General features: G+C 63.3%; 106 protein-coding genes, 3 tRNA genes and 1 riboswitch. Of the genes, 20 read left to right on the top strand and 89 right to left on the bottom strand.

What is annotated here, in order from left to right; genetic code table 11:
- Positions 1-197 precede the first annotated feature (197 nt).
- The 11 genes from NOM55_RS14235 to NOM55_RS14185 all read right to left on the bottom strand — a co-directional run bounded on the left by NOM55_RS14235 (position 198) and on the right by NOM55_RS14185 (position 9728).
- The gene (locus NOM55_RS14235; protein WP_255909194.1) at positions 198-1121 is read right to left on the bottom strand and encodes a MerR family transcriptional regulator; all 924 of its coding nucleotides are present in this window, start codon (positions 1119-1121) and stop codon (positions 198-200) included.
- A 43-nt stretch (positions 1122-1164) separates the two neighbouring features.
- Entirely contained in the window at positions 1165-1578 is a 414-nt protein-coding gene (locus NOM55_RS14230; protein WP_255909193.1) for a nuclear transport factor 2 family protein, read from the bottom strand.
- Positions 1575-2348, bottom strand: a complete 774-nt coding sequence (locus NOM55_RS14225) for an SDR family NAD(P)-dependent oxidoreductase (protein WP_255909192.1) — start codon at positions 2346-2348, stop codon at positions 1575-1577. The genes NOM55_RS14230 and NOM55_RS14225 overlap by 4 nt, the downstream gene beginning before the upstream one ends.
- Complete coding sequence (locus NOM55_RS14220; protein WP_255909191.1) at positions 2345-2887, bottom strand: DUF3833 domain-containing protein; 543 nt, start codon at positions 2885-2887, stop codon at positions 2345-2347. Before NOM55_RS14220 ends, NOM55_RS14225 begins: the two co-directional genes overlap by 4 nt.
- The gene (locus NOM55_RS14215) at positions 2884-4125 is read right to left on the bottom strand and encodes an MFS transporter (RefSeq protein ID WP_255909189.1); all 1242 of its coding nucleotides are present in this window, start codon (positions 4123-4125) and stop codon (positions 2884-2886) included. Before NOM55_RS14215 ends, NOM55_RS14220 begins: the two co-directional genes overlap by 4 nt.
- Positions 4122-4574 (bottom strand): chalcone isomerase family protein, encoded by a 453-nt coding sequence (locus NOM55_RS14210; RefSeq protein ID WP_170152065.1) that lies wholly within the window; start codon positions 4572-4574, stop codon positions 4122-4124. Before NOM55_RS14210 ends, NOM55_RS14215 begins: the two co-directional genes overlap by 4 nt.
- Before the next feature lie 34 nt (positions 4575-4608).
- Positions 4609-5829, bottom strand: coding sequence for a cyclopropane-fatty-acyl-phospholipid synthase family protein (locus NOM55_RS14205; RefSeq protein ID WP_255909187.1), 1221 nt, complete (start codon positions 5827-5829; stop codon positions 4609-4611).
- Positions 5826-6593, bottom strand: coding sequence for a DUF1365 domain-containing protein (locus NOM55_RS14200; RefSeq protein WP_255909186.1), 768 nt, complete (start codon positions 6591-6593; stop codon positions 5826-5828). Before NOM55_RS14200 ends, NOM55_RS14205 begins: the two co-directional genes overlap by 4 nt.
- The gene (locus tag NOM55_RS14195) at positions 6590-7900 is read right to left on the bottom strand and encodes an NAD(P)/FAD-dependent oxidoreductase (protein ID WP_255909185.1); all 1311 of its coding nucleotides are present in this window, start codon (positions 7898-7900) and stop codon (positions 6590-6592) included. Before NOM55_RS14195 ends, NOM55_RS14200 begins: the two co-directional genes overlap by 4 nt.
- Positions 7901-8034: 134 nt before the next feature.
- Positions 8035-8985 (bottom strand): D-2-hydroxyacid dehydrogenase, encoded by a 951-nt coding sequence (locus NOM55_RS14190; RefSeq protein WP_120809213.1) that lies wholly within the window; start codon positions 8983-8985, stop codon positions 8035-8037.
- Between the two features lie 14 nt (positions 8986-8999).
- The gene (locus tag NOM55_RS14185; RefSeq protein ID WP_255909184.1) at positions 9000-9728 is read right to left on the bottom strand and encodes a DUF2189 domain-containing protein; all 729 of its coding nucleotides are present in this window, start codon (positions 9726-9728) and stop codon (positions 9000-9002) included.
- A 204-nt stretch (positions 9729-9932) separates the two neighbouring features.
- Here NOM55_RS14185 and NOM55_RS14180 point away from each other — a divergent pair, with 204 nt between their 5' ends.
- Positions 9933-10259, top strand: a complete 327-nt coding sequence (locus NOM55_RS14180) for an FKBP-type peptidyl-prolyl cis-trans isomerase (protein WP_047966982.1) — start codon at positions 9933-9935, stop codon at positions 10257-10259.
- A 48-nt stretch (positions 10260-10307) separates the two neighbouring features.
- Here the strand turns inward: NOM55_RS14180 and NOM55_RS14175 are convergent, their stop codons facing one another.
- The 5 genes from NOM55_RS14175 to rlmE form a co-directional block, all read right to left on the bottom strand.
- Positions 10308-10952: a DedA family protein gene (locus tag NOM55_RS14175; protein WP_047966981.1), complete on the bottom strand. Its 645-nt coding sequence runs from the start codon at positions 10950-10952 to the stop codon at positions 10308-10310.
- A gap of 178 nt (positions 10953-11130) precedes the next feature.
- Positions 11131-12462: a phosphoglucosamine mutase gene (gene glmM / locus NOM55_RS14170; protein WP_255909182.1), complete on the bottom strand. Its 1332-nt coding sequence runs from the start codon at positions 12460-12462 to the stop codon at positions 11131-11133.
- A gap of 78 nt (positions 12463-12540) precedes the next feature.
- Positions 12541-13371, bottom strand: coding sequence for a dihydropteroate synthase (gene folP, locus NOM55_RS14165; protein WP_255909180.1), 831 nt, complete (start codon positions 13369-13371; stop codon positions 12541-12543).
- 65 nt (positions 13372-13436) lie between these two features.
- A complete protein-coding gene (ftsH, locus tag NOM55_RS14160; protein WP_047966978.1) occupies positions 13437-15344 on the bottom strand; it encodes an ATP-dependent zinc metalloprotease FtsH in 1908 nt (635 codons plus the stop codon).
- Between the two features lie 70 nt (positions 15345-15414).
- Positions 15415-16032: a 23S rRNA (uridine(2552)-2'-O)-methyltransferase RlmE gene (rlmE, locus tag NOM55_RS14155; protein ID WP_047966977.1), complete on the bottom strand. Its 618-nt coding sequence runs from the start codon at positions 16030-16032 to the stop codon at positions 15415-15417.
- A gap of 94 nt (positions 16033-16126) precedes the next feature.
- Here rlmE and yhbY point away from each other — a divergent pair, with 94 nt between their 5' ends.
- Positions 16127-16447: a ribosome assembly RNA-binding protein YhbY gene (yhbY, locus tag NOM55_RS14150; RefSeq protein ID WP_202902728.1), complete on the top strand. Its 321-nt coding sequence runs from the start codon at positions 16127-16129 to the stop codon at positions 16445-16447.
- 107 nt (positions 16448-16554) lie between these two features.
- Here yhbY and NOM55_RS14145 read toward each other — a convergent pair whose 3' ends face one another.
- The 8 genes from NOM55_RS14145 to NOM55_RS14110 all read right to left on the bottom strand — a co-directional run bounded on the left by NOM55_RS14145 (position 16555) and on the right by NOM55_RS14110 (position 26804).
- Complete coding sequence (locus tag NOM55_RS14145; protein ID WP_047966975.1) at positions 16555-16986, bottom strand: DUF4149 domain-containing protein; 432 nt, start codon at positions 16984-16986, stop codon at positions 16555-16557.
- A 71-nt stretch (positions 16987-17057) separates the two neighbouring features.
- Positions 17058-17534: a transcription elongation factor GreA gene (gene greA / locus NOM55_RS14140; protein WP_047966974.1), complete on the bottom strand. Its 477-nt coding sequence runs from the start codon at positions 17532-17534 to the stop codon at positions 17058-17060.
- Between the two features lie 157 nt (positions 17535-17691).
- Positions 17692-20901, bottom strand: a complete 3210-nt coding sequence (gene carB, locus NOM55_RS14135) for a carbamoyl-phosphate synthase large subunit (protein WP_047966973.1) — start codon at positions 20899-20901, stop codon at positions 17692-17694.
- A gap of 77 nt (positions 20902-20978) precedes the next feature.
- Complete coding sequence (gene leuE, locus NOM55_RS14130; RefSeq protein WP_255909178.1) at positions 20979-21626, bottom strand: leucine efflux protein LeuE; 648 nt, start codon at positions 21624-21626, stop codon at positions 20979-20981.
- Between the two features lie 16 nt (positions 21627-21642).
- Positions 21643-22776: a glutamine-hydrolyzing carbamoyl-phosphate synthase small subunit gene (gene carA, locus NOM55_RS14125; RefSeq protein ID WP_255909176.1), complete on the bottom strand. Its 1134-nt coding sequence runs from the start codon at positions 22774-22776 to the stop codon at positions 21643-21645.
- A gap of 358 nt (positions 22777-23134) precedes the next feature.
- A complete protein-coding gene (locus NOM55_RS14120; RefSeq protein ID WP_255909174.1) occupies positions 23135-24919 on the bottom strand; it encodes an acyl-CoA dehydrogenase in 1785 nt (594 codons plus the stop codon).
- 199 nt (positions 24920-25118) lie between these two features.
- Entirely contained in the window at positions 25119-26051 is a 933-nt protein-coding gene (locus tag NOM55_RS14115; protein ID WP_120809219.1) for an electron transfer flavoprotein subunit alpha/FixB family protein, read from the bottom strand.
- Positions 26052-26054: 3 nt separating this feature from the next.
- Positions 26055-26804 (bottom strand): electron transfer flavoprotein subunit beta/FixA family protein, encoded by a 750-nt coding sequence (locus NOM55_RS14110; RefSeq protein ID WP_120809220.1) that lies wholly within the window; start codon positions 26802-26804, stop codon positions 26055-26057.
- A 306-nt stretch (positions 26805-27110) separates the two neighbouring features.
- Here NOM55_RS14110 and NOM55_RS14105 point away from each other — a divergent pair, with 306 nt between their 5' ends.
- Both NOM55_RS14105 and NOM55_RS14100 read left to right on the top strand, forming a co-directional pair.
- Positions 27111-27530, top strand: a complete 420-nt coding sequence (locus tag NOM55_RS14105) for a MaoC family dehydratase (RefSeq protein WP_255909172.1) — start codon at positions 27111-27113, stop codon at positions 27528-27530.
- Positions 27530-27991 (top strand): GNAT family N-acetyltransferase, encoded by a 462-nt coding sequence (locus NOM55_RS14100; RefSeq protein WP_255909169.1) that lies wholly within the window; start codon positions 27530-27532, stop codon positions 27989-27991. Before NOM55_RS14105 ends, NOM55_RS14100 begins: the two co-directional genes overlap by 1 nt.
- Positions 27992-28051: 60 nt before the next feature.
- On the opposite strand, the gene queG is transcribed toward NOM55_RS14100, so the two are convergent.
- Positions 28052-29131, bottom strand: a complete 1080-nt coding sequence (gene queG / locus NOM55_RS14095; RefSeq protein WP_255909167.1) for a tRNA epoxyqueuosine(34) reductase QueG — start codon at positions 29129-29131, stop codon at positions 28052-28054.
- On the opposite strand from queG, the gene tsaE reads away from it, so the two are divergent.
- Together tsaE and NOM55_RS14085 are read left to right on the top strand one after the other, a co-directional pair.
- Positions 29130-29621 carry a tRNA (adenosine(37)-N6)-threonylcarbamoyltransferase complex ATPase subunit type 1 TsaE gene (gene tsaE / locus NOM55_RS14090; RefSeq protein WP_255909165.1) on the top strand — a complete coding sequence of 164 codons (492 nt, stop codon included), beginning with the start codon at positions 29130-29132 and terminating at the stop codon, positions 29619-29621. The genes queG and tsaE overlap by 2 nt on opposite strands.
- A complete protein-coding gene (locus NOM55_RS14085; protein WP_255909162.1) occupies positions 29582-30820 on the top strand; it encodes an N-acetylmuramoyl-L-alanine amidase in 1239 nt (412 codons plus the stop codon). Before tsaE ends, NOM55_RS14085 begins: the two co-directional genes overlap by 40 nt.
- Before the next feature lie 69 nt (positions 30821-30889).
- On the opposite strand, the gene yacG is transcribed toward NOM55_RS14085, so the two are convergent.
- The 7 genes from yacG to NOM55_RS14050 all read right to left on the bottom strand — a co-directional run bounded on the left by yacG (position 30890) and on the right by NOM55_RS14050 (position 37393).
- Entirely contained in the window at positions 30890-31072 is a 183-nt protein-coding gene (gene yacG / locus NOM55_RS14080; RefSeq protein ID WP_255909160.1) for a DNA gyrase inhibitor YacG, read from the bottom strand.
- Between the two features lie 6 nt (positions 31073-31078).
- Entirely contained in the window at positions 31079-31837 is a 759-nt protein-coding gene (gene zapD / locus NOM55_RS14075; RefSeq protein ID WP_082133704.1) for a cell division protein ZapD, read from the bottom strand.
- A complete protein-coding gene (gene coaE / locus NOM55_RS14070) occupies positions 31834-32469 on the bottom strand; it encodes a dephospho-CoA kinase (RefSeq protein WP_255909158.1) in 636 nt (211 codons plus the stop codon). Before coaE ends, zapD begins: the two co-directional genes overlap by 4 nt.
- 4 nt (positions 32470-32473) lie before the next feature.
- Entirely contained in the window at positions 32474-33328 is an 855-nt protein-coding gene (locus tag NOM55_RS14065) for an A24 family peptidase (RefSeq protein ID WP_255909156.1), read from the bottom strand.
- Positions 33328-34545: a type II secretion system F family protein gene (locus tag NOM55_RS14060; RefSeq protein ID WP_047966960.1), complete on the bottom strand. Its 1218-nt coding sequence runs from the start codon at positions 34543-34545 to the stop codon at positions 33328-33330. The genes NOM55_RS14065 and NOM55_RS14060 overlap by 1 nt, the downstream gene beginning before the upstream one ends.
- A 16-nt stretch (positions 34546-34561) precedes the next feature.
- Complete coding sequence (gene pilB, locus NOM55_RS14055; RefSeq protein ID WP_255909154.1) at positions 34562-36265, bottom strand: type IV-A pilus assembly ATPase PilB; 1704 nt, start codon at positions 36263-36265, stop codon at positions 34562-34564.
- Positions 36266-36436: 171 nt separating this feature from the next.
- Positions 36437-37393 (bottom strand): porin, encoded by a 957-nt coding sequence (locus tag NOM55_RS14050; protein ID WP_255909152.1) that lies wholly within the window; start codon positions 37391-37393, stop codon positions 36437-36439.
- A 323-nt stretch (positions 37394-37716) separates the two neighbouring features.
- On the opposite strand from NOM55_RS14050, the gene NOM55_RS14045 reads away from it, so the two are divergent.
- On the top strand, positions 37717-39099 hold the full coding sequence (locus tag NOM55_RS14045; RefSeq protein ID WP_255909150.1) for a deoxyribodipyrimidine photo-lyase: 1383 nt from the start codon (positions 37717-37719) through the stop codon (positions 39097-39099).
- A 68-nt stretch (positions 39100-39167) separates the two neighbouring features.
- On the opposite strand, the gene plsY is transcribed toward NOM55_RS14045, so the two are convergent.
- Complete coding sequence (gene plsY / locus NOM55_RS14040; protein WP_120809231.1) at positions 39168-39794, bottom strand: glycerol-3-phosphate 1-O-acyltransferase PlsY; 627 nt, start codon at positions 39792-39794, stop codon at positions 39168-39170.
- Positions 39795-39862: 68 nt separating this feature from the next.
- Here plsY and NOM55_RS14035 point away from each other — a divergent pair, with 68 nt between their 5' ends.
- Positions 39863-40222 (top strand): dihydroneopterin aldolase, encoded by a 360-nt coding sequence (locus tag NOM55_RS14035; RefSeq protein ID WP_047966955.1) that lies wholly within the window; start codon positions 39863-39865, stop codon positions 40220-40222.
- An 80-nt stretch (positions 40223-40302) separates the two neighbouring features.
- Here the strand turns inward: NOM55_RS14035 and NOM55_RS14030 are convergent, their stop codons facing one another.
- The 9 genes from NOM55_RS14030 to mutY form a co-directional block, all read right to left on the bottom strand.
- Positions 40303-40689 (bottom strand): group II truncated hemoglobin, encoded by a 387-nt coding sequence (locus tag NOM55_RS14030; RefSeq protein WP_120809232.1) that lies wholly within the window; start codon positions 40687-40689, stop codon positions 40303-40305.
- 48 nt (positions 40690-40737) lie between these two features.
- The gene (locus NOM55_RS14025; protein ID WP_238377300.1) at positions 40738-41583 is read right to left on the bottom strand and encodes a CheR family methyltransferase; all 846 of its coding nucleotides are present in this window, start codon (positions 41581-41583) and stop codon (positions 40738-40740) included.
- Positions 41584-41662: 79 nt separating this feature from the next.
- Positions 41663-42013, bottom strand: coding sequence for an iron-sulfur cluster insertion protein ErpA (gene erpA / locus NOM55_RS14020; protein WP_120809234.1), 351 nt, complete (start codon positions 42011-42013; stop codon positions 41663-41665).
- Positions 42014-42103: 90 nt separating this feature from the next.
- A complete protein-coding gene (gene argC, locus NOM55_RS14015) occupies positions 42104-43147 on the bottom strand; it encodes an N-acetyl-gamma-glutamyl-phosphate reductase (protein ID WP_255909148.1) in 1044 nt (347 codons plus the stop codon).
- A gap of 121 nt (positions 43148-43268) precedes the next feature.
- The gene (gene rpsI, locus NOM55_RS14010) at positions 43269-43661 is read right to left on the bottom strand and encodes a 30S ribosomal protein S9 (RefSeq protein WP_047966950.1); all 393 of its coding nucleotides are present in this window, start codon (positions 43659-43661) and stop codon (positions 43269-43271) included.
- Between the two features lie 17 nt (positions 43662-43678).
- Positions 43679-44107 carry a 50S ribosomal protein L13 gene (rplM, locus tag NOM55_RS14005; protein ID WP_047966949.1) on the bottom strand — a complete coding sequence of 143 codons (429 nt, stop codon included), beginning with the start codon at positions 44105-44107 and terminating at the stop codon, positions 43679-43681.
- 351 nt (positions 44108-44458) lie between these two features.
- Positions 44459-45175 (bottom strand): purine-nucleoside phosphorylase, encoded by a 717-nt coding sequence (gene deoD / locus NOM55_RS14000; RefSeq protein WP_255909145.1) that lies wholly within the window; start codon positions 45173-45175, stop codon positions 44459-44461.
- Positions 45176-45461: 286 nt separating this feature from the next.
- Positions 45462-47669 carry a bifunctional (p)ppGpp synthetase/guanosine-3',5'-bis(diphosphate) 3'-pyrophosphohydrolase gene (locus NOM55_RS13995; protein WP_120809236.1) on the bottom strand — a complete coding sequence of 736 codons (2208 nt, stop codon included), beginning with the start codon at positions 47667-47669 and terminating at the stop codon, positions 45462-45464.
- A gap of 39 nt (positions 47670-47708) precedes the next feature.
- Positions 47709-48779, bottom strand: coding sequence for an A/G-specific adenine glycosylase (mutY, locus tag NOM55_RS13990; RefSeq protein WP_255909143.1), 1071 nt, complete (start codon positions 48777-48779; stop codon positions 47709-47711).
- Between the two features lie 115 nt (positions 48780-48894).
- Between mutY and NOM55_RS13985 the strand changes: the two genes are divergently transcribed.
- Positions 48895-51702, top strand: a complete 2808-nt coding sequence (locus NOM55_RS13985) for a THUMP domain-containing protein (protein ID WP_255909141.1) — start codon at positions 48895-48897, stop codon at positions 51700-51702.
- Between the two features lie 104 nt (positions 51703-51806).
- Positions 51807-52406, top strand: coding sequence for a MarC family protein (locus NOM55_RS13980; RefSeq protein WP_255909139.1), 600 nt, complete (start codon positions 51807-51809; stop codon positions 52404-52406).
- A 162-nt stretch (positions 52407-52568) separates the two neighbouring features.
- Here the strand turns inward: NOM55_RS13980 and NOM55_RS13975 are convergent.
- From NOM55_RS13975 to hppD, 5 genes are all read right to left on the bottom strand, one after another.
- Positions 52569-52644 (bottom strand) — tRNA-Phe (locus NOM55_RS13975).
- A gap of 23 nt (positions 52645-52667) precedes the next feature.
- Positions 52668-52743 (bottom strand) — tRNA-Phe (locus NOM55_RS13970).
- 114 nt (positions 52744-52857) lie between these two features.
- On the bottom strand, positions 52858-53514 hold the full coding sequence (maiA, locus tag NOM55_RS13965) for a maleylacetoacetate isomerase (protein ID WP_255909137.1): 657 nt from the start codon (positions 53512-53514) through the stop codon (positions 52858-52860).
- Positions 53507-54496: a fumarylacetoacetate hydrolase family protein gene (locus NOM55_RS13960; protein WP_255909135.1), complete on the bottom strand. Its 990-nt coding sequence runs from the start codon at positions 54494-54496 to the stop codon at positions 53507-53509. Before NOM55_RS13960 ends, maiA begins: the two co-directional genes overlap by 8 nt.
- A 101-nt stretch (positions 54497-54597) precedes the next feature.
- Positions 54598-55674: a 4-hydroxyphenylpyruvate dioxygenase gene (hppD, locus tag NOM55_RS13955; RefSeq protein WP_255909133.1), complete on the bottom strand. Its 1077-nt coding sequence runs from the start codon at positions 55672-55674 to the stop codon at positions 54598-54600.
- Between the two features lie 270 nt (positions 55675-55944).
- Between hppD and NOM55_RS13950 the strand changes: the two genes are divergently transcribed.
- Both NOM55_RS13950 and NOM55_RS13945 read left to right on the top strand, forming a co-directional pair.
- Complete coding sequence (locus tag NOM55_RS13950; RefSeq protein ID WP_047966942.1) at positions 55945-56427, top strand: Lrp/AsnC family transcriptional regulator; 483 nt, start codon at positions 55945-55947, stop codon at positions 56425-56427.
- A 93-nt stretch (positions 56428-56520) separates the two neighbouring features.
- The gene (locus NOM55_RS13945; RefSeq protein WP_255909131.1) at positions 56521-58332 is read left to right on the top strand and encodes a diguanylate cyclase domain-containing protein; all 1812 of its coding nucleotides are present in this window, start codon (positions 56521-56523) and stop codon (positions 58330-58332) included.
- Between the two features lie 62 nt (positions 58333-58394).
- On the opposite strand, the gene metF is transcribed toward NOM55_RS13945, so the two are convergent.
- The 3 genes from metF to metK all read right to left on the bottom strand — a co-directional run bounded on the left by metF (position 58395) and on the right by metK (position 62254).
- The gene (metF, locus tag NOM55_RS13940; protein ID WP_255909129.1) at positions 58395-59231 is read right to left on the bottom strand and encodes a methylenetetrahydrofolate reductase [NAD(P)H]; all 837 of its coding nucleotides are present in this window, start codon (positions 59229-59231) and stop codon (positions 58395-58397) included.
- A 148-nt stretch (positions 59232-59379) separates the two neighbouring features.
- Entirely contained in the window at positions 59380-60780 is a 1401-nt protein-coding gene (gene ahcY, locus NOM55_RS13935; RefSeq protein WP_047966939.1) for an adenosylhomocysteinase, read from the bottom strand.
- A 104-nt stretch (positions 60781-60884) separates the two neighbouring features.
- Positions 60885-60948, bottom strand: a riboswitch (S-adenosyl-L-homocysteine riboswitch).
- A gap of 136 nt (positions 60949-61084) precedes the next feature.
- Positions 61085-62254 carry a methionine adenosyltransferase gene (metK, locus tag NOM55_RS13930; RefSeq protein ID WP_120809244.1) on the bottom strand — a complete coding sequence of 390 codons (1170 nt, stop codon included), beginning with the start codon at positions 62252-62254 and terminating at the stop codon, positions 61085-61087.
- A 70-nt stretch (positions 62255-62324) separates the two neighbouring features.
- On the opposite strand from metK, the gene NOM55_RS13925 reads away from it, so the two are divergent.
- Entirely contained in the window at positions 62325-63206 is an 882-nt protein-coding gene (locus NOM55_RS13925; protein ID WP_255909208.1) for a lysophospholipid acyltransferase family protein, read from the top strand.
- 14 nt (positions 63207-63220) lie between these two features.
- Complete coding sequence (locus tag NOM55_RS13920; protein ID WP_255909127.1) at positions 63221-64087, top strand: lipid A biosynthesis lauroyl acyltransferase; 867 nt, start codon at positions 63221-63223, stop codon at positions 64085-64087.
- A gap of 352 nt (positions 64088-64439) precedes the next feature.
- Here the strand turns inward: NOM55_RS13920 and NOM55_RS13915 are convergent, their stop codons facing one another.
- The 18 genes from NOM55_RS13915 to tpiA form a co-directional block, all read right to left on the bottom strand.
- Positions 64440-64736 (bottom strand): DUF2818 family protein, encoded by a 297-nt coding sequence (locus tag NOM55_RS13915; protein ID WP_047966936.1) that lies wholly within the window; start codon positions 64734-64736, stop codon positions 64440-64442.
- Positions 64737-64745: 9 nt separating this feature from the next.
- On the bottom strand, positions 64746-66200 hold the full coding sequence (gene nuoN / locus NOM55_RS13910; protein WP_255909125.1) for an NADH-quinone oxidoreductase subunit NuoN: 1455 nt from the start codon (positions 66198-66200) through the stop codon (positions 64746-64748).
- A 20-nt stretch (positions 66201-66220) separates the two neighbouring features.
- Entirely contained in the window at positions 66221-67717 is a 1497-nt protein-coding gene (locus tag NOM55_RS13905) for an NADH-quinone oxidoreductase subunit M (protein ID WP_120809248.1), read from the bottom strand.
- A 41-nt stretch (positions 67718-67758) separates the two neighbouring features.
- Positions 67759-69810 carry an NADH-quinone oxidoreductase subunit L gene (gene nuoL, locus NOM55_RS13900; protein WP_047966933.1) on the bottom strand — a complete coding sequence of 684 codons (2052 nt, stop codon included), beginning with the start codon at positions 69808-69810 and terminating at the stop codon, positions 67759-67761.
- Between the two features lie 35 nt (positions 69811-69845).
- Positions 69846-70151 (bottom strand): NADH-quinone oxidoreductase subunit NuoK, encoded by a 306-nt coding sequence (gene nuoK, locus NOM55_RS13895; RefSeq protein ID WP_047966932.1) that lies wholly within the window; start codon positions 70149-70151, stop codon positions 69846-69848.
- A gap of 19 nt (positions 70152-70170) precedes the next feature.
- Positions 70171-70812, bottom strand: coding sequence for an NADH-quinone oxidoreductase subunit J (locus tag NOM55_RS13890; RefSeq protein WP_255909123.1), 642 nt, complete (start codon positions 70810-70812; stop codon positions 70171-70173).
- A gap of 9 nt (positions 70813-70821) precedes the next feature.
- On the bottom strand, positions 70822-71301 hold the full coding sequence (gene nuoI / locus NOM55_RS13885) for an NADH-quinone oxidoreductase subunit NuoI (RefSeq protein ID WP_202902727.1): 480 nt from the start codon (positions 71299-71301) through the stop codon (positions 70822-70824).
- 28 nt (positions 71302-71329) lie between these two features.
- Positions 71330-72376, bottom strand: a complete 1047-nt coding sequence (gene nuoH / locus NOM55_RS13880; protein ID WP_047966930.1) for an NADH-quinone oxidoreductase subunit NuoH — start codon at positions 72374-72376, stop codon at positions 71330-71332.
- Between the two features lie 3 nt (positions 72377-72379).
- Entirely contained in the window at positions 72380-74734 is a 2355-nt protein-coding gene (gene nuoG, locus NOM55_RS13875; RefSeq protein WP_255909120.1) for an NADH-quinone oxidoreductase subunit NuoG, read from the bottom strand.
- A gap of 3 nt (positions 74735-74737) precedes the next feature.
- Positions 74738-76033, bottom strand: a complete 1296-nt coding sequence (nuoF, locus tag NOM55_RS13870; protein ID WP_047966928.1) for an NADH-quinone oxidoreductase subunit NuoF — start codon at positions 76031-76033, stop codon at positions 74738-74740.
- Positions 76033-76533, bottom strand: coding sequence for an NADH-quinone oxidoreductase subunit NuoE (gene nuoE, locus NOM55_RS13865; protein WP_255909118.1), 501 nt, complete (start codon positions 76531-76533; stop codon positions 76033-76035). Before nuoE ends, nuoF begins: the two co-directional genes overlap by 1 nt.
- Positions 76533-77786 (bottom strand): NADH-quinone oxidoreductase subunit D, encoded by a 1254-nt coding sequence (locus NOM55_RS13860; protein ID WP_047966926.1) that lies wholly within the window; start codon positions 77784-77786, stop codon positions 76533-76535. Before NOM55_RS13860 ends, nuoE begins: the two co-directional genes overlap by 1 nt.
- On the bottom strand, positions 77779-78372 hold the full coding sequence (locus tag NOM55_RS13855; protein WP_047966925.1) for an NADH-quinone oxidoreductase subunit C: 594 nt from the start codon (positions 78370-78372) through the stop codon (positions 77779-77781). The genes NOM55_RS13860 and NOM55_RS13855 overlap by 8 nt, the downstream gene beginning before the upstream one ends.
- A 9-nt stretch (positions 78373-78381) precedes the next feature.
- Positions 78382-78858 carry an NADH-quinone oxidoreductase subunit B family protein gene (locus NOM55_RS13850; protein ID WP_047966924.1) on the bottom strand — a complete coding sequence of 159 codons (477 nt, stop codon included), beginning with the start codon at positions 78856-78858 and terminating at the stop codon, positions 78382-78384.
- A complete protein-coding gene (locus NOM55_RS13845) occupies positions 78849-79205 on the bottom strand; it encodes an NADH-quinone oxidoreductase subunit A (protein WP_047966923.1) in 357 nt (118 codons plus the stop codon). Before NOM55_RS13845 ends, NOM55_RS13850 begins: the two co-directional genes overlap by 10 nt.
- A gap of 93 nt (positions 79206-79298) precedes the next feature.
- A tRNA-Leu gene (locus NOM55_RS13840) sits at positions 79299-79384 on the bottom strand.
- A gap of 18 nt (positions 79385-79402) precedes the next feature.
- A complete protein-coding gene (gene secG, locus NOM55_RS13835; RefSeq protein ID WP_047966922.1) occupies positions 79403-79747 on the bottom strand; it encodes a preprotein translocase subunit SecG in 345 nt (114 codons plus the stop codon).
- 1 nt (position 79748) lies between these two features.
- Complete coding sequence (gene tpiA / locus NOM55_RS13830) at positions 79749-80495, bottom strand: triose-phosphate isomerase (protein WP_255909206.1); 747 nt, start codon at positions 80493-80495, stop codon at positions 79749-79751.
- Between the two features lie 146 nt (positions 80496-80641).
- Between tpiA and pstS the strand changes: the two genes are divergently transcribed.
- The 5 genes from pstS (at position 80642) to NOM55_RS13805 (ending at position 86099) form a co-directional block, all read left to right on the top strand.
- Positions 80642-81679: a phosphate ABC transporter substrate-binding protein PstS gene (gene pstS / locus NOM55_RS13825; protein ID WP_120809253.1), complete on the top strand. Its 1038-nt coding sequence runs from the start codon at positions 80642-80644 to the stop codon at positions 81677-81679.
- A gap of 79 nt (positions 81680-81758) precedes the next feature.
- Positions 81759-82721, top strand: coding sequence for a phosphate ABC transporter permease subunit PstC (gene pstC, locus NOM55_RS13820; protein WP_255909116.1), 963 nt, complete (start codon positions 81759-81761; stop codon positions 82719-82721).
- 56 nt (positions 82722-82777) lie between these two features.
- Positions 82778-83650 carry a phosphate ABC transporter permease PstA gene (pstA, locus tag NOM55_RS13815; protein WP_047966994.1) on the top strand — a complete coding sequence of 291 codons (873 nt, stop codon included), beginning with the start codon at positions 82778-82780 and terminating at the stop codon, positions 83648-83650.
- Between the two features lie 13 nt (positions 83651-83663).
- A complete protein-coding gene (pstB, locus tag NOM55_RS13810; protein WP_047966920.1) occupies positions 83664-84428 on the top strand; it encodes a phosphate ABC transporter ATP-binding protein PstB in 765 nt (254 codons plus the stop codon).
- Positions 84429-84650: 222 nt separating this feature from the next.
- A complete protein-coding gene (locus NOM55_RS13805) occupies positions 84651-86099 on the top strand; it encodes an inorganic phosphate transporter (RefSeq protein ID WP_255909114.1) in 1449 nt (482 codons plus the stop codon).
- 85 nt (positions 86100-86184) lie between these two features.
- Here the strand turns inward: NOM55_RS13805 and recG are convergent, their stop codons facing one another.
- The 4 genes from recG to NOM55_RS13785 all read right to left on the bottom strand — a co-directional run bounded on the left by recG (position 86185) and on the right by NOM55_RS13785 (position 90543).
- Positions 86185-88233, bottom strand: coding sequence for an ATP-dependent DNA helicase RecG (recG, locus tag NOM55_RS13800; protein WP_255909112.1), 2049 nt, complete (start codon positions 88231-88233; stop codon positions 86185-86187).
- An 88-nt stretch (positions 88234-88321) separates the two neighbouring features.
- Positions 88322-88753, bottom strand: coding sequence for a DUF2147 domain-containing protein (locus NOM55_RS13795; RefSeq protein WP_047966916.1), 432 nt, complete (start codon positions 88751-88753; stop codon positions 88322-88324).
- Between the two features lie 136 nt (positions 88754-88889).
- Positions 88890-89633 carry a metallophosphoesterase gene (locus NOM55_RS13790; protein ID WP_255909110.1) on the bottom strand — a complete coding sequence of 248 codons (744 nt, stop codon included), beginning with the start codon at positions 89631-89633 and terminating at the stop codon, positions 88890-88892.
- A gap of 64 nt (positions 89634-89697) precedes the next feature.
- Complete coding sequence (locus NOM55_RS13785) at positions 89698-90543, bottom strand: PhzF family phenazine biosynthesis protein (RefSeq protein WP_255909108.1); 846 nt, start codon at positions 90541-90543, stop codon at positions 89698-89700.
- A 379-nt stretch (positions 90544-90922) separates the two neighbouring features.
- Here NOM55_RS13785 and sstT point away from each other — a divergent pair, with 379 nt between their 5' ends.
- Positions 90923-92173, top strand: a complete 1251-nt coding sequence (gene sstT / locus NOM55_RS13780; RefSeq protein WP_047966914.1) for a serine/threonine transporter SstT — start codon at positions 90923-90925, stop codon at positions 92171-92173.
- 68 nt (positions 92174-92241) lie between these two features.
- Here the strand turns inward: sstT and NOM55_RS13775 are convergent, their stop codons facing one another.
- The 17 genes from NOM55_RS13775 to NOM55_RS13695 all read right to left on the bottom strand — a co-directional run.
- Positions 92242-92877 carry a LysE family translocator gene (locus NOM55_RS13775; RefSeq protein WP_255909106.1) on the bottom strand — a complete coding sequence of 212 codons (636 nt, stop codon included), beginning with the start codon at positions 92875-92877 and terminating at the stop codon, positions 92242-92244.
- A 131-nt stretch (positions 92878-93008) separates the two neighbouring features.
- On the bottom strand, positions 93009-93587 hold the full coding sequence (locus NOM55_RS13770; RefSeq protein ID WP_255909103.1) for an NAD(P)H-dependent oxidoreductase: 579 nt from the start codon (positions 93585-93587) through the stop codon (positions 93009-93011).
- Positions 93588-93638: 51 nt separating this feature from the next.
- Entirely contained in the window at positions 93639-94007 is a 369-nt protein-coding gene (locus tag NOM55_RS13765) for a MerR family transcriptional regulator (RefSeq protein WP_255909100.1), read from the bottom strand.
- A gap of 82 nt (positions 94008-94089) precedes the next feature.
- Positions 94090-94476 (bottom strand): RidA family protein, encoded by a 387-nt coding sequence (locus NOM55_RS13760; RefSeq protein WP_255909098.1) that lies wholly within the window; start codon positions 94474-94476, stop codon positions 94090-94092.
- Positions 94476-95729 carry a radical SAM family heme chaperone HemW gene (hemW, locus tag NOM55_RS13755; RefSeq protein WP_255909096.1) on the bottom strand — a complete coding sequence of 418 codons (1254 nt, stop codon included), beginning with the start codon at positions 95727-95729 and terminating at the stop codon, positions 94476-94478. The genes NOM55_RS13760 and hemW overlap by 1 nt, the downstream gene beginning before the upstream one ends.
- On the bottom strand, positions 95726-96322 hold the full coding sequence (rdgB, locus tag NOM55_RS13750) for an RdgB/HAM1 family non-canonical purine NTP pyrophosphatase (RefSeq protein ID WP_255909095.1): 597 nt from the start codon (positions 96320-96322) through the stop codon (positions 95726-95728). Before rdgB ends, hemW begins: the two co-directional genes overlap by 4 nt.
- A gap of 127 nt (positions 96323-96449) precedes the next feature.
- Positions 96450-97436, bottom strand: coding sequence for a tRNA dihydrouridine(20/20a) synthase DusA (gene dusA / locus NOM55_RS13745; protein ID WP_255909094.1), 987 nt, complete (start codon positions 97434-97436; stop codon positions 96450-96452).
- A gap of 116 nt (positions 97437-97552) precedes the next feature.
- Entirely contained in the window at positions 97553-98638 is a 1086-nt protein-coding gene (gene tssA / locus NOM55_RS13740) for a type VI secretion system protein TssA (RefSeq protein WP_255909092.1), read from the bottom strand.
- 40 nt (positions 98639-98678) lie between these two features.
- On the bottom strand, positions 98679-98942 hold the full coding sequence (locus NOM55_RS13735) for a PAAR domain-containing protein (protein WP_255909091.1): 264 nt from the start codon (positions 98940-98942) through the stop codon (positions 98679-98681).
- Positions 98939-100363, bottom strand: a complete 1425-nt coding sequence (locus NOM55_RS13730) for a hypothetical protein (protein WP_255909090.1) — start codon at positions 100361-100363, stop codon at positions 98939-98941. The genes NOM55_RS13735 and NOM55_RS13730 overlap by 4 nt, the downstream gene beginning before the upstream one ends.
- Before the next feature lie 13 nt (positions 100364-100376).
- Positions 100377-103007, bottom strand: a complete 2631-nt coding sequence (gene tssH / locus NOM55_RS13725; RefSeq protein ID WP_255909089.1) for a type VI secretion system ATPase TssH — start codon at positions 103005-103007, stop codon at positions 100377-100379.
- Between the two features lie 42 nt (positions 103008-103049).
- The gene (gene tssG / locus NOM55_RS13720; RefSeq protein WP_255909087.1) at positions 103050-104069 is read right to left on the bottom strand and encodes a type VI secretion system baseplate subunit TssG; all 1020 of its coding nucleotides are present in this window, start codon (positions 104067-104069) and stop codon (positions 103050-103052) included.
- Positions 104033-105889 carry a type VI secretion system baseplate subunit TssF gene (gene tssF / locus NOM55_RS13715; RefSeq protein ID WP_255909086.1) on the bottom strand — a complete coding sequence of 619 codons (1857 nt, stop codon included), beginning with the start codon at positions 105887-105889 and terminating at the stop codon, positions 104033-104035. The genes tssG and tssF overlap by 37 nt, the downstream gene beginning before the upstream one ends.
- 324 nt (positions 105890-106213) lie before the next feature.
- Positions 106214-107380, bottom strand: coding sequence for a DUF6708 domain-containing protein (locus NOM55_RS13710; protein ID WP_255909085.1), 1167 nt, complete (start codon positions 107378-107380; stop codon positions 106214-106216).
- Positions 107381-107382: 2 nt separating this feature from the next.
- Positions 107383-109953, bottom strand: coding sequence for a T6SS effector BTH_I2691 family protein (locus NOM55_RS13705; RefSeq protein ID WP_255909082.1), 2571 nt, complete (start codon positions 109951-109953; stop codon positions 107383-107385).
- Positions 109950-110900: a DUF4123 domain-containing protein gene (locus NOM55_RS13700; RefSeq protein WP_255909079.1), complete on the bottom strand. Its 951-nt coding sequence runs from the start codon at positions 110898-110900 to the stop codon at positions 109950-109952. Before NOM55_RS13700 ends, NOM55_RS13705 begins: the two co-directional genes overlap by 4 nt.
- Positions 110901-110911: 11 nt before the next feature.
- A partial coding sequence (locus NOM55_RS13695) for a DUF2345 domain-containing protein (RefSeq protein ID WP_255909076.1) occupies positions 110912-111735 on the bottom strand: 824 nt, incomplete at its 5' end.

Below are 111735 nucleotides of genomic sequence, written 5' to 3'. Positions count from 1 at the left end.
CGTACCGCGTTAAAAACGGCTTCAGAATGCTTGTTTATTCCAGTTAAACGCCGCTTCCTCAGCCGTTTTTGCCTTGTCTCGCTCTAGCTCGCGAGATCGTGAACACGTTCTGAGACCGGCCGCGCTGCCACCACCCCAAGGCCATCCGGCAACATGCCGTGATGGCCTCTTTGTTATGGCCAAGGTCGCCGCCTTTTTCAAACGGCAATTGCAGGCGGCTGCCGTTCGCGCCAGCGGCCGACGCTGGCGTCGAGCTGGTCCAGCGTCAGCAAGGTGGCACGCGGCGGCAGCCGTTTCAGGCCGCGGCAGCCGGCACCGCCGAGCCACAGCTCGACGCCGGCCGGCAGCAGCGTGTCCAGCAGCGCGACATCCGCCTGCGGACTGGTCTCGTAGGAGGCGGAAAAGGACAGCACCACCACGTCGACGCGGTGCTTCTGCGCTGCGCTGGCGATGTCGGACAGCGGCATCTGCGCGCCGAAGGCGATTGCGTCGCAGCCGGCCAGGCGCAGCAGCGCTTCCACCATCAGCAGCCCGATCAGGTGCAGCTCGCCGGGACAGGTGGTCAGCATCACCCGCGGCGACTGCTGGCCGGAAGGGATGCCGGCCAGGGTCTCGCGCAGCACGCGCTTGATCTCTTCCGAGTACAGGTGTTCCTCGTGCACACGCAGCTCGCCGCGCATCCACGCCTCGCCGACCAGCTGGTTGGCCGCCGTCAGAAAATCGCAGATGAAGTGGCGCAGGCCGAGCTCGAACAGGCGGTGGCGCAGCAGCTCGCGCACCGCCAGCGCGTCGTGGCCGCTCAGCGCGTCGATCAGGCCGGCACAGACATCCGGCACCACCCGCGCCGGGGTGTGCGCCAGCGCCAGCGCCTCCAGCTGCGCCATGCTCTGCCCGACCAGTTTGCCGGGGCGGAAGCCGAGATCCATCAGCCGCCGCACCTGCTTCAGCTTGCCGACCTGCGCCGCGTTGTACAGGCGGTCGCCGGCGGCATCGCGCGCCGGCTGCGGAAAGCCGTAGCGGCGCTCCCACATCCGCAACAGGTCCTTGGGGATGCCGGTTTCGCGTTCGACGGCGGCGATGGGCAGGCCGCCATCGCTCAGGGCAGAGTCTTCGTTCATCATTTGTACAACCTGGCGTCCCGACAAGACATCGACAAGGCCCGCATTATGCCATGCGCCGTTTGATCACACGCAGCAAGGCACCGATGAGCGGCAGTTTTTCGTACACCCCTTCCGCCGCATCCCAGTAGTCGCGGTGCGCGGCGATGCGGCCGTCGGCGGCGAGGGTCAGCAGCGTGCCGCCGTGGATCTGCTGCGTCCGGCCGAGCAGCACGAAGCTGAAATCCCAGCTGACGAAGGCCTGGTCGCCCTGCGCCACCACCGTGCCGATCACGAAGCGCGGCGCCTGCAGCCGCTGGAACATGCGCGCGTACAGCGCCTTGATCGCGGTACGGCCGTGCAGCGCCTGGAACGGATCGCGGAAAGTGGCCGACTCGGCATAGACGGCGTCGATGTCTTCCAGCGTCGCTGGCGACAGCGAGGCAAACCAGTCCAGATGGCGGGCAAGAGAGTCATTCATAGTCCGGTAATCTTGTGGGCGAGCCAGAAATACAGGCGGTAGGGCAACAGTGCGGCCAACTTCAGCGGCCACGAGAAGCGCTTCGGGAAATGGATGTCGAACTCGCCGCGGGCAAAGCCGCGCACGATCTGCTGCGCCGCCGCCTCCGGCGTCAGCAGTGCCGGCATCGCAAACTCGTTCTGCGCGGTGAGGCGGGTGGCGACAAAGCCGGGGTTGATCACGTGCACGCCGATGCCGTGGCGGTGCAGGTCGAGGTACAGCGTCTGCGCGAAGTGGTTCACCGCCGCCTTGGTGGCGCCGTACACCAGGCCGTTGGGCATGCCGCCCCAGCCGGCGACGCTGGCCACCAGCGCGATGGCGCCGCCGGACTGCGCCATCAGCTGCGGCACCAGCGCCGCGCTGCCGTACATCACCCCCAGCAGGTTGACGTCGACCATGCGCCGCGCCAGCTCCGGCGTCAGCTGCCAGGCGCGCAGCGGGGTGTAGTCGCCGGCCAGCATCACCACCAGGTCGATGCCCTGCCACTGCTGCAGCAACTGGTCGCGGCAGCGCTGCCAGTCCTCGGGGCGGGTCACGTCCAGCGGCAGCAGCCACATCCGCTCATGGCCGCTGGCGACCTCGCGCAGCGCCGCCTCGTGGCGGCCGGACAGCGCCACCCAGGCACCGAGGCGGTGCAGCTCGCGCGCCAGCGCCGCGCCGATGCCGTGGCCGGCGCCGACCAGCCATACCCGGCGGTTGTGCCAGTCCTGCAGCTTGGGGTTCAGGCTCACGGCTGCGCCCCCTTGCGGAACATCAGCGTGACTTCGCCGAGGCGCACGCCCCACTTGCTCATCACCGAGCGGTTCAGCACCGTGTGCTCGTCCAGCTGATACATCCAGTCGTCAAAACGTACCTCGTACACCGTGCCGTCCACCGGCAGGCGCAGCGTGTAGTCCCAGAACAGCGCAAAGCCTTCGCTGCGGCCGCTGGCCTGCCCCACCACGTCGCTGGCGGTGCCGCTGTAGCGGCCATCGGGCAGCTTTTGCAGCGTCCACACCCGGCGCTGTTTTTCGCCATCATCGTAAGTAAAGTGCTCGTCCAGCACGCCGCGGTCGGCCTGCCAGCTGCCGCTCATCTGCACGCTGAAGCGGCGCAGCACCTTGCCGCTGCGGTCCTGGAACATGCCCTGCGCCGTCACCGGGCCGTTGAAATACGTTTTCAGGTCAAAGCCTGGCCGCGTGCCGCGGTAGTCGTCGATGCTGGCGCTGGAACACGCCGCCAACAGCCCGCACAACGCCGCCAGCACGGCGGCTTTCAGTATCCGGATCATGTTCTTGCTCCCGAGAAGATTGCTGCCGGTGGCAGGGCCAGGCAGGCCGCCAGCTTGAACAGCGCCGGCAGGCCGGCATACAGCCACGGCAGCGCCGAGGCGTCGCCACCGGGCTGGTAGCCCAGCTGCGCCGCCAGCGGCAGTGCGAGGCCGGCGGCACAGGCCAGCGCCAGCTTGTTCATCATCGACACCGCGCCGAAGGCGGCACCGCCCTGCGCCGCGACGCGTTCGCCGAGCACGTCGGCCACCAGCGCGCAGCCAAAGGCCAGATCGGCGCCCAGCGCCGCGCCCGTCAGCAGGCACACCACCGCGAACAGCCCGCCCTGCCCCTCGCCCAGCCCCAGCACCGGCAAGAACACCAGCAGCGCCAGCAGCATGCCGCCGCGCCAGGCGGCGACGCGGCCGATGCGGTCGGCGAGGCGTACCCACAGCGGCAGCGACAGCACCGCGGCGAGGAAGTACAGCAGCAGGAACAGCCCGGCCAGCGCCGGCGTGCGCAGCAGGTCGGCGATGTAGAAATTGAGCAGCGTCGCCGGAATCGCCATCGCGGTGGCGTTGAGCAGCAGCACCAGCAGCACGCGGCGGAAGGCGGCGTCACGCCACAGCTGGCGCCAGTGCGGCGCCGTACGGCCTGTGGTCAACGGCAACGCCGCCGGCGCGCGGCGCAACAGCCACAGGCAAACCAAGCTACACAGCAACAGCAGCGCTGCCAGTACCTGCATCGCGTACTGCTGGCCGTGGCGGGCGGCCAACGTTGCCGGCAGGGCCGCCGCCAGCAGCACGCCGAGCAGCGCCCAGCCCTCGCGCCACGCCGCCACCCGCGAGCGGCCGTGCACGCTGGGCCACAGCGCCGCGCCGTAGCGCAGCAGCGCGATGCTCAGCCAGCCGTGCGCCAAGTACACCAGCAGCAGCGCGGCGGCCAGTTGCGGCAGCAGCGGCCAGTCGCGCTGCGGCATCACCAGCCAGCCAAAACCGGCTAGGCCGCCGCCGGCGGCCAGCAGCAACAGCGCGCGCGCGCGGGCCGGCGACAGGCGGTCCTGCCACAGCCCGAGCAGCGGGTCGATGGCGGTATCGAACAGCCGCGCCAGCAGCAGCACCCAGCCGAGGCTGGCCAGCGCCACGCCGAAATCGGCGGCGTACAGCGCCGGGGTGTGCACGTACAGCGGCAGCGCCACCATCGCCAGCGGCAGGCCGCCGAGGCCGCTCAGTGCCAGCTGGCGCGTGCTCAGCGCGTTCATCCGCGGCCACCCAGCAGCTGCTCGCGCACCGCCGGCGCCCGCGATGCCGGATCCAGCCAGATGCGGAAAAACAGCTGCCCGAACAGCGGGTCGTCGATGCGGTGGGTCAGGCGGCCGTTGAGCCAGAAGCGCACCACCGCGCCGTCCATGGCGCCGAGCAGCACGTCGCCCTCCTTTACGTCGGGAAAGGCGCGCCGCATGTGCTCGGCCCACGCCGCACGGACGCGCTCCGGCATGCCGTAGCGCAGCATTTCCTCGAGGCTGGTTTCCACCAGCTTGGCGCCGGCAATGCTGCGCGCGTAGCGGATCTCCAGCGCGAACGGCCGCGCCCACTGGAAGGGCTGCGCCGCCGGGGTGTACAGCGCCGAGTCGTACAGCTTGAAGCCGAACCAGCGCAGCGTGCCCTGGCCGCGCAGTTGCAAACCGTTCAGTTCTGCCGGCAGTGCCATGGCATTTCCCATCTGTGCGACAAGCAGTGCCACGCTAGCGGCGACGGATTTCCAGTTGGCAGACATCGGTGCGTCCCGCGTCGAAGCCGGCGATGCAGTAGTGCAGGTAGAACTGCCACAGGCGCACGAACGCCTGATCGAAGCCCTGGCCATACACCTGCGGCAGCGCGGCGTTGAAATCATGCAACCAGCGCCGCAGCGTCTCGGCGTAGTCGCGGCCAAAGGTGTAGCGCTCCGCCAGCTGCAGCCCGGCACCGGCGATCTCGCGGTCCAGCGCCGCCGGCGACGGCAGCATGCCGCCGGGGAAGATGAACTGCTGGATGAAGTCGGTGCCGCGCTGGTAGCGCGCGAAGTAGTCGTCGCCGATGGTGATCACCTGCACCATCGCCCGGCCGCCGGGCTTGAGGCGGTCGTGCAGGGTGCGGAAGTAGCGCGGCCACCAGCGCGCGCCGACCGCCTCCAGCATCTCGATCGACACGATGTGGTCGAACTGGCCGTCGATGTCGCGGTAATCCTGCAGCCGCAGATCGGCCTGCTGCGCCAGCCCGGCTGCGGCCAACCTTTGCTGCGCCCATTCCAGCTGCGACGGCGACAGGGTCACGCCGGTGACGTGCACACCGCGGCTGCGGATCGCGTACTCGGCAAAGCCGCCCCAGCCGCAGCCGATCTCCAGGATGCGCTGCCCCGGCTGCGCATCGAGCCGCGCCAGGATGCGTTCGTACTTGGCCTCCTGCGCTGCGGCCAACGTTTGCCCGGCCTCGCCACTGAAAATGGCGGCGGAATAGGTCATGCCCGGGTCCAGCCATAGCCGGTAGAAGTCGTTGCCGATGTCGTAGTGGGCGTGGATGTTGCGGCGGCTGCCACGGCGGGTATTGGCGCGCGTCAGGTGCTTCAGCCAGTAGCCGGCGGTGCCCAGCCAGCTGCCGTGGATCGCCTGCTCGAAGGCGGCCTCGTTGGCCAGCGCCAGCTGCAGCAGCGACGTCCAGTCCGGCGACGTCAGCCAGCCGTCACGCCAGGCCTCGGCAAGGCCGATGTCGCCGGCCAGCACGATGCGGCGCAACGCGCGCCAGTCGTAGACCTGCAGCTGTGCCTGCGGGCCGGGATGAGCGCCGCGGAACAGGTAGCTGCCGCCGTCGGGGGTGAGTAGCGTCAGCTCGCCGTACTGCAGGCGCGACAGCGCCAGCAGCAGCGGGCGTACCAGCAGCGGTACGCGCAAGGGCAGCGGGGAAGCGAGGGTACGCGAGGATGAATTCATGACAACTCTCCGGGAGAAACCGAGCTGGCCGCGTGGCCATCTTTACCGAAAAACGGGACTTTCTTGCGCCACAGCCGCAGCGCCTGCCAGTGGATGCGCGCCCACACCGCGACGGCGAGCAGGCCGGTGGCCAGCAGCAGCTGCCACAGCCGCGCCGGCGAGTACGGCACCGGCGTGCCCTGCTGGGTGGCGACGAAGTCGTTGTGCTCGTCGTCGCGGCGGTACTCGATGCGCACCGCGAAGCGGCCGTCCGCCGCGCGCAGGAAGCGGAAGCGGTAGCTGCCCTCCACCCGGAAGAACGGCGACACCTGCAGCGCCTTGCCGGTGGTCAGCAGGTCGCGGCTGCCGATGGCACGATGGTCGGGGTGGTGCAGGCAGTAGTCGTGATGCTGGCCGAAGGTGTTGCTGACCTCGACCCACACCGCACGCAGCGTGGCGGCGGCATCGAACACCAGGTAGAAGCTGACCGGGTTGAACACGTAGCCGCACAGGCTGGGCAGGGTGTGCAGCTCGATGCGCGCGATGTCGCGCACCCCGCTTGCGGCCAACCTTGCCGTCAGCCACGGCAGCAGCGGCGAGCCGTCGCGCGGGCCGTGGCGGCGGCGCTGCCAGCTCACCCCCGGCGCCAGGCGGATGCTGGCCGGCTCCGGCTGCCCCGGCAGCAGCGTCAGCGCCAGCCAGGCGTGGCGGTAGCTGAACTGGTGGCGGGTCGGCGCGCTGCGGCCGTGCCAGACGTGGCCGCGGTAGACGGTGAACGCGGTCATGGCGCGATCACCGCCGGCTGCGGTTGCAGCGGCTGCGCGGCCAGCGGCACGCTGATGTCCCACGGGATCGGCGCGCCGAGCGCCTGCGCCACCGCCATGCCGGCCTTGAGACCGTCCTCGTGGAAGCCGTAGCCGGCCCACGCGCCGGCAAACCAGGTGCGCTGGCGGCCCTGGATCGTCGCCAGCGACTGCTGCGCGGCGATGGCGACGCGGTCGAACAGCGGGTGGGCGTAGTCGAACTCCGCCAGTTTGCCCTGCGGCTCGCGGTAGGGGTTCAGCGTCACGATCACCGGGCTGCGGAACGGCAGCCCCTGCAGCTGGTTGAGCAGGTAGCTGACCATCACCGGCTGCGACGACGGCCCGCCCTCGCCCATGCGGTAATTCCACGCTGCCCACGCCTGGCGCCGCGCCGGCAGGAAGGAGGCGTCGGTGTGCAGCACCGCGCGGTTGGGCTGGTAACGCAGCTGCGACAAGAGCGCCCGTTCGCCGTCGCTGGCGTCGCCGAGCAGCGCCAGCGCCTGGTCGCTGTGGCAGGCCAGCACCAGCTGCTCGAAGTGCTCCTCGCCGTGGCGGCGGCACAGCGTCACGCCGCGCTCGTCGCGGCGTACCCGGTGCACCGGCGACGACAGCCGCACGTCGCCGATGCCGGCCACCATGCGCCGTACGTACTCGCGCGAGCCGCCCTGCACCGTCTTCCACTGCGGCCGGTCCAGTATCTGCATCAGGCCGTGGTTGGCACAGAAATCGAAGAAGGTCGAGGCCGGGAAAGCGGCCATGTCGCGGGTGGAGCTGGACCAGATCGCGGCCCCCATCGGCAGCAGATACCAGTCGCGCAGCGCCGCGCTGAAGCGGTAACGATCGAGGATCTGCCCCAGCGTCTCGCCGCTGTCGCGGCTTTCGTGCTGCAGCCGCGGCGCCAGCCGGTGCAGGCGCAGGATGTCGCCGACCATGCGCCAGAAGGTTGGCCGCAACAGGTTGCGCTTCTGCGCGAACAGCGTGGCCAGACTGCTGCCGGCCCACTCCACGTTCTCCTGCTCCAACACCACCGAAAAGGTCATCTCGCTGGCACGCACCGGCACCCCCAGCAGCGCAAACAGGCGGATCAGGTTGGGATAGGTGCGATCGTTGTGCACCAGGAAGCCGGTGTCCACCGGCGCGCGGAGGCCTTCCAGCTCAACATCGACGGTGTTGCTGTGGCCGCCGGCGTAGGCCGCAGCCTCGAACAGCACCACCTGGTGTCCGGCCCGGCTCAACAGCCAGGCCGAGGACAAGCCGGCAATGCCGGCACCCACCACCGCAATTTTCATGATGTCAGTCCTTTATCGATAGTGCGTTATCGGTCAATCACAACTGATTGTCAAATGTTTGTCCTGTACAAAAATAGAAAGTTCAACAAAAAAGCCTGACATCGTCAGGCTTTGTCCACCACATGAGCGCCGGCTCAGTCCAGCCGGTGCTGCCGTTCGCCGCGCTGCCAGGCCTCGATATTGCTGACCAGCTGCGCCGCCAGCCTGGCCATCGCCTCGCCGCTGGCCCAGCCGACGTGCGGTGTCACGATCAGGTGCGGCAGACGCGCCTTCAGCAGCGGATTGCCGTCGCGCGGCGGCTCCACCGACAGCACGTCGAAGCCGGCGCCGCCGAGCTGGCCGAATTTCAGCGCCGCCACCAGCGCCTCCTCGTCCACCAGCCCGCCGCGCGCGGTGTTGATCAGCACCGCGCCCGGCTTCATCGCCATCAGCTCCGGCTGCGCGATCAGGTTGCGGGTGTCGTCGTTCAGCGGGCAGTGCAGCGAGATCACGTCGGAGCTGGCCAGCAGCGCGTCAAACGCCACGTAGCCGTCGCGCACCGTGGCCGCGCCCTTGCGCTCGGCAAACTGCACGCGCATGCCGAAGGCCCGCGCGCGCTGCGCCATCGCCTGGCCGATGCCGCCGCTGCCGACGATGCCCAGCGTCGCGCCCTGCAGGTCGCGGATCGGCGCGCCGAAGTGGCAGAACTGCGCCGCCTGCTGCCACACCCCGGCGGCAACATCGCGCTGGTAGGCCGGCAGGTTGCGCATCAGCGCCATCATCAGCATGAAGGCGTGCTCCGCCACGGTGTCGTCGCCGTAGTGGCGGATGTTGCACACCGCGATGTCGCGCTCGCGACAGGCGGCGACATCGATGTGGTTGTAACCGGTGGCGGCGATGGCCAGCAGTTTCAGCCGCGGCAATGCGGCCAACGTGGCCGCGTCGAACGCGACCTTGTTGCTGATCACGATGTCGGCATCGGCACAGTGGGCCAGCAGTTGCTCGCGGCTGGTGGACGGATAGGCGGTGAAGCGGTGCGGGAAGGCACAAGACGGCACCGGGACAGGCAAGCTGTCCCGGTCGACAAACACGATGTGAGGATTCATGAAATGGACAGGTGCTAGCGCTCGAAGTTGATCAGGGCGCGATAGGCATGCCAGCTGGACAGCCCGATCAGGGGCATGATGAGCAACAGGCCGATGAACTGGGTAGCAAAACCGATCGCGGTCAGGACCACGATCATAGCCGCCCATACCAGCATCGTCAGCAAATTGCGATACACCGCCTGCACGCTCATCACCATCGCGGTGACGGTATCGACTTCCTTGTCCAGCATCATCGGAATGGCGCAGACGCTGAGCGCGAACACTGCCACGGCAAAGAAGAAGCCGGTGCCGAAGTAGGCAATCAGGAACGGCAGGTTCTCGGCGGTGAAGGCGGAGACCACCAGCTGCTCCAGCGACGGCACGCTACCCTGGAAGAACAGCGCGAACATCAGCAGCGAAACGCGGAACCAGCCGAACACCAGCACCGCGAGCAAGGCGGCAAACAGGGTAAAGCCCGGCATGTTGACGCGCCACGCGGTCATGCTGTGCATCAGCGTCACCCGCCCGCTACCCGGTGCCTCCAGTTGGCGCGCGATATCGTACAGGCCGATGGCGAGGAACGGACCGCCCAGCAGGAACAGCGTTGCCAGGGTAATCACGTGCTGTGGTGCGAAGTCGAAATACATGTTCAGCAAGAAGCCCATCACCACAAACACGGCGCCGTAGAACAGCGAATCCGCCGGTGCGCGCCGCAAATCCTGCCAGCCCAGGCGCAGCCACTGCAGCGGCTGATCGGGCGTCACATGCCTGACCACTATATGCTCATGAGACGGTAGATGAGTAATGTCCATTGCCATTCCCCTATGTCAGATAAAGTCGTAGGCGAAAACTGCTCCGCTTTCTCTTTATAAGCAATTGAAGGGCAAAGACAATATCAAGATTTCGACGGCGCGGTAGCGGACTGTTAAAATGCCGTTTTCGCTAATGCAGCAAAACAAGGACATCTCATGGCAGAACTGATCATCGAAGACCTGCTGGTAGGCGACGGCGCGGAAGCCGTGGCCGCTCAGGAAGTGACCGTGCACTACACCGGCTGGCTGACCGATGGCACCAAATTCGATTCCAGCAAGGATCGCTACCAGCCGTTCAGCTTCGTGCTGGGCGAAGGCTACGTGATCAAGGGCTGGGATCAGGGCGTGCAGGGCATGAAGGTCGGCGGCAAGCGCAAGCTGACCATCCCGGCCGAGCTGGGCTACGGCGCCCGCGGTGCCGGCGGCGTGATCCCGCCGCACGCCACCCTGGTATTCGAGGTCGAGCTGCTGCAGGTCGGCTGACCCCGCCTTACCCGGCAATGAATAATGCCCCGCGCTGCGGGGCATTATTCATTTGGCGATCAGGTCTTCGGCGTTGCGCCGGGCTTTCGACTCGCGCCGCTTGTGGCGCCAGTAGAAGCCGCCCAGCACCACCGCCAGCAGCGCGATGGCGATCAGGATGCCGGCCTGGCCACGGTGCACCATCTGCATCAGCCACTCGTGGTTGCGCGCACCGAAATAGCCGAGATACACCCACACCGGCACCGAGATCAGCGCGGCAAAACCGTCCATCAGCAGGAAACGCCAGTACGGGATGCGCCGTGTCAGCCCGGCGGTCAGGAAGATCGGCGAACGCAGGCCGGGCAGGAAACGGGCGACGAACAGCACCCAGTTGCCGTAACGGGCAAACTTCTCCTGTACTGCGGCAAAACGCTCCGGCGTCATCACCTTGGCAATCGGTTTGAAGCGCAGCACACGGTCGCCGTAAACGCGGCCGGCGAGGAACATCAGGCCATCGCCGAACAGCACGCCGGCCATGCCCACCGCGAACATCACGTGCACGTCGGTATAGCCCAGCCCGGAAATGATGCCGCCGGCAACCAGGGTAATATCCTCCGGAATCGGCACACCAAAACCACACACCAGCAACACGATGAATACGGCAAAGTAGCCATATCCCGTGAACAAATCGAGAAGAATCTGCAGGATATCCATGTCGGCCTGACAAGCTGTTGATCGGTCGAAGTACTTCCGGCAAGGCCAGGCGAAGCAGTTCAGAGAGCGGCTGCCATCATAGCACAGCCCCCGTGGCGCCCTGCTTGACTATGGTTAGGTCGCCACGGCAAAAACAAAGCCACCTTCGCAGGTGGCTTGCGCCGATGCCGGTACGCCGTCAGGCCGCTTCGATCGCCGCGGCGATTTGGCCGGCCCACTGCTCGGCCAGCGCCAGTTCATCCGCTTCGACCATCACGCGCACCACCGGTTCCGTACCGGACGGACGCAGCACCACGCGGCCTCGGCCGGCCAGTGCCAGCTGTGCCTCGGCGTACTTGGCGGCACTGGCGGCCTGCCAGTCCTGGCCATTGAGGCGCACATTGATCATCTTCTGCGGGAACGGCTGCCAGTCGTTGCAGATGGTGGCCAGATCGCTGTCCAGCTCGGCCAGCGCCGCCAGCACCTGCAGGCTGGAGATGATGCCGTCGCCGGTGGTGTGCTTGTCCAGGCACAGCACGTGGCCGGACGCCTCGCCGCCGACCTGCCAGCCGTTTTCGTGCAGCAGCTCCAGCACGTAGCGGTCGCCGACCTTGGCGCGATCGAAGGCGATGCCCTGCTGCTGCAAGGCCAGCTCCATCGCCAGGTTGGTCATCACCGTGCCGACCACGCCGCCGCCAAGCTGGCCGCGCGCCGCACGGGCCTTGGCGATCACGTAGATCAGCTGGTCGCCGTCGTAGACCTTGCCGTGGCGGTCGGCCATCATCAGCCGGTCGCCGTCGCCGTCCAGCGAGATGCCGAGATCGGCACCATGCTGCAGCACCGCCTGGCTGATCGCCTCGGTGTGGGTGGCACCGACACCGTCATTGATGTTGTAGCCGTTCGGCTCGCCACCGATGGTGATCACCTCGGCGCCCAGCTCGTGGAATACCTTCGGTGCGATGTGGTAGGTGGCGCCGTGCGCGCAATCGACGACCAGCTTCAGGCCCTTCAGGTTGCGCTCGTTGGGGAAGGTGCTCTTGCAGAATTCGATGTAGCGGTCGGCGGCACCGTCGATGCGTCGCGCCCGGCCCAGCTCGCGCGACGGGCTGGTCTGCATCGGCGAATCCAGCATCGCCTCGATCTCGCGCTCCAGCGCGTCGTCCAGCTTCTTGCCGCCCTCGGCGAAGAACTTGATGCCGTTATCCTGATACGGATTGTGCGACGCGGAAATCATCACCCCAGCCGACAGGCGCAGCGCGCGCGTCAGGTAGGCGATGCCCGGCGTCGGCAGCGGCCCGGTCAGCAGCACGTTGACACCGGCGGCGGTGAGGCCGGCCTGCAGCGCCGCTTCCAGCATGTAGCCGGAAATACGGGTGTCCTTGCCGATGATCACCGTCGGGTGTTCCTGCCGCTCGTGATCGACCAGCACCTTGCCGGCGGCATAGCCGAGGCGCAGCACGAAATCGGGGGTAATCGGAAACTGGCCGACTTCGCCACGCACACCATCGGTACCAAAATATTTGCGGCTCATTATTGTTCCTTCAGACTTTTATCCTGCCGATTTTACATCGCCACCAGCTTGCGGGGGCAACTGCCGCCGCAGCCGGTTTCAGCCCAGCGCCTGCCACACCTGCAGCGCCTGGTGCGTGGCCTTCACGTCGTGGACGCGGATCACCTTGGCACCGCGCTGCGCCGCCAGCAACGCCGCCGCCACGCTGGCACCGAGGCGCTGGTCCGGCTGCTGCTCGCCAGTGATGGCGCCCAGCATCGACTTGCGCGACATGCCGACCAGCAGCGGTGCGCCGGCCAGTACTTCCAGCTGCGGCAACGCACGCAGCAGGTCGAGATTGTGCTCCAGCGTCTTGCCGAAACCGAAGCCGGGATCGGCCAGCAGCCGGTCGCGGGCGATGCCGTGCGCCAGACACAGCTCGATGCGGCGGGCGAGGTAGCTGCCGACTTCCTGTACCACATCGGCGTAGTCCGGCTGCTGCTGCATGGTGTCCGGATTGCCCTGCTTGTGCATCAGGCAGATGCCGACGTTGGCCGCCGCCACCAGCGCCAGCGCACCGTCGTCCTCCAGCGCCGACACGTCGTTGATCAGGTCGACGGCACCGGCCTGCAGCGCGGCGCGCATCACCGAGGTGCGCCGGGTATCCAGCGACAGCGGCACCTGCAATGCGGCCAACCTTTCCAGTAGCGGCAGCACCCGCTGCAGCTCCTCTTCCGGGCTGACGTAGGGCGCGCCCGGTCGTGTCGACTCGCCGCCGATGTCAAGGATGTCGGCACCGTCGGCCAGCAGGCGCTCGGCGTGCGCCAGCGCCGCATCCAGCCGGTTGTAACTGCCGCCATCGGAAAAGGAATCCGGCGTCACGTTCAAAATGCCCATCAGCAGCGGGCGCTCGAGCGACAGGCTGAACCTGCCGCAGGCAAAAACCGACATAGCTTTCTCCAATGCAAAACAGGGTGTCAGCCTGGACTGACACCCTGTTGTTTACCTGACCTGCCTTACAGTTCTTGTGCCGGCGTCACCGATGGTTCTGGTGCCGGTGGTGCCGGCGGCTTGCTGTCCGGCTTGTTGAAACCGGCGCCCGGCGACGGCGGACGCGGCGTCTTGCCGGCCATGATGTCGTTGATCTGCTCGGCATCGATGGTTTCCCACTCCAGCAGCGCGGCGGTCATTGCCTCCACCTTGTCGCGGTTCTCGTCCAGCAGGCGGCGCGCCAGCGCGTACTGCTCGTCGATGATGCGGCGGATTTCCTGATCCACCTGCTGCATGGTGGCTTCCGACATGTTCTTGTGGGTCGTCACCGAACGGCCGAGGAACACCTCACCCTCGTTCTCGCCATAGACCATCGGGCCGAGACGGTCGGACATGCCGTAGCGGGTCACCATGTCGCGCGCCATCTGCGTGGCACGCTCGAAGTCGTTCGAGGCGCCGGTAGTCATCTGGTTCATGAACAGCTCTTCCGCGATGCGGCCGCCGAACAGGATGGCGATGCGGTCCATCAGGTAACCGCGGTCGTAGGCGTAGCGGTCTTCTTCCGGCAGCTGCATGGTCACCCCCAGCGCACGGCCGCGCGGGATGATGGTGACCTTGTGCACCGGATCGGACTTAGGCAGCAGCTTGGCCACTACCGCATGGCCGGACTCGTGGTAGGCGGTATTCTTTTTCTCGTCCTCAGACATCACCATCGACTTGCGCTCGGCGCCCATCATGATCTTGTCCTTGGCGGATTCGAAATCCAGCATGTCGACTAGGCGCTTGTTGCGGCGCGCGGCGAACAGCGCGGCTTCGTTGACCAGGTTGGCGAGGTCGGCACCGGAGAAGCCCGGCGTACCGCGCGCGATGATCTGCGCGTCGACGTCGGCGGCAATCGGTACCTTGCGCATGTGCACGTTCAGGATCTGTTCGCGGCCGCGGATATCCGGCAGCGGCACCACCACCTGGCGGTCGAAACGGCCGGGACGCTGCAGCGCCGGGTCCAGCACGTCCGGACGGTTGGTGGCGGCGATCACGATCACCGTCTGGTTGGTCTCGAAACCGTCCATTTCCACCAGCAGCTGGTTGAGGGTCTGTTCGCGTTCGTCGTTGCCGCCACCGAGGCCGGCGCCACGCTGGCGACCGACGGCGTCGATCTCGTCTATGAAGATGATGCACGGCGCGTTCTTCTTCGCCTGCTCGAACATGTCGCGCACGCGGGAAGCACCGACGCCGACAAACATTTCGACGAAGTCGGAACCGGAAATGCTGAAGAACGGCACCTTGGCTTCACCGGCGATGGCCTTGGCCAGCAGGGTCTTACCGGTACCCGGCGAACCGGCGAGCAGGATGCCGCGCGGAATGCGGCCACCCAGGCTCTGGTAGCGGGAAGGATCGCGCAGGTAGTCGACGATCTCCTTCACCTCTTCCTTGGCTTCATCGCAACCGGCCACGTCGGCAAAGGTCACGGTGTTGGTGTCCTGGTCCAGCATGCGCGCCTTGCTCTTGCCGAACGAGAACGCCCCCCCCTTGCCGCCGCCCTGCATCTGGCGCATGAAGAAGAACCACACCCCGATCAGCAGCAGCATCGGGAACCAGCTGATGAAAATGCTCATCAGCATCGACGGTTCCTCTTCCGGCTTGGCGGAGAAGGTCACGTTGTTCTTGATCAGCACGTCCACCATTTTCACGTCGAACGGGGCATAGGTGCTGAAACTGGAGCCGTCGGTACGCTTGCCGCGCACCCACTGGCCGCGTAGCGGATTGCCTTCAATGCTCACCGTCTGAATCTTGCCGGACTCCACATCGCTCATGAATTGCGAATACTCGACCTGATTCTGGGTTTCCTGGCGCTTGGTAAACTGGTTGAACACAGTCATCAGTACAAGACCGATGATGACCCAGATCGCGATGTTTTTTCCGATATTGTTCACAAGAGCGTGCTCCTATGTGCCCTGACTTGGTAAATGGTTTTTTCTATTGTAAACCCGGCACGTCGCACTGTCAGCGACGGTCTTTGCCCAGCAGGTAGATTTCACTGGAACGGTCGCGCGAGGCCTTGGGTTTACGCGTTACGACTTCGCCAAACAGCTCGCGCATGGCTTTCAGATAGGGCTGAAAATCACTGCCCTGGAACACTTTGACGAGAAAACTGCCGCCGGGTTTCAAATGGTCACGGACAAATTCCAGTGCCAGCTCATTCAGATGAAAGCTTCTGGCCTGGTCAATCCCGCTCATCCCTGAGATATTGGGCGCCATATCGGAAATTACAAGGTCCAGCTGCCGCCCGCCGAGCATGGTCACGAACTCCTCCAGCACCTCGTCGTCACGGAAGTCGCCCTGGATGAAGGCGACGTCGGCGATCGGGTCCATCGGCAGGATGTCGATGGCAAACACCTTGCCGTTGTCGCCGACGATACGCGCCGCCACCTGCGACCAACTGCCCGGCGCCGAGCCGAGATCGGCCAGCACGGTGCCCGGCCGGATCAGCTTGTCCTTATCGTTGATTTCCAGCAGTTTGTACGCCGCGCGTGCGCGATAGCCGTCTTTTTGGGCCATTTGCACATAGTGATCGTTGACGTGCTCACGCAGCCAGGCGTTGCTAGACTTGCTTCTTGCCATGTGGATTCCAGTAATTAATGCATGTGCCGTTTGGGGAATGACCTAAAGTTTAGTAAAATCGTTTTTTAATCTGAAACTTGAAGCCACAATGAAAATCGAACTGACCCCAGTCGAGCGCCAATATCTGAAGGGTTTGGCCCACTCGCTCAGCCCCGTCGTGATGATCGGCAACAATGGCCTGACCGAGTCGGTTATCCGTGAAATCGCCGTCAGCCTGGACGCCCACGAACTGATCAAGGTCCGCGTTCTCGGCGACGACCGCGCGGCACGCGTGGCCATGTATGACCAGATTGCAAACGATCTGGGCGCCGGTCAAGTGCAGCACATCGGCAAGCTGCTGGTGCTGTTCCGCCCGTCCGAGGCCAAGCGCATCGACCTGCCGAAAAGCAAGAAGGCACTCAAGGCACGCCCTTGAGCGTTGCCGGCTAGCGGGCGGCGGTCACGGACCGCTGCGCGCGCATGACAGACAAAAAGCGGTGGCGATGCCACCGCTTTGTCTTTGTCGGCCAAACGTGGCGCAGCTCAGTTGTCGCTGCGCAGCAGGTACACCAGCGCCATCAGGCTTTGCAGCAGGTAGATCAGGCTGGAGATGGCATGCCAGGTGGCGAAACCGCCACCGAACAGCCCTTCCGCGGCATGGTTCATCTGCAGCTTGAGGCTGGCGATGATCGGCGTCACCGCGAAGTGGTTGATCACGATGCATACCAGCATGCCCAGCAACAGCCAGAAACCGCCCTGCTTCAGGCCGCGTGCGCCGTAGCGCAGCACGTAGTCGGCGAGCAGGAAGATGCCGCACACCAGCCCGACCCAGGCGATGGCGGCAAACAGCCGCCCCGCCACCATGCCGGCGGTCACGTTATCCAGTGCCGAAAACAGGATGGGGGCCACGATGATGCCGACCACCCACATGCCGCCGATCCACAGGGTCCGGGCAATTGCACGCAATCCGTCCATTGGTCTTCCTCTTCCCGGCCGGCTTGCGGCCAACGTTACAGCACCCGCCTGGCCGCAGCCAGCCGCCGCGCTCAGATGTAGCGCACTTCCAGCACTTCGTACTCGCGGATGCCGCCCGGGGCCATCACCTCGGCCACGTCGCCTTCCACCTTGCCGATCAGCGCGCGCGCGATCGGCGAGTTGACCGACACCTTGCCCAGCTTGATGTCGGCTTCGTCATCGCCGACGATCTGGTAGGTCTTTTCTTCTTCGCTTTCCAGATCGGTGAGCAGCACGGTGGTGCCGAACACGATGCGGCCGTCGGCATCCAGCTCGGTCGGATCGATGATCTGGGCGTTGGAGATTTTGCCCTCCAGCTCGGCAATACGGCCCTCGACAAAGGCTTGGCGCTCTTTGGCGGCATCGTATTCTGCATTCTCGGATAGATCGCCTTGCGCGCGCGCTTCGGCAATGGCCTCGATCACCGACGGACGCTCAATGCTTTTCAGACGCTGCAATTCGGCCTTCAGCTGTTCGGCACCACGCACGGTCAACGGGACTTTGTTCATGACTCGGTTCTCCAAGGGCGTACGGCTGCCCTGTGATAAAAGCGCAAGCCGCCGTACGGGACGGCGGCTTTGCTGGACGTTTGATTCAGTGGTGATTGTAACGAGATTTTGCTCCGGGTTCAAAGGTTGGCCGCATGCGGCCAACCTTTGACCGTGCTTAGCCCTTCAGCTCGGCGTGCAGCTGCTGCACGCTGTAGACGTCGAAATCATCGACGTGCGACAGGCCGACGCAGACCGCCTTGGCACCGGCCAGGGTGGTGTACTGCGGCACGCGCATCTGCAGCGCGGAGCGGCGGATGGCGTGGCTGTCCTGGATCGCCTTGCGCTTCTCGTCCACGGTGTTGACCAGCACGTCGATTTCGCCGTTCTTGATCATGTCGACGATGTGCGGACGACCTTCGTTCACCTTGTTCACCACCTGCACCACGATGCCGGCGTCGGCCATCGCCTTGGCGGTACCGCGGGTGGCGCACACGCCGAAGCCCAGCTTCTGCAGTTCGCGCGCCACTTCGATGCCGCCTTCCTTGTCGCTCTCGCGCAGGGACAGGAACACCTTGCCGGTACGCGGCAGGCGGTCGCCGGCAGCCAGCTGGCCCTTGACGAAGGCTTCGGCAAAGGTGCGGCCAACGCCCATCACTTCACCGGTCGACTTCATTTCTGGCCCGAGGATGGTATCCACGCCCGGGAACTTGATGAACGGGAACACCGCTTCCTTGACCGCGTAGTACGGCGGAATCACTTCCTTGGTGAAACCCTGTTCGATCAGGCTGATGCCGGCCATGGCACGGGCGGCGATCTTGGCCAGCGGCGCACCGGTCACTTTCGACACGAACGGCACGGTACGCGACGCACGCGGGTTCACTTCCAGCACGTAGATGGTGTCTTTCTGGATCGCGAACTGCACGTTCATCAGGCCGACCACGTTCAGCGCACGCGCCATCGCTTCGGTCTGGCGGCGAATCTCGTCCTGCACCGCAGGGAACAGGCTGTACGGTGGCAGCGAGCAGGCGGAGTCACCGGAGTGGACACCGGCCTGTTCCACGTGCTGCATGATGCCGCCGATCACCACGGTGGTGCCGTCGGACACGCAGTCGACGTCGACCTCGATGGCGTCATTGAGGAAGCGGTCCAGCAGCACCGGGCTGTCGTTGGACACTTTCACCGCTTCGCGCATGTAACGTTCCAGATCGGCCGGTTCGTGCACGATTTCCATCGCGCGGCCGCCCAGTACGTAGGACGGACGCACCACCAACGGGTAGCCGATCTCTTCGGCCAGACGCATGGCGTCAACCGGGTTGCGCGCGGTGCGGTTCGGCGGCTGCTTCAGGCCGAGGTCGTTCAGCAGCTGCTGGAAGCGCTCGCGGTCTTCGGCGGCGTCGATCATGTCCGGGCTGGTGCCGATGATCGGCACGCCGTTGGCTTCCAGCGCGCGCGCCAGTTTCAGCGGCGTCTGGCCGCCGTACTGCACGATCACGCCGAACGGCTTCTCGATGCGGCAGATTTCCAGCACGTCTTCCAGCGTCAGCGGCTCGAAGTACAGGCGGTCGGAGGTGTCATAGTCGGTGGACACGGTTTCCGGGTTGCAGTTGACCATGATGGTCTCGAAACCGGATTCGCGCAGGGACAGCGCGGCGTGTACGCAGCAGTAGTCGAATTCGATACCCTGGCCGATACGGTTCGGGCCGCCACCCAGTACCATCACCTTCTTGCGGTCGGTCGGATTGGACTCGCACTCTTCTTCATAAGTGGAGTACATGTAGGCGGTGTTGGTGGCGAATTCGGCGGCGCAGGTATCCACGCGCTTGTACACCGGATGCAGCTTCAGCCCCCAGCGGTGGCTGCGCACGGCGGCCTGGTCGGTGCCCAGCAGCTCGCCGAGGCGACGGTCGGAGAAGCCTTTGCGCTTCAGGCGACGCAGTTCGTCGTAGCCCAGGCTGTCCGCCTTGCGGCCGGCCAGCGCTTTTTCTTCACCGATCAGGTCTTCGATCTGGGCCAGGAACCACGGATCGATCTTGCTGATGGCAAAGATGTCGTCGCGGCTCATGCCGAGACGGAAGGCGTCGGCCACGTACAGGATGCGTTCCGGACCGGGCGCACCCAGTTCGTGACGAATGGTTTCTTCGTCCTGGCTGACCGAGTTGAAGCCGGACAGGCCGGTTTCCAGACCGCGCAGGGCTTTTTGCATCGATTCTTGCAGCGTGCGGCCCATGGCCATCACTTCGCCGACCGACTTCATTTGCGTGGTCAGACGGTCGTCGGCCTGCGGGAATTTCTCGAAGGCAAAACGCGGGATCTTGGTGACGACATAGTCGATGGACGGTTCGAACGATGCCGGTGTGGCGCCGCCGGTGATGTCGTTTTTCAGTTCGTCGAGGGTGAAGCCCACCGCCAGCTTGGCGGCGATCTTGGCGATCGGGAAGCCGGTGGCCTTGGACGCCAGTGCCGAGGAACGCGACACGCGCGGGTTCATCTCGATCACGATCATCTCGCCGGTATCCGGGTTGGTCGCGAACTGCACGTTGGAACCGCCGGTGTCGACACCGATTTCACGCAGTACCGCCAGCGAGGCGTTACGCATGATCTGGTATTCCTTGTCGGTCAGCGTCTGCGCCGGGGCCACGGTGATGGAGTCGCCGGTGTGCACGCCCATCGGGTCGAAGTTTTCGATCGAGCAGATGATGATGCAGTTGTCGTTGCGGTCACGCACGACTTCCATCTCGTACTCTTTCCAGCCGAGTACGGATTGTTCGATCAGCAGTTCGTGGGTCGGCGACGCTTCGAAACCGCGCTCGCAGATGGCCAGGAACTCTTCCTTGTTGTAGGCGATACCGCCGCCGGAGCCGCCCATGGTGAAGGACGGACGGATCAGCGTCGGGAAGCCGACCTTGGTCTGCGCTTCCAGCGACTCTTCCAGGGTGTGGCAGACGAAGGACAGCGGGCAGGACAGGCCAATCTTGGCCATCGCCTCCTTGAAGCGGCCGCGGTCTTCCGCCTTGTCGATGGCGTCTTCGGTGGCGCCGATCAGCTCGACCTTGTACTTTTCCAGCACGCCGTTGCGCGCCAGGTCCAGCGCGCAGTTCAGCGCGGTCTGGCCGCCCATGGTCGGCAGGATCGCGTCCGGACGCTCCTTGGCGATGATCTTTTCCACTACCGGCCACGAGATCGGCTCGATGTAGGTGACGTCGGCCATATCCGGGTCGGTCATGATGGTGGCCGGGTTGGAGTTCACCAGGATGACTTTGTAGCCTTCTTCACGCAGTGCCTTGCACGCCTGCGCGCCGGAGTAGTCAAACTCGCAGGCCTGGCCGATGACGATCGGGCCAGCGCCAATGATGAGAATGCTCTTGATATCAGTACGTTTAGGCATGGTAATCGCTCAATATTGTTCAATGTTTTACACGTTCCGGCAGACTGACGCGGCCTGCTGCCGGAGACGCTGGATAGTTACAGGCTGGCGGCGGCCAACTTGGCGCCGAAACCGATAAACATGGCACCGACCGCCCCGCCCATTGCCGCCGACAGGCGACGGCGGCGGCGGAACGCCTCGGCCAGATGATTGCCGGCCAGGATCAGCGTGGTCAGGTACAGCGCGCTGAACAGCTGCACGATGGCGCCGAGGATGGCAAAGGTCAGTGCCGGGTAGTGATAGGCCGGATCGACGAACTGCACGAAGAACGACACGAAGAACAGGATCGCCTTCGGGTTCATCAGGCTGATCAGCAGCGCCTTGGAAAACGGGCGGTTGATGTCCAGCACCGGCGCTGCCACCGCTGCCTGGCCCTGGCGGCGCTGTTGCCAGCCGGCCCAGGCGCCACGCAGCATGGCGATGCCGATCCACGCCAGATAGGCGCCACCGGCATACTTGACGATGGCAAACAGCGCCGGATTGGCCTGCAGCAGACCGGCGGCGCCGGTTGCAGCCAGGGTCATCAGCACGAAATCACCGACGAACACGCCACAGGCGCCGGCAAAGCCGGCCCGCACCCCGCGCTGCGCCGCCACCGACAGCACATACATCGAATTGGGGCCCGGCAGCAGCACGATGAAGATGGTGCCGAGTATGTAGGTGGTCAGGTCAGTGATACCGAACATGATGCGTCCTCCGTGATCAGGCCGGCTTGTGCGCGGCCATCAGCGAGATGAAACGGTCAAACAGGTAGGCCACGTCTTCCGGACCCGGGCTCGCTTCCGGGTGTCCCTGGAACGAGAATGCCGGCCGGTCGGTCAACGCGATGCCCTGCACCGTCTGGTCGAACAGCGAACGGTGGGTAATGCGCACGTTGGCCGCAAGGCTGGCTTCGTCGACCTGGAAACCATGGTTCTGGCTGGTGATCATCACGCGGCCGGAATCGAGATCCTGCACCGGGTGGTTGGCACCGTGGTGGCCGAACTTCATCTTGGAAGTCTTGCCGCCGGTGGCCAGGCCCAGCAACTGGTGACCGAGACAGATGCCGAATACCGGCAGCTTGGTGTCCAGGATGTCGCGGATGGCGCTGATCGCGTAGTCGCACGGCTCCGGATCGCCAGGACCGTTGGACAGGAACACGCCGTCCGGTTTCAGTGCCAGCACGTCCTTGGCCGGCGTCTCGGCCGGTACCACGGTCAGCTTGCAGCCGCGCTCGGCCAGCATGCGCAGGATGTTGCGCTTGACGCCGAAATCGTAGGCCACCACGTGGAATGGGGTCTCGGTCTGCTCGACATAGCCCTGGCCCAGACGCCATTCGCGTGTCGTCCAGCCGTAGGCTTCCTTGCAGCTGACCACCTTGGCCAGATCCTGGCCGGCCATGCTGCCAAAACCGCGTGCCAGCTCGACGGCTTTCGCCTCGTCGATGTCACCGGCCATGATGCAGCCGGGCTGGGCGCCTTTTTCGCGCAGGATGCGCGTCAGCTTGCGGGTGTCGATGTCGGCAATGGCGACGACATTGTTTCTCTTCAGATAATCGGACAGCGACTCTTCCGCACGGAAGTTGCTGTGCAGCAGTGGCAGATCACGAATGATCAGGCCAGATGCAAAGACGGCGCCGGACTCGGTATCTTCCGAGTTGGCGCCGACGTTGCCGATATGAGGATAAGTCAGGGTGACGATCTGCCGGGTATAGGACGGGTCGGTAAGGATTTCCTGATAACCGGTCATGGCAGTATTGAATACTACCTCTCCGACGGTGTGGCCGTTGGCTCCGATGGCGACGCCTTTGAACAGCGTGCCGTCAGCCAAGGCAAGAATCGCGGGTACGGTTGTCACTGGCTGGCTCCTAATAATGATATTTTTGATTTATTGATACAACAAACGGGACTATAGCGACGTGCGCTTGTCCCGTTCGGTTAAACTTTTCAAGTATATCCTGTTTTCGGCCATCGCGGCAAGGCCGCACGCGGCAACTGATGCTTTTCTGAACAATGGATACAGTCGCCACCACCGGCTAAGCCCTTGTTTACGCTAGCGTCAACCTTACAAAAAATGCGCGCGCCCGGCAAGTTGTTCTGCGCCGGCCTCCGGCCTGCCACACGTCCCGTCATTAACCACCAGCGCCGATCGCCGCATAAAAAACCGCCGGTGCCATAACTGCGGCACCGGCGGTTTTCATACTCGGGTCTGTCACTCAGAACAGCGCTTCGTCCAGTTCCAGCACGCTGTCGCCACCGTGAACGATGGCGGCCGCCAGACCGGCGGTCTGCGGCAACAGGTGCTCGCCGTAGAAACGGGCGGTGACGATCTTCGCCGCGAGGAACTCGGCATCGGCATCCTCGTCGCCCTGCTGCGCCCTGGCGATCAGCGCGGCGCGCCCCATCATCCAGCCGCCGAGCACGATACCCATCAGCTTGAGGAAGGGCACCGAGCCGGCGGCAGCCAGCTGCGGCCGGCTGCCAAAGGTGTCGAGGATGAAGGCGACACAACGCTCGGCATCCTTCACCGCGGCCTCAAGGTTGGCCGCAAGGCTGGCGTAACCCGCCGCCGCCAGCTTACCGGCGGTGACCTTGACCTCCTCCAGCAACCAGCGTGCGGTGACGCCGTCTTCCGCTGCGGTCTTGCGCCCGATCAGGTCCAGCGCCTGGATGCCGGTGGTGCCTTCGTAGATGGCGGTGATGCGCGCGTCGCGGCAATACTGCGCGACGCCGGTTTCCTCGATATAACCCATGCCGCCGTGGATCTGCATCGCCAGACTGGTGATCTCGTTGGCCTGCTCGGTGTTCCAGCCCTTCACGATCGGGATCAGGAAGTTGACCAGCTCCTGGCTGCGCGCTGCCTCGCTGGCCACCGGATCGCGCGCGGCGCGGTCCAGCGCCGCGGCGGCGTAGAACGCCAGTGCGCGCTGCGCCTCGATCTGTGCCTTCATCGTCATCAGCATGCGGCGCACGTCCGGGTGCCGGATGATGGCGACGCCGGCCGGGTCGGGACTGCCGACGGCGCGGCTCTGCACGCGGTCACGCGCATATTCCACCGCCTTCTGGTAGGCGCGCTCCGACACCGCCATGCCCTCGATACCGACGCCCAGGCGCGCGTGGTTCATCATGGTGAACATGTAAGCCAGACCCTTGTTGGCCTCGCCCACCAGGTAGCCGATGGCGCCGCCGTCGTCACCGAAGCTCATCACCGCGGTCGGGCTGCCGTGGATGCCCAGCTTGTGCTCGATCGACACGCAACGCACGTCGTTGCGCGCGCCGAGGCTGCCGTCGACATGAACCAGGAACTTGGGCACGATGAACAGCGAGATGCCCTTCACCCCGGCCGGCGCATCCGGCAGCCGCGCCAGCACCAGGTGGACGATATTGTCCGCCATGTCGTGCTCGCCCCAGGTGATGAAGATCTTCTGGCCGCTGATCTTGTAGCTGCCGTCGCCCACCGGGATGGCGCGCGAACGCACCTGCGCCAGATCGGAGCCGGCCTGCGGCTCGGTCAGGTTCATGGTGCCGGTCCACTCACCGGTCGACATGCGCGGCAGGTAAATATTTTTCAATTCGTCAGACGCGTGGTGATTGATCGCCTCGATCGCGCCCAGCGTCAGCATCGGCGCCAGCGAAAACGCCAGGTTGGCCGAACACCACATTTCTTCTGCCGCCAACGCCACCAGCGCCGGCAGGCCCTGGCCGCCGAACTCGGCCGGCGCGCGCAGGCCGACCCAACCCGCTTCTACATACTGTTGCCATGCTTCCTTGAAGCCTTCGGCGGCGGTAACGGTAAAGTCAGGCGACCACTTGGCGCCCTTGTCGCCCTGCTGGTTGATCGGCGCCAGCACGTTCTCGGCGAACTTGGCGCCCTCTTCCAGGATGGCGTCGGTCAGCTCCACCGAGCAATCCTCGTAGCCGGGCAGGGTGCAGATGGCGGGCAGTTCCGCCAGCTCGTTCAGGGCAAAGCGAATGTCTTTGCTGGGTGCCTTGTAAATCATCGATAGCTCCTCTGTGTCATTTCTCGTCATTTCTCGTGCAAAAAAACCGGCCATGTGTCCGCCAACGGACAAGCCGCACGCTGCGCACTGCGCGGTGTGGACTCCTCCCGACGAACCGGTCATGGCCGGTGTTCTTGTGTGGTGCGGCACCGTAGCGCCGCACCTTATTTTGATTACTGCGTTTTGATTACTGCGGGTGTTACTTGGACAGCTCGGCGATCAGCTCCGGCACCACGGTGAACAGGTCACCGACGATGCCGTAGTCGGCCACCTGGAAGATCGGCGCCTCTTCATCCTTGTTGATCGCCACGATCACCTTGGAATCCTTCATGCCGGCCAGATGCTGAATGGCACCGGAGATGCCCACCGCCACGTACAGCTGTGGCGCGACCACCTTGCCGGTCTGGCCGACCTGGTAGTCGTTCGGCGCGTAGCCGGCATCCACCGCGGCGCGCGAAGCACCGACGGCAGCGGACAGCTTGTCGGCCAGCGGCTCGATCACCGCCTTGAACTGCTCTTCCGAACCCAGCGCACGACCACCGGACACGATGATCTTGGCAGCGCCCAGTTCCGGACGATCGGACTTGGTCAGCTCCTGGCCGACAAAGCTGGACAGGCCGGCGTCGGAGACGGTAGCGACAGCTTCAACGTTGGCCGCACCGCCAGTAGCCGCCGCTTCGAAGGCGGTGGTACGCACGGTGATCACCTTGATGGCATCAAGCGACTGCACGGTGGCCAGCACGTTGCCGGCGTACACCGGACGCACGAAGGTATCGGCCGACTCGATGGCGATGATGTCGGAAAGCTGCGCCACGTCCAGCAGCGCGGCGACGCGCGGCAGCAGGTTCTTGCCGTAGGAGGTTGCCGGCGCCAACACGTGGCTGTAACCCTTGGCCAGTTCCACCACCAGCGGCGCCAGGTTTTCGGCCAGGCCGTGGGCGTAGGCGGCGTTGTCGGCCAGCAGCACCTTGGCCACGCCGGCGACGGCCTTGGCAGCGTCGGCTGCGGCGGCGGCATTGTGGCCGGCGACCAGCACGTGCACTTCGCCCAGCTTGGCGGCGGCGGTAACGGTGTTCAGAGTGCCTGCTTTCAGGCTCTGGTTGTCGTGTTCAGCGATAACGAGAATGGCCATGGCTTACAGCACCTTTGCTTCGTTTTTGAGTTTGGCCACCAGCTCGGCGGCATTGGCAACCTTGATACCGGCCGAGCGCTTGGCAGGCTCGGCCACTTTCAGGGTTTTCAGGCGCGGGGCGACATCGACGCCCAGCTCGGCCGGGGTGGTCTTGTCCAGCGGCTTTTTCTTGGCGGCCATGATGTTCGGCAGCTTGACGTAGCGCGGCTCGTTCAGGCGCAGGTCGGTGGTCACCACTGCCGGCAGGCGCAGCTTGACGGTTTCCAGGCCGCCATCCACTTCACGGGTCACGTCCACGGTTTCCGCGGCGACATCCACTTTCGAGGCGAAGGTACCCTGCGCCCAGCCCAGCAGCGCCGATACCATCTGACCGGTCTGGTTGGCGTCGTCATCGATCGCCTGCTTGCCGACGATCAGCAGCTGTGGCTGTTCCTTGTCCGCGATCGCCTTCAGCAGCTTGGCCACCGCCAGCGGCTGCAGCTCGGCGTCGGTTTCCACCAGGATGGCGCGGTCGGCACCCATCGCCAGTGCGGTACGCAGGGTTTCCTCGCACTGCTTCACCCCCAGCGATACCACCACGATCTCGGAGACCTTGCCGGCTTCTTTCAGACGCACGGCCTCTTCCACCGCGATCTCGTCGAACGGGTTCATCGACATCTTGACGTTAGCGACATCCACATCAGTGCCATCGGCCTTGACCCGGACTTTCACGTTGTAATCGACAACGCGTTTCACAGCGACTAGAGCTTTCATATTCCTCCAGCGAACTCTCTGAGTTGAACAATTGTCGTCAATGTGCGGCTGTTTGGCGTGAGGCGACAGCGCAATCTCAAACAAGCGTTTAATTGGTAGATTGCCTACAAAAAAACTGCAGTACAACAGGGGTGACACAAATATTACGCCATTTTCCCCGTAATTTGCATTTGAGGTAAAGCGTGTCAGAATGCGCTGCAACAATTGAGCATGTCATAACACGCCGACAGACCGGACATTCCTGCCGCAAGTGCTGCCATCGTGGTGCCTACTTGCGGCTTTTCTTGCCAAAACAGGGAGCACAGCATGACTGTCTACTTCGAAGATATCCAGATCGGTGACAGCGCCGAGTACGCCAAAACCATCACCGAGGCCGATATCCTGATGTTTGCCGCCGTCTCCGGCGACGACAATCCGGTGCACATCAACCAGGAATACGCCGAAGCGTCGATGTTCAAGACCCGCATCGCCCACGGCATGCTCACCGCCGGGCTGATCTCCACCGTGGTCGGCACCCGCCTGCCGGGCAACGGCACCATCTACCTGTCGCAATCGACCAAGTTCAAGGCACCGGTACGCCTCGGCGAGACCGTCACCGCCCGCGTCACCGTTACCGAGCTGGACCCGGCGAAGAAGCGCGTCAAGTTTGTCACCCAGTGCCTGGTGAAAGGCAATGTGGTACTGGAAGGCGAATCGCTGGTCATCGCGCCGTCGCGTCCCGCCTGATGAGCACGCTGCGGATCGAACGGCTGTGCGACGAGCACGGCCACATCACCCAGCCGCAAACCCTGGCCGCGGCGCTGGCGGTGCATCGCCAGCTGCGGCCGATGCTGCCGGAGACCGCCGCCGACTACGTCGCCAAGATGGCGCGCATCACCGGCTACGGCGCACGGCTGGTGGCAGCGCTGAACGAGGACGATCAGGTGCTGGGACTGGCGCTGTATCGCGTCTACGAAAACACCTACGAAGACCTGCGGCTGTACATCGACGACCTGGTCACCGACGAACGCCTGCGCTCGCAAGGCGTCGGCAGCGCACTGATCGACTGGTGCGAGGCCGAGGCGCGGGCGCTGGGCTGCCGCTTCCTGGTGCTGGATTCCGGCACCTGGCGCACCGCTGCGCACAAACTGTACCTGCGCAAGGAGTTCGTGATCTCCTCCTTCCACTTCACCCGCGCGCTGGACTAAGATCCGTCGGCAGGACTAATGGTGCAAGGTTGGCCGCAAGCCTGGCTTGCGGCCAACCTTTTATGCGCGGCCCTGTTGCTGCGCCAGCGCCCAGCGCACCGACTCGCGCACCACCTCCTCCGCATGATCCTGCCGCTGTTGCAACGCAACAACAATCTCGGCCGCATGTGGCGCATTACCCAGCCCGATGGCCAGATTGGACAGCCACTTGGCGTAGCCGATGCGGTAGATCGGGCTGCCGGCCATGCGACTGGCAAAGGTCGCCTCGTCCCAGCCGAACAGCTCCAGCAGGCTGACATCGTCCAGCCCGTGGCGCACGGCAAAATCGTCCTCTGCACTGTGCACCACGAAACGGTTCCACGGGCAGGCCAGCTGGCAGTCGTCACAGCCATAGACGCGGTTGCCGATCAGCGGCCGCAACGGCTCCGGTATCGCGCCCTTCAGCTCGATGGTGAGATAAGAAATGCAGCGCCGCGCGTCGACCTGGTACGGCGCCACGATGGCGCCGGTTGGACAGACATCCAGACAGCGGGTACAACTGCCGCAGTGGCCGTCTTCACTGTCATCTTCCGGCAACGGCAGATCGGTGAGAATCTCGCCGAGGAAGAACAGCGAGCCCTGCTTCTTGTTGAGTAGCAGCGTGTGCTTGCCGCGCCAGCCCTGCCCCGCCTGTGCCGCCAGCGCCACCTCGGCCAACGGTGCGCTGTCGGTGAACACGCGGTAGCCGTGCTCACCCACCGCCTGAGTGATGCGATCGGCCAGCTTCTGCAGCCGGTTGCGCACCACTTTGTGGTAGTCGCGGCCCAGCGCATAACGCGACAGGTAGGCGCGCGTGCCATCGGCCAGTACCGCCTCGGCATCGCGCGCAGCCGCCGGCCAGTAGTGCATGCGCAGGCTGATCACACGCACCGTGCCCGGCACCAGCTCCGCCGGGCGCACGCGCAGTACGCCATGGCGCGCCATGTACTCCATTTCGCCGTGGTTGCCCGCCGCCAGCCACGCCAGCAGGCTGGCTTCGGTCTCTGCCGGCAGTGCCGCCCGCGTGATGCGCGCATCGGCAAAACCGAGTTCTTTGGCCCATCCCTTGATTTGGCTGGCCAATTGGCGATAATTCTCGCTTTTACAGGATATTTCACTCATGGCAACGGATGATACCAGCCTGCGGCAAGGCTTCCTTGCCGATGAAAGCGCCACCCTGCAACTGGGCGCCACGTTGGCCGCAGTGCTGCATGGCGGCATCCAGCTGCAACTGCACGGCGATCTCGGTGCCGGCAAGACCACCTTCACCCGCGGCCTGCTGCAGGCGCTGGGTCATCCGGGGCGGGTGAAAAGCCCGACCTACACCCTGGTGGAAAGCTACAGCCTGCCGCCGCTGACGGTGCACCACTTCGACCTGTACCGCTTTGCCGATCCGGACGAGTGGCACGATGCCGGCTTCGGTGACTACTTTGCCGCCGACACGCTGTGCATCGTCGAATGGCCGGACAAGGCCGGTGCCTGCCTGCCGCCCGCCGACCTGGCGCTGGAACTCTCGGTTTGCGACGCTGGTCGCAACTATCGTCTTCAAGCCTTTAGTGAAACAGGACACCAATGTCTCTCCCGCCTCGCGACCCCCGCCGCCGCCAGCTGATCGGCGCTGCCGCGGCCACGTTTTTCCTGAGCGTCAGCCGCATCGGCTTCGCCAGCAGCAGCCAGATCGTAGCGGTACGGGTGTGGCCGTCGTCGACCTACACCCGCGTCACCATCGAGGCCAGCGAAGCCATCCGTTACAAGCACTTCAGCCTCGCCGATCCGAACCGGCTGGTGATCGACCTGGAAGGCGTGCAGCTGACCGGCATCCTGCAGGACATCAACAAGCAGATCCAGAGCGCCGACCCCTTCATCCAGACCGCGCGCGCCGGCCAGTTCAACAGCAACACCGTACGCTTGGTGCTGGACCTGCGCAATGAGGTCAAGCCGCAGATCTTCTCGCTGCAGCCGATCGGCGAATACCGGCACCGGCTGGTGGTGGACCTGTATCCTGCCAGCGGTCAGCAGGACGACCCGTTGCTGGCGCTGCTGCAGGACTACAACAAGGGGCAGTTGAACGAGCAGGCGCCGCTGGGCAGCAAGGGCCGTACCGACAAGAACCGCATCATTACCGTGGTGATCGACCCGGGACACGGCGGCGAAGACCCCGGCGCCGTCGGCCCGTCCGGTGTCTATGAAAAAGACGTGGTGCTGCGCATCAGCCGCCAGCTGAAGAAGCTGATCGATAGCGAAAAGAACATGAAGGCACACCTGACGCGCGACGAGGACGTGTTCATCCCGCTGGGGGTGCGCGTGGCCAAGGCGCGCAAGCTCGGCGCCGACCTGTTCATCTCCATCCATGCCGATGCCGTCGCCAATCGCACCGCCAACGGCTCCTCGGTGTTCGCGCTGTCGGAAAACGGCGCCACCAGCAGCATGGCGCGGCTGCTGGCCAAGAGCCAGAACGACGCCGACCTGATCGGCGGCGTCAAGATCAGCGGCAAGGACCGCTACCTCGCCCACACCCTGTTCGACCTGACGCAGACTGCCACCATCAATGACAGCCTCAAGCTGGGCAAGTCGGTACTCGGCAAGATGGGCAACCTCAACCGCCTGCACAAGTCGCAGGTGGAGCAGGCAGGCTTTGCCGTGCTCAAGGCGCCGGACATCCCCTCCATCCTGGTGGAAACCGCGTTCATCAGTAACTACGAGGAAGAAAAGAAACTGGTCAGCCCGGCCTTCCAGCAGCAGATGGCGGAGGCGATCATGTCCGGCGTGCGCCAGTATTTTGCGCAGGGAGCGGTGCTGGCCCGCATCTGAATTACCGGCTAGCAATGAAAAAGCCGTTGCCTTGTGGGCAACGGCTTTTTGCTGGCAGGTCCTGCACGCTCAGTCGGGATGGTCGTCAAACGGCAGATCCGGTGACGCCGGCACGCGGTACTGCTCGTCGGCCCACTGTCCGAGGTCGATCAGCTTACAGCGCTCGCTGCAGAACGGGCGGTACGGGCTGTCCGGCCCCCAGCGTACCGGGGTCTTGCATTGCGGACAGTGAACGATAGTGGGTGACGTCATCGGTAATCAGAACTTGCAAAAGGTCAGGGTGAATTCGATATCCTGCTCCACCTGGCGCGAACGCACCTCGCCGGTGCCGGCATCGATAAAACGGATATTCAGCGCGTACTTGTTGGCGGAAACTTCCGGCACCACCTGGTAGCGCTCATCAAAGCTGACACGGATCAGCTGCACCACCTTGCCGCCGGACATCTGCTGGAACGCACCACGGCGCGCGACATAGGAAAAATGCTTGCCGCTGTCACGCAGCAGTTTCAGCAGGATGGCCGCCGCCTGCGCCGTCGGCATCAGCGGCAGCGACCAGCGCTGCAGGTCGGCGCGGCGTTGTGCCACCGGCTGCTGCAGCCACAGGTGATAGGACGGCAGGTCGAACGAGCAGGTGCCACCGGGAATGATGGAACGCTGCTTGATCGCCATCAGCCATTCGTTCTCGCGCAGATGCTGGCCAAAACGGCTGCTCAGCTCCAGCAGGTGCTGCGATGCCAGCTCGATCTCGTCCAGCACCTGCTCCAGCGCCACCTGTTCAATGGCAGGGCTTTCGCGCCAACTCTCCAGCGCCTGCTTCTGCCGCTCCAGCTCCTGCAGCAGCTCCGACTTCAACTCGGTACGGCCGGCCGCCTCCAGCACCTCGAACAGCGCCATCAAGGCGGCGTGATGCTGGTATGGCTCGTCTTGCGCCATGAAGAAAGCCAACCGCTGGTAGAGCTGCTCCAGCCGGAGCAGCGTTCTGGTACGTTCGGTAACAGGAAACTCGAAACTAGTCACAGCGCCGGATCCACAGAATTTGAAGGGGCAGCAAGGTTGGCCGCAGCGAAACGTTGCAGATAATAACGATGTTTGTTCTCGACTTGAAGCGACAATAGCGCCAAATTGCCACTATTATCAAGCACGGCATCCGCCAGTGCCCGCCGCTCTTCGCGCGGCATCTGCGCGGCGATGATGGCATCCACCTGCGCCGCCGGCAAGCCGCTGCGCTGCATCACCCGCTTGCGCTGCAATTGCGGCTCGCAATCCACCAGCAGCGTTTCGGCCACCAGGTTTCGATAGGCCGCGGTTTCAAACAGCAGCGGCACCGCCAGCAGCACGTAGGGCGCCTGTTGCAATGCCAGCTGCCGCCGGCTTTCCGCCAGGATCAGCGGATGAAGAATGGCCTCCAGCCGCTGCCGCTCTCCGGCATCGGCAAACACCTTCTGCCGCATCGCGGCACGGTCCAGTGCGCCTTCCGGCGTCTGGATCGCGGCGCCGAACTGCGCCACCAGCGCCGGCATCGCGGCGCCGCCGGCCGCAGTCAGCTGATGCGCGATACGGTCGGTATCGACACAGGGAATGCCCAGCTTGGCAAACAATGCCTCGACGGTGCTCTTGCCGGCACCAATGCCGCCGGTAAGGCCGATCACCGGGCTAGGCACCGAGATACCACTGCATGATGGCAGGCCCCCACACGAAGGCACACCAGCCGGCCAGTGCCAGATACGGCCCGAAGGGCATGGTCTGCCCTTTTTCATGTTTCGACAGCAACAGCAACAAGATGCCGAATACCGCGCCCAGCACCGACGACAGCAGGATCACCAGCGGTAACAGCATCCAGCCCAGCCAGGCACCCAGTGCCGCCAGCAGCTTGAAGTCGCCGTAGCCCATGCCTTCCTTGCCGGTCACCAGCTTGAATAGCCAGTACACCGACCACAACGCCAGGTAGCCCAGCACCGCGCCCATGACCGCATCCGCCAGCGGCACCCGGCCACTCCACAGATTGAACAGCAGGCCGGCCCACAGCAAGGGCAGGGTCAGGTCATCCGGCAACAACTGGGTGCGGGCATCAATCAGCGCCAGCGTCAGCAGCGTCACCGAAAACAGCGAGGCCACCAGCCACCACGGCGACAGGCCGTAGTGCCAGGCAAAGCCGGCAAACAGCAGCCCGCTGGCCAGCTCCACCAGCGGATAACGCCAGGAAATCGCTGCCCGGCAATGGCTGCAACGACCGCGCTGCAGCAGGTAACTGACGAGCGGGATGTTCTGCCACGCGCGGATCGGCGCCCGGCAATGCGGACAGGCCGACGCCGGCACCAGCAGGTTGAATGGCGGCTGCTCGGCCACTTCACTGCCCTGCCACTGCGCGCACTCCGCCGCCCAGCGCCGCTCCAGCATCAAGGGCAGGCGATAGATCACCACGTTGAGAAAACTGCCCAGCAGCAGACCCAGCAGTGCCGCAATCGCCACCTGGCCGCCGAACGGCAGCTCCGCCAATAGCGCCAGCATCAACCGACCACCTGTCCCATCTGGAAGATCGGCATATACATCGCGATCACCAAGCCACCAATCAGCACCCCGAGAATGATCATGATCATCGGCTCCAGCAAGCTGGACAGCGACGCCACCGCATTATCGACTTCGTCTTCATAAAAATCCGCCACCTTGTCCAGCATCGAGTCGAGCGAGCCGGACTCCTCGCCGATCGAGGTCATCTGCAGCACCATATTGGGAAACAGGTTGGAGCGCTGCATCGAGTTGTTGAGGGTCGAGCCGGCGCTGACATCCGACTGGATGACCTTGGTGGCCTCGGCATACACCTGGTTGCCGGCGGCACCTGCCACCGAGTCCAGCGCCTCCACCAGCGGCACGCCGGCGGTAAACAGCGTCGACAGCGTCCGCGCCCAGCGCGCAATGGTTGCCTTGCGTACCACGTCGCCGATCACCGGCACCTTCAGCACGAAACGGTCCATCGCCGCCTGCATCTTGGGTGAGCGCTGGTACAGCTTGACGGTACCGATGATCACCACCGCGATGGAGCCGAACACCATCCACCAGTACTCGACGAACAGGTCGGACAGCCAGATCACGATCTGCGTCGGTGCCGGCAGATCGGCACCAAAACTGGAGAACAGTTCCTTGAACGCCGGAATCACATAGATCAGGATCACCGCGGTAATGATGAAGGCGGTGGCGATAATCGCCGCCGGATAGATCATTGCCGACTTGATCTTGCCCTTGATGGCAATCACCTTTTCCTTATAGGTCGCCAGCTTGTCCAGCAAGGCATCCAGCACCCCACCCGCCTCACCGGCGGCGATCAGGTTGCAGAACAGCTTGTCGAAGTACAGCGGGTACTTGCGGAAGGCATCGGCCAGGTTGCTGCCGGACTCGACCTCCGAGCGCACATCGAGCAGGATGCGCACAAAGGCGGCATTGCTGTGCCCCTTGGCCGCGATGTCGAAGGCCTGCAACAGCGGCACGCCGGCTTTCATCATCGTCGCCAGCTGGCGGGTAAACAGCGCGACATCCTTTTCGGTGATGCGCTGCCGCAGGCTGGCACTGCGCTTCTTCAGCTTGGTCGGGCTAACCCCTTGCCGCCGCAACTGGGCACGGGCGACGGTTTCCGACTCGGCACGAATCTCGCCGCGGATGGCCTTGCCGGCCCGGTCGCGCCCTTCCCAGACAAAGACATGGGAGGCAGGCTTCTTGCTTGGCGTGGGCATAGTGATCGCTTGTCTATTATTCGTTGGTAACGGCTTCGATTTCAGTCAGCGACGTCAGGCCACGTTTTACTTTCAGCAGGCCGGCATGGCGCAAATCGACCATGCCCTCCTGGCGCGCGAGATCGGCAATATCCATCGCGTTGCCGCCACTCATGATCAAGCGCACCATGGCGTCGGTGATCGGCATTACCTCGTAGATGCCGACCCGCCCCTTGTAACCGCTGCCACGGCACTCCTCGCAGCCGACCGGGCCGTGCGGCTGCCAGCTGCCATCCAGCTCATCTTTGCCAAAGCCGGCACGCAGCAAGGCGGGCTCGGGAATGTCGACCGGTGCCTTGCAGTGCGGGCACAGCCGTCGCGCCAGCCGCTGCGCCATGATCAGCAATACCGAGCTGGCGACGTTGAACGGCGCCACCCCCATGTTCAGCAGCCGGGTCAGTGTCGCCGGTGCATTATTGGTATGCAAGGTAGAAAATACCATGTGCCCGGTTTGCGCCGCCTTGATCGAGATGTCCGCGGTTTCAAAATCGCGGATCTCGCCGACCATGATGATGTCCGGATCCTGACGCAGGAAGGCACGCAGCGCCGAAGCAAAGGTCAGCCCGGCCTTCTCGTTGACGTTGACCTGATTGATGCCGGGCAGGTTGATTTCCACCGGGTCTTCCGCGGTGGAGATATTGCTGTCCGGCTGGTTCAGGATATTGAGGCAACTATACAGCGACACCGTCTTGCCGCTACCGGTCGGCCCGGTCACCAGCACCATGCCGTAAGGCCGTTCGATCGCGCGCAGCAGCATTTCCTTCTGCTCCGGCTCGAAACCGAGCTGCTCGATATCCAGCGATGCGGCGGAAGAATCGAGAATACGCATCACGATCTTCTCGCCGTACAGCGTCGGCAAGGTGCTGACCCGGAAATCCACGGCACGGTGCTTGGAGATCACCAGCTTCAGGCGGCCGTCTTGCGGCACCCGTTTCTCCGAGATGTCCATCTTCGACACCACCTTGATGCGCGACGCCAGCTTCTCGCGGATGGCCAACGGCGGCTGCGCGATCTCCTTCAGGATGCCGTCGATGCGGTAACGGATGCGGAAGAATTTTTCGTAGGGCTCGAAGTGAATATCCGATGCCCCGCCATTGATGGCATCCATCAGTACCTTATTGACGAACTTGACCACCGGCGCGTCATCGACATCCGGCAGGCTGTCGCTCTCCAGCTGGGCATCGCCATCGGTCAGCTGCAGCTCGCCAAACTCGTCGCCGGCCAGATCGTTGAGCACCTTGCTGGGGTTGCTGGCATAGCGACCGATTGCCCGCGCCAGCTTGTCATCCTCCACCACCACCAGATCGATGCTGAGGCCGGTCTTGAAGGTAATGGTGTGGAACAGCGTCGCCTGCGTCGGGTCGGACGTAGCGATGAACAGCTTGTTGCCGCGCTTGTAAAGCGGCAGCAGGCGGCCGTTGTTGACGGTGTCGTCGTCCACCAGATTGCGCGGTAGCCCGTCCTGGCTCAGCGCAGCCAGATCCAGCAAGGGCAAGCCGAACATGTTGGCCGCAAACACCGCCACCTCGATGGCGCTCATCTTCTTGCTCTGCACCAGCAGCTCGACAAAGCTCACCCGCGTGGTCTGCGCCTGCTTGAACAGCGCCTCGGCATCCGCCGTCGCCAGCCGCTCGTTCTGCACCAGGGCACGTGCCAGTCCGGAAATGCTTGCTGTGCTCATGACATTGTCCGCCAGAAAAGGATGAGGCGATTATACGAAGAAAATGGGGCAAGATTCATTGCTGCGCAACAAATGACGCATACCTGCACCGGCTCCGCCGGCAGTTGCTGGTGACCACAATGAAAAAAGGCTGCCGAAGCAGCCTTTTCAGATCAAACCATCAAACGATGATTAGAACTTGGTACCGAGGTAAACGGTAGCGGTACGTACGTCAGCAATTGCATTGTCGTCGGAGTTGGCTTTAGCCAGTTCTACACCGGCGCGGGTGCGCTTGGACAGTGCGTACTCAACACCAACGGCGTAGGCTTTGTGGCCGTCGTTAACCTTTGTGCCATCAGCCAGCTTGGCATCGCCTTCTTTCCAGAAGCCGATTTTCGGAGTGATGTTGCCCATGGCGTAGGAAGCAGCAATACCGTAGCCGCTACGCTTATCGCCATCGGAGTCTTTGCCATGAGCATAGCCAGCCATCAGCGTCAGCGCGTCCAGCGATACCGAAGCATTCAGCTCGTGCAGCTTGCTGGTTTTGTCGTTAGTAGCGTCTTTAGCACGAGCACCGTCGTAGGATACGGAGAAGCCTTCGCCTTCGTAGGCCAGGCTTACAGCTTGCTGGTGCTCTTTGTTTACTTCTTTAGCAGTAGAGCTACCGAAGGAGTGCTGAACAACAGCAGTGAAACCAGCTACAGTCGGCGACTTGTAGGAAATGGTGCTGTTGATACGATCGCCTTGATCATAGATGCCCGAAGCGAAGGTAGCAGAGTTGTCTTCGAAGATCGCCATCGCGCCGGAAGTCGGCATGTGGTAGATGTTACCCAGGGTAACAGTACCGAAATCGCCTTGCAGGCCTACGAAGGAGTCACGGCCGGACCAAGCGTTGTCGCGAGCATTGTCTTGCTTGTCGGACAGGTTGATACGGGAGGCGATCTGCCAGATGGACTTCAGACCGTTGCCCAGATCTTCCTTGCCAGCAAACTTGATTTCGCCGGAAGTACGGTCTTCGGTAGTGATGGAGCCAGTACCTTCAACCTTGGTGTTGGTGATACCAACAGCCAGGTTACCGGAGATAACAACGTCAGCCATTGCAGCAGCTGGCAGCGCAGCCAGAGTAGCCAGAACGATCAGCTTCTTCATGTGTGTTCCTTTCGAGGTCATGTACACTGCCCGTGTTTTGCCGAAGCCTGAGGCCCGGCGGGGCTGTATTGACCACCGCGATTAGGCGGCGGTTTCTGGATGGCAATATAAGCGGGGCGTTGCGAAAAAACAAAAGCGCTTTACGCATTTGTGTTGAAGCCGGATACAAAACCGGCACAAATTCTACATAAGCTATTGTTTTTTTTGAAAAATACAAAAAACAACAGCAGTCTCCTTTTCGCAACACAATTGACCACAACCAAGATATCTGTTGTTTTTTCACACATAAACCAGCCAAAACCATGAGCCAAGCAAGCGTTCTGATGTGGTTTCGCCGCGATTTACGCGCCAGTGACAATGCGGCGCTGAATGCCGCCTTGCGCAGCGGCGCCAGCGTGCATTGCGTGTTCGTGTTTGACCGCCGGATTCTGGCCAGCCTGCCGCCGGACGACAAACGCCTGGTCTTCATCCATGCCGCCCTGGTGGAATTGCAGCAGACGCTGCGCGACGCCGGTGGCGAGCTATTGTGGAGGGATGGCGATCCGGTGCGCGAGATTCCGGCACTGGCGCGCGAGCTGGGCTGTGCCAGCGTCTACGCCAACCGCGACTACGAACCGTATGCGCGGCAGCGCGATGCGGACGTGGCGACGCAGCTTGCGGCCAACCTTGGCCAGCTGCAGCTGTACAAGGACACGGTGATCTTCGAGCAGGACCAGCTGCTCACCGGCCAGGGCAAACCGTACACCGTGTACACCCCGTATATGAAGCGCTGGCGGCAAAGTTTTCACCCGGCGCTGGCGGCGGAGGCCAGCACCGCGTTGCGCGGCGCACTGGCGGCGCCAGCCGGCACCCGCCCGTTGCCGACACTGGCGGAGCTGGGTTTCGGTGAGGCCACGCTGGACGGACTGCGGGTACAGACCGGCCGCAGCGGTGCACTGGCGCTGCTGGACGATTTCCGCCGCCGCATCGCGCACTACAAGACGCTGCGCGACTTCCCGGCGGTGAAGGGGGTGTCCTACCTGTCGGCGCACCTGCGCTTTGGCACGCTGTCGGTACGCGAGGCGGTGCGCGCCGCGCTGGCAGAGCCATCGGAAGGGGCGGAATGCTGGCTTAACGAGCTGATCTGGCGCGAGTTCTACCAGCAGCTGCTGTGGCACTTTCCGGCGGTGGCCGGCGAAAGTTTCAAGCCGGAGTACCGCGAGCTGCCGTTCCCCAATGACGCAGCGCTGTTCGAGGCCTGGTGCCAGGGACGTACCGGCTACCCGCTGGTGGATGGCGCGATGCGCCAGCTCAACCACAGCGGCTACATGCACAACCGGCTGCGCATGATTGCCGCCAGTTTCCTGGTCAAGGACCTGCTGGTCGACTGGCGCTGGGGCGAGGCCTATTTCGCGCAGAAGCTGCTGGACTTCGATCTGGCGGCCAATAACGGCGGCTGGCAGTGGGCGGCGTCCACCGGTTGCGACGCGCAGCCCTACTTCCGCATCTTCAACCCGGTGACGCAATCGGAAAAATTCGACAGCAAGGGCCAGTTCATCCGCCGCTACGTGCCGGAGCTGGCGGCGCTGGACGACAAGGCGATCCATGCGCCGTGGCTGGCGAAAACGCTGCCGGCCGGTTTTGTGCTCGGCCGCGACTATCCGGCCCCCATCGTCGACCATGCAGTACAGCGCGCCGCTGCGCTGCGACTGTTCGCCCGCGATTAACGATTAACCGTGCGCACAAAGAAAAAGCCTGTCGGCGACGACAGGCTTTTTTTGTTTGCGGCCAACGTTCAGGACTTGCCCTGTTCGTCCGGCTTGCCGATCTTGTCTTCGGAGCCGGTGAGCAGGTTCACCAGGTTGGACTTGTGGCGATGCACCACCAGAATGGCGATGATGATGCAGGTGCCGAAGTAGACGCTCTGCGGACCGACGATGAAGTAGGCGTACACCGGCACCATCACGCAGGCGACGATGGCCGACAGCGACGAGATCTTCACCACGAAGGCCATGAATAGCCAGGTGGCCAGCGCCGCCAGCGCCAGCCACGGGCTGAAGGCCAGCAGCACGCCCACCGCGGTGGCCACGCCCTTGCCGCCCTTGAAGCCGAAAAACACCGGCCACATGTGGCCGAACAGCACCGCAAGACCGGCCATGGCGACCTGCTGCTCGCCCAGGCCGTAGGCAGGGCCGAAACTGGCGACCAGGAACACCGCCAGCCAGCCCTTGACACCATCGCCCAGCAGCGTCAGTACCGCGGCCAGCTTTTTGCCGGAGCGCAGCACATTGGTGGCACCGGGGTTTTTCGAACCGTAGGTGCGCGGATCGGCCATCCCCATCAGGCGGGTGACAATCACCGCAAACGACAGGGATCCGATCAGGTAGGCGCCCAAAATAAAGGCAAACGCTGTTGTGGTCATGGCTTATCCACTAGAATGCAAGACTTGGCATTTTACGGTATCGGGCAGTAAACCCAAAGCCCGCAGCGATGGACATCATATTTTTGCGCGAAGTGCGCGCCGAGACAGTGATCGGCGTTTATGACTGGGAGCGCCTGGCGCCCCAGACTATCTTGCTGGATCTGGAGATCGGCATCCCCAGCGAAGTGCCCTGCCATAGCGACGACATTGGCGACACCATCCACTACGGCGTGGTGGTGGAACGCATCCGCCAGTCGCTGGCCGAGCAGCATTTCCTGCTGATCGAGGCACTGGCCGAGCACATCGCACGCATGGTGCGCGAGGAATTCGGTGCGCCGTGGACCAAGGTGGCGGTCACCAAGCTCAACATCCTGCCGGACGTGAAACACGTCGGCGTGATGATAGAACGCGGCCACCGTCCGCGCTGACCTCACGCTCTCGGCAAAACCATTGCGGCCAACCTTGCACAAGGTTGGCCGCAATGGTTTTTGGGGGCGTGGCAGACCGCTCAGTCTTCGCGATTGCGCATGAAGTCGGCGGTGTTGTAGAACGCCTCCAGCAGCCTGGCCTTCAGCCAGTCCTCGCACACCAGCTCGTTCACCGCCTGCGTCATGCACTGCATCCACTGGTCGCGCGCCTCGCCATCCACTGCGAACGGCATGTGCCGCTGCCGCAGCCGCGGGTGGCCGAAGGTATCCATGAACAGCGGCGGGCCGCCCAGCCAGCCGGAGAGGAACATGTACAGCTTCTCGCGCGAGGCGGTCAGATCTGCCGGATGCATGTCGCGCAGCGGCTTCACCGCCGGATCGGCGTCCATGATGTCGTAGAAGCGGTCAGTCAGCCAGCGCACCACGCCGGCGCCGCCGAGCAGCTCGTAAGGGGTCATTTCCTGCATGTTGTTCCTTGCCGCGGGCGCTGCCCGCGTGAATATCAGTGCGCCCGATTACGCCCGGGCCCGGGCCAGCTCGTACACCGTCTTGCCGCGCAGGGTGAAATAGTCCGCGGCAAAGTAGAAGTTCTCGGAGTGGCCGACAAACAGCAGACCATGCGCCTTCAGCAGCGGGTGAAATTTCTTCAGCACCGCCAGCTGGGTGTCACGGTCGAAATAGATCATCACGTTGCGGCAGAAGATCGCGTCGAACTGCTTGCGCTGCGCCCAGTTGGCATCCACCAGGTTCAGCCGCGAGAAGGTAATCATCTCGCGCAGCTGCGCCTTGGCCTGGTAGTTGCCGTCCGGCAGCTTGTCGAAGTAGCGCGCGGCATGCCCCGCTGGCAGGCGCGAGATCTTGTCGGCACTGTAGATGCCCTTGCGGCCAACCTCCAGCACGCTGGTATCGAGGTCGGTGGCCTGGATCTGGATGCGGCTACCGCTGCCCAGCGCCTCCAGCGCGGCGATCGCGATCGAATACGGCTCTTCGCCGGTCGACGACGCCGCACACCAGATGTTGATCTCGCCCTTGCCGGCCAGCGTCTTCAGGTGCGCTGCCAGGATCTGGAAGTGATGCTCCTCGCGAAAGAAGAAGGTCAGGTTGGTGGTCAGCGCGTTGACGAACTGCTCGAACTCGCGCTTGCCGGCGATCGACTGCAGGAAGTCGATATAGGCGGCGAAGCTGTTCAGTTTCAGCTCGCGGATGCGGCGCACCAGCCGGCCGTAGACCATGTCCTTCTTGGTCGGGTTCAGCGCAATGCCGGCTTCCTTGTAGATCAGCTGCCGAATGCGCTCGAACTCCTGGTCGCTGAAGGCGAACTCACGGGTGAAGTCGATCTTGGGCAGAATGATGGGCGGCATCTTGTTTTGCATCGTGGGGACCCTGAAGTTGAAAAACCCGGACACCAGGTCCGGGTTTCAGGTGCTGGCAATGCCGTACTTATACCGAAAAGGACGAGCCGCAGCCACAAGTGGTCTCTGCATTCGGATTGCGAATCACGAACTGCGAACCTTCGATGCTTTCCTGGTAGTCGATTTCGGCGCCGACCAGATACTGGTAGCTCATCGGATCGACCAGGAACACCACGCCTTCGCGTTCGATGGTGGTGTCGTCTTCGTTGGCAATCTCGTCAAAGGTAAAGCCGTACTGGAAGCCAGAACAGCCACCGCCGGTGACGAACACGCGCAGTTTCAGGTCAGGATTACCTTCTTCAGCCACCAGGTCACGCACTTTGGCGCAGGCGCTGTCGGTAAAGTTGATCGGGGACAGGGTTTCAGCAGCAGCAGTCATTTTAAGCCTCACGGTACAGGACAGGCCGCAAGACGGCCTTTCATCCTACTATTTTAGTCGGATATTGGGTCGTCTGGCGAGTCTTCAAGTTCAGGGCAGCAAGGGCACGATGTCCAGACCGGCATTTTCCGGCAACCCGAACATCAGGTTCATCACCTGTACCGACTGGCCGGACGCCCCTTTCACCAGATTATCCTCCACCACCAGGATGATCAGCAAATCGCCATTGCCCGGGCGATGCACCGCGATGCGCGCGGTATTGCCGCCGCGTACCGAGCGGGTTTCCGGGCAGCTGCCGGCCGGCATCACGTCGACGAACGGCTCGGCGGCAAAGCGCTGCTCGAACAGCTGCTGGTAATCGACATCACGGCCTTCCGGCTTGATACGGGCGTAAATGGTGGAGTGGATGCCGCGAATCATCGGCGTCAGGTGCGGCACGAAGGTTAGCTTCACCGGCGCGCCATGGATCAGCGACAGACCCTGCTCGATCTCCGGCGAGTGGCGGTGCCCTTTCACGCCGTAGGCCTTGAAGTTGTCGGCCGACTCGGCAAACAGGGTACCGACCTCGGCCTTGCGCCCGGCGCCGGAGACGCCGGACTTGCAGTCGGCGATCAGGGTAGTGGTTTCGACATACTGCTTGCCGCCTTCCAGCAGCGGCAACAGCCCCAGCTGCACCGAGGTCGGGTAGCAGCCGGCCATGCCGATCAGGCGTGCGTTCTTGATCGCGTCGCGGTTCACTTCCGGCAGGCCGTAGACCGCCTCGGCCAGCAGGTCGGTGCAGCTGTGCTCCATCGCGTACCACTTGGCGAACTCGGCCGGGTCTTTCAGGCGGAAGTCGGCGGCGAGATCGATGACCTTGACCCCGGCTTCCAGCAGCTCGCGCGCCTGCGCCATCGCCACCCCGTGCGGTGTGGCAAAGAACACCACGTCGCAGGCTTTCAGGTCGGTTTCATCCGGCGTGGAAAAGGCGATATCGACACGGCCGCGCAGCGACGGGAACATCTCGGCGACCTTCATCCCCGCTTCCTTGCGTGAAGTGACGGCGGTCACCTTGGCCGAAGGATGGTTGGCCAACAGACGCAAAAGCTCCACGCCGGTATACCCGGTGCCGCCGACAATGCCCACCTTGATCATGCTGCGCTCCTAACAATATAAAAAAATGTCGCAAAGGCGACATGGTAAGGAGTGCAGCAAGGCATTGCAACAAAGAAAAAAGCCACCCTGCTGGGTGGCTTTTTCGATCGGTACAAACAGATTAACGCTTGGAGAACTGTTTGCGACGACGCGCCTTGCGGAAGCCGACTTTCTTACGTTCAACTTCACGGGCATCGCGGGTAACGAAGCCGGCGTGCGACAGGGTCGGTTTCAGTTCAGCACTGAAGTCAACCAGAGCGCGGGTGATACCGTGACGGATCGCACCAGCCTGGCCAGTTTCGCCACCACCGCATACGTTCACCATGATGTCGAAGGACTCGAGGTGATCGGTGATTTGCAGTGGCTGACGGATCACCATGCGGCCAGTTTCGCGAGCGAAGTACTGGTCAACAGGCTTGCCGTTAACGATGATCTGGCCGGAGCCTTTTTGCATGAACACACGAGCTACAGAGCTCTTGCGACGGCCGGTACCGTAGTAATATTTACCGTTCATCTATTAATTGCCTCTGATCAGATTTCCAGCACTTTAGGCTGTTGCGCGGTGTGTGGATGCTCGGTGCCGGCGTAAACCTTGAGCTTCTTGATCATCGCGTAACCCAGCGGACCCTTAGGCAGCATGCCTTTTACGGCTTTCTCCAGAACGCGCTCAGGGAACTTGTCTTGCAGTTCGGTGAAGTTGCGCTCGTAGATACCACCAGGGTAGCCAGAGTGGCGATAGTATTTCTTGTCCAGTGCCTTGTTACCGGTTACGCGCAGTTTTTCTGCGTTAACGACAACAATGTAATCACCAGTATCAACGTGCGGAGTGAACTCCGGCTTATGCTTGCCACGTAGGCGGCGTGCGATTTCAGCGGCAAGACGGCCCAACACCTTGTCTTCGGCGTCGACCACAAACCACTCGCGCTTTACCTCATGCGGCTTGGCAGAAAAGGTCTTCATGGAACTCTACCATCGTAATTCTTGAAAGTTCCGGAGTCTATTACAAGACTATTTCGCTGTCAAACCGAAGCTGGCTTTCGCCGGGGAATCGCGACCAAAAACACCCGCCGCGGCAACAGAGTGTGGACAACAGGCAAAAAAAGGGCGCAACCAAGAGACTGATCGCGCCAAGTTCCACCTTATAGAAGGAGGATGGAGGAGACAACACCAAAACGCACACGATATGCAACGTCCTGATGCAGTTGTGATTATGGTGACCCGATTCGGGTTTTGCAAGTTTTTTTGTGCAGCGCAGTATAAGTTGCGCCACAGTGCGGCCAACTGTGGCCGGCATGCCGCAGCCGGCACCGCTCAATCCAGCTGCAGTGCGGTCTCCAGCGCGATTTTCATCATGTCGTGGAAGCTGTTCTGGCGGGCTTCGGCATCCATCGCCTCCCCGGTCGGAATCACATCCGACACCGTGAGCATGGCCAGCGCACGGGCACCATATTGCGCCGCAACACCGTAAATACCGGCCACTTCCATCTCCACCGCGTTGACATTCATGCCCTTGAGCACATCCAGCAACGGCGGCTGCACGCCGTAGAACAGGTCGGTGGAGAACACGTTGCCGACCCGCACCGGCTTGCCCAGCCGCGCGGCGACCTCCACCGCGGTGCGCAGCACCTCGAAGTCGGCGATGGCGGCAAAGTCGTGATCCAGCAAGCGCATGCGGTTGACCTTGCTGTCGGTGCAGGCGCCCATGGCGATCACCACCTCGCGCAGCCCGAGGCGTGCGCCATCCACCGAGCCGCAGGAGCCGATGCGGATCAGGGTTCGGACGCCATAGTCCTTGATCAGCTCGGTGGCGTAGATGCTGGCCGACGGAATGCCCATGCCGTGCGCCATCACCGACAGCCTCTTTCCCTGATAGCGGCCGGTGTAGCCGAACACGTTGCGCACGGCGGTGACCTGCACCGCGTCCTGCAGATAGGTTTCCGCGATCAACCTGGCGCGCAGCGGGTCGCCCGGCATCAGTACGATGTCGGCAAAATCGCCGGCTGCGGCGCCGATATGCGGTGTCGCCATGTTTGTTCTCCTGTGTCATGCCGCCATACGCAACAGGCCGCCATGCCGCCTGCGGCCCGGAGTGCGGCCCATGCTTGCCATGATAGCGCGGCGCCCGGCAAGCGCCAGCGCTGTCGCCGGCTGCGACCTGACCGGCGCCATGAATGACAGGCAGCCACGCTGCCACCCGGGGCATTGCGCGCAGCTGATGACGGACTCAGCGGCCGCCGGCCCCGCAAGCAAGACAAGGTTGGCCGCAATGCTTGCGGCCAACCTTGTCGGGTACGACAACCTGTGTGGCCGGCGGCTACACGCGGCGCGCTTCCTGCACGCCGCGCACTTCCATCAGGTGTGCCAGCACGCGGCTGATGTCGCGCACGTGGCGCACCTCCAGCGTGAAGCGCAGCCGCGCCTTCTGTTCGCGCGACAGGGTGTTGACGCCGATCACGTTCAGCTTCTCGCGCGAGAACACGTCGGAGATGTCGCGCAACAGCCCCGGGCGGTCGCTGGCGAGGATGTCGATGTCGATCGGGAATACGCTGCCCTTCTGCTCGCCCCAGTCGGCGGCGATCAGCCGCTCCGGCACGTCGGCCGACAGCCGCTTCAGCGTGATGCAGCTGCTGCGGTGGATGGAGATGCCGCGGCCCTTGGTGACGAAGCCGACCACGCTGTCCGGCGGCGCCGGACGGCAGCATTTGGCCAGCACCGTCATCAGGTTGCCGACGCCCTCGATCAGCACGCCGCCGGCGTCATGGCCGCCGCGGCTGCGACGCACGATGTCTTCCGGATTGACGTCCGGCGGCGGCGGCGGCGCAAAGCTGACGAAGGCCTGGTTGACGGCGCGGGTGCCCAGTTCGCCGTGGCCCAGCGCGGCGTAGACCTCGTCCAGTTTGTCGTAACCCAGCTTTTCCGCCACCTGCGCCAGGTTAGGCTGCACCCCGGGATGGCGCGCCAGTTCGCGCTCAAAGATATGGCGCCCGGTTTCGCGCACCGCGTCGAGGTTCTGCTGGCGGATGTACTGGCGGATCTTGGAGATGGCGCGATGGCTCTTGACCCAGCCTTCGTGCAGCCAGTTCACCGACGGGCCACCCTCCTTCGCGGTCAGCACCTCGACGCGCTGGCCGTTCTGCAGCGGCGTCGACAGCGGCACGATGTGGCCCTCGACCTTGGCGCCGCGGCAGTGGTGGCCGACGTCGGTGTGCAGCGCGTAGGCAAAATCGATGGCGGTGGCGCCCTGCGGCAGCGCCAGCACCCGCCCCTGCGGCGTCAGCACGTAGATGGTGTCGGCGAACAGCTCGGTCTTGAACGCGTCGGCCAGCCCCTCGCGGTCGGAGCCGGACATGTCCTCGCGCCAGTCCAGCAGCTGGCGCAGCCAGGAGATCTTCTCCTCGTACTGGCTGTCGCCCTTGCCGCCTTCCTTGTAGCGCCAGTGCGCGGCGACGCCGAATTCGGCGTGCTCGTGCATCTCGAAGGTGCGGATCTGCACCTCGACCACGCGGTCTTCCGGACCGATCACCGCGGTGTGCAGGCTGCGGTAGTCGTTGGCCTTCGGATTGCTGATGTAGTCGTCGAATTCGCCGGGAATCGGCTGCCACATGCTGTGGATCAGGCCGAGCACGGTGTAGCAGTCCTGCAGTTTTTCCACCAGGATGCGCACCGCGCGAATGTCGTACAGTTCGGAGAAATCGAGCTTTTTCTTCTTCATCTTCTTCCAGATGGAGAAGATGTGCTTAGGCCGGCCGGCGACGTCACCCTTGACCCCGGCCTGGCGCAGCTCGCCGCGCAGGGTGTCCAGCACCCGTTCGATGTAGTCGATGCGCTCCAGGCGCCGCTCGTCCAGCAGCCTGGCGATCTTCTTGTAGTTGTCCGGATCGGTGTGGCGGAAGCCGAGGTCTTCCAGCTCCCACTTGATCTGCCACACGCCGAGGCGGTTGGCCAGCGGCGCGAACAGCTCCAGCGTCTCGCGCGCGATCTGGCGACGGATACCCTCGTCGCACTGCGGCAGGTAGTGCATGGTCTGCGTGCGCCACGCCAGCTTGATCAGCACCACGCGGATGTCAGCCACCATCGCCAGCAGCATCTTGCGCATGGTTTCCGCCTGGCGCGCGCTATCTTCCGGCGTGGCAAACCTGTCGATGCGCGCGATCTCGGTGAGGCGACGCACGCGGTTGCCGCCCTCCACCAGCGTCAGCACGGTGCGGTTGAACGCCTTCGGCAGCCACTCCTGCCAATCGGCACGGTAGTCCGGCACCGCAAACAGCAGCGTGGCGACGATGGCGTCGGTCAGCAGGTTGAGGTCGGCGACGATCGCCGCCGCCGCCACCGCATGGCTGAACACGTCTTCGCCGGTGTGCGGCAGCTTCTTGTCGCGGTACAGCTCGCGCGCCGCGGCAAACGCCTTTTCCAGCATCGCCATGTCGTCGGGCGCGACCGAGCTGGACAACTGCGCCAGCCAGCGCCCCGGATCGGCCGCATCGGCCAGCGTATCGGCAACAGATCGAACAACGGAAACCATGGTCTAGTCTTTCACCCTGCCTGTGATGGCGTATCGGGGTTAATCAATGGTGGCGCCGGCCGGCGACTGCAAGGCCTGCAACAGCAATTTGCGTACAGGGGTCGGCACCCCGGCGTCCAGCGCGCGTGCCAGCGGCAGCCAGACATGGCCGTCTTCGGCACAATGGCTTGCGGCCAACCTTTGCAGCGGCACGCACTGCGGCGTGATGGTGAGGCGGAAATGGGTAAACACGTGCCGCAATTCCGGCCACACCGGCAGCAGTTCGCCGTCGCCGTTGTCCGCCAGCCAGTCGGCAATCGCCAGCGTGGACTCGAACTCCGGCAGCGACAGCAGACCGCCCCAGATGCCGGAAGGCGGCCGGCGCTGCAACAGCACCTGCCCCTGGTGCAGCGCGATCAGCATCACCGTCTCCCGCTGCGGCTGCACCTTTTTCGGCTTGCGCTGCGGCAGCTCGGCGGTGCGGCCGTCGCGGGCGGCGACGCAACCGTCCGCCATCGGACAGACGCCGCAGGCGGGGCGCGAGCGGCTGCAGACCGTCGCCCCCAGATCCATCAGCCCCTGGGTGTAGGCGACCATGTCGCCGTCGGCGGCCGGCAGCAGGCTCTCCGCCAGCGTCCACAACTGCGCCTCCACCTTCTTGTCGCCGGGATAGCCGTCGATGCCGAAACAGCGCGTCAGCACCCGCTTGACATTGCCGTCGAGTATGGTTTCACGCTGACCGAAGGCAAAGGCGGCAATCGCCGCCGCGGTGGAGCGGCCGATGCCGGGCAGCGTCTCGATCGCCTCGCGTCGCGCCGGAAACGCGCCGCCAAAGCCGGCCATCACTTGCTGCGCCGCCTTGTGCAGATTGCGGGCGCGGGTGTAGTAGCCGAGGCCGCTCCAGTGCGCCAGCACGTCATCCACCGGCGCGGCGGCCAGCGTGGCCAGATCCGGGAAACGCTCAAGGAAGCGCGCGTAGTAGCCGAGCACTGTGCTCACCTGCGTCTGCTGCAGCATGATTTCCGACAGCCACACGCGATAGGGATCGCTGACCTGCCACGGCAAACCGTGCCGGCCGTGCTGTTTCTGCCAGGCGACTAGGCGCGCCGCAAACGCCGACTGCAAGGTCATCGCATCATCCAATCCGAATCGAACCGGCCATGGTAAACCAATCATCCGCGACTACCAAGAAGTTGCCGGCGAAATCAGCTAGAATAGAGGATTGTTTTGAAAGGATTACCCTCAGATGTCGACCTTCCGTTCCCGCCAGCGCGCCGCGCAACGCCGTCAGCCCACTCCGACCGCCGAGCGCGCCACGCCACCAGCCGGGAACAATGCCCCGCCCGGCCCGCGTGGCGACAAACCATTCCAGCAAAAACCACGCGCCGGCGATGCACGGCAGGAAGGTCGCTTCGGCGCCCCCCGTGACAAGGACCCGCGCTTTGGCAACGACAAACCGCGCTTCGCTGGCGATCAGCCACGCGAAGGCGGCTTCAACAAGCCACGCTTCGACGCCGACAAACCTCGCTTCGCTGGCGACAAACCCCGCGAAGGCAGCTTCCAGCGCGACCGCGACCAGGCGCCGCGCGACGGCGGCTTCAACAAGCCGCGCTTCGACGACAAACCGCGTTTCGGTGGCGACAAGCCACGCGAAGGCAGCTTCCAGCGCGACCGCGAGCAGGCGCCACGCGAAGGTGGCTTCAACAAGCCACGCTTTGACGACAAACCGCGTTTCGGTGGCGACAAGCCCCGCGAAGGCAGCTTCAACAAGCCACGCTTTGACGACAAACCACGTTTCGGCGGCGACAAGCCGCGTGAAGGCAGCTTCCAGCGCGACCGCGAACAGGCTCCACGCGATGGCGGTTTCAACAAGCCACGCTTTGACGACAAACCGCGTTTCGGTGGCGACAAGCCGCGTGAAGGCAGCTTCCAGCGTGACCGTGAGCAGGCACCGCGCGAAGGTGGCTTCAACAAACCGCGTTTTGACGACAAACCGCGTTTCGGTGGCGACAAGCCCCGCGAAAGCAGCTTCCAGCGCGACCGCGAGCAGGCGCCGCGCGACGGCGGTTTCAACAAGCCACGCTTTGATGCCGACAAACCGCGCTTCGGTGGCGACAAGCCGCGTGAGGGCAGCTTCCAGCGCGACCGCGAACAGGCGCCGCGCGACGGTGGCTTCAACAAGCCGCGCTTTGACGACAAGCCGCGCTTCGGTGGCGACACGCCACGCGAAGGCGGCTTCCAGCGCGATAGCGCCCCGCGCAGCCCGGCTGCCGAGGGCAACGCCCCGAAAGTGCTGTTCGGCAACCGCAAGATCAGCGAAGACAACACCGCGGCACCAAGCAGCAACGACAGCACGGCCACCAGCGGCGAGCGCAGCTACACCCGCGACCGCGTGGCCGGCATCCGCGGCAAGGCGCATCCGGACTTCCAGGCACCGGAGCGGCGCGAACCGGCCGAGCCGGTACGTCCGAAATCCTTCCTGAAAACGCCGCGCCGTGACGATGACGCACCGCGCCGTGACGAGCCGCGCGACAGCGGCGAGCGTGCGCCCCGCCGCGACGACCGCCCGTACGGCGAAACCCGCGAAGGCAGCTTCCAGCGCAACCGCACCTTTGACGCCCGCGGCGAGCAAAGCGGCGTGCGCGAGAGCGGCTTCCAGCGTGATCGCACCTTCGACCGCAGCAGCCCGGCACGCGATGGTGAACGCAAGCCATGGCCGCGCGACGACAAGCCGCGCTTCGACCGCGAGCGCAGTGCGCCGCGCGACGAACCGGCACCGCGCACGCTGTTCGCCAAGGGTAATGCGCCACAACGCAGCGACGCACCGCGCGGCAACGCCCCGCAACGCGGCGATGCGGCCAACGTTGGCCGCACCCCGTACGCCAAGCCGCAAGCGCGCATCCTGCAGCAAGGCCAACTGGCGCTGTTCGCCAGCTGCCCGCGCGGCCTGGAAAAACTACTGGCCGAGGAAATCAGCCAGCAAGGCGGCAGCGAACTGCAGCTGACCGACGGCGGCGTGCACTTCACCGGCAACCAGGAAGTGATGATGCGGGTCAACCTGCACTCGCGCACCGCCAGCCGCCTGCTGCAACAGCTGGCGCAAGGCAGCTTCCAGATCGAGCGCGACATCTACACCCTGGCCAAGAGCATCGACTGGCCGGCGCTGTTCGACATCAGCAACACCATCAAGGTGAAGACCGACGGCCACGCCCGCCTGCGCAGCATCGACTACGTGTCGCTGATCGTGAAGGACGCGATCTGCGACCGTTTCCGTGCGCTGAACGACGAGCGCCCGAGTGTGGACACCCGCCGTCCGGACATCCGCATCCGCGTGTTCCTGTCCGGCTTCGACGTGCAGATCTATCTCGACACCAGCGGCGAAGCACTATTCAAGCGCGGCTGGCGCGACGAGACCGGCGAGGCGCCGCTGCGTGAAAACCTGGCTGCCGGCATCCTGCTCAGCGCCGGCTACAACGGCAGCCAGCCGCTGCTGGACCCGATGTGCGGCAGTGGCACCTTCCTGGTGGAGGCCGCCGACATCGCGCTCAACCGCGCGCCGGGCCGCCTGCGCAACTTTGCCTTTGAAAAGCTGAACACCCACAACGACCTGCTGTGGCACAGCATCCGCAACGATGCCGAGCTGGCGGTACGGCCACTGGAAAAGCTGGCGATCTACGGCAACGACGCGTCGCTGGAAATGGTGGAGATTGCCCGCCACAACCTGACACGCTGCGGCCTGGAGTCACTGGTCACGCTCAGCCACGGCGACGCCACCGAGCTGCAGGCGCCCGCCGCCAGCGGCCTGCTGGTGTGCAACCCGCCGTACGGTATCCGCCTCGACGAGCAGGATTCGCTGGCCGAGCTGTACCCGCGCCTGGCGACCTGGCTGAAACGCAATTTTGCCGGCTGGACCGCGCACCTGATGACCGCCGACAACCGTCTGCCGGCCCTGATGCGCCTGAATGCCGAAGCGCGGCCGCTGCTGTACAACGGCGCGCTGGAGTGCCGCGTCTACGCCTTCCCGCTGGTGGCCGGCTCCAACCGCAAGGAATAATGCGACAGCATTTGCCAGCAACAAGGCATGGCAGTAGCCACTAAGCAAGGGCGTGCGATAATCCATCGCACGCCCTTTTGCCACTCTTCCCCGCCGAGGCAGCCATGGACACATCCTTTCTCTCCGCCACCATCCTGCTGATCCTGATCACCGATCCGCTGGGCAACATCCCGCTGTTCATCTCGGCACTGAAGCAGGTGAAGCCGGAGCGCCGCCGCCGCGTGGTGTTCCGCGAGTGTTTCATCGCCTTCAGCGTGCTGCTGACCTTCATGTTCTTCGGCAACGGCTTCCTGGAAGTGATGCACCTCACCGACGAGAGCCTGCGCGTGGCCGGTGGCGTGATCCTGTTCCTGATCGCACTGAAGATGATCTTCCCCGGCGGCGACGGCCACGCCGGCCACCAGCTGAGCGGCGAGCCGTTCATCGTGCCGATCGCGGTGCCGCTGATTGCCGGGCCGTCGGCAATGGCGACCGTGCTGCTGATGTCGACGCGCGAACCGGAACGGATGCTGGAATGGATAGGCGCGCTGACGCTGACCATGCTGGTGACGCTGCTGGTGTTCCTGTTCTCCGGCAAGATCCAGAAACTGCTCGGCGAACAGGCGATTACCGCGCTGGAGCGGCTGATGGGACTGGTGCTGACCGCGATCTCGATTGAGATGCTGCTGGGTGGCGTCGCCGCCTACATCAAGAAGCTGGCCTGAGGCCGGCGCCGCGTACGGTAACGGCGCCCTTCGCGGCGCCGTTTTTGCGGCGCGCTCGCGCTGGCGGCCTTGCTCCACGCTAGAGCCAGGACTGCCCTGCTCCACAGCCGGGCCAGCAATGCAAAAAGCCGCAACCCGTTAAGGATTGCGGCTTTTCATATTTGGTGGCCAATCTCGGAATCGAACCAAGGACACACGGATTTTCAATCCGTTGCTCTACCAACTGAGCTAATTGGCCAAACATCTGGCGCAGGGGAAAAGTGGTGGCCAATCTCGGAATCGAACCAAGGACACACGGATTTTCAATCCGTTGCTCTACCAACTGAGCTAATTGGCCTCTTTGCCGCGCACTTGCGTGCTGCATCAGAGGCACGCATTAAAGCAGATCGTAATTTATGCGTCAAGGCTTTTCCGGAAAAAAACCGCCGAAACGGCGGTTTTTACCAGTTTACTACGCGTCCGGCTGCCGCGACGGATGGGCCTCCGCAAACGCCGGCACCTGCTCAAGGTTGGCCGCAATACGCGCCAGCAAGGGATACGCGCCCATGTCGATGGCAAAGCGCTGCGCGTTGAACACCTGCGGCAGCAGGCAGACGTCGGCCAGCGTCAGCGTGTCGCCGAAACAGTAGCGCCCGGCGCTGGCGGCCAGCTGCTGCTCCAGCGCGGCAAAGCCCGTCGCCACCCAGTGACGGTACCAGCCACCCCGCGCGTCCTCGTCCTGCTCCAGCTCGGTCTTCAGGTAGTTGAGCACGCGCAGGTTGTTGAGCGGGTGGATGTCGCAGGCGATGGCCTGCGCCACTGCGCGCACCTGCGCCCGCGCTACCGCGCCCTCCGGCAGCAGCCGTGCGCTGTCCGGATAGGCCTCGTCCAGGTACTCGCAGATCGCCAGCGACTGCGTCAGCAGTACGCCCTTGTCCAGCAGCGCCGGCAGCAGCCCCTGCGGATTGAGCGCCAGGTAATCGGCGCTGCGCTGCTCGCCGCGCAGCAGGCTGACCGGCACCTGGGCGTAGGCCAGCCCTTTCAGGTTCAGTGCAATGCGCACGCGGTAGGCGGCCGAGGAACGGAAGTAGCCGTACAGCGTGCGGCCAACGTTGGCCGCGTCAGCCATGCTTGACCACCCTCTGCGCGATGGCGCCGAAAATACTCACGCCGGCGGCATCCTTCATCTCGATGCGTACCGTGTCACCCACCTTCATGAACGGGGTGATCGCCGCGCCGCTGTCGATGATCTCGATCATGCGCTGTTCGGCCAGGCAGCAGCTGCCTGTACTGCGGTCGTGGTTGGACACGGTGCCGGAGCCGACGATGGAGCCGGCGACCAGTTCGCGGGTCTTGGCCACGTGCGCCACCAGCTGCGGGAAGCTGAACTGCATCTCGACGCCGGCGTTCGGCTTGCCGTAGAAGGCGTTGTTGTAATCGACCAGCAGCGGCAGGTGCACCTTGCCGTCCTGCCACGCGTCGCCCAGCTCGTCCGGGGTCACCGCCACCGGCGAGAACGCGGTCGCCGGCTTGCTCTGGAAGAAGCCGAAGCCCTTGGCCAGCTCATTGGGAATCAGGTTGCGCAGCGTGACGTCGTTGACCAGCATCAGCAGGCGGATGTGGCCGGCGCACGCGGCGGCATCGGCGCCCAGCGGCACGTCGCCGGTGACCACCGCCACCTCGCCCTCGAAGTCCAGCCCCCACGCCTCGTCGCGCAGCGGAATCGGCGAGCACGGTGGCAGGAAGGCGTCGGAGCCGCCCTGGTACATCAGCGGGTCGTGGTAGAAGCTCTCCGGCACCTCGGCGCCGCGCGCCTTGCGCACCAGCTCGACGTGGTTGAGGTAGGCACTGCCGTCCGCCCACTGGTAGGCGCGTGGCAGCGGGCTGTGGCAACGCGCTGCGTCGAAGGCAACGGCGCCGGCGCCGGCGGCCTCGCCCTGATTCAGCGCGGCGTAGACCTGTTGCAGTTGCGGCTCGGCCTGCGCCCAGTTGTCCAGCGCCTGCTGCAGGGTGGCGGCGATCTGCGGTACGGCGACGGCACGGGAAAGGTCACGGCTGACGACCATCAGCTGGCCGTCGCGGGTGTTGTTCTGGTAGGTGGCGAGTTTCATGTGGGTGGTCTCGTCTGGAACGGTGTCGATACACGTTGGCCGCAGCAATCTGCTGCGGCCAACCTTGTGCTGCTATGCGTTCACGCGGTGATGCGGCGGGCTCAATCGGCCTTCAGCACGCCGCGGCGGATCTGGTCTTCCTCGATCGATTCGAACAGCGCGCGGAAGTTGCCTTCGCCGAAGCCTTCGTTGCCCTTGCGCTGGATGATCTCGAAGAAGATCGGCCCGATCACGGTTTCGGTGAAGATCTGCAGCAGGATGCCTTCCACCGGCGCGCCGTCGATCAGGATGCTGTTCTTCTGCAAGCGCGCCAGGTCCTCGCCGTGGTTCGGCACGCGCTGGTCGACCTTGGCGTAGTAGGTGTCCGGGGTGTCGAGGAAGCGGGTGCCGCGCGCCTTCAGCGTTTCTACTGTGGTGTAGATGTCTTCGGTGGTCAGCGCAATGTGCTGGATGCCTTCGCCGTTGTACTGCTTCAGGAATTCCTCGATCTGGCTCTTGTCGTCGGACGATTCGTTGATCGGGATGCGGATCTTGCCGCACGGGCTGGTCATCGCCTTGGACACCAGGCCGGTGAGCTTGCCTTCGATGTCGAAGTAGCGGATTTCGCGGAAGTTGGCGATGTTCTCGTAGAACGATCCCCACTTCTCCATATTGCCGCGGATCACGTTGTGGGTCAGGTGGTCGATCACCTTGAGGCCCACGCCCACCGGGTGCTGGTCGACGCCGTCCAGCGGCACAAAGTCGATCTCGTAGATGTCCTTGTCGTGGCCGTAGCGGTCGACGAAGTACAGTGCCGAGCCGCCGATGCCTTCCACCGCCGGGATGTTCAGCTCCATCGCGCCGACCGGACGCACATAGGGCTTGGCGCCATGCGCCAGTGCGTAGTCGTAGGCCTTGGCGGCGTCCTTGACGCGCCAGGCCATGGCGCAGGCGGACGGGCCGTGCACGGTGGCGAACTCGGAGGCCGGCTGGGTGCGTTCGGCGTTGAGGATGAAGTTGATATCACCCTGGCGGAACAGGCTGACGTTCTTGCTGCGGTGGCGCGCGATCTCGATAAAGCCGAGCGACAGGAAAAGCGCTTGCAGCTTGGCGACGCCTTCGGCGTTGGGGGCGGTGTACTCGACAAACTCGAAGCCATCGGTTGCCAGTGGGTTCATCAGTTGATGTTCCATTTTCATTCATCTCTCCTCTTGCGCGTCGTGCTCGACGCTGTCTCTGTGGTGCCGCCGCCTGGACTGCGCCGGGCGGCCGGCTTGCCGTTGCGTGCCGGACGCAGTCGCGGCCGCATGATGTAGACAATATCCGGTGATCTGGCGCCACCGTGTAAAATGTCTGGCTCAGGCGCTTTATTCTAAGTAAACTCAACCGCAATTTTCTTGCGATATAGTGCCGAGAAAACAAAAAACTTAAAACAATATTCCAGAGCAAACCCATCATCAGGAGATAACATGCCTACGGCACCCCTGGACAAGACAGATATAAAAATGTTGGCCGCATTGCAGGCCAATGGCCGGCTGACCAACGTGGAACTGGCGGAAAAGGTGGCCCTGTCGCCATCGCCCTGCCTGCGCCGCCTGAAGCAACTGGAGGACTCCGGCGTCATCCGCCAGTACGTGGCGCTGCTGGATCCGGCCAAGATCGGCCTCGGCCTGCAGGCCTTTGTGCGCGTCACGCTGGAAAAGCGCGGCAACGCCCATCTGCAGGGCTTCATGGACGCGGTGCAGCGCTGGCCGGAAGTGGTCAACTGCTACGCGATGACCGGCGAGATGGACTACCTGCTGCAGGTGTATTTCGAGGATCTGGAGCACTTCTCGCGCTTCGTGATGGACGACCTGCTGCAGCAGCCGGGGGTGGAGGACGTGAAGTCCAGCTTCGTGCTGAAGGAGTTCAAGCAGACCACCTCGCTGCCGATCTCGCACCTGAATCCGTAAGCCCCCTGCCCCCGCCATGTGCGGGGGCATTTCCTGCCGCCGTGCCATTCCGCTATCATCCAGAACACCTTGGTCAGCAAAACGGGATCCGCAGTGGCCGCTACCAATTCCTTATCCAGTCGCCTGCAATGGCGCGGCGTGCTGTGCCTGCTGTTGCTGGGCGTGCTCGGCGGCGGCGGTCACTACCTGCTCGGCCTGCGCGACATCGAACAGCGGCTGGCACAGCTGCACACGCTGGTGGAACAACGCTTCGTCGGCGTGCTGGCGCAAAGCGTGTGGGACCTCGACCAGCACAATACCCAGCAACTGCTGGAAAGCATCAACCAGCTCGACGGCGTCAACCGCGTCGAGCTGATCACCAACCTCGGCCAGCGCCAGAGCAGCCAGCTGCACCCGACGGCGCACAGCGAGTGGATCCGCGATTTCCCGGTACAGTCCGAACGCTCCGGCAACCAGCCGCTGGCCAGTCTGCGTCTGCACCTCGGCCAGCAGGAGCTGCTGCAGCAACTGCGCCTGCGCAGCCTGCTGTTCGCCGGCAGCCTGATGGCCGCCATGCTGCTGATGCTGCTGCTGTGCCGCCATTTCATGCAACGCCACCTGCTGCGCCCGCTGGAACAGCTGGTCGGCCAGCTGCACAAGGAACAGCCGCTGCCGCTGGCCGACGGCGAGCGCGAACTGAGCCTGCTGGGCAAACAGCTGCAACGCTATCGCCAGGGCTGGCAGCAACAACTGCAGCAACAACAGCAGCGCGGCAACGAGCTGCAAAAGCAGCGCGAACAACTCAGCGAGCTGGCCAGCCAGCGCACCACCGAACTCGACCAACTGACCCGCTCTCAGCAGCTGCTGGCCAAGCTGTCCCACAGCTTCCTGCGCCTGCCGCCGGCAGAACAGCGCGACGCCGTCGCCAATGCCCTGGCGCGCATCGGCCACCTGCTCGGCGTCGACCGCTGCTACCTGCTGCTGCTGGACGAACGACAGGCGCTGCAGCAGCACATCAGCTGGCAAAACGCGCAGCTGCCGCCGGACGGCGGCTTTTACCTGCAAGCGCCGCTGCAGCACTCGCCCTGGTTGCTGCCGCAGCTGCGGCAGCAGGCACAGCTCACCATCAGCCGGCTGGAGGAAATTCCGCCGGACGGCCACGGCGAGCGCCTGCTGCTGGCCGAGCACGGCATCCGCGGCCTGGTGCTGATCGCGCTCGACCACGCCGCGCCGCTGCACGGCATCTTCGGCTGCGAAGTGGTCAACCGCCAGCACGACTGGCTGGACAAGGAACTGACGCTGCTGCGGCTGTTTGCCGAGCTGCTGTCCGGGCTGCTGCTGCGTCACCAGCAGCTGCAACAGCATGAGGCGCTGACGCAGCAGCTGGCGGCGGCCAACGCCAAGCTGCAGGCGCAGAGCCATTGCGACGGCCTGACCGGGCTGGCCAGCGTCAGCCGCCTGCAGCAGGACAAGCAGCAGCTGTTCGAGCAGGCTTTCCTGCGCCAGCAGGCGCTGTCGGCGCTGATGCTGGACATCGACCAGTTCGCCGCCTACAACAGCCACGCCGGCCACCTGGCCGGTGACGACTGCCTGCTGCGCATTGCACAGCTGCTGCAGGCGCTGCTGGCGACGCACCCCGGCCTCGCGGTGCGCATCAAGGGCGCCACCATGCTGCTGCTGCTGCCGCAGCATGATCCGGCGCAAGCCGCCGCCGTGGCCGAGCAGCTGCGCCAGGCGGTCGCCGCGCTGCAGCTGCCGCACCCGGCGTCGCGGGTGTCCAGCTTTGTCAGCGTCAGTGTCGGCTGCGCCACGCTGGACCTGCGCCGCCATGACGATATCGACGACCTGATTGGCGAGGCGGCCCACGCCTTGCGCCAGGCCAAGGCACAGGGCCGCAACCGCTGCGTCAGCGCCGCGGCGACATGAAAAAACCGCAGCCGAAGCTGCGGTTTTTCATGCTGCCATCGCGCCGCATCCGGCGGCCGCGCTCACAAGCCCAGGCGCTGCCAGATGGTGGACACCGTGCCGGCCTGGTTCAGGGTGTAGAAGTGCAGCCCCGGTGCGCCATTGGCCAGCAGGCGGTCGCACAGCTCGGTCACCACATCCAGCCCCAGTGCACGGATCGACGCGCTGTCGTCCATATAGGCCTGCATCCGCAGGCGCAGCCAGCGCGGCACTTCCGCGCCGCACATGTCGGAGAAGCGGCACAGCTGGCCGAAGTTGGCGATCGGCATGATGCCAGGCACGATCGGGATGTCCACGCCGCGCGCCTGTACCTCGTCGACGAAGCGGAAATAACTATCGGCGTTGAAGAAATACTGCGTCATCGCCGAGTTGGCGCCGGCATTCACCTTGCGCACGAAATTATTGATGTCGTCTTCGGCGGACTTGGCCTGCGGGTGGAATTCCGGATAGGCCGCCACTTCGATGTGGAAGTGGTCGCCGTGCTCTTCGCGGATGAAGGCCACCAGCTCGTTGGCGTAGCGGAACTCGCCGGCCTCGACCATACCGGACGGCATATCGCCGCGCAGCGCCACGATGTGGCGGATACCGTGGTTGCGGTACTCGTTCAGGATCGAGCGGATATTGTCGCGGGTGGAGCCGATGCAGGACAGGTGCGGCGCCGCGGCATAGCCTTCGTTGCGGATTTCCAGCACCGTGGACAGCGTGCCGTCGCGGGTGGTGCCGCCGGCGCCGAAGGTCACGGAGAAGAACTCCGGCTTGAACTGCGCCAGCTGCTGGCGGGTGGTACGCAGTTTGGCCACGCCTTCCGGGGTGCGCGGCGGGAAGAATTCGAAGCTGAAGGTACGGTTACGTTCGGTCATGGCAAGCTCTTGCGGCAAGGTTGGTGATGGTTTCCCTGGCATCCCGTGTCGGTCTGGCGCCGCTGACGGGGTGGCGGCCAACGTTGGCCGCACAAAAAAACGGACAGGGCATTTTACGGCCCTGTCCGTTTTAACCGGACATCAAATATCAATAACGATAGTGTGCCGGCTTATATGGACCGTCTTTCGGCACGCTGATGTAGCTGGCCTGTTCATCAGACAGCTCGGTCAGGCGGGCGCCGATGCGCTCCAGATGCAGGCGCGCCACCTTCTCGTCCAGATGCTTGGGCAGCACGTACACCTTGTTGTCGTACTTGTGCTCGTTGGCGAAGATCTCGATCTGCGCCAGCACCTGGTTGGTGAAGGAGTTGGACATCACGAAGCTCGGGTGGCCGGTGGCGCAGCCGAGGTTCACCAGGCGGCCTTCGGCCAGCAGGATGATGCGCTTGCCGTCCGGGAAGATGATGTGATCCACCTGCGGCTTGATGTTTTCCCACTGGTACTGGCGCAGCGAGGCGACTTCGATCTCGCTGTCGAAGTGACCGATATTGCACACGATGGCATTGTTACGCATTTTCTTCATGTGCTCGTGATTGATCACGCCGACGTTGCCGGTGGTGGTCACGAAGATGTCGGCCTGATCGCAGACTTCGTCCATGCGTACCACGCGGTAGCCTTCCATCGCCGCCTGCAGTGCGCAGATCGGGTCGATTTCGGTCACCCACACGGTGGCGCCCAGACCGCGCAGCGACTGCGCGCAGCCCTTGCCCACGTCACCGTAGCCCAGCACCACGGCAACCTTGCCGGCGATCATCACGTCAGTGGCGCGCTTGATGCCGTCCACCAGCGATTCGCGGCAGCCGTACAGGTTGTCGAACTTGGACTTGGTCACCGAGTCGTTGACGTTGAAGGCCGGGAACGGCAGCAGGCCGTCCTTTTCCAGCTGGTACAGGCGATGCACGCCGGTGGTGGTTTCCTCGGTCACGCCCTTGATATGCTGCAGACGCTTGGAGTACCACTGCGGGTCGATTTCCAGATGACGCTTGATGGAAGCGAACAGTGCGGTTTCTTCTTCGTTGGTCGGGTGGCCGATCACGCCCAGATCCTTCTCCGCCTTGCTGCCCAGCATCAGCAGCAGGGTGGCGTCGCCGCCGTCGTCGAGGATCATGTTCGCTGGCTGGTCTTCCGGCCATTCGAAGATCTTGTGGCTGAATTCCCAGTACTCGTCCAGGCTCTCGCCCTTGAACGCGAATACCGGAATGTTGGCCGCAGCGATGGCGGCGGCAGCGTGATCCTGGGTGGAGAAGATGTTGCACGATGCCCAGCGCACTTCGGCGCCCAGCGCGGTCAGCGTCTCGATCAGCACCGCGGTCTGTACCGTCATGTGCAGCGAGCCGGCGATGCGCGCGCCGCGCAGCGGCTGGCTGTGCTGGTATTCCTTGCGCGTGGCCATCAGGCCCGGCATTTCGGTCTCGGCAATATTGAGTTCCTTGCGGCCCCAATCTGCCAGATTGATATCGGCAACGAGATAGTCGTTGAATGCAGCCATCGTGTATTCCTTTGTCACGAAGGCCGGGAGGGATGGCTCACCCGCGCATCCCGTGCCCGGCACGGGTTATCCTGAAGCGGCCCGATCGGAGCCGTTCAATGAAAAGCAGGTGAGCGCCGTTTTGCGTTTCCGGGCCTGGGGCATGGCCTCGCAGCGCTCCCCGGAATCCCGCCATTATGGCAGAACTTGCGGCGCAAGGTTGGCCGCAACGACGCCGCACGGGCAACAAGACCACCGCGGCCGCCGCCCAGAGGCAAAGGAAAAGGCCTCTTGCGAGGCCTTTTTGCACAACAGTTTGGCTAGCTTACAGGCCGGCAGCGGCGCGCAGCGCGGCGGCCTTGTCGGTACGCTCCCAGGTGAACTCCGGCTCTTCGCGGCCGAAGTGGCCGTAGGCCGCGGTCTTGGTGTAGATCGGACGCAACAAGTCCAGCATCTGCACGATGCCTTTCGGGCGCAGGTCGAAGTGCTGTTTCACCAGCTCGACGATGCGCTCGTTCGGGATCGCGTTGGTGCCAAAGGTGTCCACCGAGATCGAGGTCGGCTCGGCCACGCCGATGGCGTAGGAAACCTGGATCTGGCACTGGCGCGCCAGACCGGCGGCGACCACGTTCTTGGCCACATAACGACCGGCGTAGGCGGCGGAACGGTCGACCTTGGTCGGATCCTTGCCGGAGAAGGCCCCACCGCCGTGCGGTGCGGCACCGCCGTAGGTGTCGACGATAATCTTGCGGCCGGTCAGGCCGCAGTCGCCCATCGGGCCGCCGATGACGAAACGGCCGGTCGGGTTGATCAGGAACTTGGTTTCGGCAGTAATCATTTCCGCCGGCAGCACCGGCTTGATGATGTCCTCGATCACCGCATCGGTCAGTGTCTTGTGGTCGATTTCCGGCGCGTGCTGGGTGGACAGCACCACGGTGTCGATGCGCTTGGGCAGGCCTGTTTCGCTGTCGTAGACGCAGGTGATCTGGCTCTTGGCATCCGGACGCAGCCACGGCAGGCGGCCATCCTTGCGCAGTTCCGCCTGACGCTGCACCAAACGGTGCGCGTAGTAGATCGGGAACGGCATCAGCGTCGGGGTTTCGTCGCAGGCGTAGCCGAACATCAGGCCCTGGTCGCCGGCGCCCTGGTCTAGATCCAGGCCTTCGCCTTCGTTGACGCCCTGGGCGATGTCCGGCGACTGCTTGTCGTAGCACACCATCACGGCGCAACCGCGATGGTCAAAACCCAGCTCGGTATTGTCGTAACCGATGCGCTTGATGGTTTCGCGCGCGATCTTGATGTAGTCGATGTTGGCGGTGGTGGTGATCTCGCCGGCCAGGACTACCAGACCGGTGTTAACCAGGGTCTCGGCCGCAACGCGGGCGTATTTGTCTTCACGCAGGATGGCGTCCAGAATGGCGTCGGAAATCTGGTCCGCGACCTTGTCCGGATGGCCTTCAGATACCGATTCAGATGTAAAAAGATATTCGCTCATTGTGTCCGTTCCCGAATAATGGCCTTTGAGTTAATGATAAAATAGCGCGTTTACTTTCCAGCAGACCATGATGACCCGAATCGCACGACTCATCCTGCAGACCCTGGCCGCGTTGCCGCTACCGGCACTGCACCGGCTGGGCGCCCTGCTGGGGGAAATCCTCTATTACCTATCGCCGCGTTTTCGCGAACGCATACGCGAAAACCTCAAAACCAGTCAAATCGCTGGAAGTTATCAGCTTTACGAATCGCTCGTCAAACTCTGTGCGGCAGAAACCGGCAAGGGCGCGCTGGAACTGGCCATCGCCTGGTGCCGCGAGCCGGACTACATCACCTCGCTGGTACGCGGCTGTGACGGCTGGGAGCATGTCGAAGCGGCACTGGCGGAGGGCAAGGGGCTGATCTTCGTCACCCCGCACCTTGGCAGCTACGACATTGCCGGACGCTACATCTCGGCCCGGCTGCCGTTCCCGCTGACCGCGATGTACCGCCCGCCGAAGCTGGCGTGGCTGGAGCCGATCATGAACGAGGGCCGCGCCCGCGGCAAAGGCCGCACCGCGCCGGCCACCGGCGCCGGTGTGCGCCAGCTGATGAAGGCGCTGAAATCCGGCGAGGCCACCATCATCCTGCCGGACCAGGTGCCCGGCAGCGGCGAAGGCGCGTGGGCACCATTCTTCGGCAAGCCGGCGTTCACCATGACACTGCTGGCGCGTCTGGCGCAGATGAATGGTGTCGCGGTGCTGTGGTTTACCGGCGAACGCCTGGCTGGCGGTGCCGGCTTCCACATCCACATCAGCCCGCAGCAGGGCGAATTCAGCGGCGAACGCGAGGCCGACGCCGCCGTGGTCAACGCCAATGTCGAACGCCTGATCCAGCGTTGGCCGCAACAGTACCTGTGGAGCTACAACCGCTACAAGACGCCGTCCGGCGCTCCGTCCCCCGATCAAGCTTAATTCTGGAATACCGCATGAAATTCGCCCTGGCCCTGCTGTGGCTCATCCGCCTGTTGCCGCTGCCCGTCATCCACGCCCTGGCCTGGGGCCTAGGGCAGCTGGCCTACCTGCTCGCCCGCGAGCGCCGTCGCGTCGGCCTGATCAACCTGCGCCTGTGCTTCCCCGACATGGGGCTGACGCAGCGCCGCCGGCTGATCCGCCGCCACTTTGTCGAGATGATGAAGCTGGTGCTGGAGTACGGCATCGTGTGGTGGTCGTCGCCACAGCGGCTGCGCCAGCTGGTGGAGGTACGCGGGCTGGAACATATCACCCGGCTGCGCGAGGCGGGCGAAGACGTGGTGCTGTTCTACCCGCACTTCGTCGCCTTCGAGATCTGTGCGCTGCGCCTGAATCTGGAGGTGCCGCTGGTCAGCGTCTATTCGCACCAGAAGAACAAGACGCTGGACGCGCAGTTCTACCAGGGCCGTAACCGCTTCGACAATGCCTACATCGTGTCGCGGCAGGAGAGCCTGCGCAGCATCATCAAGGCGATGCGCAAGGAGCACACCCCGTTCCTTTACCTGCCGGACCAGGACTTCGGCCCGCGCGACGCCATCTTCGTGAAGTTCTTCGCCACTGACGCCGCCACCATCACCGGCCTGTCGCGCATTGCCAGCATCGCCAAGGCCAGGGTGGTACCGGCCATCGCCCGCCGCGAAGGCGCGCGCTTCGTGCTCGATATCCATCCGCCACTGGACAACTTCCCCAGCGACAATCTGGAAGCCGATACCCGCCGCATGAACGCCTTCCTGGAGCAGCGCATCCTGGAGGCGCCGGAACAGTACTTCTGGCTGCACAAGCGCTTCAAGACCCGGCCGCAGGGACAGGCACGTTTCTACTGAGCCTGTAGCCAACCACCACGGGCAAGGATGGCTGCGGCCAACCTTGCCCGTTTTGTTTTCGGGGCAAGCTAGCCGGTGAGCGGGCTGGCCGCACAGGGAAACGCGCGGTTGTAACCGTATAGAAGTGACGCCGCTCGGTAGCGGTCTGCGCTTTGAGGTAGCCAAGGTTGGCCGCAGCCTGGCGACAGCCCCTCCGCACACCCTCTACCCTGCCCCGCTGCGATCGGGAGCGGCAACCTTCAATCTCCAGACATCCCGGCATCAGTGACCCGGAAGCGAGGCCCACAGTGCCGCCAGCCAAACAAAAACGCCACGATCGGATCGTGGCGTTTTTGTTGTGCTGCGCAGCGGCTCAGCTACCGCGCTTCTTCCAGAAGTAGCGCCCGATAAAACCGGGAAACGCAAACACCAGGAACAGTGCCAAGGTGGTGACATAAAACTGCCACTTCTGCACGTGTACCGGCGAATGGCGGCCTTCCAGCAGCTGCGCCAGCACACCCAGCAGCAGGTACAGCGCCACCAGTTCCAGTAACTGCCAGCCAAAGTGCTTGTTGGCCACCCGCCAGATGCCGGCAACGCGCCGGCTCATGAATGGCAGATTGGCCGCAACAAACGCGAGCAGTAACAGGACGATGACGCTGACTTCCATGCTGATTCCTTACAGGACGACGAGTGATTGTTTCATCGCTTCGACACACATCGCGATCAGACGTTCCGGCATCGCACCCAGTACCAGCAAGGCCACGGCATTGAGCGACAGCACCAGCTTCATGTCACCGGACATGGTGATCGGGCTGTGATCCTGCACGTCGTCGAAGTACATCACCTTGACTGCACGCAGGTAGTAGAAGGCACCGATCAGCGACATCAGCACCGCCACAATCGCCAGCCACAGCAGGTTGACGTTGACGATCGCCTGGATCACCGCAAACTTGGCGTAGAAGCCAGCCAGCGGCGGAATACCGGCCATCGAGAACAGCGCCAGCAGCATCAGCAGTGCGTACCAGCTGTTGCGGCCGTTGAGGCCTTTCAGGTCGTCCAGTGTCTCGCACTCGAAACCGGCACGCGACAGGCCCAGCAGGATGCCGAAACCGGCCAGCGAGGTCAGCACGTAAACGATCACGTAGAACAGTGCGGCGGAGTAGCCTTCGGCGTTGCCGGCGATCAGGCCCAGCAGCAGGAAACCCATGTGCGAGATGGTCGAGTAGGCCAGCATGCGCTTGAGGTTGGTCTGTGCAATGGCGGTCAGGTTACCGATGGCCATTGACAGTACCGCCAGAATCACCAGCATGCCCTGCCAGTCGGCCACCATCTCGCCCAGACCCTGCACCAGGATGCGGATCACGAACACGAAGGCCGCCAGTTTCGGTGCGGCACCGATCATCAGCGTCATCGCGGTGGACGAGCCCTGGTAAACGTCAGGCACCCACATGTGGAACGGTACCGCACCCAGCTTGAACGCAAGACCAGCCACGATAAACACCAGGCCGAAGACCAGCAGTGTCTGGTTGGCGCTGCCCGAGGCGATCGCCTGAGCCACCTTGGTCAGTTCCAGCGAACCGGTGGCACCGTACACCATCGACACACCGTACAGCAGCAGGCCGGAAGCCAGCGCGCCGAGCACGAAGTACTTCATCGCGGCTTCGATGGCACGACCGGACTCACGTTGCAGCGCGATCAGCGAGTACAGCGACAACGACAGCAGCTCCAGGCCCATGTACAGGCTGACGAAGTTGCTGGCCGACACCATCAGGTTCATGCCCAGCAGCGCGAACAGGGTCAGGGTGAAGTATTCGCCCTTGAACAGGCCGCGATCCTTCACGTACTGGCGGGTGTAAACCAGCACCAGTGCCGTCACGCCGTACATCGCCACCTTGACGATGTCCGACAGCGGATCATCGACAAACATGCCACTGAGGGTAATGGTGGCGAACGGCTCGAAAGTGGAAACCTGGATCACGGCACAAACCAGCAGTGTCAGCAGCGACAGTGCATAGGTGATGCCGCGCTTGGCGTCCGAGATAAACAGGTCAAGAATGAGGATTACCGACAGAGCCCCAAGCAGGAACATCTCTGGCAAAGCCGGCATCAGATTGAGATCAGCCCAATTCATTTCGTATTCCTTGTGGCCTCTTAGAGCTTGCTTTGCGCAACGTGCGCGATCAGTTCATTGACAGACAGGTGCATCTTCTCAACGAACAGCTGCGGGTACAGACCCATACCCAGTACGGTCACGGCCAGGATCACCAGAATCAGGAATTCACGCTTGTTGACGTCCTTCATCTCTTCCACGTGGTGGTTGCCCACATCACCGAAAATCACGCGCTTGTACATCCACAGGGTGTAGGCGGCGCCGAAGATCAGCGTGGTGGCAGCCAAGGCAGCGACCAGGAAGTTCACCTGCACCGCGCCCATGATCACCATGAACTCGCCGACGAAGCCGGAGGTGGCAGGCAGGCCGGAGTTGGCCATGCCGAACAGCATCATGAAGGCGGCAAAAATCGGCATCTTGTTGGCGACACCACCGTAATCGGCGATGTTGCGGCTGTGCACGCGGTCATACATCACGCCGATGCAGAAGAACATCGCGGCGGAGACGAAGCCGTGCGACACCATCTGTACCAATGCACCTTCCACCGCCCATGCATTCATCTGGCTGCCGGTGAACAGGAACATGCCCAGGGTCACGAAGCCCATGTGGGAAATGGAGGAGTAAGCCACCAGTTTCTTCATGTCGGTTTGCACCAGTGCCACCAGACCGATGTACACCACCGCCACCAGCGACAGGCCGATCATGATCGGAGCCAGCTCGATCGAGGCATCCGGCACGATCGGCAGTGCAAATCGCAGGAAGCCGTAAGCACCGATCTTCAGCGTGATCGCCGCCAGCACCATGGAGCCACCGGTCGGCGCTTCCACGTGGGCATCCGGCAACCAAGTGTGTACCGGCCACATCGGCACCTTCACCGCAAACGACAGGAAGAAGGCGATGAACAGCAGGATCTGTACCTGCAGCGGGATCTGCTTCAGGGCCTGGAAGGCCTGGATGTCAAAGGTCTTGCCAGCCTGGAAATACAGGTAGATGAACGCTACCAGCATCAGCAGCGAACCCAGCAGCGTGTACAGGAAGAACTTGATCGAGGCGTAAACGCGACGCGGACCACCCCACACACCGATGATCAGGTACATCGGGATCAGCATGCCCTCGAAGAACACGTAGAACAGGATCGCATCCAGCGCGGCGAAAGCACCGTTGATCAGACCCGACATGATCAGGAACGCGGCCATGTACTGTGCGGTGCGTTTCTGGATCACTTCCCAGCCGGCCAGGATCACCATCAGCGTGGTGAAGCTGTTCAGCACGATGAACAGCATCGAGATGCCGTCCACCCCCAGGTGGTAGTTGATACCGAGGGATTCGATCCACGGCATGTTTTCGACAAACTGCATGCCGCCATGCAGGTTGTCGAACTGCGTAAACAACGGGAGCGATACCAGGAACCCCAGCACGGCACCAGCCAGCGCCAGCCAGCGCGCCAGCGGTGCGCGCTGGTCGCCACCGGTCGCCAGCACCAGCAGGCCGGCTACGATGGGGGTCCAGATCACCAGACTCAAAGGATTAGCAAACATATCGAGAACCTAATTTGTTATATCGATTCCGGTACCGATCCTTAACGGAGGATCAGCGGCTTGAACCAGTACGTCATCAGAACCAGCACCCCGATGATCATCACCGCAGCGTAGCTGTAGATGAAACCGGTTTGCAGCTTGCGGACCGCTCTGGATACCGAGCCGACCAGACGGGCACTGCCATTCACCAGCAAGCCATCGATCAGCAGCATGTCACCGACTTTCCAGAAGAAAGTGCCCAGTGCGCGCGAACCTTTGGCAAACACGGCGAAGTACAGCTCGTCCATGTAGTACTTGTTCTCGAGTAGCGTGTGCACGCCGGAGAACTTCTGCTTGATGGCGGCCGGAATGTGTGGCGCCTTCATGTAGAAGAACCAGGCCAGTGCCACACCGGCTGCGGCCAACCAGAACGGCAGGGTCACGAAGGCGTGCAGACCCATGGCCATCGCATCGTGGGCATGGTGCATAGCTGCTTCCAGGCCCGGATGTGCTTCCAGATTGGTGAAAATCACGCCCTTGAAGAACTCGCCACCGACCAGCGGATGGATGGCGAAGAAACCGATCAGCACCGAAGGAATCGCCAGCAGTGCCAGTGGCAGGGTCACCACCCATGGCGACTCGTGCGGCTTGTCGTTCGGACCCAGACCATGATGGTGGTCATCGGACGGCTCTTCGTCGTCATGATCGCCCTCATGGGCATGGTGCGAACCGTGGTTCTCCATCCAGCGTTCCTTGCCGTGGAAGACCAGGAAATACATGCGGAAAGAGTAGAACGCGGTCACGAACACACCGGCGATTACGGCAAAGTAGGCAAAACCGGAAGCCGCCAGGTTGCTGTGTTCCACGGCCAAGATGATGGAATCCTTGGAGTAGAAGCCGGAGAAGAACGGGGTACCGATCAGTGCCAACGAGCCCAGCAGCGAGGTGATCCAGGTAATCGGCATGTACTTGCGCAGGCCGCCCATATTGCGCATGTCCTGGTCATGGTGCATGCCCATGATCACGGAACCGGCGCCAAGGAACAGCAAGGCCTTGAAGAACGCGTGCGTCATCACGTGGAACATGGCCACCGAGTAGGCGGACGCGCCCAGTGCCACAGTCATGTAACCCAGCTGCGACAGGGTAGAGTAAGCCACCACACGCTTGATGTCGTTCTGTACCACACCGAGGAAACCCATGAACAGCGCGGTGATCGAGCCGGCCACCATTACCACGTTCAGTGCGGTATCCGACATTTCGAACAGCGGGCTCATGCGCGATACCATGAAGATACCGGCGGTCACCATGGTCGCCGCGTGAATCAGCGCGGAGATCGGCGTCGGGCCTTCCATCGAGTCTGGCAGCCACACGTGCAGCGGGAACTGCGCCGATTTACCCATCGCGCCGATGAACAGCAGGATGCAGGTCACGGTCAGCAGCGACCATTCCACGCCAGGGATGATCTGGATGGTCTTGCTGGCCAGCGCCGGCGCCGCAGCGAACACGTCGCTGTAGTTCAGCGAACCGCCGAAATAGGCCAGTACCAGGCCGATACCGAGCAGGAAGCCGAAGTCACCGACACGGTTGACCAGGAACGCCTTCAGGTTGGCGAAGATCGCAGTCGGACGTTTGAACCAGAAACCGATCAGCAGATAGGAGACCAGACCCACCGCTTCCCAGCCGAAGAACAGCTGGATGAAGTTGTTGGACATCACCAGCATCAGCATCGAGAAGGTAAACAGCGAGATGTAGCTGAAGAAGCGCTGGTAACCCGGATCTTCGTGCATGTAGCCGATGGTGTAGATATGCACCATCAGCGACACGCTGGTTACCACCACCAGCATCATCGCGGTCAGCGAGTCAACGAGGAAGCCGACGGAGAACTCGAAACCACCGACCGTCAGCCAAGTGTATACAGGGGCATTGAATACCTGGGTGCTGCCGTCAAGGAAGCCCTTCAGTACGCCAATCGAGAGAACCGCCGAAACTGCCACGCCAAGAATGGTAACAACGTGTGCAGCACGGCGACCAATCGCCCATCCAAACAGGCCTGCAATGACCGACCCCACCAGTGGTGAGAGCGCAATCAGCAGGTATAAGCTCTTCATATCCATGTTTGTCGTGCTTTTTAAAGTGGTATCCGGTTGCCTTAGCCTTTGAGGCTGCCCAAGTCTTCTACGTTGATGCTGTCCAGTTTACGGAACAGCACCACCAGAATCGCCAGACCAATCGCCGATTCTGCCGCCGCAACGGTAAGGATGAAGAAGACGAAGATCTGCCCAGCCGTATCAGACAGATAGTGCGAAAACGCGATGAAGTTGTAGTTCACCGCCAGCAACATCAGTTCGATTGCCATCAGCAGGATGATCAGGTTTTTCCGGTTCAGGAAAATACCCAGTACGCTGATGGCAAACAGGATGCCGGCCAGAACCAGGAAGTGTGTGAGTGAAAGCACGTGTCCTCCTAATCGGCCGTCAGGCCTGTTGCTCGTTGATGTCAGAAGCAGTGTCCACTTCAGGCTTTACCGCCTGAACCTGAACCACACGCACGCGGTCATTACGACGCACCCGCACCTGCTCCGCCGGATTGATGTACTTGCTGTCAGCACGCTTGCGCATGGTGATACCGATGGCAGCAACCATCGCCACCAGCAGCACGACCGCCGCGGCCTCGAATGGCAGCAGGTAAACGGTATACAGCTGGCGACCCAGTTCGCGTACGTTGCTGGCATCGGCCGCTACTGCAGGCCCGGCCTGGAAGCCGGCAAGGTTGGCCTCCGGGCTGGACAGGATCAGCAACATTTCGGCCACCATCACCAGCGCCACGGTACCGGCCAGCGGGAAGTTCTGCCAGAAGCCTTCGCGCAGCTTCTCGATGTTGATGTCGAGCATCATCACCACGAACAGGAACAACACCATCACCGCACCGACATAGACCAGCACCAGCGCAATGGCGAGGAACTCCGCCTGCAGCAACAGCCAGTGGCCGGAGGCGGTAAAAAACGCCAGCACCAGATACAAGGCTGCATGAACCGGGTTCTTGGCCGTCACCACGCGGAACGCGGCAACGATCAGGATCAGCGACAGCACATAAAACACAACAGCTTGAAAGCTCATGTCTCCCCCTTAGCGATACTTGGCATCAGCAGCCTTGTTGGCCGCAATTTCAGCCTCGTACTTGTCACCCACCGCCAGCAGCATCGGCTTGGTGTAGTAGAGGTCGCCACGTTTTTCGCCGTGGTATTCAAAAATGTGCGTTTCCACAATGGCGTCGACCGGGCAGGCTTCTTCGCAGAAACCGCAGAAAATGCACTTGGTCAGATCGATGTCGTAGCGGCTGGTACGACGGGTACCGTCGTCACGCTGCTCCGACTCGATGGTGATGGCCAGCGCCGGGCATACTGCCTCGCACAGCTTACAGGCGATGCAGCGCTCTTCGCCGTTGGCGTAACGGCGCTGCGCGTGCAGGCCACGGAAGCGCGGCGAGATCGGGGTCTTCTCTTCCGGGAACTGGACGGTGATCTTGCGGGCGAAAAAGTGACGACCGGTCACCATCAGGCCCTGCACCAGTTCTACCAGCAGGAAGGTTTTGAAAAAATTTCGGATCATTTCCATGCTATTCATCCAATCCGTATCAGTTCCACAGCGACAGTGGGCTCATCATCCAGGCGCCGACAACCAGCACCCAAACCAGCGATACCGGGATGAAGATTTTCCAGCCCAGACGCATGATCTGGTCGTAGCGATAGCGCGGGAAGGTGGCACGGAACCACAGGAACAGGAACAGCACCAGGGAAATCTTGGCCAGCAGCCAGATCACACCGGACGCGCCCAGCGCACCCCACGATGCCGGGAACGGCGACAGCCAGCCACCCATGAACATGATGGCGGTCAGTGCCGACACCAGGATCATGTTGGCGTATTCCGCCAGGAAGAACACGGCGAAGGCCATGCCGGAGTATTCCACGTGGAAACCGGCGACAATTTCCGATTCACCTTCCGCCACGTCGAACGGGGCGCGGTTGGTTTCGGCGACACCGGAAATCAGGTACACCAGAAACAGCGGGAACAGCGGCAGCCAGTTCCACGACAGCACCGAACCACCACCGATGCCGTGGCCCTGCTGGTTAACGATCTCAACCAGGTTCAGGCTGCCGGACACCATCAGCACGCCGACCAGCGCGAAGCCCATCGAGATCTCGTAGGACACGATCTGGGCCGAGGAACGCAGAGCACCCAGGAAGGAGTACTTGGAGTTACCCGCCCAGCCGGCCACGATCACGCCGTACACGCCCATCGAAGTGATCGCCATGATGAACAACAGCGACGCATCGATATTGGCCAGCACCATGGTGTCGGTGAACGGGATCACCGCCCAGGCCGCCAGTGCCGGCATGATGGACAGCACCGGAGCCACCAGAAACAGACCCTTGCTCGACTTGGTCGGCAGGATGATCTCTTTCATCAGCAGCTTCACACCGTCAGCCAGAGGCTGCAGCAGCCCTTTCGGGCCGACACGGTTAGGGCCGATACGGATCTGCATGTAGCCGATCACCTTGCGCTCTGCCAGCGTCAGGTAGGCCACACCGATCATCAGCGGGGCAACGATGGCCAGAATCTTCAGCAGTGTCCACACCGCCAGACCGGCCTCGGTCCCCAGCAAGTTTTGCAGCAATTCCATGACTTATCCTCGCTTGATCTGAATCGGTTCGAACAGACCACCCAGTGCCTGCGTTGCCGGATGGGCAGCAGCGACACGGACCGCACCGGCGGCAACGGCAGCGTCGGCTACCAGTTGCAGGCGAACTTCGGCCTCACCCTGGCTGACGATGGCAGGCTGACCTGCTTCCAGACCCAGTTTGGCGATGTCTTGCGGGTTGAGGGCAATCACGGGCGCGGCTGCCGCGGCGGTCTTCTGCAGCGATTCGGCACGACGGCAGATGGCATCGGCCTGATACATCGGCACTTCACCGATACGTACCAGCGTGTCGCCGGCCACAACGTTGGCCGCAACACCGGTCAACTGGTTGTTCAGTGCCGCAGCGATGTCGCCATGCGCCAGCAACTCGGCGCGCACGTCTTCCGCACTGTTGAAATCGAAGCCGGACAGGTTGAGCATGTTGCCCAGCACGCGCAGCACTTTCCAGGCCGGACGGGTCTCGCCCAGCGGACGCACCACACCGTTGAACGGCTGCAGCTTGCCTTCCATGTTGACGAAGGAACCGGCAGTTTCGGAGAACGGCGCGATCGGCAGCAGCACATCGGCGTAGTCCAGCAGCGCTTCACCCTTGAATGCGGTCAGGGCAATCACGGTGGCAGCCTGCTTCATCGCGGCAACGGCTTGCTGGCTGTTGTAGGCGTCGGCTTCGATCTCGCTGTTGAGCAGAACATAAGCCTTGCGCGGCGCGGCCAGCATCTCGCTGGCACCGATACCGGCAGAGACGGTCTTGCCCAGCGGGCCACGTTGCGGATTGACACCGGCGATGTCGGCACCGACGCTGTTGGCGGCTTCGGCTGCGATACCGAAACGGGCGCCAGTGACGCGGCCGATTTCCTGGGCCAGCGACAGCAGCTCGGCAAACGCCGGGTGGTGTTGTGCCACATTGCCCAGCACCACGGCAGCCGATTCGGCGGCGCACAGGCTGTCGGCAATGGCGCGCGCCTCGGCGCTAACGTTGGCCGCAGACAGATCCAGTGCGGTCGACGCGGACTTGATTTCCACCGCGGCTTTCAGCACCTGCGCCAGCGCGTTGACCAGCGCCAGCGGCGACACGATCAGCTTGGCATTGATGCGGGTCAGCAGCTCGTCGTCGCTGGTATGGATCACGTTCAGTGCCATGCCCTTCTTGACCGACTGGCGCAGGCGCGATGCCAGCAATGGCTGCTCCTGGCGCTGGGTGGAACCCACCATCAGCACCGACTTGGCGGCCAGCAGCTCGACGATGCTGGAACCCAGCCACAGTGCGCCTTGCTGTGCCGCGGCGACACGCTTGTCGCTGCGACGCAGTGCGGCATCGATATTGTTGACGCCGAAGCTGCGCGCCAGTTTCTGCGCCAGATACAGTTCTTCGGTGGTGCTGTGCGGGCTGGCCAGGAAACCGATGGCATCCTTGCCGTGGTCGTTGGCCACGCCGTTGAGGCCCTTGACCACGTAGTCCAGTGCCGTCTGCCAGTCGGTTTCGTGCCACTTGCCGTCAAACTTGATCATCGGCTTCTGCAGGCGCTCGGCGCTGTTCAGGCCTTCGTACGAGAAGCGGTCGCGGTCGGCGATCCAGCACTCGTTGATGTCTTCGTTTTCCAGCGGCAGGACGCGCATCACCTGGTTCTGCTTGACCTGAACGATCAGGTTGCTGCCCAGACCATCGTGCGGGCTGACCGACTTGCGGCGCGACAGCTCCCAGGCACGGGTAGCGTAGCGGAACGGCTTGGAGGTCAGCGCGCCGACCGGGCACAGGTCGATGACGTTGCCGGAGATTTCCGAGTTCACGGTCTTGCCGAGGAACGGCAGGATTTCCGAAAATTCGCTGCGGTTGGCCATCCCAATTTCCTGGTAGCCACCGATCTCTTCGGTAAAGCGGACGCAGCGGGTGCAATGGATGCAGCGACTCATTTCCTCGGCGGAAACCAGCGGCCCCATGTCCTTGCCGACCACGGCGCGTTTTTCTTCCTGGTAGCGGGAAGAAGAATTGCCGTAGCCCACGGCCAGATCCTGCAGCTGGCACTCGCCGCCCTGGTCGCAGATCGGGCAATCCAGCGGGTGGTTGATCAGCAGGAACTCCATCACGCCAGCCTGGGCCTTCTTGGCCAGCGGCGAGGCGGTATGCACTTTCATGCCGTCGGTGACCGGCGTGGCACAGGCCGGCAAAGGCTTGGGCGCCTTTTCCACTTCCACCAGGCACATGCGGCAGTTGGCCGCAATGGACAGCTTCTTGTGGTAGCAGAAGTGAGGGATATGTGTACCGGCGGTGTGGGCAGCATCCATGATGGTGATGCCCTGATTGACCGTCAGTTTTTTTCCGTCGATTTCGATTTCAAGCATCGCTCAACACCATTTGTGATCCACCAAGGCCTTCTTGTGCGTAATGAGATGTTCAAACTCATTGCGGAAGTGCTTGGTGAAACTACGAACAGGGAACACGGCGGCATCAGCCAGGGCGCAAATCGTGCGGCCCGCCATATTGTTCCCGACAGATTCCAGCAACTCCAGATCGCCGTCACGGCCTTCGCCGTTGGCGATGCGATGGATCACCTTGTACAGCCAGCCGGTACCCTCACGGCATGGCGTGCACTGGCCGCAGGACTCTTCGTGATAGAAGTAGGCCAGACGCTCCAGCGCCTTGACCATGCACACGTCCTCGTTCATCACGATGACCGCGCCAGACCCCAGCATCGAACCGGCCTTGGAAATACTGTCGTAATCCATGGTCAGTTCCATCATCACCTCGCCAGGCAGTACCGGGGCCGACGAACCACCCGGAATCACCGCCTTCAGCTTCTTGCCGTCCTTCATGCCGCCGGCCATTTCCAGCAACGTGGCGAACGGGGTGCCCAGCGGAATCTCGTAGTTGCCCGGACGGTTGACGTGACCGGAGATGGAGAACAGCTTGGTACCGCCGTTGTTCGGCTTGCCCGCTTCCAGGAACTTCTGGCCGCCGTCACGGATGATGAACGGCACGGAGGCGAACGACTCGGTGTTGTTGATGGTGGTCGGCTTGCCGTACAGGCCGAAGCTGGCCGGGAACGGCGGCTTGAAGCGCGGCTGGCCTTTCTTGCCTTCCAGCGACTCCAGCAGCGCGGTTTCTTCGCCGCAGATGTAGGCGCCGTAGCCGTGGTGCGCGAACAGATCGAAGCTGAAGTCGGTGCCGAGGATGTTCTGTCCCAGCAGACCGGCCTTGCGTGCCTCGTCCAGTGCCTCTTCGAACAGCTCGTAGGCCTCGAAGATTTCACCGTGGATGTAGTTGTAACCCGCCTTGCAACCCATGGCGTAACCGGCAATGATCATGCCTTCGATCAGCGCGTGCGGGTTGTAGACGATGATGTCGCGATCCTTGAACGTGCCCGGTTCGCCTTCGTCGGTGTTACAGACCACGTACTTGTCACCGGGGAAGGAACGCGGCATGAAGCTCCACTTCAGACCGGTCGGGAAACCTGCACCACCACGACCACGCAAGCCGGAGTTTTTCACTTCGGCGATCACGTCTTCCTGGGGGATCTTGTTATCAAGAATTTTCTTGAGGGCCTGATAGCCACCGCGAGCCATGTAGGCCTCGAGGCGCCAGCAGTCCGGAGCGGCGGTGTCCACGCCCTCGAAAATCACGCCATTGACGAAAACTGCCATTATTCCAACTCCGCCAGTTTCTTATCGATAGCTTCGCGCATCATGAAGCTGCACATTTTGTGGTTGTTCACCAGCAGGACCGGTGCATCACCGCAGGCGCCCATGCACTCCCCTTCCAGCAGGGTGAACTTGCCGTCGGCGGTGGTTTCACCGATGCCGATACCCAGCTTTTCACCGATGTAGTGCGCGGCATTGACGCCGCCTTGCAGCGCGCAAGGCAGGTTGGTGCAGACGGTCAGCTTGTATTTGCCGACCGGCTTCATGTCGTACATGTTGTAGAAGGTGGCGACTTCGTAGGCGGCAACCGGCGGGATACCCACGTAGTTGGCCACGAATTCGATCATGTCGGCATTGAGGCAGCGCTCTTCCGGCGTGTTGCCGGTTTCACGACGCTCGACCAGTGCAATGCGCAACGCGCCCATGATGGCGGACCGGAACTGGTCGGCAGGATACTTAGCCAGTTCGCGGTCAATTTTTGCAAGCGATTGTGCGGATAGCATCAGCGGTCGATCTCCCCAAATACCACGTCCTGAGTACCAATGATGGCGACAACGTCGGCAATCATGTGGCCACGAGACATTTCATCCAGACTGGCCAGATGGGCATAGCCCGGCGCACGGATTTTCAGACGATAAGGTTTGTTGGCACCATCGGAAACCAGATAGATACCGAACTCGCCTTTTGGATGCTCTACAGCGGCGTAAGCTTCGCCTTCCGGCACATGCATGCCTTCAGTGAAGAGTTTGAAATGGTGGATCAGCTCCTCCATATTGCTCTTCATGTCTTCGCGGCTAGGCGGGGCGAACTTGTGGTTGTCGGTAATAACCGGACCAGGGTTGGCCTTCAGCCACTTCACGCACTGCTGGATGATGCGGTTGGACTGGCGCATTTCTTCGACACGCACCAGATAGCGGTCATAGCAGTCGCCGGTGACGCCAACCGGAATGTCGAATTCCATGCGGTCGTATACGTCGTACGGCTGCATCTTGCGCAGGTCCCAGGCGATGCCGGAACCACGCAGCATCGGACCGGTCATGCCCAGATTCTTGGCACGCTCCGGCGTGACCACGCCGATACCGACGGTACGCTGCTTCCAGATACGGTTATCGGTGAGCAGGGTCTCGTAGTCGTCGACACAGGCCGGGAAACGGTTGGTGAAGTCTTCGATGAAATCGAGCATCGAGCCCTTGCGGGTTTCGTTCAGGCGTGCGATTTCCTTGGCGTTGCGGATCTTGGACGCCTTGTACTGCGGCATACTGTCCGGCAGGTCGCGATAGACACCACCCGGACGGAAGTAGGCGGCGTGCAAGCGGGCACCGGAGACGGCCTCGTAGCAGTCCATCAGGTCCTCGCGCTCGCGGAACGCGTACAGGAACATGGTCATCGCGCCGATGTCGATGGAGTGCGCGCCGATCCACAACAGGTGGTTGAGGATACGGGTGATCTCGGCAAACATCACGCGGATGTACTGGGCACGCTCCGGCACTTCGATACCGGCCAGCTTTTCGATCGCCAGGCAGTAGGCGTGCTCGTTGCACATCATCGACACGTAGTCGAGACGGTCCATGTACGGCAGCGACTGGATGAAGGTCTTGCTTTCGGCCAGCTTCTCGGTACCGCGGTGCAGCAGGCCGATATGCGGGTCGGCACGCTGTACCACTTCACCATCCAGCTCCAGCACCAAGCGCAACACGCCGTGCGCGGCCGGGTGCTGCGGACCGAAGTTCAGGGTGTAGTTACGGATGTCAGCCACCGTAGTTCTCCTCGCGAATGATGCGTGGCGTAATCTCACGCGGTTCGATGGTGACCGGCTGGTAGATCACGCGCTGCTGAGCTGCGTCGTAGCGCATTTCGACATGACCGGACAGCGGGAAGTCCTTGCGGAATGGATGACCGACAAAACCGTAGTCGGTAAGGATGCGACGAAGGTCCGGATGGCCTTCGAAGATGATGCCGAACAGGTCGAACGCCTCGCGCTCGAACCAGTTGGCGGTATTCCAGATTTCCACCACGCTCGGCACGACCGGGAAATCGTCATCCTCGGCAAACACGCGCACACGCAGGCGGGTGTTGTGCGTCAGGGACAGCAAATGATAAACCACCGCAAAACGCGGGCCGTCTTGTGGTTGGTCTTGGTAGGTGCTGTAGTCCATGCCGCAGACGTCGATACACTGCTCGAACGCCAGCTCTGGGTGATCGCGCAATGTGGTCATTGCTTCGGTCACGTTCACGGATTTACAGACGATAGTCAGCTCACCGAGCGCAATCTTGGCCGATACAACCTTGTCGCCAAGCACACGCTCTACCGCCGACTTGAGCACTTCCATTCTGGATGCCATGGTTTAACCTCAGCGGGCGATAGTATTGGTACGCTTGATCTTGTTCTGCAGCTGGATGATGCCGTAAAGCAACGCCTCTGCAGTCGGCGGACAGCCCGGCACATAGACGTCAACCGGAACAATACGATCACAGCCGCGAACGACAGAATAAGAGTAGTGATAGTAGCCGCCGCCATTGGCACAGGAGCCCATGGAGATCACCCAGCGTGGCTCAGCCATCTGGTCGTACACCTTGCGCAGGGCCGGAGCCATCTTGTTGCACAGGGTGCCGGCGACAATCATCAGGTCGGACTGGCGTGGACTGGGACGGAACACGATGCCGAAACGGTCGAGGTCATAACGGGCAGCACCCGCATGCATCATCTCCACCGCACAGCAGGCCAGACCGAATGTCATCGGCCACAGGGAACCAGTACGGGTCCAGTTAATGAGCTTGTCAGCCGTGGTGGTGACAAAGCCCTTTTCAAGAACGCCTTCTACTCCCATTCCAGAGCTCCCTTTTTCCACATGTAGACGAAACCGATGGTCAGCACCGTGATGAACTCAATCATGACGCCGAAGCCATACATGCCCAGTTCTTTGAGCACAACCGCCCACGGAAAGAGAAAGGCAATTTCCAGATCGAAGAGAATGAAAAGAATGGCGACCAGGTAGTACCGGACGTCAAACTTCATACGCGCATCTTCAAATGCCTCGAAGCCGCATTCGTATGGAGAAAGCTTTTCAGGATCAGGACGATTCGGGGCTAACAGCCACCCCAGAAGCAATGGACCGACGCCAACCAGCAGGCCGACGACAACGAACATCAGAATGGGAAAGTAATTTTGCAGCATTTCCCGCGCACCTCTAAAAGAAAGGAGGTCAAAGACCTCCTTGGCTCCAAGTAAAACAGGCCACCGGTTTCCCGATGGCCTGTTTTTTGAATGTGGTGCCGACAGTGAGACTCGAACTCACACAGCCTATGGCCACTACCCCCTCAAGATAGCGTGTCTACCAATTCCACCATGTCGGCACTATACAAACTCAATTTTTACTCTGGAATCACAGAACCAGAGGCCTTGCTCTTATCAGCGTCGCTCGGGAGTGGCGATGCAGACTGGCTGGACACTCCACCCATCACGCCCAATTCCGTCTTGGCCGAGGAGTGAAAGAAACCAATAACCATCAAGGACGAGAAGAATACGACAGCCGCAATCGCAGTAGCCCTACTCAAAAAATTCGCGGAACCGGTGGCACCAAACAGACTACCCGATGCACCACTACCGAAAGCAGCACCCATGTCCGCACCCTTGCCATGCTGCATCAGGACAAGGACGATGATCGCCAGCGCAGAAACCAACATGGCGACGAGTGCTAATGTATTCAGAAGTTCCATACTATACCGTTTTTTCAGCAGCCTGGCAAATTCGCCCAAAGCTCTCAACATCTAAAGATGCCCCGCCAACCAAGGCGCCACCGACACTTTGCAGCGAAAAAATCGCATCCGCATTGTCCGCCTTGACGCTGCCTCCGTAGAGGACGCGAATACTATCAGAAGCCCCATGGCATTGCAACAAAGTCGCCCGGATATATTGGTGCACGTCGTCGATCTGCTCGACGCTAGCCACCTTGCCGGTACCGATCGCCCAGACCGGCTCGTACGCCACCACGTAGTCGTGCCCGGCCAGCGCGCCCAGCACCGTCAGCTGCTCGCCAATAACTGCCTTATAAGCATCGGCTTCGCGCTCGGCCAGCGTCTCGCCGACGCAATAAACCGGAACCAGGCCGGCGGCAACGGTCGCCTGCAGCTTGCGCGCCAGCAGGGCATTGTCTTCGGCAAAGTACTGGCGGCGCTCGGAGTGGCCGATCAGCACATAGCGGCAGCCGACATCGGCCAGCATCGCGGCACTGACTTCGCCGGTGTAGGCACCATCCTTGTCAAAGGCGCTGACATCCTGCGCCGCCAGCGCGATATTGCTGCCAGCCAGCAACGCGGCGGCCTGACCAAGGTAGGCAAACGGTGGCGTCACCGCTACCTGGGCCGCCCGCACCGCCGCATCGGCTTGCAGGGCGTCGATCAGTGCAAGGTTGGCCGCAAGCCGCCCGTTCATCTTCCAGTTGCCGATTACCAGTTTGCCCGTCATGCCGAATACCCTGATTGCTGTTTTTAATGGGCAAATTATATCAGCGGGTACTACATTGCTGTGCATAGTCATGACTGTAATATTTCTGCAAAGAGCCTCCCTTAGGATGCGCACATCGAAACAAGTCGTGAACTCTAGGAGCAAGCATGAAACATTCTATTCGTTGGGCTACCACGCTGGTGGTTTCCGGTTTTGTTGCAAGCAATGTGTTTGCGGCCGACATCACCGGCGCTGGCGCCACCTTCCCGTACCCGCTGTACGCCAAATGGGCGGAAGCGTACAAGGCGCAGACCAACAACAACATGAACTACCAGTCGATCGGTTCGGGTGGTGGTATCAAGCAGATCCAGTCGAAGACCGTTGATTTCGGCGCCTCCGACATGCCGCTGAAGCCGGAAGAGCTGAGCAAGCACGGCCTGACCCAGTTCCCGACCGTGATTGGCGGTGTGGTACCGGTGGTCAACGTCCCGGGCATCGGCGCCGGCCAGCTGAAACTGACCGGCCCGCTGCTGGCCGACATCTACCTCGGCAAGGTTGCCAACTGGAACGATGCCGCCATCGGCAAGCTGAACCCGGGCGTGAAGCTGCCGGACCAGAAGATTACCGTGGTACGCCGCTCCGACGGCTCCGGCACCACCTTCATCTTCACCAACTACCTGTCCAAGGTATCGCCGGAATGGAAATCCGCCATCGGTGAAAACACCGCGGTGAACTGGAAGACCGGTGTCGGCGGCAAGGGCAATGAAGGTGTGGCCAACTACGTGACCCGCATCAAGGGCTCCATCGGCTATGTAGAGTACGCCTACGCCAAGCAGAACAAGATTGCACACGCTCAGGTACAGAACGCGGCCGGTACTTTCGTGAACCCGGACGACAGCACCTTCAAGGCCGCGGCGGCCAACGCCGACTGGGCCAAGGCACCAGGCTTCTACCTGATCCTGACCAACCAGCCAGGCAAGGATAGCTGGCCGATCTCCGGCGCCACCTTCATCCTGATGCACAAGAAACAGGACAAGCCGGAACAGGCACAGGAAGCGCTGAAGTTCTTTGACTGGGCCTACAAGGGCGGCGACGCCATTGCCACCCAGCTTGACTATGTGCCAATGCCTGCCAATGTGAAGACGGTAATCCGCAACAGCTGGAAACAGATCGCGGCCACCTCCGGCGCCCCGGTCTGGAAGTAATCTGCAGTTGCAGCACTGAAGTACAAGCCGGGGAGAGACTCCTCGGCTTTTTGTCTGCCAATCAGACCAAGAGATTTTCATGGAAAAACTAAGCAACAGCGCCAACCTGAAACGTCAGATGATGCTGGATTCGCTGTTCCGCATGACCACCCGGTTTTTTGCCTTCCTGGTGCTGGCCCTGCTGGTCGGCATCCTGATCTCGCTGGTCATCGGCGCCATGCCCAGCATCCGGCACTTTGGCTGGAGCTTCCTGACCAGCACCGAGTGGGACCCGGTATCGGAAAACTTCGGCGCGGTGGTGCCGATCTTCGGCACGCTGGTGACCTCCTTTATCGCGTTGCTGATCGGGGTTCCGGTCAGCTTCGGCATTGCCATCTTCCTGACCGAAATCTGCCCGCCGCTGCTGAAGCGGCCGCTGGGCATCGCGGTGGAACTGCTGGCCGGCATCCCATCCATCATCTACGGCATGTGGGGCCTGTTCGTGTTTGCGCCGCTGTTCGGCGACCACGTGCAGCCATGGATCATGGAAAACCTCGGTGAATGGCCACTGATCGGCTTCCTGTTCCAGGGGGCGCCGATGGGCATCGGCATCTTCACCGCCGGCCTGATCCTGGCCATCATGGTGATCCCGTTCATCGCCTCGGTGATGCGCGACGTGTTCGAAGTGGTACCGCCGATGCTGAAGGAGTCCGCCTACGGCCTGGGTGGCACCACCTGGGAAGTGGTGCGCAACGTGGTACTGCCGTACACCAAGACCGGTGTCATCGGCGGCATCATGCTGGGACTGGGCCGCGCGCTGGGCGAGACCATGGCGGTCACCTTCGTGATCGGCAACTCCACCAACCTGTCCACCAGTCTGTTCGACCCCGGTAACTCGATTGCCTCGGCACTGGCCAACGAGTTTGCCGAAGCCACCGGCGAATTCCACATGGCCGCGCTGATCGAACTCGGCCTGATCCTGTTCTTCATCACCTTTGTCGTACTGTCCTGCTCCAAGTTGCTGCTGCTGCAACTGAAGAAGCAGGAAGGCCGTAATTCCTGAGCGGGAGCATGATGACTACCACCCTGACCGCCCGTTCGCCCAACACGGATCACACCATGTCGGCACAACCAAGCAAAAATTCGCGCAACAACGCCATCTACGCCCGGCGCCGTTTCGTCAACGGCTTCAACATGACCGCCTCGCTGCTGGCGATGGGGTTCGGCCTGTTCTGGCTGGCGTGGATCCTGTACACCCTGCTCGTCAACGGTCTCGCCGGCATGAGCGTGGACGTGTTCACCAAGATCACGCCGCCGCCCGGCTCCGAAGGCGGCCTGATCAACGCCATCGCCGGCTCGCTGAAGATGACCTTCTTCGGCACCCTGCTCGGCACCCCGATCGGCATCCTCGCCGGCGTGTACCTGGCGGAATTCGGCGAGCGCGGCTGGCTGGCGCCGGCCACCCGCTTCATCAACGACATCCTGCTGTCCGCACCGTCCATCGTCATCGGCCTGTTCATCTACGAGATGTACGTGGTGACCATGGGCCACTTCTCCGGCTGGGCCGGCGCGCTGGCGCTGTCGCTGCTGGTGATTCCGGTGGTGGTGCGCACCACCGAGAACATGCTGCGCCTGGTGCCAAACAGCCTGCGCGAAGCGGCAATCGCCCTCGGCGCACCGCAGTGGAAGGTGACCATGTACGTGACACTGCGCTCGGCCAAGGCCGGCGTGATTACCGGCATCCTGCTGGCGGTGGCGCGCATTTCCGGCGAAACCGCGCCGCTGCTGTTCACCGCGCTGAACAACCAGTTCTGGAGCGGCATGAACCAGCCGATGGCCAACCTGCCGATCGTGATCTTCCAGTTCGCGATGAGCCCGTACGAAGACTGGCACGCACTGGCCTGGGCCGGCGCCCTGCTGATCACGCTCAGCGTACTGACCCTGAACATCGTTGCCCGCTGGCTGGGCAGTCAGAAAACCCAATCTCATTAAGGCTTGACGCACCATGACTGAACAAGCAATCAAGCTCAAGGTAAAAGACCTCAACTTTTACTACGGCAACTTCCTCGCGCTGAAGAAGGTCAACCTCGACATCCCGGCCGGCAAGGTCACCGCCTTCATCGGCCCGTCCGGCTGCGGCAAATCGACGCTGCTGCGCACCTTCAACCGCATGTTCGAGCTGTATCCCGGCATGCGCGCCGAAGGCGAGATCCTGCTCGACAACCAGAACATCCTCGCCAAGTCGGTCGACGTGAACATGCTGCGCGCCAGCGTCGGCATGGTGTTCCAGAAGCCGACACCGTTCCCGATGTCGATCTACGACAACATCACCTTCGGCGTGAAGCTGTACGAGAACCTGTCGCGCAGCGAGATGGACGATCGCGTGGAATGGGCGCTGCGCAAGGCTGCGCTGTGGAACGAGGTGAAGGACAAACTGAAGCAGTCCGGCAACTCGCTGTCCGGCGGCCAGCAACAGCGGCTGTGCATCGCGCGTGGCGTCGCCACCCGTCCGGAAGTGCTGCTGCTGGACGAGCCGACCTCGGCGCTGGACCCGATCTCCACCGCGCACATCGAGGAGCTGATCCACGAGCTGAAGCAGGACTACACCATCGCCATCGTCACCCACAACATGCAGCAGGCGGCCCGCGTCTCCGACTACACCGCCTACATGTACCTGGGCGAGCTGATGGAGTTCGGCGCCACCGACGATATCTTCACCGCGCCCAAGCGCAAGGAAACCGAAGACTACATCACCGGCAAATTCGGCTGAATATTACTGTTTTATTACAGCCCCTCTAATGCCTCCAGAACGGAGGCATTTTTCTTTTCAAATCAAGCCACTAAACCCTGCCAAAATACAACACTGTCAAGCCGTAAACTCATGCCTTTGGCACATTTCAAACGCACCGCAAAAAGATTGTTACAAGCTCTTGACGTGTCATCTGCCAACCCCAAGAATCCCGCCTTTCGGATAACGCCTGACACATAAATCATGCTGGAACTTCTTTCGGGACTCGACACACTGCTCGCGATCACGCTGGTGCTGTCGATCACCTTCGTGCTCGCCTTTGAATTCATCAACGGCTTTCACGACACCGCCAACGCCGTTGCAACCGTCATCTACACCCAGTCGATGAAACCGGAGACCGCCGTGCTGCTGTCCGGCTTCTTCAACTTCCTCGGCGTGTTCTTTGGCGGTCTGGCCGTGGCCTACGCCATCGTCAACCTGATTCCGACCGACCTGCTGCTGAACATCAATTCGGCGCAGGGCATGGTGATGGTGTTCGCGCTTCTGACCTCCGCCATCGTGTGGAACCTCGGCACCTGGTACTTCGGCATCCCGGCCTCCAGCTCGCACACCCTGATCGGCGCCATCCTCGGCGTCGGCATCGGCAACGCGCTGCTGACCGGCGACTCCATCGTCAACGGCATCAACTGGAGCAAGGCCATCGACGTGTTCCTGTCGCTGTTCCTGTCGCCGCTGTTCGGCGCCGGCCTCGCCGGCCTGATGCTGTTCACGCTGATGAAGCTGCGCCCGCTGTCCAACATCCACAAATCGCCATTCCAGCGCCAGCAGATCGAAGGTCGCAAGCATCCGCCGTTCTGGGCACGTTTCATGCTGATCGTATCGTCGATGGGCATGAGCTTCACCCACGGCTCCAACGACGGCCAGAAGGGTGTCGGCCTGGTGATGCTGGTGCTGATCGCACTGGCGCCGGCCCACTTTGTGGTCAACCTCGAAGCCGAACCGATCCAGATCGAGCACACCAAGATCGCCGCCATCCAGCTGAAAGAGCTGTACCAGCGCAACCAGGTCATCATCGACCTGAAGTACCCGGTGAAGGGCAACCACCAGTGCGAACCGTCGAAGATCGTGGAAGAAGCCGGCGCGCTGCTGAGCGCGATCGGTGACGCCAAGTCGTTCCAGACCCTGCCGGAAGCGCAACGCTGGAACGTGCGCACCCAGCTGATCTGCCTCGCCGACGGCGCCAAGAAGATCAGCAAGGTGCCGGGCATCAACGACGTTGACCTGAAGCAGCTGAAAGGCATCCAGAAAGACCTGACCCAGACCACCGAATACGCACCGACCTGGGTGATCGTCGCCGTGGCGCTGGCCATCGGCCTGGGCACCATGGTCGGCTGGAAGCGCGTGGTCAACACCGTGGGCGAGAAGATCGGCAAGAAGGACATGACCTACGCACAGGGCATGGCGGCGCAAACCATGTCGGCGCTGTCCATCGGTCTGGCCAGCGTGATCGGCGCACCGGTGTCCACCACCCAGATCCTGTCCAGTGCCGTCGCCGGCACCATGGTGGTCAACCGCTCCGGCGTGCAGCTGTCCACCATCAAGACCATCCTCACCACCTGGGTGCTGACCCTGCCGGTGAGCATGGGTCTGGCGATCAGCCTGTACTACGTCGGCGTGAAGCTATTCGTGTAAGCGCGCCAGCGCAAACAACAAGGGCTGCCCGCGGGCAGCCCTTTTTCATGCCGACAAGGTTGGCCGCAGCCTGGCGAGCGCGGCATCAGGCCTTGAGGAAGTGCTCGCGCCCGGCCAGCCAGCGCGTCAGGTGCGCTGCGGCGTATTGCGGCCAACGTTGCAGTAGCTGCGGCGCCAGCTCGCGCGCCGCCTCCAGCAGCTCGATGTCGGCCTCCAGATCGGCAAAGCGCAGCATCGGCAGGCCGCTCTGCCGCGCACCGAGGAATTCGCCGGGGCCGCGGATATTCAAGTCCTGCCGTGCGATCTCGAAGCCGTCGGTATTCTCGTAGATCACCTTCAGCCGCGCCTTGGCCAGCTCCGACAGCGGCGTCTCGAACAGCAGCACGCAGCTGCTCTTCGCCGCGCCGCGGCCGACGCGGCCGCGCAGCTGGTGCAGCTGCGCCAGCCCCATGCGCTCGGCGTGCTCGATCACCATCAGGCTGGCGTTGGGCACGTCGACGCCGACCTCGATCACCGTGGTCGCCACCAGCAGTTGCAGCTCGTTGCGGATGAAGCGCCCCATCACCTCGGCCTTTTCCGCCGCCTTCATGCGGCCGTGCACCAGCCCGACGCCCCACTGCGGCAGGTCCTCCACCAGCACCGCGTGGGTATCGACCGCGGTCTGCAGCTGCAGCGTTTCCGACTCCTCGATCAGCGGGCACACCCAGTACACCTGGTTGCCCTCGCGGCAGGCCTTGTCGACGAAAGCCACCACCTCGTCGCGGCGCGCGGCGTTGATCAGCTTGGTGACGATCGGCGTGCGCCCCGGCGGCAGCTCGTCGATCACCGACACGTCGAGGTCGGCGTAGAAGCTCATCGCCAGCGTGCGCGGGATCGGCGTCGCCGACATCATCAACTGGTGCGGGGCGGCGCCCTTCTCCTGCAACGCCAGCCGCTGGCCGACGCCGAAGCGGTGCTGCTCGTCGACGATGACCAGTCCCAAGCGTGCGAAGCTGACGTCGTCCTGGAACAGCGCATGGGTGCCGACCGCCAGTCGCGCCTCACCGCCGGCGATCTTGGCCGCCATCTCGCCGCGTGCCTTCTTGCGCAGGCTGCCGGACAGCCACGCCACCTCGATGCCCAGCGGCGCCAGCCACGCGGCCAGCTTCACGTAGTGCTGCTCGGCCAGGATCTCGGTCGGCGCCATCAGCGCCACCTGGAAACCGGCCTCGATCGCCGCCAGCGCCGCCATCGCCGCCACCACGGTCTTGCCGCTGCCGACGTCGCCCTGCAGCAGGCGGTTCATCGGGTGCGGCAGCGCGATGTCGCTGACGATCTCGGTCAATACCTTCTGCTGTGCGCCGGTCAGCGCGAACGGCAGGCTGGCCAGCAGCTGCGCGCGCAGGCTGCCGTCGCCGGCGATCACCGGCGCACTGCCCTGCCGCCGCGCACGGTAGGCCAGCCGCATCGACAGCTGCTGCGCCAGCAGCTCGTCGAACTTCAGCCGTTGCCACGCCGGCAGGTTGCCGTCGGTAAGCTGGGTGGCGGAATACTCCGGGCCGGGGCGGTGCAGCAACTGCACCGCATCGGCAAACGGCATCAGCCCCAGGCTGCGGCGCATCTCGTCCGGCAGCGTTTCCGGCAGTGGCTGCGCCTTCAGCTCGGCGTGGATCAGGCGGCGCAGCACCGGCTGGGTCAGGCCGTTGACGGTGGGATAGACCGGGGTCAGGCTGTCGGCCAGCGGATCGCCCTCGTGCACCTCGCGGATCTTGGGATGTACCATCTCGTCGCCGAAGAAACCGCGGCGCACCTCGCCCAGCGCCCGCACGCGGCGACCCTTGGCCAGCTGCTGCTGCGTGCTGCCGTAGAAGTGGATGAAGCGCAGCACCAGCTTGCCGCTCTTGTCCTCGATCTGCACCACCAGCTGCCGCCGCGGGCGGAACTGCACCTCGCACTGCGTCACCTCGCCTTCCACCAGCACCGCCTGGCCGTAGGGCGCCTGGGCGATCGGATAGAGGTGGGTCTCGTCCTCGTAGCGCAGCGGCAGGTGCAGCACCAGGTCGAAGCGGCGGCGGATGCCGAGCTTTTCCAGTTTCTTGGCGGTGGCGGGCGCGGCCAGCGGTGGCTGGCCGGCGATATCGGCAGGAGAGTTCATGGCGGCATTGTACCCATGCAAAACGGGACAGCCCAAGCTGTCCCGTCGATTGCTGCTGCTCACGGCCGCGCTGGCTGCGGCGGCTGGCTTACTGGCGTTCCCAGGTCTGGGTACGGCCCAGCAGCGCCATGCCGATGAAGCCGCGCACTTCCAGCTTCTTGCCAGCCTCGGCCAGCTTGGCCTTGGCGCTGTACACCTTGCCGGATTTCGGATCGAGGATCTTGCCGCCCTCCCAGCCGTCGCCGCCTTTTTTCAGGCCGGTGAGGATGGTCATTCCGACCACCGGCTTGCCCTTCAGCGGGCCGTCGCACTTGTCGCAGACCGCGTCCGGATTGGCAAACAGCTTCACGATGCGGCCGGACAGCTCGCCGCCGGCGGTTTCGCTGATCTCCACCAGCGCCTTGGCCTGCTTGGTTTCATCGTCGATGGTTTTCCAGGTGCCACCGGCACCGGCGGCCAGTGCCGCCTGGCTGGCCAGCAGCAAGGCGGTGACGGTAGCAAGCTGGGTTAGTGTCTTCATGGTGCGTATCTCCCTCGTGTTGTCCGGCGCCGGCACCCCTCATGCCTTTTCAAACACCGGTTTGGTGTCACGACTCTAACCTTGATACGCAAATCGTTCAATCACTTGTATGAATTTCAGGCGACCGCAGCCGGTGCTAGGTCGCCATGCCGCTTTGCAGCCAGGCGGCCCAATCCGGCCGGCCGTTGTCTGCCGCCCGTTGCGCGGCCTGCGGCCAATCGTAGGCAATCCGCAACAGTTCTACCTGCCAGCCCGTCGCCACCCGCTCGGCAATGGCGTAGCTGGCATGCGGCGCGCCGGTCTGCACGCGGTGATAGCCGCCGTCGCTATCGTCGTAGGCCGGCAGGCCCACACTACCAGGGTTCAGCACCAGCGGGCCGTCCGGCAGCTGCAGCAGGCGTGGCATGTGGCTGTGGCCGCACAACACCAGCGTGGCGCTGGTCTGCCCCAGCCGCTGCGCCACGGTGGCCCGGCTGGCCGGCACCAGGTTGGCCGCAACGATGTCGTCCAGCAGGTACTGCAAATCACTGTGCGGGCTGCCGTGGGTGAGCTGCACGTCGCCCAGCCGCAACGCACCGGGCAGCGACGCCAGCCACGCGCGCTGCAGCGGCGAGGTCTGGTCAAAGGCGTACTGGTCGGACGGGCCGCCGGGGCGTTGCTGGCAGGCCAGCAGCTGGCGCTCGTGGTTGCCGGCGATGGTCGGCAGATTCAGGCCCATCAGCAGGTCGGCGGTTTCCGCCGGCCACAGCGGGCCGGACAGGATGTCGCCCAGGTTCACCGCGTGGCCGATGCCGCGGCCGTGCATGTCGGCCAGCACCGTCTGCAAGGCCGGCAGGTTGCCGTGGATGTCGGAAATGACGGCAAAACGATCGGGCAGCATGACGAGCTCTCCCAATGACAAAGCGGCCGGCTGGCCGCTTGTCGATAGTGGCAAGCCGCCGCGCTCAGGGCAAGCGGAACGTGCCCTCGCCCAGTTGCTGCACCTTGCCGCCGACCTGCACCGTGCCGCCGGCCGCCACATCTAGGTACAGCACGTTGGGCCGCTGGATGGCCTCGCCCTGCTCGATGCGCCACGACAGCGGCGCCAGGCCGTTCAGCGCGCACCAGCCGCCGAGGTTGGCGCAGGCGCTACCGGTGCCCGGGTCCTCGATGACGGCGCCCTGCTGCTCGAAAAACAGCCGCACGGTGGCGACGTTGTCCGCCACATGCCACAGGTAGGCGATGCTGCGTCCGGGGTGCAGCGTGGCGTGGCGCAGGAACAGCTCGTGCACCGGCCGCGCCGCCAGCACCGCCTCGCGGCTGGCGAGGCGAATCAGCAGCTGCTCGCTGCCGGCGTTCACCCACATCGGCGCGGCGGCGATGTCGGCGGCGGCAAGGCCCAGCATCGCGGCGGCGTCCGCCGGCGCAAGGTTGGCCGCACGCTGCGTGGCCGGCACCGCGGTGAGGCGGAACACGCCATCCTGCCAGTGGATCGGGATCAGCCCGGCGCGGGTGCGCAACGTAAAGCTGTCGCCCAGCCCGTGCTGCGCGTGCAGTACCGCGGCACTGCCGATGGTGGGGTGACCGGCGAACGGCAGTTCATAACTGGGGGTGAAGATGCGCAGGCTGGCGGCGGCCTCAGCATCGCCCGGCAGCAGGAACACCGTTTCCGACAAGTTGAACTGGCGCGCGATCAGCTGCATGTCGTCATCCGACAGACCGCTGGCATCGGTAAACACCGCCAGCGGATTGCCGCCGAAACGGCTTTCGGCAAACACGTTGACGATCTGGTAGGCATAACTGCGGCTCATGGTGGCTCCTGTAAATGACTGCTGCCGGCAAGGTTGGCCGCAGCGTCGGGGCGCGGCATCGTGCTCGGCAAAGCGCCCATTAGGCCACAGCCTGCAGCGCGGACAGAAGGCCGCCAGCGGAAACAGCCTGTTCCGCCGGCCACGACAATGCCGCCGCATCCTGGATACTGGATTTTTTCTACAGGGGAAAATTTGTTACACTGCGCACCGCAACACCGATGTGCCTGTTTTTCATGGCATTTCGCAACGCCCCGAGGTGACGGGCTCCACCCCGCCGCCGCAGCTTGGCCGCAAGCACTCACCGCATGACAAAAAGAATCTGCCATCGTGCCGGCTGTCGTCCCCATAGCAACTCAACACATCTTGATTTAGGGAATTTATGCAGCAGAATCCTTCGATTATCAGCAGGATCATGAATGGCAGCATCGTGCTGCAGATCCTGATCGGCATGCTGGCCGGTATTGCGGTGGCCAGCTTCTCCCCCGACACCGCCCAGTCGCTGACCTTCCTCGGCAGCCTGTTCGTCAAAGGCCTGAAAGCCGTGGCGCCGGTACTGGTATTCGTGCTGGTCGCCAGCGCCATCGCCAGCAAGAAGCAGGGCGTGCAGACCAATATGCGCCCGGTGCTCACCCTGTACCTGCTGGGCACCTTCCTGGCCGCCGTCACCGGTGTCGTGGCCAGCTTTGTCTTCCCGACCACGCTGAAACTGGTGGCTGCCGCCGGCAGCACCACCCCGCCTAGCGGCATCGGCCAGGTACTGAACAACCTGGTGTTCCAGATCGTGGACAACCCGATCAACGCCATCGCTACCGGTAACTACATCGGCATCCTGACCTGGGCCGTGGCACTGGGCATGGCACTGCACCATGCCAGCGACAGCACCAAGACCCTGCTGAACGAGCTGGCCGACGGCGTATCGCGCATCGTCGGCGTGATCATCCGCTTTGCCCCGGTCGGCGTGTTTGGCCTGGTAGCTGAAGCCGTGGCCACCACCGGTCTGTCGTCGCTGCTGGGCTACAGCCAGCTGCTGCTGGTACTGGTCGGCGCCATGCTGTTCATCGCGCTGGTGGTGAACCCGCTGATCGTCGCCCTGACCCTGCGCCGCAACCCGTACCCGCTGGTCTTCACCTGCCTGCGTGAAAGCGGCGTCACCGCCTTCTTCACCCGCAGCTCGGCGGCCAACATCCCGGTCAACATGAACCTGTGCAAGAAGCTGGGGCTGAATGAAGACACCTACTCGGTGTCGATCCCGCTGGGCGCCACCATCAACATGGCCGGTGCCGCCATCACCATCTCGGTGCTGAGCCTGGCCGCAGTTCACACCCTGGGCATCACCGTGGACGTGCCGACCGCCCTGCTGCTGTCGATTCTGTCCACCGTCGCCGCCTGCGGTGCCTCCGGCGTGGCCGGTGGCTCGCTGCTGCTGATCCCGATGGCGTGCAGTCTGTTCGGCATCAGCAACGATGTCGCGATGCAGGTGGTCGCCGTCGGCTTCATCATCGGCGTGGTGCAGGACTCCGCCGAAACCGCGCTGAACAGCTCCACCGACGTGCTGTTCACCGCCGCCGCCTGCATCGCAGCCGGTGACGTGGAACAGCCGGCACCGCAACTGGCGACCAATCGCGCCTGATCGCGCTGCCGTCCAGCAAAAAGGCCCCGCATGGGGCCTTTTTTATTGCGGCCAACCTTGGTCCGGCCTCAGCGCGGCAGCGGCCGCTCCAGCAGCAGCAACCGCAGTGCCAGCCCCAGCAGCACCGCCGCCAGTGCCCAGCGCTGCCAGCATGCCGCGCGCGGATGGCGCTGCAGCAAACGCCCCAGCTGGCCGCTGCAGCTGCCCAGCGCACTGTTGAACAGCAGCGCCACCAGTGACAGCACCATGCCCAGCAGCGTCAGCTGCAACACGATGTCGCCACGACCGGCATCGACAAACTGCGGCAGGAACACCATGAAGAACAGCAGTGCCTTGGGGTTGAGCAGGCTGCCCAGCATCGCCATGCGGAATACCCGTCCCAGCGGCACCCGCCCGTGCGTACCGAGGCGGACGACGCCGGGCTGACGCCACGCCTGCCACGCCAGCCACAGCAGGTACAGCGCGCCGAGATAGCGCAGCAGGTCGAACATCGGCGCCCACGCCGCCAGCAGCGCAGTGACACCGCTGGCGGTGAGCAGCGTCAGCACCAGATCGGCGGCGGCAATGCCCAGCGCCGCGGCCAGCCCGCCCCTCGGCCCCAGCGCCATGCCGTGCGACAGCACGAAGGCCATGTTCGGCCCCGGCGACAACATCAATACCAGCACCGCCAGCAGAAACAGCGATAACGTCGACCCCGCCACCATGACCCGCCCCCCTCTTCGTCATTGATCACAGCTTCCACGCTAGCGCAACGCCGGCGATGGCAACAGGCCGGTTTGGCAAAAAGAGAATTCTGTGCCGTGGTGGCGGATAAGGCTTGCGGCCAACCTTGCGCTCAGCGGCGGGCAGCCAGTTGCGCCACCTGCGCCAGCCAGCGCGCCTGTTGTGCCGCGCTGCTGCCGCGTACCGGTGCCAGCGCGGTGATGCGTACCGGTGCAAAGCCGCAAAAGCCGAGGATGGTGTGTTTCAGCTGCCGGAACAGCGGCTGGCCGTACACCCAGCGGTAGTACCAGCCGGGCGTGTCCATGGTGACGATCACCTCGGCGCGGCGACCGCGCAGCAGCTTGTCCCACCACACCGAATCCTGCCGGTAGCGGTAAGCCCAGCCGGACAGGAACACGCGGTCGAACATCCCCTTCAGCAACGCCGGCATGCCGCCCCACCACAGCGGCAACACCAGCACCAGCTGCTGCGCGTCGGCAATCGCCTGCTGCAACCGTTGCAGATCCGGCTCCAGCGGCTGCGGCTGGCGGTAGCCGTGGCGCAGCACCGGGTCGAACTGCAGGTCGCCGAGACAGAACAGGCTGACCTCGCGCCCGGCCGCGCGCGCACTCTCCGCATAACGGTGCGCCAGCGCCCCGCACAGACTGTCGGCATCGGGATGCCCCAGTATCACCACCCATCGTTCTGACATGATCACTCCCCTTTCATGCCAGTACGATAAACCCTGCCCCGCAGGGCAGAGTCAAGCCGCGGGACACGCCACGCCGGACTGCAGGCAGTGCTCGATCTCGGCCAATACCGTCGCCAGCCGAGCCCGTTGTGCCGCCAGCCGAGCCTGCTCGGCGGCGACCGCGGCATCGCGTACGCGTACCCGCTGCGCCAACGCCGGCCAGTCGATGCTGCCATCGGCGTCGCGCAGGCCCTGCAACTGCGCCAGTGACAGTCCCACCGCCTGCGCCTGGCGGATCAGCTGCACGAAGGTGACATCCTGTGCCGTGTAGCAGCGGTAGGCGCCGCGGCGGGCGATCGGCCCCAGCAGGCCGATGGCCTCGTAGTGGCGGATCGCCTTGGCGCTGGCGCCGCTGTGACGCATCACATCGCCGATCTTCATGCTATTTCTCCTTGTCGCCTGCATCGCCGCCATGAAAAAAGCGGCCCGCAGGCCGCTTGTACTGATACCACGCTGCGCGTGATTACTCGCCCAGCACCATCACCGCGTCGGCTTCCACCTGCACGCCCTTCGGCAGGCTGGCAACGCCGATGGCGGCACGCGCCGGGAATGGCTGGCTCATGTACTGCGCCATGATTTCGTTGAAGGTGCCGAAGTTGGACAGGTCGGTGAGGAAGGCATTCAGCTTCACGATCTGGTCCAGCGAGCCGCCGGCGGCTTCGCACACCGCTTTCAGGTTCTTGAACATCTGGTGGGTTTCCGCAGCAAAGCCGCCTTCCACCACCGTCATGGTCACCGGATCCAGCGGGATCTGGCCGGACAGGTACACGGTGTTGCCGGCCTTGACCGCTTGCGAGTAGGCGCCGATTGCCGCCGGGGCGTTGTCGGTGTGGATGATTTCTTTGGCCATCAATTTTCTCCTTCGTCGTGCAGGAACAGGGTTAACAGATCGTTGAGGAAGCGCTGGCCCTTCAAGGTTGGCCGCAGATGGGTGAGATCCTGTTCGATCAGCCCCTCCGCCTGCGCTTGCCGCAATTGCGATTGGATACAGGATACCGGCAAACCGGTGCGTTCGCTAAACAGTCTGGTTTCGAAGCCACCGGTCAGGCGCAGGGTGTTCATCATGAACTCGAACGGCAGCTCCTTGCGGCCAACCTTGTGGCTGCTTTGCAGCGGCTTGCCGTCCGCCACCGCCTGCAGATAGGCCGCCGGCTGCTTGTAGCGCATCTCGCGCACCACGCCCTCGTGCGAGCTGATCTTGCCGTGCGCGCCGGCGCCGATGCCGACGTAGTCGCCGAACTGCCAGTAGTTGACGTTGTGGCGGGCAAAGCGGCCCGGCTTGCCGAAGGCGGAGGTCTCGTAGTGCACGTAACCGGCGCCTTCCAGCCGCGCCTCGATCGCCTCCTGCATGTCGGCGGAAATGTCGTCGTCCGGCAGGTTGGCCGGCAACTGCACCGCGAACAGCGTGTTCGGCTCGATGGTGAGGTGGTAGGCGGAGATGTGCGTGACGCCAAAGGCGATGGCGGTGTCGATGTCGGCCAGCGCCTCGGCCAGCGTCTGGTCCGGCAGCGCGTACATCAGGTCGAGGTTCACGTTGTCGAAGTGCGTCAGCGCGATCTCCACCGCGCGGCGCGCCTCGTCACCGTCGTGGATGCGGCCCAGCGCCTTGAGCTGGCGCGGATCGAAGCTCTGGATACCGATCGACAGCCGGTTGATGCCGGCGGCACGATAGCCCTTGAAGCGCTCGCTCTCGAAGGTGCCGGGGTTGGCCTCCATGGTGATTTCGGCGTCCGGATGGATGCGCGCACGCGCGCGCAAGCCGGCCAGCAGCGCATCCATCGCCTCCGGCGAGAACAGGCTGGGCGTGCCGCCGCCCATGAAGATGGTGGTGATCGGCCGTCCCCAGATGGCCGGCAGGCTGTACTCGAAGTCGCGCAGCAGCGCCTCGACATAGGCCATCTCGTCGAAGCCATCGCCGACGCGGCTGCGGCCAACGTTGTCGGCGGCCTGGATGGCGATGGCGCCCGGCACCGGCTTGAACTCGTGCGAGTTGAAGTCGCAGTACGGGCACTTCTTCACGCACCACGGGAAGTGGATGTAGAGCGACAGCGGCGGCAATTCTTTTAAGCCGCCCTTCAGCGCCGACAGATCGATCACGCTCATGCCAGTTGCACCTGCAGTTTCGCCAGCAAGGCCTGCATCGCCTGGCCACGGTGGCTGATGCCGTTTTTCACTTCGGCCGGCAGATCGGCGACGGTACAGCCGTGGCTTGGCAGCCAGAAGTGCGGGTCGTAGCCGAAACCGCCGTTGCCGGATGCGTTATCGACCACCTCGCCGTACCAGGCGCCATCGACCACCAGCGGTTGCGGATCGTCGGCGTGGCGCACCAGCACCAGCACGCAGTAGTAGTAGGCACGGCGGTTGGCCTTGCCGTGCAGCTTTTCCACCAGTTTGGCGTTGTTGCGCTCGTCCGATTTCGGCTCGCCGGCAAAGCGCGCCGACTGCACCCCGGGCTTGCCGCCCAGCGCTTCGACGCAGATGCCGGAATCGTCAGCCAGCGCCGGCAGCCCGGTCATGTGGCTGGCGTGGCGCGCCTTTTCCAGCGCGTTTTCGAGAAAGGTGTAGTGCGGCTCCGCGCACTCCGGCACGTTGAGGCGGCCCTGCGGAATCACCTCGATGCCCAGTGGCGCCAGCAGGGCGGCGAATTCTTTCAGCTTGCCGGCGTTGTTGCTGGCCAGCACCAGTTTTTCGATCATGCTTTGCTCCGACGGCGGGTAGCGCGGCCAGGCTTGCTGCCGCCAGCGCTACGCGCCTGAAAACCAAAAAGCCCGGCGAACCGGGCGTGGGGGTGTCTGACGTATCTTAACAAGGAATGCGGACAGTTCAACCCTGCGTCGCCAGCAGCGCGCGGATGAACAGGCTCTCGTCGGCGCCGTGCAGCTCCTTGCTGTCGGACAGCATGCGCCGCCATTGCCGCGCGCCCTTCTGCCCCTGGAACAGCCCCAGCACGTGGCGTGCGATGTGGCGCACGTTGCTGCCGTCCTGCAGCCGCGCCGCGACATAGGGCAGCAGCGCCTCCACCACCTTGCCGCGCGACAGCGGGCGGCTGTCGTCGCCGTAGAACAGCGCGTCCCACTCCGCCATCAGGTAGGGATTGTGGTAGGCCTCGCGGCCCACCATCACGCCATCGACGTGCTGCAGGTGGCCGGCGATTTCCTCGTTGCTCTTGATGCCGCCGTTGATCAGGATTTCCAGATCCGGCCGCTCCTGCTTCAGGCGATACACGTACTCGTACTTCAGCGGCGGAATCTCGCGGTTTTCCTTGGGTGACAAGCCTTTGAGGATGGCATTGCGCGCGTGCACGATGAAGGTGTGGCAGCCGGCGTCGGCGACCACGTCGACAAAGGCGCGCATCGCGTCGTAGCTGTCGATATCGTTGATGCCGATACGGTGCTTGACGGTGATGTCGATATCGACCGCGTCTCGCATCGCCTTCACGCAATCGGCCACCAGCTGCGGCTCGGCCATCAGGCAGGCACCGAAGGCCCCCTTCTGCACCCGCTCCGACGGACAGCCGACGTTGAGATTGACCTCGTCGTAGCCCCACTCTGCGGCCAGCCTGGCGCACTGCGCCAGCTCCTGCGGCTCGGAGCCGCCCAGCTGCAGCGCGATCGGGTGCTCGGCATCGTGGTAGCGCAGATGGCGCGGCACATCGCCGTGCAGCAGCGCACCGGTGGTCACCATCTCGGTGTACAGCCAGGTGTTCTTGCTAATCAGGCGCGCAAAATAGCGGTAGTGGCGATCGGTCCAGTCCAGCATCGGGGCCACGGACAGGCGGCGCGAGGGTAAAGCGGAGGGTGCTACGGTCATCGAAACGGGCGACAGGCTGCGCTAAGCATTTGAAAAGAAGATGGATTATCCGCATGTCCCCTGCTGCGGTCAACCACGTTGGCCGCAGCAGGGGACAAGCAGATCGCCGCAACGACTCAAGCCTGGCGCACGTCCAGCAGTTCCTGCAGCTGCCGCAAGGTGGAATCATCCTTCACCACGTGCTGCAGCCACTCCTCCAGGCTCATTTCCGCCCAGCGTGCCGCACGCTCGGCCAGCAGCGATACCGGGCTGTGCGGCTCGTTGTGGCGGAAGTAGCGCGCCACCTCGGTGAGCATCTGTACCGCCTGCTGGCGGTTGGCAATGCTGCCGTCAAAGGCGATGGCCGGTGCGGCAAGCGGTGGCGGGGTCATGGTGGCGGGGGACGGACTCACGGGCTTCTTCTCCTCGGTTACGGTGGCCGCGGGCGGCGTGCTGCCGGTCTGACCACCACCCAGCTGCTGGCGGTAACGCAGCACCAGGTCCTGGCAGGCGTAGATGGCATTGCGCAGCTCGGCCAGGCTGGGTGCCTGCTCGCCAAAGCGCAGCTCGATGCCGGCATCCAGTGCCTCGTAGGCCTGCAGCACCGCCACCAGCTGCTCCATGCATTGCTGGAACCAGGCGACCCCCGACTGCTGCGCGGCCTTGTCGAAGGTCTCACCGGCCAGCTTGCCTTCGGCGATGGCCGCTTCGCGCGCTTCCGGGTTCTTCAGTCCCAGGTTGTCCACCTCGCGCGACTGCTGCCATTGCAACCAGCTGTAGCCACCGAATTCGGGACGGATCAGCGGCAGCTCGCGCACGCCCTGCCCCAGCTGCAGGTTCAACCACTCCAGTTTGCCGACGCGCTCGTCCAGATCGTGCGGGTCCAGCTCCGGAAAGCCGCTGTCCCAGTACTGCTGCAGCCAGCCGTCCAGTGCCGCCAGCGCCAGCTGCAGGCCGGCCAGCCCGGCCACCTTGACCTGCGCTTCGGCATACCACACCAGCAGTTGCAAATCCTTGCTGTAGGAGACGAGGGCCTCTTCGCACAATTTGACCACTTTTGGCCATTCGGCCTGCTTGAGGGTCTGTTCCCACTCGCCTTGCGCCAGGGTCGGGTCGTCGCTGCGACGGGCCTCGCGTATCTGGTCAAACAGTGCCGAGTAGGCCATATCCTCGCCGGCAGGGTGCGCCCCGGCGATCGGAGCCAGTAGTTGTTCTGGTGTCATGCAAATGTACCTGTTGCTTGTGTTCGGATCACGGTGCGCCTCAGCCCTTGCCCAGTTCGGGCAGCGTGGAGATCAGCGTGGCACCGCAGCTCACCTTGTGGCCTTCCAGTGCCACCGGCTTGCCGCCCACCAGCCAGCTACCGTCACCTTCCACGATGGTGCAATTGGCATGCCCTTGCTGCGGGCAGGTTACCTGGTCGCCCAGCAGGGCGACCTGTTTGCCGAACAGTACGGTAGTGGATGCGGCACTCACCACCTTGCCACCGTGGCTAGTCGGGTCGCCTAGGCGAATGGCGCGTTTCATAGAGTGTTCTCCTTGCAGGCCGGCCGCGCCACCGCCAGGGCAGCATGATCGTGATGAAATTGGGTAATGACCGCCGGCGCCGCCAGCCGGGCGCAATGGGTAACCGCCAGCGCCGCCAGCATGGCGGACGTAGCCGCACCGACATCGCCCCAGTCGCGGACCAGGTTGCAGGCTTCGTCGATAGGGTGCAGCGCGATCTGATGGCGGGTGAGATTGCTGGCAATGGCGGACAGCCGCGCGCCACCAACCTCGACATCACCACTGTTGTGCACCAGCCAGGCCACGCTGTCGGCCCGGTTGTCCTGCGGCCGGGCGTCTTCCTCGCTGAACGGGTAGTCCAGCAGCGCTGCATTCACCAGCGCGTTGTCCAGCAGCGCCTGCAACTGGCGGGTGAGCTGCAGGGTTCCCTGCTGCGCCAGCGCCGTCCCGCTGGACGGGGCCAGGCAGGCGAGCACGGGCAAGGCAGACAGGGCCGCCTGAGCGGATGCCGGCACCGGTCCCCAGCCCGCCGGGATGGCGATAGCACTTCGTTCCCAGTAGGGCTGGTAGGGGTCAGCGCCGGCCGCAGGGGCGTGCCCTTCCGCCGCCAGCAGCCCCTCGCGCAGGAACAGCATCAGCACCACGGCGGCACCGGGGCGCCCCAGCTGACGCCAGTGCTGGCGGGTATGGCTGTCCGGCTCCTCATCCGCATCCAGCAATGCCCGCGGCGCATCGGCGGCCAGCACCACCACTCCGGGCAACGTCGGGTCCTGCGCCAGAAACGACAGGACGCGTTCGGCCAACGGGCCGCTGCCGGGCAGAAAGCGACAATCGCTGTCCGGCTGCGACACATCGCCCTGTGCGCTGAACCAGGCTTGCTGCTGCAGCTCGCGCATGCGGCCAACCTGTTCGATGCCGGAGATCTGCGGCAGCACCTCCAGCAACAACGGCAACGCAGCGGCACCCGGCAGCTCGCCATACAGGGCAAGCAAGGCGTCGGCCACACTCGCTTGCAGGCTGTCCAGCACCGCGCCCTCGGCAACCTCCTCCGCCGTCAGCACCGACCACTGGCAAGCGTCAGGCAGTGCCGCCAGCCAGGCGGGTTCGTCACGCTGAGGCAGCGCCTGCCCCCATAACCAGCGACAGGCTATCGTTTGCTGTCGCTCGTGCAGCGCCGCCTGGTGCTGCGTGCGGGCGGCATCGCGCCGTTCCTGCTGGGCGGCGGCCTCTGCATCAGCTTGCGCCTGGGCGGCAGTCTGCTCCTGCCGCTGCTGGCGCAATCGCCAGAGCTGCACCAGCACGGTAAGCATGATGGGCGGCAGCAGGTGCAGCAGCAGCATGACGGTGGAGCTGAGCTGCTGCCAGTGCACCGGGATCAGCAGCCACAGCGCCGACCACCACAGCAGGGTGGACAGCCCCAGCAGGGCCAGTAGTTTCAGCATGCGTCCCGCCCTCCTAGCTCACGCGCACCTTAAGCGCGTCGCCCTTCAGCGCCACGGCGATCTTCTTCACCGGCTTGCCGCTGGCCATACGCGCCAGCAAGTCGCTGGAGATCTGCGCCAGCAGGGTGCGGGTAAGGATGGCGTCGGCATTGCGCGCGCCGCTGTCCACGTCCATGCAACGCGCGGCCATGGCGGCGGCCAGCTCGTCCGGGAACTCCACCTGCGCGCCATGGTTGCTGGCGATGCGCTGGCGGATGCGCTCCAGTTTCAGCTGCACGATGGCGTGTAGCACGTCATCGCTGATCGGGAAGTAGGGCACGATGTCCAGACGGCCAAGGAAGGCCGGCTTGAATACCTGCTGCAGGGTTGGCCGCAGCACCTCTACCAGGTCGTCCGCGCCAGGGGCGCGGGTTTCGCCCTCGACCGTCACGCCGTGTTCGCAGGCCCGCATCACCAGATCGGTGCCGGCATTGGAAGTCAGCAGGATGATGGTGTTCTTGAAGTCCACCTCGCGGCCTTCACTGTCCTCCAGCACGCCCTTGTCGAATACCTGGAAGAACAGCTCCAGCACGTCCGAGTGCGCCTTTTCCACCTCGTCCAGCAACACCACAGAGTAAGGCTTGCGCCGCACCGCCTCGGTCAGCACCCCACCCTCGCCGTAGCCGACATAGCCCGGCGGCGAGCCCTTCAGCCCGGACACGCTGTGCGCCTCCTGGTATTCCGACATATTGATGGTGACCAGATTGCGCTCACCGCCGTACAGCGCCTCGGCCAGCGCCAGCGCGGTTTCGGTCTTGCCGACGCCGGACGGCCCCACCAGCAGGAACACGCCCTTGGGCTTGCCCGGATCTTCCAGTCCGGCCTTGGCGATCTGCACCCGCTCGGCGATCTGCCGCAGTGCGTGATCCTGGCCGATCACCCGTTCGCCCAGCAGGCGCGCCAGCTGCTGTACCTGCGCCAGCTCGTTGCTGACCATGCGCCCCAGCGGGATGCCGGTCCAGCCGGAAATCACGTCGGCAATCACGCTTTCGTCCACGCATTCGAACGCCAGCGGCTGTGTCTGCTGCAGCTCGCGCAGCTCGCGGCGCTTGTGCTGCAGCGGCGACGGCTTGCGGCCCTTGCCGGCCTTGGCCGGCGCCGGCTGCTGGCGGGTGGCGTCGATCTCGGCCACCAGCTGCTGTTGCGCCTGCCAGGCAGCATTCAGCTGCGCCAGATCTTCGTGCAGCTGCGCGTGGCGGATTTCCAGTTCGCCGATGCGTTCGCCGTGCCCGTCCTCGCGCTGCAGCGCGGCAATCTCGCGCTCCACGTTGGCGATCAGCACCGCCACGTCTTCGATCGGCCCCGGCTTGCCGGCGCGCGACAGCGCCACGCGGGCGCAGGCGGTATCCAGCACGCTGATGGCCTTGTCCGGCAGCTGGCGCCCGGTGATGTAGCGGCTTGACAGGTGCACCGCCGCCGCCACCGCCTCTTCCAGAATCTCTACCTGGTGATGCTCGGCCATGGCCTGCGCCAGGCCGCGTACCATCTGTACCGCGATCTCCGGCGCCGGCTCGTCCACTTTCACCACCTGGAAGCGGCGTGCCAGCGCGGCATCCTTCTCGAAGTACTTTTTGTACTCCGCCCAGGTGGTGGCAGCGATGGTGCGCAGCTCGCCGCGTGCCAGCGCCGGCTTGAGCAGGTTGGCCGCATCGTTCTGCCCGGCTGCGCCGCCGGCGCCGATCAGGGTGTGCGCCTCGTCGATGAACAGGATGATGGGCACCGGGCTGGCCTTCACCTCGTCGATGACCTGGCGCAGGCGGTTCTCGAACTCGCCCTTCACACTGGCCCCGGCCTGCAGCAGGCCCAGGTCCAGCGTGCGCAGTGCCACGCCGGCCAGCACCGACGGCACTTCGCCATGCACGATCTTGCGCGCCAGCCCTTCCACCACCGCGGTTTTGCCCACGCCGGGTTCGCCGGTGAGGATGGGGTTGTTCTGCCGGCGGCGCATCAGGATATCGATCATCTGGCGGATTTCCGCCTCACGGCCCAGAACCGGGTCGATCTTGCCGGCGCGTGCTTGCGCGGTCAGGTCGATGGTGTACTTGTCCAGCGCGGCACCGCCACGCGCGGCTCGGGGTGCCTCGGCCGCGCCAGGGTTGGCCGCAGACTCCGCAGCCGCGGCGACGGCACTCTCGCCACCGTGCTGGCGCAGCGCGGCGTAGGCCGGCAGCAGGCGGCCGGCATCCAGCCGCAGCAGCGCCGGGCAGCCGCCCTGCACCGCCGGGCGCAAACTGTCGTCGCGCAGCAGCGCCAGCAACAGGTCCAGGGTGGACACGCTGTCCTGGCCTAACTCCGCGCTGGCCAGCAGCCAGGCTTTTTCCAGCCATTTTGGTAACCAGGCAGACAGCACCGGGTTACGGCTGTTGCCGCTACGGAAGCCATCCAGCGCGCGCTCCAGCGCCTGCTGCAGGACGGGCAGATCGGCGCCGGCCGCCAGTAAGGCGGCAATGGCAGCATTGTCGTCCTGATCCAGCAGAGTCAGCAGCACATGCTCGATTTCGATTTCAAAATGCGTACGCGCCAGCGCACGGCTGGCGGCCTGCTCCACGCTTTGCCGTGCCAGCGGGGTCAGGCGCTCGATCAAGGATTTCAAGGGTACTGACATGGTGTTTTCGTCCAGATAAGAAAGAAAGAGAGCGGCCGCCGCTCAATGCAACAGCGCATAGCGCACGTCGTCCGGGTCCTGCGCCTGCGGCCCCAGCCAGCTGCTGGCCCCCAGTCGAGGCGGCAGGGCGGCATCCAGCCGCGCCGGCGGCACGTCGCGTTTGTCCAGCACCAGGCAGACATCCACCGCCAGCTGATGCCCGACGGCAAACTGCAGCAGTGCCTGCAGGGCGCGGGCTCCGTCGCCCCCCGGCAACAGGGCATCGAATTGCGCACGGCGCAGGCTGCCCAGCCGCAGCTGCAACCGGGTCTGTCGGTCCCACTGCCGCTCACCGGCAAACAGCGAGACCCCCAGCTCGCACGACTGGCCCCCCAGCCGGCTTTGTTCGGCCAACGGCACCGCCAGCCACTGGCCGGCAAACTGTTGTAGCTGGGCACGGGTGGCGAACAGCCCCTCCACCAGCGTTTGCAGCGTCTGCGCCGACAACGGCTTCTGGCTCAGCAAGCCGGCGTAATAAATGAATACGCGCTCGTCCAGCAGGCCGTCCTTGGTCGCCTGGCCACGCAGCCGGCTGAGGCCGACCCCGGCCAGATCCAGCAGGTTGCGGCCAAAACCATCCTGCTCGCCGGCCTCTTCGGCCAACCAGAAGCGGTACTTGCGCCAGGCGCCGTAGAACAGGGCAATGGCGCGATGGCTGAACAAGTCCAGGAAGGCGTGCAGGGTGCTATCGCGGAATTGCTGCCGCCGCTCCAGTAGCAACTCGGTGTACGAGGTCGGCAACACGCCGCTGGGGCCGGTCAGCCCCATGAAACTCACGGTCATCTCGGCCGGCGGAGTCGCCTCGCCCTCCTGCCGGGGGCGGTACTGCACCAGCTCGCTGGCCGGAAACGACAGCGACGCCAGGGTACGAAAGCGCAGTTGCGCCGGCAGCGTGCGCCGTGCCCGGCGCGTGCCCTCGCACAGTCCCAGAAGGCGCACCGCCTGGAAAAAACTGAACTGGCTGGCGTCCTGCGCCAGTGCCTGCCTCAGATCACGAGGGCTTCGCCGGCTCGGGCTGGCCATAAGGCGACCTCCTCATCTCGTTGCACGGTCTTCACCCGCAGGCGGGTAAAGCTGTTGGGCGCGCAGTACAGCGCAAAGAAACGCTCCAGCACCGAGGCAAACAGATAGACGCTGCCGCCGACGTAGTAATCGGCATCCAGCGTCAGCGTGATTTCGGTACCGCGCACGAAGCCGGAGAAATGGCGGCCGTTGACGCGCTGTACCGCCGGCTGGCTGCCGATGCCGACAATGCCCTGGATCTGGCGCACGTTGGCCGCAGCCTCACCCAGGTTGTACAGGGTCAGCATTTCCTGCAGCGCTTCACGCCCTGCCTCGACAATCGACATGTAGTTGAGCGACAGGTGCGAGATCAAGCGCCACTGCAGCGCCCGTCCCAGCGGACTGCGCTGGCTGGCACCCGGCTTGCGCAACAGGCGCACGCGCTTCACCACCGAATGCCCGGGCAACTGGAAATCGGTACGCTGGGTCGCCTGACTGCCACCAAACGGAATCTGCTCCGGCAGATCGCGGTTGCTGCACAGCAGCGTCAGACTCAGCACCTCGCCCCCCGGCCGTACCGCCTCAAACTGCAGATCCACCAGGTGCAGCGCCATGTCGGTACCGCGGTCCCCCTGCCGTACCGACGGCTCACGCGTGGCATGCCAGTAAAAGCGCGGTGCCTCGCCGCTACCGTGGCGCGTGGCATAGAACGGCAACACCTCTTCGCTGCTCTCGCCTTCGCCGGATTTCTCCACCCGCACCACTTTGCGAATCTGCACCACCTCGTAAGCCTGCTGCTTGCGCGCATCGGTGACGACCGGATAGCTGGCTTTCTGGTGGGTGACGCGAATCGGCTCGCCCGGCTGCACAAACAGGTTGATCAGCGGCGTGCAGCCCAACTTCAGGTGCGCCGGCTGCAACTGGCTTTGCAGGCGGTGATGGCGCTCGCTGTCCGGGTAGGTGCGCAGATGCAGCCGCAATTGCAGGGTGTCGCCCGTCAGGCGCGCCGCCAGCGGCGCCAGGTTCAGCAGATCGACGAACAGGAACTTGTCCGGGTAGCTGAAGTACTCCGACAGCAGCCGGTAGCCCATGAACGAGCGCTCGTCATACTCCAGCATGCCCTCGTCACGGCCGAAACCCACCGCCTGCAGACTGTCTGCGGCCAACGTGCGCGGGCGCGCCGGGTCCTCGCTGCCATCCCCTGCCTGCACCCGCAGCACATTGGACAGCAGCATCTCGTACAACAGGTGCATCAAGGCAGGCTCGCCATCGAGGAAAAAGCGCAGCGACTGCAGATCGATGGCATTCAGCGCCACCCCGCCCTGGGTCTGCAGCCGCAGGGTCAGCACTGCCGCCGCATCCGGCGCCAGGCTGCGCAGGTAGGGCGAGCCGCTGGTCAGTTCCAGCTTGGCTTCCTGCAGCTGCAGCGGGTACAGGTCCACCGGGTAGACGCTGCGGAACTTGCAGTTCACCCCCTGGATGGCTGGCGCCAGCACCTGCTGCCCACGCTCGATGCGGTAGCGCTTGCCGATCTCCGGCCGCTGCGCATCGCACTCGAACTGCACCACGGTGGCCGCCGGCATCGGCTGCAGGTAGTGCGGATACATCACGTCCAGAAAGCTGGTGGCCACCTCCGGGTAGTCGTCATCCAGCTTCTTGTGCACCCGCGCCGCCAGAAAGGCAAACGCCTCGATCAGCCGCTCGGTATGCGGGTCTTCGCACTGATCGCCTTCCAGCTGCAAGCGGCCGGCGATCTTGGGGTAACGGCGGGCGAACTCGCCCGACAGCTCGCGCAGATGGCCGAGCTCGCGTTCGTAATAGGGGAGGAGGGATTCGAGCATGTCAGGTATTCCGGATTACAGGATTGCGCGTATGTGCATCGCGGCAGGTGACGGCAAGCTGCTGTTCCAGATGGTCAGAGGTGGCCGTCAGCAGCGGGGAGGCCGCGACCAAGGTTGGCCGAAACGGCAGTCGCCGGTGACATGAACGGCGAAAGCTCATAGCGGCCCCGTCTTGGCGACAGGCATGCCGGTGGCCGGGCTCAGGCCCTTGGCGTTGGTCATCTCGGCAATACGCGCTTCGCTTGGCAGCGGCATAGAAGAAACTGGCCCCGCAAATGGCGGCCGGAGCGAGAAACAGGGAGGAAGTAAGTAGCCTGGGCATGCTTACAGCCACCCCAGCTGCTGCAACGGTAGGCGCCAGTCCATACCATGCTGCCAAGCGTAGTACAGCCACAGCCCTACTACGGTATACAACGGCGGCAAAAGGTTGTAGCCCAGCAGCGCCAGCAGAGAACGAACTTCGGACTCATGACTGGCCACTCGGATAGTCTTAGGGAAACGTGGCTCGTAACTGAGCAGCAAGGATACGTAGTGGCCCAGCCCCCAGATCACGAACACCGGCGTCAGCCCCAGCCGCAGCCACAGGAAGCTGCGTCCCAGGTCGAAGCCACCAGGCAAGCTAAGCCGTGACACCGCCCACATGCTGACCAATGGGTTAGGCCACTTGCTGCGCAGACGCCTGGGTTCCGGTACCGCATCGGGGCCATCTTCCATGAAGCGGCGGATGTACTCCCAGAACGAGAGCAGCTGCTTGTAATCACGGCAGGCGTTGCCGACGAAGGCAACGTCCGTGGCAAACTGGCTATGGGGATTCTCGTTGTCGACGACTGCGGTACCGATCATCAGCATGCCCCCTACTCCCTCGTGGTTGGGCATGTCTTTGGGCAAGGCCGCATCCATCTCTTCCCAGTTGTAAGTTCTTACCCCACCCAGAAAGGTTGGCCGCAGAAAATAGACCTGTCGGGTATCACGATTGAAACGCACTACCAGTCGGCGCATGGTGAAGGCTTCAAGGCGCCAGATTCGGGCAAGGTAGCGAAAAAAAGCATAAAAAAGTAAAGGTGTAATTACCAAAGAACCGATGAGTGCCAGCCAAAATCCAGCATCAGGAATTAGTTCGGCCCCAGAATAATCTCTTCCCGTAATCAACTGCCCTAGCAGCTCAACTAGAAATTCTGCCCAGAAAAATAATGCGTAGCAGAGCACACCTAAAACCATCGTCAACAGCCCGCGCTTGTCGTCGTTGTAGGTACACACTTCCAGATAGCTAGCTGTCTTATGGTAGATAGCGTTGTTGTCATCAACTGTTTCTGCTCGCGCTTCCTTAAGATTCGTTTCTCGCCCCAGCCATTCTTCAAGTTGCTTACTTGCCTGCAACTTTTCCTCACGAGCCGCGATCTTGGCAGCAACGTCCTTCTGTACGCTATCCATCCAGGAGCCCGGCTTGTGTTTGCACCGCCCCATAGCCTGAAGCCATTCCATGTAGTACATGCTCAACCCACCTCCAACACAGCTGCATCCAGTGCGGCCATTTCTTCTTCCGTCTTGCCAAAGCTGCTACTGCTTCGATCCTTGCGCAAGCAGGACTTGTCGCACCAACTCTCCAGCGCATCGTCGCTGAACATCCAAATGGCGAGCGTCAGCCCCACCCCGGCAACCGTAAACAAGCGGGCACCACGCAATAGCAATAGCGCCATTCGTTCAGCTGCCAAATAACTACTTGCAGACAACAATGCCTCAAGCGACCAGGCCCAAAGCTTGGTCTTGGTACGTGCGAGCAACCATTGCAGGAACGGCCCCGAAGCACCGATCGCGATACCCGCCCCAACCAACGCGCCAGACAAGGAAACAACCCCACGTAATGCATAAATAAATACCAAGCCGGTGTTCTTACCTTTCATATCTTTGGCACTATCAAAATCCACCACTCCGCCAATAATGCCGCCAACTGCGCCCAGTGCCCCGGCGCCCAACTTGAGTGCCGCGGTGCCGACATGGCTGCTGCTGACCAGCGCGGCATTGCGACCTTTTGCCATCCGCTCGCAAACGCCCCCCGTCAACTCCAGCAGCACAGCCCCCATGCCGAGACTGGCTGCAGTGAGCTCCCATGCGGCTTTCTGACCGGGGGAGTCCTTCAGGGAGTTGCTTTTCAATAGCACGTTGGCCATTTCCAGTACCGCCACCACTGAGCCAAAACGCAGCCCATTGAAGTCGTTACCCTTGCTGGCATCGGTAAGCAGCTTGTTGATCTGATTGCGCGTGGCTTTGCTGACTGCATATGTTTTGCTGTTGAAAGCCTGCGGCGAGGGGTAGGCTGCCTCCAGCTCCTTACTCAGAACCTTGCCCAGCGACAATTTGAGCAGTGCATGCAGCACATTGGAGCGGGCTATTTGCCGATCGATAAATTTCCCACCCGGCAAGTTGGCCAGCAGGGCATGCCCACTCTGCACCATGAGCAGGCTGATCCCCCCTAGATGAGAAACACTGACCACCCCATTGTTCTGACCGCTCTGGGCGATGGCATTGGCCAGATCATTTACCTTGGCCCACATGTCGCTCACCCCTTTCAGGCCTTCCTGCCATTTGCCCGCGGTATCCGCGATACCACCAGACAACCCGCCTGCCGCGACAAACTCTTCTTTGGCCTTTTTTTGGTTCAGCAACAGGGCATTGAGCAGCATGGTGCCAAACGTGAGATTTTTGGCATCCAGCTGTTGATTCAGCCAGCCCTGCCCGCTCAGGCAGCTGTTGATGCCATGAATACATACCCCGATCTGGGCCGAGCTGGCGATGCCACTTTCCAGGTGGTTGTCGTCATACAGCGCCAGCGTGTTATGCAGCAACGCGTCGTTCAGCCATTGCAGCTGATCATGAGCGCGCAGCTCGTTGAGCACATCGCAGGCTTGCGCCACCAGCTGAAAGCCCTGCGCCACACCCTGGTACATGGATTTGGGCTGCAGGCGTTTGGCGTATTTGCTCCAGGCAGCATCGCCGATACGTTTGGCGTTCTGTTTGCGCCATTCCGCCCGCTTGTGCTCGTACTCGGCACGATTCTTATAGATGGCATCCGGTGGGGTGCCACGCAGGTCCGGCATACTGTATGGGCGTTTCTTGGCTTCGGCGGCGAGGTCATCCAGCGACACGCCTAGCTTGGGCTCGCGCTGGCTGATCGCCCCTTGGCGGATCTGCTGCTCGGCGTTATCCACCGCGGTGATGATCGCCAGCAGCTGTTCGTTGGTGTACGAGCCGTAGAACGACGTTGTACCTTGCATCAGCTTGCTTAGCCGGTTGATGGATGCATTACGCCAGTTGTTCAGTTCCTGCACGATACCCAAGGGGTCGTGCAGGACGATGGCCAGCCCTTTCTTGTTGACCAGTTCAGTTTGCAGGTTCTGCAAGCGTCCGGTGTAAGGATAGGGCTGGTTCCTCACCAGGCTAACGTCTTGCCCAAAAAACGGATGCAGGTGACCATTAAAGCGTGGTGCCAGCTTGCGACCATCACCTTGCAGTGAGCGAAATTCCGCCACGGTAGTCGGCAGCTCGGCAGGCAGCATGGCGTGAGGCTGCGCCACGGCCTTGGCCTTGAAGCTTTGCAGCATGCCATGCAGTTTGCTGTCGGTTTCGACCTTGAGCAGGGCGGCTTTGGTCAACGGGTCAGGCAGGAACAGTACTTTCAGCTCGGAAACATCCTCTGCCTTTTCGACGCTGATCATTGAAGCATTAACACCATGGGTTTCCGGATTGCAGCTGAACGCCGGCGGTGCGACAGTCTCGCCCAGCGGTATTCTGGCGATGTAACCTTGGCTGTTTATCGCCCAAGCGCTATCCCATTTCAGCTTGCCTTTTCGCTTTGCCATTACATAAAGGTAGCCATGGCGCAGCATGCGCACGGTGTAGGCGGCCGAGCCCAGTTTCTTGTCGGCCACGCCCTTGCCTAGGTTGCCGCTCAATTCGGCAAACTCGGCATGTCCTGCATCACTGGCCGCCACGGCATAGCGCAAAGGCAGCAGCAGCAGACCCTTCTTGCCACAAAACTTGTTTTTGCACTGCGTTGGCTCGCTCACGCGATAACTCCTCTTGTCTTGTCGGCTACGGGCCAGCGGATTGGCTTGGCCCAAAATTCGGCCCCCGCAAACAACAGCCATTCAGTCAGGGTTGGGGAACGGTCTTGCTGGTATTGCTGCAGTTCTGCCGCCACCTCCGGGTAGCGTTCACGGCAATCCCTCCCCAACAGCAGCCACAGCAAGGTACAACCCACCATGTCGTCCTGGCTGGCAACCCAAGGCAGCGCCGCAGCTTGCCTTAGCAGCGCGCATGCTTGGGCAAATTCAGGTAGCTCATCCAATGCGACGGCCATTGGATACAGCTCGTGCAACCCATTCAGGCACCGCAGCAAGTGGTGGTATGGCGCAGCCAGATCTAGTGCCTGCCAATCTTCAGGGGCCAGTACCAGATGGCCGCTCCGCGGCCACTGACTGTCATGGTGCATGCAGCAGTACTCACCGGAATAATCCGCGTACCACCAGGCATCAATCGGACCCAGCAACTGGTTGCGTTGCGCTGCCGGCAGTCCTTCATCCAGCAACCGGGTTATCCGTGGGTCGTAGTAGCGCAGGTGATGCACCTGGCCATCCGGGTGGGGCTGTGCAAACAGGCGGCGCAGATGGTGCAGTACCTGCCCCGCTGGCTGCATCGAATACAGCCAGCCAGCCACCATGGTATTGCCCCCTTGGATCAGGGACTGCCGGATACCATCCACCCCAAGTTTCGCCCAAAAGCGCTTCTGCTCTGCCGTCATGCCAGGCAAAACTGACAAGTCGATCAGCAGGGGCGCGCGCTCCGGCTCATGGGAAAAAAATGCATCCTCAAGCACGATGGCAGCCTCGATCGGCACGACCAGATCCTCCTCTACCGCCAGCGGGTTACCCTGGGTACGATCCAGCAGCAAGTACCAGCCTTGGGCACCAGAGGAAAACACTTCTGCTGGAAGTGCAGATCGGCTCATGTCCATTCGTGGCTCCATCAGAACGGGTACGGCGTACTGGCCGCTCCGACATGAGCCGCATCCGCCGCTTGGAAGCTGCAAGGCTGCGGTGGTTTGAAGGAGGGGAATGGCACACTTGTGCTCGCCGGCCCGCTCCAGTCATGGCTCGCCCCCTTGAAGCTCACCTTGCCCGGCGCGTGCAGTTCGATCTTGCCGTCCTTGATGCGGATGTAGGCGCCGCCACAGGTCAGCAGCACTTCCTTCTTGCCGTTGAACAGCTGGCTGGCGCTCAGGCTGCTGATGCTCACATCCTTATCCGCCGTCAGCTCCATTGCCCCACTCTGCGCCTGAACCTGCACCTTGCCCTTGGCGGCGATCAGTTTCAGCGAGACCCGGTCCTTCACCCCGGCCACGAACAGGCTGATGTGCTGGCCGACGTTGTGCAGCCACCTCCTGCCCGAGGTCTGGTTCAGGTCGCGCTGCGCCACTTGGTCGATGTTGCTGCCTGCGGCCAAGGTCAGGGAGTGGTCGGTCGTTGCGGCGAGGCCGGCCGGGGCGCTGAGGATCATGAGCGGCTGCTGGCCGGCCTGTTCCTTTGCGGTCTTGGACTCCTTGTCGGTATTGCTGCCGGCCTCCCAGGCTTTCAGCGCCTGCACGTGGTGCTGCAGGTGGCCGTCGGCTTTGTTCGCGCCCTTGCCGTTGTCGGGCCTGATTTCGGCGGGCCCGGTTTCCTGGGTATCGGCCAGCTGCGCCGTGGCGGTGTCGGCCAGGGATTGCGCCAGCGCCAGCGCGGCGTCGAGCTGGCTCTGGGCGCCGTCGCGCGCCAGTTGTTTGCCGCCGGCGCCGGCTTGCGCTTCGGTGC

Origin of the sequence: Vogesella sp. AC12 (assembly GCF_024437575.1) — a bacterium.
GTDB lineage: Bacteria > Pseudomonadota > Gammaproteobacteria > Burkholderiales > Chromobacteriaceae > Vogesella > Vogesella indigofera.
The sequence above is the reverse complement of the archived record's forward strand: the minus strand, read 5'-3'. Positions and strand labels throughout refer to the sequence as shown.

Excerpts from the sequence above, each read along its gene's own strand:
- NOM55_RS14235 (WP_255909194.1), bottom strand. The coding sequence starts at position 1,121 with ATGATGAACGAAGACTCTGCCCTGAGCGATGGCGGCCTGCCCATCGCC.
- NOM55_RS14230 (WP_255909193.1), bottom strand. The coding sequence starts at position 1,578 with ATGAATGACTCTCTTGCCCGCCATCTGGACTGGTTTGCCTCGCTGTCG.
- NOM55_RS14220 (WP_255909191.1), bottom strand. The coding sequence starts at position 2,887 with ATGATCCGGATACTGAAAGCCGCCGTGCTGGCGGCGTTGTGCGGGCTG.
- NOM55_RS14215 (WP_255909189.1), bottom strand. The coding sequence starts at position 4,125 with ATGAACGCGCTGAGCACGCGCCAGCTGGCACTGAGCGGCCTCGGCGGC.
- NOM55_RS14210 (WP_170152065.1), bottom strand. The coding sequence starts at position 4,574 with ATGGCACTGCCGGCAGAACTGAACGGTTTGCAACTGCGCGGCCAGGGC.
- NOM55_RS14205 (WP_255909187.1), bottom strand. The coding sequence starts at position 5,829 with ATGAATTCATCCTCGCGTACCCTCGCTTCCCCGCTGCCCTTGCGCGTA.
- NOM55_RS14200 (WP_255909186.1), bottom strand. The coding sequence starts at position 6,593 with ATGACCGCGTTCACCGTCTACCGCGGCCACGTCTGGCACGGCCGCAGC.
- NOM55_RS14195 (WP_255909185.1), bottom strand. The coding sequence starts at position 7,900 with ATGAAAATTGCGGTGGTGGGTGCCGGCATTGCCGGCTTGTCCTCGGCC.
- NOM55_RS14190 (WP_120809213.1), bottom strand. The coding sequence starts at position 8,985 with ATGAATCCTCACATCGTGTTTGTCGACCGGGACAGCTTGCCTGTCCCG.
- NOM55_RS14180 (WP_047966982.1), top strand. The coding sequence starts at position 9,933 with ATGGCAGAACTGATCATCGAAGACCTGCTGGTAGGCGACGGCGCGGAA.
- NOM55_RS14175 (WP_047966981.1), bottom strand. The coding sequence starts at position 10,952 with ATGGATATCCTGCAGATTCTTCTCGATTTGTTCACGGGATATGGCTAC.
- glmM (WP_255909182.1), bottom strand. The coding sequence starts at position 12,462 with ATGAGCCGCAAATATTTTGGTACCGATGGTGTGCGTGGCGAAGTCGGC.
- folP (WP_255909180.1), bottom strand. The coding sequence starts at position 13,371 with ATGTCGGTTTTTGCCTGCGGCAGGTTCAGCCTGTCGCTCGAGCGCCCG.
- rlmE (WP_047966977.1), bottom strand. The coding sequence starts at position 16,032 with ATGGCAAGAAGCAAGTCTAGCAACGCCTGGCTGCGTGAGCACGTCAAC.
- NOM55_RS14145 (WP_047966975.1), bottom strand. The coding sequence starts at position 16,986 with ATGGACGGATTGCGTGCAATTGCCCGGACCCTGTGGATCGGCGGCATG.
- greA (WP_047966974.1), bottom strand. The coding sequence starts at position 17,534 with ATGAACAAAGTCCCGTTGACCGTGCGTGGTGCCGAACAGCTGAAGGCC.
- carB (WP_047966973.1), bottom strand. The coding sequence starts at position 20,901 with ATGCCTAAACGTACTGATATCAAGAGCATTCTCATCATTGGCGCTGGC.
- leuE (WP_255909178.1), bottom strand. The coding sequence starts at position 21,626 with ATGTTCGGTATCACTGACCTGACCACCTACATACTCGGCACCATCTTC.
- NOM55_RS14120 (WP_255909174.1), bottom strand. The coding sequence starts at position 24,919 with ATGATTTACAAGGCACCCAGCAAAGACATTCGCTTTGCCCTGAACGAG.
- NOM55_RS14115 (WP_120809219.1), bottom strand. The coding sequence starts at position 26,051 with ATGGCCATTCTCGTTATCGCTGAACACGACAACCAGAGCCTGAAAGCA.
- NOM55_RS14110 (WP_120809220.1), bottom strand. The coding sequence starts at position 26,804 with ATGAAAGCTCTAGTCGCTGTGAAACGCGTTGTCGATTACAACGTGAAA.
- NOM55_RS14105 (WP_255909172.1), top strand. The coding sequence starts at position 27,111 with ATGACTGTCTACTTCGAAGATATCCAGATCGGTGACAGCGCCGAGTAC.
- NOM55_RS14100 (WP_255909169.1), top strand. The coding sequence starts at position 27,530 with ATGAGCACGCTGCGGATCGAACGGCTGTGCGACGAGCACGGCCACATC.
- tsaE (WP_255909165.1), top strand. The coding sequence starts at position 29,130 with ATGGCAACGGATGATACCAGCCTGCGGCAAGGCTTCCTTGCCGATGAA.
- queG (WP_255909167.1), bottom strand. The coding sequence starts at position 29,131 with ATGAGTGAAATATCCTGTAAAAGCGAGAATTATCGCCAATTGGCCAGC.
- NOM55_RS14085 (WP_255909162.1), top strand. The coding sequence starts at position 29,582 with ATGTCTCTCCCGCCTCGCGACCCCCGCCGCCGCCAGCTGATCGGCGCT.
- yacG (WP_255909160.1), bottom strand. The coding sequence starts at position 31,072 with ATGACGTCACCCACTATCGTTCACTGTCCGCAATGCAAGACCCCGGTA.
- NOM55_RS14065 (WP_255909156.1), bottom strand. The coding sequence starts at position 33,328 with ATGCTGGCGCTATTGGCGGAGCTGCCGTTCGGCGGCCAGGTGGCGATT.
- NOM55_RS14060 (WP_047966960.1), bottom strand. The coding sequence starts at position 34,545 with ATGCCCACGCCAAGCAAGAAGCCTGCCTCCCATGTCTTTGTCTGGGAA.
- pilB (WP_255909154.1), bottom strand. The coding sequence starts at position 36,265 with ATGAGCACAGCAAGCATTTCCGGACTGGCACGTGCCCTGGTGCAGAAC.
- NOM55_RS14050 (WP_255909152.1), bottom strand. The coding sequence starts at position 37,393 with ATGAAGAAGCTGATCGTTCTGGCTACTCTGGCTGCGCTGCCAGCTGCT.
- NOM55_RS14045 (WP_255909150.1), top strand. The coding sequence starts at position 37,717 with ATGTGGTTTCGCCGCGATTTACGCGCCAGTGACAATGCGGCGCTGAAT.
- plsY (WP_120809231.1), bottom strand. The coding sequence starts at position 39,794 with ATGACCACAACAGCGTTTGCCTTTATTTTGGGCGCCTACCTGATCGGA.
- NOM55_RS14035 (WP_047966955.1), top strand. The coding sequence starts at position 39,863 with ATGGACATCATATTTTTGCGCGAAGTGCGCGCCGAGACAGTGATCGGC.
- NOM55_RS14030 (WP_120809232.1), bottom strand. The coding sequence starts at position 40,689 with ATGCAGGAAATGACCCCTTACGAGCTGCTCGGCGGCGCCGGCGTGGTG.
- NOM55_RS14025 (WP_238377300.1), bottom strand. The coding sequence starts at position 41,583 with ATGCCGCCCATCATTCTGCCCAAGATCGACTTCACCCGTGAGTTCGCC.
- erpA (WP_120809234.1), bottom strand. The coding sequence starts at position 42,013 with ATGACTGCTGCTGCTGAAACCCTGTCCCCGATCAACTTTACCGACAGC.
- argC (WP_255909148.1), bottom strand. The coding sequence starts at position 43,147 with ATGATCAAGGTGGGCATTGTCGGCGGCACCGGGTATACCGGCGTGGAG.
- rpsI (WP_047966950.1), bottom strand. The coding sequence starts at position 43,661 with ATGAACGGTAAATATTACTACGGTACCGGCCGTCGCAAGAGCTCTGTA.
- rplM (WP_047966949.1), bottom strand. The coding sequence starts at position 44,107 with ATGAAGACCTTTTCTGCCAAGCCGCATGAGGTAAAGCGCGAGTGGTTT.
- deoD (WP_255909145.1), bottom strand. The coding sequence starts at position 45,175 with ATGGCGACACCGCATATCGGCGCCGCAGCCGGCGATTTTGCCGACATC.
- NOM55_RS13995 (WP_120809236.1), bottom strand. The coding sequence starts at position 47,669 with ATGGTTTCCGTTGTTCGATCTGTTGCCGATACGCTGGCCGATGCGGCC.
- mutY (WP_255909143.1), bottom strand. The coding sequence starts at position 48,779 with ATGACCTTGCAGTCGGCGTTTGCGGCGCGCCTAGTCGCCTGGCAGAAA.
- NOM55_RS13985 (WP_255909141.1), top strand. The coding sequence starts at position 48,895 with ATGTCGACCTTCCGTTCCCGCCAGCGCGCCGCGCAACGCCGTCAGCCC.
- NOM55_RS13980 (WP_255909139.1), top strand. The coding sequence starts at position 51,807 with ATGGACACATCCTTTCTCTCCGCCACCATCCTGCTGATCCTGATCACC.
- maiA (WP_255909137.1), bottom strand. The coding sequence starts at position 53,514 with ATGGCTGACGCGGCCAACGTTGGCCGCACGCTGTACGGCTACTTCCGT.
- NOM55_RS13960 (WP_255909135.1), bottom strand. The coding sequence starts at position 54,496 with ATGAAACTCGCCACCTACCAGAACAACACCCGCGACGGCCAGCTGATG.
- hppD (WP_255909133.1), bottom strand. The coding sequence starts at position 55,674 with ATGAAAATGGAACATCAACTGATGAACCCACTGGCAACCGATGGCTTC.
- NOM55_RS13950 (WP_047966942.1), top strand. The coding sequence starts at position 55,945 with ATGCCTACGGCACCCCTGGACAAGACAGATATAAAAATGTTGGCCGCA.
- metF (WP_255909129.1), bottom strand. The coding sequence starts at position 59,231 with ATGACCGAACGTAACCGTACCTTCAGCTTCGAATTCTTCCCGCCGCGC.
- ahcY (WP_047966939.1), bottom strand. The coding sequence starts at position 60,780 with ATGGCTGCATTCAACGACTATCTCGTTGCCGATATCAATCTGGCAGAT.
- metK (WP_120809244.1), bottom strand. The coding sequence starts at position 62,254 with ATGAGCGAATATCTTTTTACATCTGAATCGGTATCTGAAGGCCATCCG.
- NOM55_RS13925 (WP_255909208.1), top strand. The coding sequence starts at position 62,325 with ATGACCCGAATCGCACGACTCATCCTGCAGACCCTGGCCGCGTTGCCG.
- NOM55_RS13920 (WP_255909127.1), top strand. The coding sequence starts at position 63,221 with ATGAAATTCGCCCTGGCCCTGCTGTGGCTCATCCGCCTGTTGCCGCTG.
- NOM55_RS13915 (WP_047966936.1), bottom strand. The coding sequence starts at position 64,736 with ATGGAAGTCAGCGTCATCGTCCTGTTACTGCTCGCGTTTGTTGCGGCC.
- nuoN (WP_255909125.1), bottom strand. The coding sequence starts at position 66,200 with ATGAATTGGGCTGATCTCAATCTGATGCCGGCTTTGCCAGAGATGTTC.
- NOM55_RS13905 (WP_120809248.1), bottom strand. The coding sequence starts at position 67,717 with ATGTTTGCTAATCCTTTGAGTCTGGTGATCTGGACCCCCATCGTAGCC.
- nuoL (WP_047966933.1), bottom strand. The coding sequence starts at position 69,810 with ATGGATATGAAGAGCTTATACCTGCTGATTGCGCTCTCACCACTGGTG.
- NOM55_RS13890 (WP_255909123.1), bottom strand. The coding sequence starts at position 70,812 with ATGAGCTTTCAAGCTGTTGTGTTTTATGTGCTGTCGCTGATCCTGATC.
- nuoH (WP_047966930.1), bottom strand. The coding sequence starts at position 72,376 with ATGGAATTGCTGCAAAACTTGCTGGGGACCGAGGCCGGTCTGGCGGTG.
- nuoG (WP_255909120.1), bottom strand. The coding sequence starts at position 74,734 with ATGCTTGAAATCGAAATCGACGGAAAAAAACTGACGGTCAATCAGGGC.
- nuoF (WP_047966928.1), bottom strand. The coding sequence starts at position 76,033 with ATGGCAGTTTTCGTCAATGGCGTGATTTTCGAGGGCGTGGACACCGCC.
- nuoE (WP_255909118.1), bottom strand. The coding sequence starts at position 76,533 with ATGCTATCCGCACAATCGCTTGCAAAAATTGACCGCGAACTGGCTAAG.
- NOM55_RS13855 (WP_047966925.1), bottom strand. The coding sequence starts at position 78,372 with ATGGCATCCAGAATGGAAGTGCTCAAGTCGGCGGTAGAGCGTGTGCTT.
- NOM55_RS13850 (WP_047966924.1), bottom strand. The coding sequence starts at position 78,858 with ATGGGAGTAGAAGGCGTTCTTGAAAAGGGCTTTGTCACCACCACGGCT.
- NOM55_RS13845 (WP_047966923.1), bottom strand. The coding sequence starts at position 79,205 with ATGCTGCAAAATTACTTTCCCATTCTGATGTTCGTTGTCGTCGGCCTG.
- secG (WP_047966922.1), bottom strand. The coding sequence starts at position 79,747 with ATGGAACTTCTGAATACATTAGCACTCGTCGCCATGTTGGTTTCTGCG.
- tpiA (WP_255909206.1), bottom strand. The coding sequence starts at position 80,495 with ATGACGGGCAAACTGGTAATCGGCAACTGGAAGATGAACGGGCGGCTT.
- pstS (WP_120809253.1), top strand. The coding sequence starts at position 80,642 with ATGAAACATTCTATTCGTTGGGCTACCACGCTGGTGGTTTCCGGTTTT.
- pstC (WP_255909116.1), top strand. The coding sequence starts at position 81,759 with ATGGAAAAACTAAGCAACAGCGCCAACCTGAAACGTCAGATGATGCTG.
- pstA (WP_047966994.1), top strand. The coding sequence starts at position 82,778 with ATGTCGGCACAACCAAGCAAAAATTCGCGCAACAACGCCATCTACGCC.
- pstB (WP_047966920.1), top strand. The coding sequence starts at position 83,664 with ATGACTGAACAAGCAATCAAGCTCAAGGTAAAAGACCTCAACTTTTAC.
- NOM55_RS13805 (WP_255909114.1), top strand. The coding sequence starts at position 84,651 with ATGCTGGAACTTCTTTCGGGACTCGACACACTGCTCGCGATCACGCTG.
- recG (WP_255909112.1), bottom strand. The coding sequence starts at position 88,233 with ATGAACTCTCCTGCCGATATCGCCGGCCAGCCACCGCTGGCCGCGCCC.
- NOM55_RS13795 (WP_047966916.1), bottom strand. The coding sequence starts at position 88,753 with ATGAAGACACTAACCCAGCTTGCTACCGTCACCGCCTTGCTGCTGGCC.
- NOM55_RS13790 (WP_255909110.1), bottom strand. The coding sequence starts at position 89,633 with ATGCTGCCCGATCGTTTTGCCGTCATTTCCGACATCCACGGCAACCTG.
- NOM55_RS13785 (WP_255909108.1), bottom strand. The coding sequence starts at position 90,543 with ATGAGCCGCAGTTATGCCTACCAGATCGTCAACGTGTTTGCCGAAAGC.
- sstT (WP_047966914.1), top strand. The coding sequence starts at position 90,923 with ATGCAGCAGAATCCTTCGATTATCAGCAGGATCATGAATGGCAGCATC.
- NOM55_RS13775 (WP_255909106.1), bottom strand. The coding sequence starts at position 92,877 with ATGGTGGCGGGGTCGACGTTATCGCTGTTTCTGCTGGCGGTGCTGGTA.
- NOM55_RS13770 (WP_255909103.1), bottom strand. The coding sequence starts at position 93,587 with ATGTCAGAACGATGGGTGGTGATACTGGGGCATCCCGATGCCGACAGT.
- NOM55_RS13765 (WP_255909100.1), bottom strand. The coding sequence starts at position 94,007 with ATGAAGATCGGCGATGTGATGCGTCACAGCGGCGCCAGCGCCAAGGCG.
- NOM55_RS13760 (WP_255909098.1), bottom strand. The coding sequence starts at position 94,476 with ATGGCCAAAGAAATCATCCACACCGACAACGCCCCGGCGGCAATCGGC.
- hemW (WP_255909096.1), bottom strand. The coding sequence starts at position 95,729 with ATGAGCGTGATCGATCTGTCGGCGCTGAAGGGCGGCTTAAAAGAATTG.
- rdgB (WP_255909095.1), bottom strand. The coding sequence starts at position 96,322 with ATGATCGAAAAACTGGTGCTGGCCAGCAACAACGCCGGCAAGCTGAAA.
- dusA (WP_255909094.1), bottom strand. The coding sequence starts at position 97,436 with ATGACCGTAGCACCCTCCGCTTTACCCTCGCGCCGCCTGTCCGTGGCC.
- tssA (WP_255909092.1), bottom strand. The coding sequence starts at position 98,638 with ATGACACCAGAACAACTACTGGCTCCGATCGCCGGGGCGCACCCTGCC.
- NOM55_RS13735 (WP_255909091.1), bottom strand. The coding sequence starts at position 98,942 with ATGAAACGCGCCATTCGCCTAGGCGACCCGACTAGCCACGGTGGCAAG.
- NOM55_RS13730 (WP_255909090.1), bottom strand. The coding sequence starts at position 100,363 with ATGCTGAAACTACTGGCCCTGCTGGGGCTGTCCACCCTGCTGTGGTGG.
- tssH (WP_255909089.1), bottom strand. The coding sequence starts at position 103,007 with ATGTCAGTACCCTTGAAATCCTTGATCGAGCGCCTGACCCCGCTGGCA.
- tssG (WP_255909087.1), bottom strand. The coding sequence starts at position 104,069 with ATGGCCAGCCCGAGCCGGCGAAGCCCTCGTGATCTGAGGCAGGCACTG.
- tssF (WP_255909086.1), bottom strand. The coding sequence starts at position 105,889 with ATGCTCGAATCCCTCCTCCCCTATTACGAACGCGAGCTCGGCCATCTG.
- NOM55_RS13710 (WP_255909085.1), bottom strand. The coding sequence starts at position 107,380 with ATGTACTACATGGAATGGCTTCAGGCTATGGGGCGGTGCAAACACAAG.
- NOM55_RS13700 (WP_255909079.1), bottom strand. The coding sequence starts at position 110,900 with ATGGACATGAGCCGATCTGCACTTCCAGCAGAAGTGTTTTCCTCTGGT.